The sequence below is a fragment of the Cupriavidus sp. FW305-26 genome (assembly GCF_058787975.1).
This window is the reverse complement of record NZ_JBYTAH010000008.1, coordinates 1-112,199: the sequence shown is the minus strand read 5'-3', so window position 1 is coordinate 112,199 and position 112,199 is coordinate 1. Positions and strand designations below refer to the sequence as shown.

Sequence of the window (112,199 nt, the reverse complement as noted above, 5' to 3'; positions counted from 1 at the left end):
CGAGCTGTTCCGCGAGAAGCTGCGCCTGCTCAACCTGGGCCTGGAAAACCGCCTGACCGACCGCATCGGCCTGCTCTCCGGCGGCCAGCGCCAGGCGGTGAGCCTGCTGATGGCTTCGCTGCAGCCGTCGCGCATCCTGCTGCTGGACGAGCACACCGCCGCGCTGGACCCGAAGACCGCCGCCTTCGTGCTGGAGCTGACCGCGCGCATCGTCGAGGAAAGCAAGCTGACCACGATGATGGTGACGCACAGCATGCGCCAGGCACTGGACTACGGCCAGCGCACGGTGATGCTGCACCAGGGGCAGGTAGTGCTGGACGTGTCCGGCGACAAGCGCAAGGGGCTGGATGTGCCGGACCTGCTGCGCATGTTCGAGCAGACTCGCCACGAGCAACTGGACGACGACGCGCTGCTGCTGGGTTGACGACTCGCAGCGTGCCATGAAAAAGGGGAGCCATGCGGCTCCCCTTTTTCATGGGCGGAGCTGCGGTCTCAGGCCGTCGCTGCCTTGTCCAGCCAGCGCCCCAGCTGGTCCGTCACCGCCGTGCTGGAGAACGAGCAGCTGTCCTGCGCAAACACCGCGGACATCTCCATCCGGCGCAGCAGTTCTTCCATCGCCTGCCCGTAGACCGGCGGCAGCGCCAGCCCGCTGCCGGCTTCGCGCCAGGCGCGCACCAGGTCGGCGGCGGGCATCGATCCCGCCAGGTGCTGGTCCAGTGCGGCACGCATGCGCGCCAGGGCTTCGCGGTTGGTTGCGCTCATGAACGTGCCCTCCTTTCCTTGTACAGTTCGCGAAACGTGCGGCCCGACGGGGCCGGCATGTCGCGGGTTTCAGTCCAGCCCTTGCCCGCCATCGGCAGGCTGGCAATCAGCTTGTTGCTGCCGCCCATGCGCCCCAGCAGCCAGGCGCCGATGCGGGTGGCAAAGGCGTACAGCTCCGGGCGCTTGGCGACGTAGCCCCACGCCTGCAGCGCGAAGCGCTCCTGCCACGGGCGCAGCCCGCGCTCCATCTGCTTCTCGCGCAGCTTGCGCAGCAGGTCGGACAGGGGGATCGAGGCCGGGCACACGCGGTTGCACTCGCCGCACATGGTCGCCGCCTGCGGCAGGTCGATCGCATTGGCCAGGCCGACATAGCTCGGCGTCAGCACGCTGCCCATCGGGCCCGGGTAGACCCAGCCATAGGCATGGCCGCCGATCTTCTGGTACACCGGGCAATGATTCATGCAGGCGCCGCAGCGGATGCAGCGCAGCATCTCCTGGAAGTCGCCGCCGATCAGCCCGGTGCGGCCGCCATCGACCAGCACGAAGTACATATGCTCGGGGCCGTCGCGCTCGCCCTCGGCGCGCGGGCCGGTCAGCAGCGAGAAGTAGTTCGAGATGGCCTGGCCGGTGGCCGAGCGCGGCAGCAGGCGCATCACGGTGGCCAGGTCTTCCAGCGTCGGCAGCACCTTTTCGATGCCGGTCACGGCCACGTGCACGCGCGGCATCACCGTGCACATGCCTTCGTTGCCCTCATTGGTGACCACCGCCACCGAGCCGGTCTCGGCAATGATGAAGTTGCCGCCGGTGACGCCCATGTCGGCGCTCAGGAACTCGGGCCGCAGCACTTCGCGCGCCTCGCGCGTCATCTCCGGGATCTCGGTCAGCCGCGGCTTGTGGTGGACGCGGGCGAACAGGTCGGCGATCTCGTCCTTGTCCTTGTGCACCACCGGCGCAATGATGTGCGACGGCGGTTCCGAGTCGTTGATCTGCAGGATGTATTCGCCCAGGTCGGTCTCGATGCTCTGCACGCCCATCTCGCCCAGCACCTGGTTCAGGCGCATTTCCTCGGTCACCATGGACTTGCTCTTGATGACCTTCTTCACGCCGTGCTTCTGCGCGATCTCGGCGACAAGGCGTGCAGCGTCGGCGGTGGTCTCGGCAAACAGCACGGTCGCACCGCGCTTGCGCGCGTTCTCTTCGAAGGTGGCGAGCCAGACGTCGAGGTTTTCCAGCGCGCGGTTGCGGCGCTCTTTCAGGGCCTCGCGCGTGGCGTCGAAGTCGATATCGCGGATCGCGTCGGCGCGGGCCGTGACGAACTTGGTCGAAAGCTTCTTCAGGTTCTGCTGCAGGCGCTGGTCGGCCAGCTTCTGGCCGGCGCGCGCCTTGAATTCCATGCTGTGGACTTGCATCGTGGCGATTCCCCGGATTTCAGCGGATGTCAGGCGTCGCCCGCCAGCACCTGGGCGATATGCAGCACGCGCGTGCTGCTGTCGCCGGTGCGGCGCAGGCGGCCTTCGATATTGAGGATGCAGCCCAGGTCGCCCAGCACCACCGTATCGGCGCCGCTGGCCTTGATGTTGGCGCACTTCTCGTCGACGATCGCGGTCGAGATATTGCCGTACTTGACCGAGAAGGTGCCGCCAAAACCGCAGCAGGCTTCGCAATCCTTCATTTCGGTCAGCTGCACGCCCGGCAGCCGCGACAACAGCTCGCGCGGCTGCTGCTTGACGCCCAGCTCGCGCAGGCCGGAACAGGAATCGTGATAGGTGACATGGCCCGAGAACGACGACGGCAGCGTCTGCACCCTGGCCACGTTGACCAGGAAATCCGTCAGCTCGAACACGCGTTCGCGCAGGCGCTCGTAGCGGCCGTTGAGTTCGGGATCGTTGTGCAGCAGGTCGCCGTAGTGCTGGCGGATCATGCCGCCGCAGCTGCCCGACGGCACCACGATGTAGTCGAACATCTCGAACTCGCGCAGGAATTTCTCCGCCAGGTCGCGCGACACCGCGCGCTCGCCCGAGTTGTAGGCCGGCTGGCCGCAGCAGGTCTGCGCCTCGGGCACCATGACCTCGTAGCCGGCGGCTTCCAGCAGCTTGAGCACCGAAAACCCGATTTCCGGACGCATCAGGTCCACCAGACAGGTGGCGAACAGACCAACTCGCATTGTCGACTTCTCCAGACCCGAAACCCCGCAATTATGCGCGTTTGCGTCGCGCGTGGCGCACAAACCGTTCAGCAAGGGCGTGAATCCGGTGCAATGCACATCACTTCCGGTGAGCAACATCACCAGCCGTTTCTTACGGTAATGTCATTTCACCTATTGAAATTTTCACAATGTGAGATAGAATCGGGCAGACGCTTAAAAATGCCGCAAGCAACATTTCTCTTTTTTCCATCTATGTCCGACGCAGACAAGTCACCCGGCAAGACGTCCATCCAGGTCATCGAGCGCATGATGACCCTGCTGGACGCGCTCGCGCAGCACGCCGACCCGGTCAGCCTGAAAGAGCTGTCACTGGCCACGGGGCTGCATCCCTCCACCGCCCACCGCATCCTCAACGACATGGTGGCCTGCCGCTTTGTCGACCGTTCCGATCCCGGCAGCTACCGGCTCGGCATGCGGCTGCTGGAACTGGGCAACCTGGTCAAGGCACGCCTGTCCGTGCGCGACGCGGCGCTGGCGCCGATGCGCGCGCTGCACCGCGTCACCGGCCAGACCGTGAACCTGTCGGTGCGCCAGGGCGACGAGATCGTCTACATCGAGCGCGCCTACAGCGAGCGCTCGGGCATGCAGGTGGTGCGCGCCATCGGCGGCCGCGCGCCGCTGCACCTGACCTCGGTCGGCAAGCTGTTCCTGGCAGCGGACGAAGCCGCGCGCGTACGCAACTACGCCACCCGCACCGGGCTGGCCGGACATACCCGCACCTCGATCACCGACCTGACCAAGCTCGAGCGGGAGCTCAGCTGGGTGCGCTCCAACGGCTATGCGCGCGACAACGAAGAGCTGGAACTGGGCGTGCGCTGCATTGCCGCCGGCATCTATGACGACTCGCGCCGGCTGGTGGCCGGGCTGTCGCTGTCGGCACCGGCCGACCGGCTGCAGGACAGCTGGCTGCAAAACCTGAAGGACACGGCGCTGCAGATCTCGCGCGGCATGGGCTACGTGACCGAAGCCGCCGCCTGAAGGCCGAATCGCCAGCCGCCGCCAACGCGCGGGCTGCCATCATGGCAGTCCGCGCGTTTTGCTTTGGGACTGCGATCGTCTCAATTCCATGGTTTACCCTTAGTTTTCAGATAACCAGCAAACCATATAATTGGCACCCATGCGAACCCGTGCCGTCACCCTCACCGAACAGGTCACCCGCCAGCTGCGCGCCGATATCGAAAGCGGCGCCTACCCGGTCGGCAGCCGGTTGCCGACCGGCAGGCAGCTGTCCGAGCAGTACGGCGTCAGCGCCGCGGTGATCCGCGAAGTCACCGAGCACCTGCGTTCGCAGGGCTTCGTCGAGTCACGCCAGGGCGTCGGCTGCACGGTGCGCTCGCGTACCGGCTCGGCGGGATTCCAGCTGCCGCGCGAACCCGATATCGACGCCAGCGGGCTGGCCGACCTGTACGACCTGCGCATCGACCTGGAAGGCGCCGCCGCGGCGCTGGCCGCCGTGCGCCGCACCGATGAGGACGTGGCCGCACTGAGTGCACTGCTGCAGCGGCTGCGCGCTCATCTCTATGACCCGCAGCCGGCCGCCGATATCGACGCCGCCTTCCATATCGGCATTGCCGCCGCCACGCACAACCCCTACTACCGCCAGCTGCTGCAGTACCTGAACCTGCAGCTGCACCAGGCCGTGGCCACCGCGCGCGCCAATACGCTGCGCCAGGCAGGCCTGGCCGAGACCGTGCATGCCGAGCATGAAGCGATCGTCGATGCCATCCGCCGTGGCGATGCCGCGGCAGCCCGCGCGGCCGCGGTGACGCACCTGCAATGCGCGGCGCGCCGGCTTGGCTTGGTGCTGCGCACGCGCGCCGATGAAGCGTCGACAGCGCGCGTAGCCAGCTCCCCTTCCCTTTCCTGAGACGACACCACCATCATGCAAACCGGCCAATTCGCCCAGCGGCTCACCGAGGCCCTCGGCGCCGACACCGTCCTGACCAACCCCGACGACATCGCCCCGTGGCTGTCCGACTGGCGCGGCATCTACCGCGGCCAGGCCCAGGCCGTGCTGCGGCCGCGCACCGTGGACGAAGTCTCGCGCGCCCTGGCGTTGTGCCAGCAGGCCGCGGTGCCGGTGGTGCCGCGCGGCGGCAATACCGGCCTGTGCGGCGGCGCCACGCCCGATGCGCAGGCGCAGAACGTGGTGCTGAGCCTGGACCGCATGAACGCGGTGCGCTCGCTCGACACCATCGCCAACACCATGGTTGCAGAGGCCGGCTGCATCCTCGGCAACCTGCGCCGCGCGGCGCAAGACGCCAACCGGCTGCTGCCGCTGTCGCTGGCCGCCGAAGACTCATGCCAGATCGGCGGCAACCTTGCGACCAATGCCGGCGGCGTGAACGTGGTGCGCTATGGCATGGCGCGCGAACTGGTGCTGGGCGTGGAAGCGGTGCTGCCCAACGGCGAGGTCTTCCATGGCCTGCGCACGCTGCGCAAGGACAATACCGGCTATGACCTGAAGCAGCTGCTGGTCGGCTCCGAAGGTACGCTCGGCGTAATCACCGCGGCCGCGCTGCGGCTGTTCCCGCGTACCGACACGCGCAGTGTGGTGCTGGCGGCGGTGGCCTCGCCGGCGCAGTCGCTGGCACTCTATGAACTGCTGTTTGAACAATGCGGCGCGCGCCTGCAGGCGTTCGAATTCTTTACCGGCGATTGCCTGGACTTGGTGCTCACGCACGCAGAGGGCGTGCAGGAGCCGTTCGCGCAACGCTACCCCGCCTACGTATTGGTGGAACTGGCCGACACCACGGACGAAGATGCGCTGAACGCGCTGCTCGAACGCGTTATCGGCGAAGCGCTGGAGCGCGAGCTGTGCCTCGATGCAGCCGTGTCTGCCTCGCTCGCACAATTGCAGGCGCTGTGGAAACTGCGCGAGGAAATCTCCGAGGCGCAGCGCGCCGACGGCCCGCACCTGAAGCACGACATCTCGCTCCCGATCGAGCAGATTCCGGCCTTCATGACCTCGATGGAAACGCGGCTGCGTGGGCTCGATCCCGCCATCCGGCCCTTTATCTTCGGGCACTTCGGCGACGGCAACCTGCACTACAACCTGTCGCGCCCGGCCGGCGCGCCCAAGGACTGGGCGGCCACGCAAGGCGATGCGGTGACCGACGCGGTGCTGGACGAAGTGATGCGCTACGGCGGCAGCATCAGCGCCGAGCATGGCATCGGCCAGCTCAAGCGCCATGCCTTCCTGACCATGAAGGACCCGCTGGAACTGCGGCTGATGCGCGAGATCAAGGCCGTGTTCGACCCGGCCGGGATCATGAACCCAGGCAAGCTGCTCTGACGGCCGCGGCCGTCAGAACGAAAAACGCGCCGTGGCACGGCGCGTTTTTTCCCGGTCAGGCGTTCCGTATCAGATGCCGCGCGACTGTTGCGAGGCCAGGATCGCGTGCGCGCCGCCCGGAGCCTGCGTCAGGTTCGGCGACGACGGGAAACCACGCTGCGGCGACGATGGCGACGGCGCATGCTCCAGCCAGTCCTTGACGCGGTTGGCATCGGCAAAGCGCGACAGCTTGCCGGCCGAGTCCAGGAACACCATCACCACGTTGCGGCCCTGGACCTTGGCCTGCATCACCAGGCACTGGCCGGCCTCGGAGATAAAGCCGGTCTTCTGCAGGCCGATCTCCCAGTTGCCGCCGCGCACCAGGCGGTTAGTGCTGACGTAGTGCTGGGTGCGGCCCAGCACGTTGACCTCATGCTCGGTCTGCGTCGAGAACTCGCGGATGGTCGGGTTGCGATACGCCGCGTTGACCATGCGCACCAGGTCCGTCGCGCTCGACACATTGCTGCTCGACAGCCCGCTGGAATCGACGAAGTGGCTGTCGTTCATGCCCAGCTCGCGGGCCTTGCGGTTCATCGCCTGGACAAAGGCCGGCAGGCCGCCCGGGTAGTTGCGGCCCAGCGCCGACGCGGCGCGGTTCTCGGACGACATCAGCGCCAGCAGCAGCAATTCCTGGCGCGTCAGCTGCGTACCAAAGCGCAGGCGCGAGCCGCTGTGCTTTTCGGTGTCGCGGTCTTCCTCGGAGATGGTCAGCACTTCGTCCATCGGCAGGCGGGCGTCCATCACCACCAGCGCGGTCATCAGCTTGGTGATCGAAGCGATCGGCAGCACCGCACTGGCGTTCTTCTGGAACAGCACCTCGTTGGAATTCTGGTCCATCACCAGTGCCACGCTGGAGCGCAGTGCCAGCGCGTCGTCAGTGTCACGCAAGCCCATGGCTTCGCCCAACGACGGCTTGGCCGGGGTGAAGGCGGCGCGCACGGGTGCGGCACGCTGGGCTACGACGGTATGGCGCTTGCCATTTTTCAGCACCACCACTTTGCGTGTGCTGCTTGCTTCGCGCTTGGCGACCTTGCCGCTACGCGAGCTCTTGGCAACAATCTTCGAAGCACCCTTTTTCTCGGCGTTAACCGATTTTGCCTGCTTTTTCGACGTTTTTTGGGTAGTTGCGGACTTGGTGGCCGCTTCGGCCACAGGTGCCGCGACCATCGACACCGATACCAGGACCGCGGTGGCAACAGCGGACAGGGGTGCGGAGCCGAAGAATCTGGAAAAAATGGAATCAGACCGGAACATGATTCGTTCAGCGCATAGGAATGGCGCTAGTGTAGGAAAGAAAGAAATTGTTAGCAAGATTAAAGACTTACAGACGCTCCTTAAAGTTCGATTTGCAAACATTTCCACATTGCGGAAAAAGCAACCAAAAGGTCACGTTTGCATGCGAACCGCCTCTGGCTTGCCCCAGGCGTACCCGGGTTCACCTTGCTGCCCCTTGGAACACTCCCAGCCAATACACGGAGTCGTCTTGTATATCGGCACTCATCGTTACACATTGATACAAACTTTTCTCAAACTTTGCTATGAGAGGAAACGCGCGAACCCGCTGACCGGCTCACGTTCCGTGGTCAGCTGGTTCTCGATCGCTTCCGGGTCGGCAAAACCCAGTGACATGCCGCATACCACCATTTCCTCCGGTGGCAGCCGCAGGTGGCTGCCAATAATCTTGTGGAACTGCGTGAACGCCGCCTGCGGACAGGTATCAAGCCCGCGCGCCCGGGCGGCGACCATGATGCTTTGCAGGAACATGCCGTAGTCCAGCCAGCTGCCCTGCTCCATGATGCGGTCGATGGTGAAGATCATCCCCACCGGCGCATCGAAGAAACGGAAATTGCGCGCGTGCTGCTCATGCATGCGCGCCTTGTCTTCGCGGCTGATCTCAAGCAGCCCGTACAGGTCCCAGCCCACCTTGCGCCGCCGCGACAAGTAGGGGTCGGCCCACTCGCGCGGGTAGTACGGATACTCTTCCAGGTACTTGCTGTCGCGCTCGGGGTCTTCGTAGGCGCCCAGCACATCGGCGCACAGCTTGGCCTTCGCCTCGCCGGACAGCACATAGACGCGCCACGGCTGCGTATTGGTGCCCGACGGCGCACGGCTGGCTACGGCCAGGATTTCCTCGACGGTCCGGCGCGGCACCTGCGTATCGAGAAAGGCCCGCACCGAACGCCGCGTCAGGATCGCGCGATCCACGCAGTCCACGGCATCCTGCGAACCGAATTGCACCTCGTGGGACATCTTGTTCATCTCCTGTTGCCCCGTTCTTACCCTTGCCCGCCCGTCACCGCGTCGGCCATCACCAACGGCAGCAGCGCCTCGCGCAGCGGCTCCGGCAACGGCACCGGCCGGCGCGTGGCGCGATCGACATAGACGTGGATGAAATGCCCCTGCGCGGCGGCAGTCTCGTTGTCGCCGCTGAACAGCCCGACCTCATAGCGCACGCTCGACGTGCCCAGTCTTGCCACGCGCAGGCCGGCCACCACGGTCTCGGGAAAGCTCAGCGACGAGAAGTAGTTGCACTGCGTCTCGATCACCAGCCCGATCGTGTCGCCCGACGTGACATCGAGCACGCCCTGCCGGATCAGGTAGGTATTCACCACGGTATCAAAGTAACTGTAGTAGACAACGTTGTTAACGTGGCCATAGACATCGTTATCCATCCAACGCGTGGTGATCGGCTGGAAGTACGGATAGGCACTGCGCGACTCGGCTTGCGGTTTCATGAGACGTGGACGGGACAGGATGGGATAGGAATATTCTGAAGTAGCCGCATACGCGACACTACCGGCGGATGACAAGTGCGACACCAAGCGCCGCGAGCACCATGCCGGCAGCGGCCAGCGGCGGAAAGCGCTCACCGAAGAGCAGCCACGCCATCACCGCGGTAGTGGGCGGCGTCAGGTACATCAGGCTCGACACCTTGGTGGCCGCGCCCCGCCGGATCAGCAGGAACAGCAGCGAGATGGCGCCGATCGACAGCGCCACCACCGACCACGCCATGGCACCAAGCATCGCGGCACTCCACTGTACCGCGCGGGTCTCGAACAGGAACATGAACGGCACGCACGCAAGTGCCGCCGCGGCGAACTGGATCACCGAGCCCATGCGCAGGTCGAACACCGGGCAGAAGTGCTTCTGGTAGACCGTGCCGACGGTGATGCTGAGCAAGGCGCCACCCGCCAGTGCCAGGCTTGCCGGCGTGAGTCCGCTGGCACCCAGCTTGTTGGCCACCACCAGCGCCACGCCGGCGATGCCGAGCAGCAGGCCCAGCCACGCGCGCGCGCCGATGCGCTCACCCATGCGCGTGGCGATCAGCGCGGTCAGGATCGGCTGCATGCCGACGATCAGCGCCGATACGCCGGCAGGCATGCCAAGCTTGATCGCAGCCCAGACGCCACCCAGGTAGCCCGTCTGCAGCAACAGCCCCGCTACGGCGATATGGCCGACCGCGGACCAGTCCGTTTGCGCCTTGCCCGGCAGGCGCGGCAGCGGCACGCGCGCCAGCAGCACGAATGGCACCATCAGCACCACCACGCCGGCAAAGCGCAGGAACAGGAAGGTCATCGGCTCCGCGTACGGCATGCCGTATTTGGCAACGATAAAGCCGGTGCTCCAGATCAGCACGAACAGCCACGGCATCGACGCCACCCACAGCGTGGCGCGGGCGCTTGACGCTGCTGCGCCGCCTTGCTCCATCACGCCGCTCATGTGGCCAGCAGCGCCTGTGCATGGCGCGCGTGATATTGTGCGGCCAGGCTTACGGTCTGCGCGTGGACCGCAACCGTGTCCTCGATCTGGTTGCCGTAGCCGCCCGCCATCGCCACCGCCACCGGCAACTGGCGTGCATGCGCGGCATCGAACACCAGCCGGTCGCGCCGTGCCAGGCCCGCCAGGGTCAGCCTGAGCCGCCCGAGGCGATCGCCCTCATGCGGATCGGCGCCGGCCAGGTAGATGATCAGCTCGGGATCGAAGCGGCTGAACAGCGTGTCCAGCGCCGCCTGCAGCGCCTGCGCATAGGTATCGTCGTCGCAGCCGTCCGGCAGGCCGACGTCCAGGTCGCTGGCCTCTTTGCGGAACGGATAGTTCTTCTCGCCATGCAGCGACAACGTGAACACGGACGGATCGCCTTGCAGGATCGACGCGGTGCCGTTGCCCTGGTGCACATCCAGGTCGACCACGGCCACGCGGCGCACGGCGCCATCGCGCTGCAGCACGCGCGCCGCAATCGCGGCATCGTTGAACACACAGAAGCCGCCGCCCTTGTCGGCATACGCATGGTGGGTGCCGCCCGCCAGGTTCACGGCAATGCCTTCGCGCAGCGCCGTCCGGCAGGCCTCGATGGTGGCGCCTGCGGAGCGCCGCGAGCGTTCCACCATGGCCTCGGACCACGGGAAGCCGATCTCGCGCTGGCGCGCCGCGTCGAGGGTGCCGGCTGACGCGGCCTGCACGTACCCGAGCGTGTGCGCCAGCAACAAGGCATCGTCGCCCGCGCGCGGCGCCTCAACCAGGCGCAGCCCCGGCACCTGCGCCGCGACGGCATCGCGCAGCATGCTGTACTTGCGCATCGGGAAACGGTGCCCGGGTGGCAGTGGCAGCACAAAATGGTCGGCATAGAAAGCGAGCATGGAAGTGGCCTGGGCGGTTCTGTTCACGTCTTTGTTTGGTTCCCGGCGCGGCCATCCGTGCGGGCGCGGGCAATCCGCGATGGTAGCACCCCTGCATGGCCCTCGCCGGAGCGCCCCGGAGTGGCGTCACAGCCGCTCCCGTGTATCGCCAGCAACGTTGTTTGTGCATTGCACAAAATCCACTTGACATTGGATCTGGCGCCCCTAAAATAGGAATTGTTGCGGCGCACCAAATAAGAAATGCGCCTTGACCCACCCACACGCCTGGGCTGGCCGAATCGGGCACAACACCGTCACGGCCCTGACATCTAGGCGGCTTAATTTGCTAGACCTTGAAGTTCACCACTGGAGACCAGCAATGATCCTCACCCCGGAACAAGTTGCAGCAGCGCAAAAGGCCAACCTCGAAACGCTGTTCGGCCTGACCACCAAGGCGTTTGAAGGCGTCGAAAAGCTCGTCGAGCTGAACCTGCAGGTCGTCAAGACTTCGTTCGCAGAAGGCGTTGACAACGCCAAGAAGGCGCTGTCGGCCAAGGACGCACAGGAACTGCTGGCCATCCAGGCCGCAGCCGTGCAGCCGGTTGCCGAAAAGACCCTGGCCTACACCCGCCACCTGTATGAAATCGCTTCGGAAACCCAGAGCGAGTTCACCAAGGTAGCCGAAGCTCAACTGGCCGAAGGCTCGAAGAACGTGCAAGCGCTGGTCGAGAACCTCGCCAAGAACGCCCCGGCCGGTTCGGAATCGACCGTGGCCATCGTGAAGTCGGCGATCTCCGCTGCCAACAACGCCTACGAGTCGGTGCAGAAGGCGACCAAGCAAGCGGTCGAAATCGCTGAAACCAACTTCCAGGCTGCGGCTACGGCTGCCACCAAGGCTGCCCAGCAAGCCAGCGCCACGGCCCGTACGGCCACGGCAAAGAAGACGACGGCTGCCTGATAGCTGCCTGCGTTGAAGATGGACCGGCTGCGGCCGGTCCGTTGGCAAAGCATATCGACGCCTGGCGTTTGCGGTATGTTTTGCCAACGATGAAGGTAGTGCCCTGACTGAGTTGCATCGGTGCTGCCTTGTCCGCCGATGTCTCCTCGGTACCGCGGTCTCCTTGTCCAAAGGTATCGTTAAACCCGACCTCTACAGGTCGGGCTTTTTTTTGTTCTTCACCTTGGCTTTTTGCCGCTTTGCGCGGAATCGGCAAACGCTAGCGGTCCCGCTCGTGCTGCGACAGGACCCATAGCATGGTTCCGACGGCCTCGGCCTGGGATCGCGCGCAGGTCTTGTCGAAGATGGCCCGCAGCTGCGTGCGCACGGTGGCCAGGGAAACTCCGGCAAGGGCTGCGTACTCGTCGGGGGTTTTGCCGCTGATCAACGCTTCGGCCACTGCCGCCTCGGCAACCGACAGCCTGAACGCCTGCTGCAGCGCCTTCGCGGCGACCATCGGCGCCGAGCCACGCCGCCTGGCAGTCAGCAGCAGCGTTGCCTCACCAAATGCCGCGCGCGTATCGTGCCCCGGCAGGCACGCGATACAGACGAAGATTTCGGGCGGCGCGCCCGCCGTGGTCCGCAGCGCCAGGCTCTCCGCCTTGCGTGTCTTTTCCACGCGGGCCATGGCGGCTTTCATGCCTTCGTTCTCCGCGGCGCTGCTGGCCGCGAGCCGGCCATGCTCGAGCCGCAGGCAAGTGGTGGCGCGCAATATGGCTTCGCCAGCGTGGTTGGCAAACATCACCCGCCCACGCCGGTCGAGCGCGAACACGGCCAGGCCGAGTTGCGCCATCAGTTCGGTGCCCACGGCGGCATCGCGATGCAGGACCCGGGCGTCCTGCCAGAGGTTGATGGCACGCTGCAGGTGTCCGGCCATGCCGGCCGCGGCGACGCGTTCCTGCATGGTGTAGGGCGGCCGGCCCTTGGCCCTGATCAACCCCAGCAGGATATCGTCGCTGCCGGGCCGGGCCAGCCGCAGGCCCATCAGGTAACGCAAGCCCGATGGCAACTGGTAATCCTGGAAAAACTCGCTGCGAGCAATATCCTGCTCACTGAGGTAATCCTGACAGCAGACCAACTCGCCAATGCCGGCCTTTTCGACAAAACTGCGACGCGGATCGAGTGCGCCGTAATACTGGTCGTAGCGCTGCACCACCGTATCCAAATCGACATCGGGCGTATAGATGGAAAGGTGGGGCGCATTGCGCAATACATCCCAGCTGAACATGTGGAATACATTGGCGCCCACGCTTTCGGCGACGCTTTGAAAAACGTCCAGGAAGCCCTCCTGCCGCAGCGCAGCCTCATAGAGGTCCCCGATAAGGTGTTCCTTTTCCGTCTTCAATTACCCGCTCCCCAAGGGCATTATTCATCAGGCGCTTAATTGATGTTCTGCGGCGCCGACAGTCTCTTACGGACCGGCATCAGCTTTGCATAAAGCGCGACCGAATGAGTGCCCCTCGCATTGGGGGTATTTCAAAGTTTCATCTAAATGAATGATGCGGCGCGCCCGGGCGATTCCGGAAAATCCCGCCAGCCAGGCGAATTGAAATCGACCCGCAGCACAAGAAAGCTCGCCCGAGGTTTGGGGATAAACGGGAATCAACTGTTGTATTGCATTGGGCGCTTTTCCTGAATTTCCTGGCCAATCAGGCGGCATAGGTCTTCGACCTGCCTGATGGTTTGCAGTCCATCACAGCAATAACCGGGGAAATCATGAAGCTCACACCTGTTGCGCTCGGCATCGCCGTGTTCGCATTGTCGGCTTGCGGCGGCGGCGACTCGTCCGACAGCGGCGCCGGCACCACTACTACCACCACGACGCCGCCTGTCACGTCGACACCCGCCAAGCAGACCGTCACTGGCGTCGCGGCCACCGGCGCAGCCATGCAGGGCGCCACCGTGACCCTGACCGACGCCGCCGGCAAGTCCGTCAGTTGCCCGGCGGACGCCACTACCGGCTCGTTCCAGTGTGATGTGACGGGACTCGCCGCGCCCTTTGTGCTGGCGGCCACCGGCAATGTCGCGGATTCGCAGGCCACGCTGATCAGCCTGAGCGCCACCGCGGGCACACAGACCATCAACATCACGCCGCTGACCAACGCGATTGCGGCAACCATCGTCGGCGACAACCCGACCAAGCTGCTTGCCGATACCGGCCTGCTGCAGTCGAAGATCACCGCGTCGGCGATCAGCACCACCGTGAAGGCCTACTCGGATGCGCTAGCCGACCTGCTGAGCGCCACCGGCAACGCCGGCGTGGACCTCATCTCCGGCCCGCTGACGGCGGGGGCGCCCGGCCTGGACCGCCTGCTCGACCAGTTGAAGGTCAACGTGCTGCCGGACGGTGCCGTGCAGCTCTCATCGGTGCCCGGCGCCTCCAGCGATACGCCTGCCCTGCTCCAGCTGGCACCCGGCGTGGCGCCGACAGCCAGCGATGCTGCGAGCCTGCCGAGCGTCGCTACCATCGGCGGGGTACCGGTACCCGTATCCGCCCTCCCGGCGGCCAGCAACCTGGCAGCGCTGCAAGCCGCCTTCAACCAATGCTTCGGTGGCAGCTCGACGGCCACCGCCCGCCTGAATGGCGAGGTAGCCGCGTGCGGCAAGATCTTCGTCGATGACGTGGATTCCGGCGTGCGGCAAGCCGGCGTGCCCTCGGCCTACCTGAACAACGGCGCGAGTGCCGAGAGGGAGTTCGCGCAGGGCGGCAGCGCGCCCGGTATCTTCGCCGACGACATGATGAACGGCGCCGCCTTCAGCCTGCCGGAAGTCATCCGCGTGCAGGCAACAGACAAGCTCTGGATCAAGCTGTCGTGGACCCGCACCGACGGCCTGCGCGACGGCACCCAGGCGATCGTGCAGGTGGCGCTGCAAGACAGCGCCCGCACCAACGACGACAACGGCTGGCGCATGGTCGGCAACCAGCGCAAGGTGCTGACCCGCGTCGGCGCCCTTGCCCAGAAATGGGACTGGCTGAATCCGGCAAAGGCGACCGCGGGCGCCAACGCCTTTGTGAGTTCGCTGAGCCTGCAAGTCGCCAACGTCGACAACCAAGGGGTGCCGGTCGATTTCGCCATCGTGAAGGGGCCGGGCTTGCGCAACGGCATCTTCCTGCAGCCGGTGGCCCAAGGCGGGGTCTGCGATACGCTGAACATCCGCGCACAGCTCGGCGCCTCGCAGACGCCGACCCAGGCCGCATCGCTTGGCCGCCTGACCTCCTGCCGCAGCAGCTACCGGCTCGCGGGCGTGGCACAGGACGTGTCGGCGCAAGCGCAGCTCGCCTGGCCGGTCGGCAACGCGGCCTGGGCCAGCCCGCAACTGAGCAGCGCGGAAATTGCCGCGATCACGCCGTTCAGTGTCTACACCTTTGACATCTACCAGCGCGGCAATACCACCACACCGGCGTACACGTACCAGGTCAGGTTGCGCACCCCGCCGCCGGCGCCGGAATCGCTGCGCCAGTATGCGTGGCAACAGGTCAGCCAGAGCGTGCGCGACTTGATCACGCCGACCTCCGCCACCGCATTCACAGGCGGCCCGACCTTCCCGGTCAGCTGGACTTCCGCCTCGGGCGTGCCCTTCGTCAAGCGGAGCAACGTGCAGGTCCGCTCCACCGTCGGCGCCACGCCTACGGTCTTCGTCAGCGGGTCGGCACAGGCCAGGCCGGTGGCCCCGGGCACGACAGTCACGCTGGACGTGCGGGGCGACCAGGGCACGGCCTTCCCCTCCGTTGCCGCGGCAACCGGCACAAACGACTCGTCGTTCGTCAACGTGACGTGGTCGGACGCCTTCGACCTGTCTTTCAACCACAGCGTCGAATACAACCACTGAAAGGCTGCGTGCTGCCACGCCCCGGGGAAGCGCCATGCTTCCTCTCGGCGTGGTTTTTTTGCTCTTCACCTTTCCATCAGGTTGGTCCCGGTGAACAGCGGCCGTGGGCCCCGAGCATGCATGCCGGCCTATTCTCCGATGCGCACAGGAATTCGCCGCCGCCCGAACTGACGCTCAAAATTCCCGAAACGTCCCGCAATCTGTGCAAAGCAGTCCGGGCAAGTTCCCGTGGGAGTCAGGCGATAGCTTTCGATCGCGTGCCAGTCGCGCACGATGAGCTGCGCGCGGCAAGCGGGGCAATGGGTGGTGGCACCGGCGGTGTCGTGCACGTTGCCGGTGTAGACGTAATGCAGTCCCTCCGCCAGCGCGTGCTTGCGGGCGCGCGCAAGGGTGGAACATGGTGTCGGCGGCACGTCGCGCATCTTGTAGTCCGGATGGAATGCGGTGAAGTGCAGCGGCACGTCGGGACCAAGCTCCCTGGCGATCCACCGGGCCTCGGCGCGAATCTCGTCATCGCTGTCGTTCTTGCCGGGAATGAGCAGCGTCGTGATCTCGAGCCAGACATCGGTTTCGTGCTTCAGGTACTGGAGCGTCTCCAGTACCGGCTGCAGGTGCGCCCCGGTGAAGGCAACATAGAACGCGTCGCTGAAGCCTTTCAGGTCGACGTTTGCCGCATCCATCCTGGCGTAGAAATCACGCCGCGCCTCGGCGCCCATATATCCTGCGGTCACCGCCACCGTCCTGATGCCCAGTTGGTGGCAGGCATCGGCTACGTCCATGGCGTACTCGGCGAAGATCACCGGGTCGTTGTAGGTGAAGGCCACGCTTTTGCAACCGTGCGCCGCCGCCGATGCGGCGATCGCTTCGGGCATGGCCGCATCGGCCAGGGTCTCCATCTCGCGCGATTTACTGATATCCCAGTTCTGGCAGAACTTGCAGGCCAGATTGCAGCCGGCTGTGCCGAACGACAGGACGGCGGAGCCCGGGTAGAAGTGGTTGAGCGGCTTCTTTTCGATCGGGTCGATGCAGAAGCCCGACGAGCGGCCATAGGCGGTCAGCACCATCCGATCGCCCACCCGCTGGCGCACGAAGCAAGCGCCGCGCTGCTCGCCATGCAGGCGGCAGTGGCGCGGGCACAGGTCGCATTGCATGCGGCCGTCATCCAGGAAATGCCAGTAGCGGCCGGCATAGCTCCCTGAACCGGGCACATCCTTCATGAGTGGTCCTTGTGCGGCTTGCTGATCACGGTTACCGACAATACATCCAGGTCGAAGAACGGGCTGTCAGCCGGAGGCGGGGGCAATCCGGCACCCCATCCGGCGATGGCATGCTTGATGTACTCTGCCATCTGCTCGTCGGCAACGTCCCTGGGCTGGTCGATCATCACGACATAGCGGCGAGTGCTCATGGCAGATCCTTTATGGCGCCCATGACAGGCAACCATGGTGGCATCACGAACGTATCCGGTGTCATCAATGCCGGCGACCCCATTCACGCGACGTCTAGCGATAGACCAGCACCGGAATCTTGCTGTGGGTCAGTACCTTCAGGGTTTCGCTGCCGATCAACAGCGCCTTCACACCCCGGCGCCCATGAGACGCCATGACAATCAGGTCACAATCGTTTTCTTCTGCAGCCTTGATGATGGCATCGTAGGGATGATCGTCGACCACGCTGCTGGTGTCGCAGGGCACGCCTGCCGCGGCGGCCTCTCGCGCGATGCCGTCGAGGTATTTCGATGCGTCCTCGAGGACAGCCTCTTCGAACTGCTCTCGCGTGTCGGTGAGCATTTCGGTGTGGTAAGTCGTGACGTGGAAATCCGGGCAGGCGCGCAGCGCCGTATTGCTGGCCTGCGTCTCCTGCGCGAACTCCAGTGCCTTGCGAAAGGCCGCTTCGGCCAGAGCGGAGCCATCCACCGCAACAAGAAGATGCCTGAACACGTCGTGCCTCCTTGTCAGCTGAACGGTAGCCACCGGGGGCCACCGGATCCCGCCAGCAGACATCCGGCAGCGATCGGCCGCGCGCGAGTATGCAGCGCCGGCCTCGGTCGCCTTGGGGTGCATGGCGGCTGAATTCAGTATAGGCAGCGAAGGTCTTGCACCGCTCCTGTCGCAATCTGCACATTGGCTGCCGACGCGAGCGGTACTGGCAGGCAGACCTCGCGGACGCCGGCAAATTCTGGCGGTTAATTGCATAATTGGCAATGAGAAAGCCCGCCTGGGCGGGCGGGCTTTCTCGCTTGCAGCGAACGGCGCTCAGCGCTTGCGCGGCGGCGGCACGTCAGTACACGTGCCTTCATAGATCTCCGCCGCCATGCCGATCGATTCACCCAGCGTCGGGTGCGGATGGATGGTCTTGCCGATATCCACCGCATCGGCGCCCATCTCGATCGCCAGGCAGACCTCGCTGATCAGGTCGCCTGCATGCGTGCCGACGATGCCGCCGCCGATCACGCGATGGGTTTCCTCGTCGAAGATCAGCTTGGTGAAGCCTTCGTCGCGGCCGTTGGCGATGGCGCGGCCCGATGCCGCCCAGGGGAACACGCCCTTGCTGTACTTGACCCCCTTCTCCTTGCACTCGTCTTCGGTCAGGCCGGCCCAGGCCACTTCCGGATCGGTGAAGGCCACCGACGGGATCTGCTTGGCATCGAAGTAAGCCTTCTCGCCATGCGCGGCCTCAGCGGCAACGTGGGCTTCATGCACCGCCTTGTGCGCCAGCATCGGCTGGCCGACGATATCGCCGATCGCAAAGATATGCGGCACATTGGTGCGCATCTGCTTGTCGACGTTGATAAAGCCGCGCTCGCTCACGGCCACGCCGGCCTTCTCTGCGCTGATGCGCTTGCCGTTGGGCGAGCGGCCCACCGACACCAGCACCAGGTCGTAGCGCTGTGGCTCGGCCGGCGCGGCCTCGCCTTCGAACTTGACGTAGATGCCGTCCGGTTTGGCTTCCACGCCGACGGTCTTGGTCTTCAGCATGACCTTGCCGAAGCGGTCCTTGTTCTTCTTCTCCCAGACCTTGACCAGGTCGCGGTCAGCACCGTTCATCAGGCCGTCGAGCATTTCCACGACGTCGATGTCGGCACCCAGCGTGCTGTACACCGTGGCCATTTCCAGGCCGATGATGCCGCCGCCGATGACCAGCATCTTGTTGGGCACTTCGGGCAGCTCCAGCGCGCCGGTCGAGTCGACGATGCGCGGATCTTCCGGGATGAACGGCAGTTTCACCGCCTGGCTGCCGGCAGCGATGATGGCCTTCTCGAAGCGGATCACGGTCTTCTTGCCGGTGCTGCGCTTGCCCTCGCCTTCGGTCAGCTCGACCTCCATGTGATGCGGGTCGAGGAAGTTGCCGATGCCGCGCACCACCTGCACCTTGCGCGCCTTGGCCATGCCGGCCAGGCCGCCGGTGAGCTTGCCGACCACCTGGTTCTTGTAGTGGCGCAGGCCGTCCAGGTCGATCTTGGCTTCGCCGAACAGGATGCCGTGGGCGGCCAGCGCCTTGGCTTCGTCGATCACGGCGGCGTTGTGCAGCAGCGCCTTGGACGGGATGCAGCCCACGTTCAGGCAGACGCCGCCAAGCGTGCTGTAGCGCTCCACCAGCACGGTATTCATGCCCAGGTCTGCGGCGCGGAAGGCGGCCGAGTAGCCGCCGGGGCCGGCGCCCAGCACCAGCATCTCGCACTGGATATCGGCGCCACCGCTGTGGCTGGCGGCAGCAGGAGCCGGTGCCGGAGCCGCCGCCGCGGGTGCGGGAGCCTGCGCCGGTGCCGGAGCTTGCGCGGGCGCCGGGGCGGCCGCGGCCTGCTGGGCCTCGATGGTGCAGATCACCGCGCCCTGGCCGACCTTGTCGCCGACCTTGACCTTGACCTCGACCACCTTGCCGGCGGCCGACGACGGCACGTCCATGCTGGCCTTGTCGGATTCCAGCACGATCAGGGACTGTTCCACCTCGACCGTGTCGCCGGCCTTGACCAGCACCTCGATCACTTCCACCGCGTCGAAATCGCCGATATCCGGCACCTTGACTTCGATCACACTCATGTTTGCTCCTCTATGCGCGCCCGCCTCTCGGCTTCAGGGCGCGCCGTCGTTGTTGGTTGCCGCGCTGTCGGGTGCCGTACTGCCGGTTGCCGGATTGCCGCCCGAGGCACCGCCAGCCGCCGGCGCCGGTGCGGCGTCACCCTCGTGCAGCCGCACGGTGTGCACCTCGATCGGCCCCGCCGAACTCTTGTCGAACTCCACGCCCGCATCGACGCCGATGCGCGCGATCTCGCCCGCATCCAGGTCCGGCCGGTCATAGACCGCATGCATCGCGCCCAGCGCGTAGTTGCGGCCCGAGCCGATACCCCAGAAGCGGTCGAACGAAAACACCTCGCGGTACGAGTAGACGCCGAAGATGCCCGCCGGATTGGCGATCAGGCATACGATCTGCGACGACTCGTAGGGATCGTCCTCGTCTTCCTTGGTGTTGACGAAGTAGTCCGACTTCAGCTTCTCATGCACCTTCAGGAAGGTGCGGAACACGTCATCACGCGAGCCCAGCCGGCACTCTTCGCCCAGCCCCGCCAGCAGCGTGCGCATGACCGGGAAGTGCGCGGTGGTCCCGGCCAGCGCGATGAAGCCGTCGCCTACCGGGAACACCTTCTGGTTGCGCTCGTAGGCGCGCGACAGGCGCGTGTCGCCAAAGGTGACCAGCGCATCTGCCGCGATGGCCACCTCGGCGCCCTTCCTCACGACCACGCAGGTAGTCATGGCTCGCTCCCGGTTGCGCGTGGTGCGCCGGGCAGGCCAGGCCGTCGGCCTGCCCGCCCGGCGCAACCCCGCTTACAGCAGGATGCGGCGGAAATCCGCCAGCAGTTGCCCGAAGTACGTGTTGAAGCGCGCCGCTTCGGCACCGTCGATGACGCGGTGGTCCCACGACAGCGACAGCGGCAGCGTCAGGCGCGGGGCGAACTGCTTGCCGTCCCACACCGGCTTCTGGTACGACTTGCACACGCCCATGATGGCCACTTCCGGCGCGTTGATGATCGGCGTGAAGTATGTGCCGCCGAGGCCGCCCAGCGAAGAGATCGAGAAGCAGCCGCCCTGCATCTGGTCCGGCTTGAGCTTGCCGTCGCGGGCCAGCTTGGCGAGCTCGCTCATTTCCTGGCTGATCTCCAGCACGCCCTTCTTGTCGGCGTCCTTGATCACCGGCACGACCAGGCCGTTCGGGGTGTCGGCGGCAAAACCGATGTTGAAGTACTTCTTCAGCACCAGGTTGTCACCATCGAGCGACGCGTTGAAGTTCGGGAACTTCTTCAGCGCCGCCACCGTGGCCTTGATCATGAACGCCAGCATCGTTACCTTGATGCCGGACTTCTCGTTTTCCTTGTTCAGCTGCAGGCGGAAGGCTTCCAGCTCGGTGATGTCCGCTTCGTCATGGTTGGTGACGTGCGGGATCATGACCCAGTTGCGGTGCAGGTTGGCACCCGAGATCTTCTTGATGCGCGACAGGGCCTTGCTTTCGACCTCGCCGAAGCGGGTGAAATCGACCTTCGGCCACGGCAGCAGGCCGAGCTCGCCACCACCGGCGCCAGCCGCGGCGGCCTGTGCGGGCGCGGCGGCCTGGCCGCTCATCACGCCCTTGACGTAGCCCTGCACGTCTTCCTGGGTGATACGGCCCTTGGGGCCGGTGCCCGGCACGCGCGACACGTCCACGCCCAGCTCGCGTGCGAACTTGCGCACCGAGGGGCTGGCGTGGGCGGCCTTGCCGGTTACGCCAGCGGCGGCCGGCGCGGCAGCAGGTGCTGCGGCCGGTGCCGGGGCGGCGGCTGCGGGGGCCGGTGCCGGTGCCGGTGCGGGCGCGCTGGCAGCCGGGGCCGGAGCCGGAGCCGCGGCGGCAGCTGCCGGGGCGGCGGCTGCGGCGGCGCCTTCCAGGATCAGCAGCAGCGTGCCTTCGGCGACGTTGTCACCGACCTTGACCTTGACTTCCTTGACCACGCCGCCTTGCGGCGACGGCACGTCCATGGTGGCCTTGTCGGACTCCAGCGTCACCACGGCGTCTTCGGCGTTGATGGTGTCGCCCGCCTTGACGTGGACTTCGATGACCGGCACGGCGTCGTAGTCGCCGATATCGGGCACCTTGACTTCGATGGTGCCGCCACCGCCACCGCCAGCGGCCGGGGCCGCGGCTGGGGCTGCCGCGGGGGCAGGAGCCGGTGCGGGGGCTGCGGCGGCCGGCGCCGGGGCTGCTGCGGCGGCGGGCTCGTTGGCCGCCTCCAGCATCACCAGCACCGAGCCTTCGGACACGTTGTCGCCCACCTTGATGCGGACGTCCTTGACCACGCCGGCCTGCGGCGAGGGCACGTCCATGGTGGCCTTGTCCGATTCCAGCGTCACCAGCGCGTCTTCCGCGTTGATGCTGTCGCCGGGTTTCACATGCACTTCGATGACGGGAACGGCGTCATAGTCGCCGATATCCGGCACCTTGATTTCAATCGCTTGACTCATTCAGTGTCTCCTGGGCAGGCCGGCACGCGCGACATCCGCAAGCGGCGAGATTACCTTCGCCGCCCGCTTCTGTCACGCCGCCATGCCGCAAGGCGCCGTCCGGGCTCTGGCCGGGGCGCCCGCGGCACGGCGTTGCCGTACTGCGGGGGTTGGTGCTGGCTGCCGGATCAGACCGACATCGGGTTGGGCTTGTTCGGGTCGAGGTTGTACTTCTTGATGGCCTCGGCAACCTTGTCGCGGCCGATCGCACCCTCGTCGGCCAGCGCCTTGAGCGCGGCCAGCGTGACCCAGTAGCGGTCCACTTCAAAGAAGTGGCGCAGCTTCTCGCGCGTGTCCGAGCGGCCGAAGCCGTCGGTGCCCAGCACCACGTAGCGGCGCGGCACGAACGGACGGATCTGCTCGGCAAACGCACGCACGTAGTCGGTGGAGGCGATCACCGGGCCGCGGGCCGACTTCAGGCTCTTGGCCACGTGCGATTCGCGCGGGGTCTCGGTCGGGTGCAGCAGGTTGAAGCGCTCGACGTCGTGGCCTTCGCGGGCCAGTTCGGTGAAGCTCGGGCAGCCCCACAGGTCCGACTCCACGCCCCAGTCCTTCTTGAGCAGGTCGGCAGCGGCGATCACCTCGCGGAAGATCGTGCCCGAGCCCAGCAGCTGCACGCGCGGCGCGTTGCTGTTCTCGACGCCCTTGCGGAACTGGTACATGCCCTTGACGATGTCCTGCTCCACGCCAGCCGGCATTTCCGGATGCTCGTAGTTCTCGTTCATCACCGTCAGGTAGTAGTAGACGTCTTCCTGCTCGGCGTACATGCGGCGCAGGCCGTCCTGCATGACCACCGCCAGTTCGTACTGGAAGGTCGGGTCGTACGAGATGCAGTTCGGGATCGCGGCGTGGAACACGTGCGAGTGGCCGTCTTCATGCTGCAGGCCTTCGCCGTTCAGCGTGGTGCGGCCGGCGGTGCCGCCCAGCAGGAAGCCGCGCGAGCGCATGTCGGCAGCGGCCCAGCACAGGTCGCCGATACGCTGGATGCCGAACATCGAGTAGTAGATGTAGAACGGGATCATCTGCACGCCGTGCGTCGAGTACGACGTGGCGGCCGCGATCCAGTCGCACATGGCGCCGGCTTCGTTGATGCCCTCCTGCAGCACCTGGCCAGTCTGCGATTCCTTGTAGAACATCAGCTGGTCATGGTCTTCCGGCACGTACTTCTGGCCTTCCTGGTTCCAGATGCCGACCTGGCGGAACAGGCCTTCCATGCCGAAGGTGCGCGACTCGTCCGGCACGATGGGCACCACGTGCTTGCCGATCTGCTTGTCTTTCAGCAGCGTGTTCAGGATCCGCACGAAGGCCATGGTGGTGGACACTTCGCGGCCTTCGCCGGTGGCCTTGAGCAGCGCGTCGAACGCGGACAGCTGCGGGACCGGCAGCGCTTCGGCCTTCTGGCGGCGGGCCGGCAGGTAGCCGCCCAGGTTCAGGCGCGCCTGGCGCATGTATTCCAGTTCCTTCGAACCTTCCGGGAAGGTGATGTACGGCACATCTTCCAGCTGGTCGTCGGCAACGGGGAGATTGAACTGGTCGCGGAACTTGCGGATCGCGTCCACCGGCATCTTCTTCTGCTGGTGGGCCACGTTCATGGCCTGGCCGGCGTCGCCCATGCCATAGCCCTTGATGGTCTTGGCCAGGATCAGCGTGGGCTGGCCCTTGTGCTCGCTGGCGGCCTTGTAGGCGGCGTAGATCTTGTGCGGATCGTGGCCGCCGCGGTTCAGGCGCCAGATGTCGTCGTCGGACCAGTCGGCCACCATCGCCTTCAGCTCAGGCGTGTTGAAGAAGTGCTCGCGGACATAGGCGCCGTCCTTGGCCTTCATGGTCTGGTACTCGCCGTCGACGCATTCCATCATGCGCTTCATCAGCAGGCCCTTGGTGTCGCGCGCCAGCAGCGAATCCCACTTGCTGCCCCACACCACCTTGATCACGTTCCAGCCGGCACCGCGGAATTCGGATTCCAGTTCCTGGATGATCTTGCCGTTGCCGCGCACCGGGCCATCCAGGCGCTGGAGGTTGCAGTTGATGACGAAGACCAGGTTGTCGAGCTTCTCGCGGCCGGCCATGCCGATCGCACCCAGCGATTCCGGCTCGTCGGTCTCGCCGTCGCCCAGGAAGGCCCAGACCTTGCGGTCGCCGGCCTTGGCCAGGCCGCGGCTGTCCAGGTACTTCATGAAGCGGGCCTGGTAGATGGCCATGATCGGGCCCAGGCCCATCGACACCGTCGGGAACTGCCAGAAGTCCGGCATCAGCCACGGGTGCGGGTAGGACGAGATGCCCTTGCCGTCCACCTCCTGGCGGAAGTTGTCGAGCTGGTCCTGGGTCAGGCGGCCGAGCAGGAAGGCGCGCGAATATACGCCCGGAGCCGAGTGGCCCTGCACGAACACCAGGTCGCCGCCGCCGGCTTCCGACGGGGCGCGCCAGAAGTGGTTGTAGCCGACGTCATACAGCGTGGCCGCCGAGGCGAACGACGAGATGTGGCCGCCGACGTTGGTGTGCTTGTTGGCGCGCAGCACCATCGCCATGGCGTTCCAGCGGGTGTACGAGCGGATCCGGTGCTCGATGTCCTGGTCGCCGGGGATGCGGGCCTGCTGCTCGACCGGAATCGTGTTGATGTACTGCGTCTCGGCGTGGAACGGCTGGGTCACGCCGTTCACGCGTGCGTATTCGATCTGCTTGTCGATCAGGAAAGCGGCGCGCGCCGGACCTTCGGCGGCCAGGACGCCCTGCAGGGCGTCGAGCCATTCATGGGTTTCCTGGGGATCGGCGTCGTTGGCGCTCGAGGCGCCGAGAATCTGCTCTGGTACGGCGGACATGACTGTCTCCTGGGTGAATTCTTTGCATCCGCGCCCGCGCTGGCAGCGCCCGGACACGACTTTACGTATGACTCGCACCGACTTGCGGATCCGGCACCATGCCGCCTTGCATCGGGGCCGCCGCCGGGAAACCTGTTCCGGTTTCTCCGCGCGGCAGGCGCATGGCTGCCGCCCGCATTCTTGGGTCGAACCGATTCTATGGAAGCCCAAAGTCCAGCACAAGTGAAATTTTCAAATTGCGGTATCGTTTTTTATAATGCGGAATTATGCGGCGGCGCACCAAGAATCACTGCCCGGCTGCCCCGCCATGCGCCATAAGCCTGCCCGCCCCGGCCGCAGCAGCAATGTTTTCATTGGCGCTTTCCCCAAGCGACGCACCGCAATAATCTCGGTACACTGGTCGGTCAGCCGTCAATCCCTCCCATGCCGTTTTTCGACCGACTCCTTTCCAGCCTGCGTGCAGCCATGCTTCCTCCCGACGCGTCGGGGTCAGCCAAGGCGGCCGGAGGCGATCCCGCGCACGCCCCTTCGCCGGCTGCCGGACTGGGGCCGATCGAGGCGCTGGGCCCCGACGACGGCGCCCCCGTGGCCGCACCGCGCGGGCTGTGGTGGCTGCGCTGGCGCAACCTGGTGGCCACCAGCTGGTTCATGTTCATCCCGCTGGTTGCCATCGTGCTGTTCACGGTGGCCATGGGCGTGATCCTGTGGTCCCTGCACGAGACCGAGCGCCAGCAGCAGCGCGACGCCCTGTACCGCGACGCCGCCTGGGCGCAGCAGCGCGTGCGCCTGTCCCTGCTGAGCAACCAGGACCAGCTGGCCTCGCTGGCGCGCGACATCGCCGCCGCGCAGCTTGAGCAAGGCGCCTACCGCACCGCGGCGCAGGAAATCCTGCGCGAAAACCCCGAGATCGTTTTCATCAACTGGCTCGATGCCACCAAGCGCGGCCGCTGGTCGTTGCCATCGACCTCGGAATTCGCCAGCCGCCTGCGCGAGAACCAGGACCAGCCGCTCGAACCGGAAGTGCTCGACACCTTCGACGCCGCGCGCGAGACCCAGCGAGTGGTCTATTCGCGCCCGCTGGTCAACGAGCGCGGCGACAGCTTCATGCTGATGGAAGTGCCGATCGTGCGCGACAACGAGTTCCTCGGCACGCTCGGCGCGCTGTACTCGATCAACGGCATCCTGACGCACCTGCTGCCGCCCGAGCTGACCGAGCGCTACCGCTTCTCGCTGATCGACAAGAACAACCAGACCCGCGCCAGCACCTCGTTGCGGCCGGTGCCGGGCAACGCGCTGTCGTACGAGGTGCTGCTGGATCCGCCGGGTCACTCCCTGTCGCTGCGCGCCGATGCCTACCCGCCGGCGTCGAACCTGCCCAACAACATGCTGCTGTGGCTGGTGGTGGGGCTGTCGTGCTTCCTGCTGTGGAGCCTGTGGAGCATGTGGCGCCACACCAGCCGCCGCTCCGAGGCGCAGCGCGCGCTGCTGGCCGAGACCTCGTTCCGGCGCGCGATGGAAAACTCGATGCTGATCGGCCTGCGCGCGCTCGACCTGAACGGCCGCATCACCTATGTCAACCCGGCCTTCTGCCGCATGACCGGCTGGCAGGAGAACGACCTGGTCGGGCGCCTGCCGCCCTTCCCCTACTGGCCGCCCAACGACCAGCAGGAGATGCAGAAGCAGATCGACCTGACGCTGCAGGGCAAGTCGCCCGCCGGCGGCTACGAGATGCGCGTGATGCGCCGCGACGGCAGCAGCTTCTACGCGCGCATGTACGTGTCGCCGCTGGTGGACAGCCGCGGCCGCCATACTGGCTGGATGAGCTCGATGACGGACATCACCGAGCCCAAGCGCGCGCGCGAGGAACTGGCCGCGGCGCATGACCGCTTCACCACGGTGCTGGAAAGCCTGGATGCCGCGGTGTCGGTGCTGGCCACCGACAAGGCGGAGCTGCTCTTTGCCAACCGCTATTACCGCCAGCTGTTCGGCTGGGAGGCCGAGGGCCACCTCAAGCTGGCCGGCGACGACCTCGACAAGGACCAGGTCTCCAGCGACAACACCGACTATGTCGACGCCTATGCCGGCCTGCCGGCGTCCGAGCTGATGCCGTACGCATCGGACGCGCGCGAAGTGTTCGTGCCGGACATGCAGAAATGGTTCGAAGTGCGCCGCCGCTATATCCAGTGGGTCGACGGCCACCTGGCGCAGATGCAGATCGCCACCGATATCACGGTGCGCAAGGCCGCCGAGGAAATGGCGCGCCAGCATGAAGAGCGCCTGCAGTTCACCAGCCGCCTGACCACCATGGGCGAGATGGCCTCGTCGCTGGCGCATGAACTGAACCAGCCGCTGGCGGCCATCAACAACTACTGCATGGGCGCGGTGGCGCGGCTGCACTCGGGCCGCAGCACGCCGGAGGACCTGATCCCGGTGCTGGAGAAGACCTCGGCCCAGGCGGTGCGCGCCGGCACCATCATCAGCCGCATCCGCGGCTTCGTGAAGCGCAGCCAGCCGCAGCGGCGCGAGGCCGCGCTGCACGACATCGTCGCCGACGCGGTAGGCCTGGCCGACCTGGAGGCCACGCGCCGCCGCGTCACCATCCTGACCCGCCTGCCGACCCCGCCGCTGACGGTCTATGTCGACCCGGTGCTGATCGAGCAGGTGCTGGTGAACCTGCTCAAGAACGCGGTCGAGGCCATGGCCGGCCTGCCCGCCCTGCACGCCGGCGGCGTGGTGCGCCTGCACGCGCGGGTGGAGCCGGGCGAGATTGGCGACAGCGTCCATATCGACGTGATCGACCAGGGCCCGGGCGTGGACGAAGCCACCAAGGAGCGCCTGTTCGAGCCCTTCTTCAGCACCAAGTCCGACGGCATGGGCATGGGGCTGAACATCTGCCGCTCGATCATCGAGTCGCACCAGGGCCGCCTGTGGGTGGAGAACAATGCCGACGGCATCGGCTGTACATTTAAAATCATGCTGCCGCTGCAATCGGCGCTGGCCGAGCATTAAGCCGAAGCACAGGCCCTGTTGCCGAGGCCTTCGCGCCCGGGCATGCCCAAGGATTCCACAAAAAGCCGGCCCGCCCCGTTTCCCCCACGGATGTGGGGGGCCTGTCTCGCCACAGAGGGCCGCTGCCGGTTACACTTCGCAGCAATGAATTGTTGTCCCGAGGAGACTACATGACCGCAACGCCAAACCCCACGCCCCACCGCGGCGAGACCGTGTTCATCGTCGACGACGATGAAGCCATGCGCGACTCGCTGACCTGGCTGCTGGAGGGCAATGGCTACCAGGTGCGCAGCTTCACCAGCGCCGAGCAGTTCCTCGCCGCCTACGATGCCAGCCAGGTGTCGTGCCTGATCCTCGACGTGCGCATGCCCGGCATGAGCGGCCCGGAACTGCAGGAGCGCATGCTGGCCGAGCAGATCGACATTCCCATCGTCTTTATCACCGGCCACGGCGACGTGCCGATGGCGGTATCGACGATGAAGCGCGGCGCCATCGACTTCATCGAAAAGCCCTTCGATGAGTCCGAGCTGCGCGCACTGGTCGAGCGCATGCTGACCAAGGCCCGCACCGACCATTCCGCCGCACGCGAGCAGCGCGCCGCCAAGGACCTGCTGGGCAAGCTGACCACGCGCGAGCAGCAGGTGCTCGAGCGCATCGTTGCCGGCCGCCTGAACAAGCAGATCGCCGACGACCTGGGCATTTCCATCAAGACCGTGGAGGCGCACCGCGCCAACATCATGGAAAAGCTCAACGTCAACACCGTCGCCGACCTGCTGCGCCTGGCGCTGTCACGCAACAGCTGAGCGGCTGGCGCCTGCCTCTGCCTGACCCGGTGCGGCCCGCGGCCGCATCGGCTGCCCTCTCCGCGCGCCGTCCGGCGCCGCCCCTGCCCCCCTCAGTCCCGTCAGCGGTCCAGGTATTCCTCGTCCCGGAACGTGACCACCCATTGTGGCCGATAGACCACAAAAATCGCCACCAGCATGCCGGTCAGGAAGGCCTCGCCAAAGGCCAGGATGACGGCTGCCGTCAGGGTATCGGCAATGCTCCATGGCAGGCCCGGCGCCGTCAGGTGGCGCCAGCCGGCCTCGGCCGCGCTGGCGCCCAGCGCGGCCAGCCCGGCCGTGAAATAGCCGTGTCCGAGGATAAAGACGAACGGATGCCGCGGCAGCAGACGCCGCATCATCGCCTGCAACGCTGCGGAGATCAGCGCCGGCAGCAGCGCCAGCCAGACGTAGCGCACCCACAGCGAGGGCCAGTCGAACTGCGCCCAGCCATGCCCGGCCAGGTATTCGAGCCCGAACAGCGACACCACGTCCACCACGAACAGCGACAGCAGCGCCAGCGGCAGCCCGAACAGCGTCACCATCAGCGTGGCGCCGAGCAGCTGGATCACCAGCCCGCCGACCAGGGTGGCGCGCAACGTCCACAGCAGCGCCACCAGCACCATCGCACCCAGCCAGGCGTTCTGCAGCGCATTGCGCCGCAACAGCTGCCAGGGCCGGCGCGTCAGCGCCCACAGCAGTGCCGCCAGGGACAGCAACAGCAGCAAGGGATGGGACAGCAGGGATGGAAGCGCGGTGTGCATGCGGCCGATGCTACCAGCGCTGCCCCGCCCGGCCCTTGCACCCGCTCAAGCTCCGTGCGGCAAGCCCCACGCAACCTTTATAATTCCGCCTTTAGCCCAACCCGCGCTCCGGCGCGCGGCGGCACCTCCACCTCCCGGCCACAAACCCGCCCTGCCTCCATGCCTGCCCAACTGATCGACGGCAATGCCCTTGCCAAACAAATCCGCTCCGAAGCCGCCCTGCGCGCCGCCCGCCTGACCGAGCGTGGCCACCGGCCCGGCCTGGCCGTGATCCTGGTCGGCGAGGACCCGGCCAGCCAGGTCTACGTCCGCAACAAGGTCAAGGCCTGCCAGGACAACGGCTTTCATTCCTCGCTCGACCGCTACCCGGCCGACCTGTCGGAGGCGGAACTGCTGGCCCGCATCGAGGCCCTGAACCAGGACCCCAACATCCACGGCATCCTGGTGCAGCTGCCCCTGCCCAAGCATATCGACAGCCACAAGGTGCTTGAAGCCATCGCCCCGGAAAAGGATGTCGACGGCTTCCATGTGGCCAATGCCGGCGCGCTGATGACCGGCGCCCCGCTGTTCCGCCCGTGCACGCCCTACGGCTGCATGAAGATGCTGGAATCGGTCCAGTTCCCGCTGCGCGGCGCCCGCGCCGTGGTGGTGGGCGCCTCCAATATCGTCGGCAAGCCGATGGCGATGCTGCTGCTGCAGGCCGGCGCCACCGTCACCATCTGCAACAGCAAGACGCGCGACATCGGCGCCCATACCCGCGACGCGGATGTGGTGGTGGCCGCGGTCGGCAAACGCAACCTGATCACCGCCGACATGGTCAAACCGGGCGCGGTGGTGATCGACGTGGGCATGAACCGCGACGACAACGGCAAGCTGTGCGGCGACGTCGACTTTGCCGGCGTGCGTGAAGTCGCCGGCTACATCACGCCGGTGCCGGGCGGCGTCGGCCCGATGACCATCACCATGCTGCTGGTCAATACGCTGGAAGCCGCCGAGCGCGCCGCCGGCTGAGGCCGCGCGTACGATACGCCACCCGGGGCCCTGGAAAATCCGGTGCCCCGGCCCCATCTGCGGGATTATTGCCCGATCGAGGCCAGCCAACCGAGAACACGCCATGGACCAAGCCGCCAACGCTACCAATCCTCTGCTGGACTTTTCCGACCTGCCCCGCTTTGCCGAGATCCGGCCCGAGCACATCAGCCCGGCGCTGGACGTGCTGCTGGAACGCGCGCAGCAGGCTGTCGCCCGCGCCGAAGATCCCGCCACGCCCGCCGACTGGGGCAACGCCGTGCAGGCGCTGGAAGCGGCCACCGAGCCGCTGGGCCGCGCCTGGGGCGTGGTCAGCCACCTGAGCGCCGTGGCCGATACGCCCGAACTGCGCAAGGCTCACGCCGAGAACCTGCCGCGCATGACCGAGTTCTGGTCCTCGCTCGGCCAGAGCCTGGCGCTGTATGACAAGTACAAGGCGCTGGCTGCCAGCCCGGAGTTCGCCGGCATGAGCGCGGCGCGCCACCAGCTGATCGAAAACGAACTGCGCGGCTTCCGCCTGGGCGGTGCCGAACTGCCTGAAGACAAGAAGCCGCGCTTCGCCGAGATCCAGGAACAGCAGGCCCAGCTGTCCAAGGCCTTTTCCGACCACGTGCTGGATGCCACCAACGCCTACGCGCTGCATGTCGAGGACGAGGCCCGCCTGTCCGGCCTGCCCGATGACGCCAGGGAAGCCGCCCGCCATGCCGCAGAGAAGGATGGCAAGGCCGGCTGGAAATTCACGCTGCACTTCCCGTCCTACTTCCCGGTGCTGCAGTACGCGGACGACCGCGCGCTGCGCCAGACCCTGTATGAAGCCAATGTAACGCGCGCCTCGGAACTGGGCCCGCAGCATGGTCAGGGCCAGGCCGACTGGGACAACACCGCCAATATGCGCGAGCAGCTGGCCCTGCGCCGCGAGGAGGCGCAGATGCTGGGCTACCAGTGCTACGGCGAAGTCTCGCTGGTGCCGAAGATGGCCGAATCGCCGGCCGAGGTGCTGAAGTTCCTCGACGAGCTCGCCGTCAAGGCGCGCCCCTACGCCGAGAAGGACTGGGCCGAAATGAAGGCCTTTGCCGCCGCAGAGCTGGGGCTGCCTGAGCTGGCGCCATGGGATGTCGCCTATGCCTCGGAGAAGCTGCGCCAGCAGCGCTATGCGTTCTCCGAGCAAGAGGTCAAGCAGTACTTCCCGGAAGCGAAGGTGCTCGAGGGCCTGTTCGGCGTGGTGCAGAAGCTGTTCTCGGTGCGCATCGAGCCCGAGCAGGCGCAGACCTGGCACAAGGACGCGCGCTTCTTCCGCGTCACCACCGCCGACGGCACGCTGCTGGCCCAGTTCTACATCGACCTGTACGCGCGCGAAGGCAAGCGCGGCGGCGCCTGGATGGACGACGCGCGCGGCCGCAAGGTGCTGGAGCAAGGCGGCGTGCAGACGCCGGTGGCCTACCTGACCTGCAACTTCTCCGCGCCGGTGGGCGACAAGCCCGCGCTGTTCACGCACGATGAAGTGATCACCCTGTTCCATGAGTTCGGCCACGGCCTGCACCACATGCTGACGCAGGTGGGCGAGCTCGGCGTGTCGGGCATCAACGGCGTGGAATGGGATGCGGTGGAGCTGCCGTCGCAGTTCATGGAGAACTTCTGCTGGGAGTACGAGGTGCTGACCGGCATGACGCAGCACATCGACACCGGCGAGCCGCTGCCACGCGCGCTGTTCGACCGCATGCTGGCCGCCAAGAACTTCCAGAACGGCATGATGACGCTGCGCCAGATCGTGTTCTCGTCGTTCGACATGCACCTGCACACCGACTTCGATCCGGCCGGCGCCACCTCGGTGCTGGACCTGTCGCGCCAGATCAACGACCGCGTGCACGTGGTGCCGCAGCATCCGCTGTCGCGCTGGCCGAACACCTTCAGCCATATCTTCGCCGGCGGCTATGCGGCGGGCTACTACAGCTACAAGTGGGCCGAGGTGCTGTCGGCCGACGTGTACGCGGCGTTCGAGGAAGCCGCTCAGCTGTCGGGCAGCGTGCTCGACAGCGAGACTGGCGCGCGCTACCAGCGCGAGATCCTGTCGGTGGGCGGCAGCCGTCCGGCAATGGACTCGTTTGTCGCGTTCCGCGGCCGCGCGCCGCAGATCGACGCGCTGCTGCGCCACGGCGGGATGGCAGCATGAGCGCGGCCGCCCTGCCCGCCAGCGGCCCGCTTCGCATTGCCAGCTGGAACGTCAACTCGCTCAAGGTGCGCCTGCCGCAGGTGCTGCAATGGCTGGCCGAGCAGGACCAGACCGGCGCGCCGATCGACGCGCTGTGCCTGCAGGAACTGAAGCTGCCGGACGACAAGTACCCGCTGGCCGAACTGGAGAACGCGGGCTTCCACAGCATCTACACCGGGCAGAAGACGTACAACGGCGTGGCCATCCTCGCACGCGACGCCAGCATGCCCGGCCCCGCCGACGTGGTGCGCAACATCCCCGGCTTCGAGGACGCGCAGCAGCGCGTGATCGCTGCCACTTATGGCGACCTGCGGCTGGTCTGCGCCTACTTCCCCAACGGGCAGGCGCCGGACTCGGACAAGTTCGTCTACAAGCTCAAGTGGCTGGACGCGATGACGGCGTGGCTGCGCGAAGAAATGAAGCGCTACCCGAAGCTGGCGCTGCTGGGCGACTTCAATATCGCGCCGGAAGACCGCGACGTGCACGACCCCAAGAAATGGGAAGGCCAGAACCTGGTCTCGCCGCAGGAGCGCGCCGCCTTTGCCGCACTGGTGGAGCTCGGCCTGGCGGATGCGTTCCGCCAGTTCGAGCAGCCGGAGAAGGCCTTCTCGTGGTGGGACTACCGCATGATGGCGTTCCGCCGCAATGCGGGCCTGCGCATCGACCACATCCTGCTGTCGCCGGCATTGACCAGCGGCTGCAGCGCCTGCGTGATCGACCGCGTGCCGCGCACGTGGGAGCAGCCGTCGGACCACACGCCGGTGGTCGCCACGCTCAGTTGCAACTGAACGCGCCGCTGGCGCCGCGCGCGGGTTCAGGCAAGTCCGCACAAGCCCCGCTCGCCGCGCGGCGCCGCGCCCGCTACACTGCGGGCATGAGCCACACCCGCCAGGCCATGTTCCGCCACCGCAACCTTCCTCACCTGCTGCTGCAAGCGCGCGAGACATTGCTGGCCGGCTTTCGCCCGATCCTGCGGCAGTTCGGCATCACCGAGCAGCAATGGCGCGTGATGCGCACGCTCAACGAGCGCGAGCCGATGGAGCCGAACCAGCTGGCCGACGCCTGCCTGATCCTGAGCCCCAGCCTGACCCGCATGCTGTGCGGCATGGAAGACGCAGGGCTGGTCGAACGGACCCGCTCTGCCACCGACCAGCGCCGCCAGCTGGTCAGCCTTACGCCGTCGGCGCGCGCCATCATCGTGCAAATGGAGCCGCTGGTCGATGCGCGCTACCAGGAGCTGGCGCAGCGGCTCGGCCCGGAGCGCCTGACCGAGGTCTACCGCGCGCTCGACGCCATGCTGGCCGGCCTGGCGCCGCAGCCGAACCTGCCCGAATCCACCCCGCCCGAATCCGTTGCCTCGCCACCGCCTGGGCGCGGCGGCGAGGCCGGCTGAGCCTGCCCCTTCATTGCCGATGCCCGCGTCCCATCCCGGATCACTTCTGCCGCGCCTGTTCCCATGGAGCCAGCGCGTCGACAAGACCACGCTGCGCGCCGACCTGGTGGCCGGCCTGCTCGGCGCCGTGCTGGTGCTGCCGCAGGGCGTGGCCTTCGCCACGCTGGCGGGCCTGCCGCCGCAATATGGCATCTACAGCGCGGTGGTGCCGTGCATCGTGGCGGCGCTGTTCGGTTCGAGCTGGCACGTGATGTCGGGGCCGACCAACGCCAATTCGCTGGCATTGTTCGCGATGCTGAGCCCGCTTGCGTTTGCCGGCAGCCCGGCCTATATCGGGCTGGCGCTGGCGGTCACCATCGTGGTGGGCGTGATGCAGCTCGCCGTGGGCACGTTGCGGCTGGGCACGCTGGCCAACTTTATTTCGCCGTCGGTGCTGCTCGGTTTCACCTGCGGCGCCGCGACGCTGATCGGCCTGTATGCGCTCAAGGACCTGTTCGGGCTGGCGGTGCCGACCGGCACCAGTGCATTCGGCGTGCTGCGCCACCTGTTCGAGAACATCGACGCCATCAACTGGGGCGCGGCCGCCGTAGGCGCGGTCACGCTGGTGGTGACGCTGCTGTGCAAGCGGCTGTGGCCGCGGCTGCCGTTCATGCTGCTGGGGCTGCTGGCCGGCTACGGCGTGGCGCTGCTGCTGAACCAGTCCGGCGCGGGCGGCGCCCACCATGTCAACGTGGTCGGGCCGATCCCGTCGGCGCTGCCGCGCTTCCACCTTCCCGATGTGGACTGGCGCAAGCTGCCAGACCTGCTGGGCATCGCCTCGGCGCTGACCATCGTCGCGCTGGGCCAGTCGATCTCGATCGCCAAGGCGGTGGCGCTGCGCTCGGGCCAGCATATCGACGCCAACCGCGAGTTCATCGGCCAGGGCCTGTCCAATATCGCGGGCGGCTTCTTCTCGGGCTATATCTCGTGCGGCTCGCTCAACCGCTCGGTGCCCAATTTCGAAGCCGGCGCGCGCACGCCGCTGGCCAGCGTGTTCTCGGCGCTGTGGCTGGTGGCGCTGGTGGCCGTCAGCGCCCCGCTGCTGGCACAGATCCCGATGGCGGCGATCGCCGCGATGTTGCTGCTGGTGGCGTGGGGCCTGCTCGACACCGCGCGGCTGCGCCGCATCTTCACGCTCAGCCGCACGGAATTTGCCATCGCCATCGGCACCTTCGCCGCCACGCTGGTAATCCGGCTGGAGATGGCGGTGCTGCTCGGCACCGTGCTGTCGCTGGTGGCCTACCTGTACCGCACCTCGCGGCCGGCCGTGCGCAGCCTGGTGCCCGATGCCGACGATCCCGGCCGGCGCTTCACGCCGCTGGACGAGCTGCGCCGCCCGCAGCCGGAATGCCCGCAACTGAAGCTGCTGCGCATGGAAGGCGCGATCTACTTCGGCGCGGTGCAGTACGTGACGGATCGCCTGCACTGGCTGCGCACGGTCAACGCCGGCCAGACGCACCTGCTGGCGATGACCAAGAGCATGAACTTCATCGACCTGGCCGGTGCCGAGATGTGGGAAAACGAGCTCGCCGAACGGCGCGCGCTGGGCGGCGATCTGTACTTCCACCGCCCGCGCACGCAGGTCTTGCAGACCTGGGCGCAGACCGGCTTTACCGACAAGCTCGGAGCCGACCATATCTTCCCGACGAAGCGGCAGGCGCTGCACACGATCGTCGGCCAGCTCTCGCCGGAAATCTGCGCGCAATGCACGGTGCGGATCTTTGAAGAATGCGCATCACGACCAGGCGCCGCGACCCCGGCAGCACAATGAACTGAAGCGCCGGCGCGTCGGCATGAGCGGCGGCCGCGCACCAGCGTTCAGCAACAGTACGGCTGCAGGAAAAACCTGGAAACTGAAACGGGAAAAGCGGGGATCTGCCTGTGCCGGCGTTGCCGGCTTGGCACGCAAGGCCGGACGGCCCTACGTCTGGGAACCTGATAACAGATAGGCGCCCGCGGCATGCCGGAGCCTGGCCGGGGCATCCATCCGCATCAGATCGGCGCCACGTGGGCGCGCTTGACGACGATTGGCTGGGGCGCGCCCTGCTCGATCAGCACCACGGCGGCGCGTTCGATGGTTTCGCGGCCGGCACGGAATGCCTCTTCCAGCGACAGGACCTGGTCGGCACTGAAGCCTTCCCACAGTGCTTCGCGTGTCACCACGCAAGTCACCTTCTCGCCATTGACAAGTGCCTGGAACAACAAGCCTTCATTATTGATGTCGTAGCGCTCTTGCTCTTGGAATTTGATTTCCATCGGTGCAGCCCTCCATATGCAAGTGGAGAAACATCCTAACATGGCTCCGGCAAAATCGTATGGATAGAGCCCATGCGAATGCGCTCATTGCGAAGACCATCACGGCCGCCTTCGAGTTCCATCCGCGCGTATGTGTGGCTCCCGGTCACAATGACGGGGTTGTTCCGGCAAGTGCGTCAAACATTTGACAGCGCCGAAAATCATGCTAGAATCTCGGTCTTCGTTGGGGCGTTAGCTCAGTTGGTAGAGCAGCGGACTCTTAATCCGTAGGTCGAGTGTTCGAGTCACTCACGCCCCACCACCGAATACAGAAAGGCCGGAAGCAGCAATGCTTCCGGCCTTTTGCTTTGTGCGCTTGCCTGATTGGCTAATCCGCCGCGGCGCAGGCACGTGCCCACGCCACAGCGGCCCCGTGCATCAGGCGCCCTGGCTGGCGCGCTCGAACAGCGTGCGCGCCAGCGCGCGATGGCGCAGCAGCACGTTGGGCAGGTCGGCCGTCAGCAGTGCACCGTCGCGCACCACTTCCCTGCCGTTGATCACGCTCGCCGCGACATTGGCCGGCGTGCAGAACACCAGCGCCGCCACCGGGTCATGGCCGGCGCCGGCAAAGCCGACCTGCGACATGTCGAAGGCGACAAAATCCGCCGACATGCCCGGCGCCAGCGCACCGATATCGTCGCGGTTGAGCACGCGCGCGCCACCCAGCGTGGCAATCTCCAGCGCCTCGCGCGCGCTCATGGCGGCCGGCCCGTAGCCAACGCGCTGCAGCAGCATGGCCTGGCGCGCCTCGCCCAGCATATGCGCGCCGTCGTTCGACGCGCTGCCGTCCACGCCCAGGCCCACCGGCACGCCGGCATCGCGCATGGCGCGCACCGGTGCAATGCCGGATGCCAGCCGCATGTTCGAGCACGGGCAATGCGCCACGCCGGTCCCGGTGCGGGCAAACAGTGCGATGCCCTCGTCGTCCAGCTTGACGCAGTGCGCATGCCACACATCGTGTCCGACCCAGCCCAGGTCCTCGGCATACTGGGCCGGCGTCAGGCCGATTTTCTCACGCGAGTAGGCAATGTCGTTGTCGTTCTCGGCCAGGTGCGTGTGCAGCGACACGCCATAGTGCCGCGCCATATTGGCCGACTCGCGCATCAGGTCGCGTGACACCGAAAACGGCGAGCACGGCGCCAGCACCACGCGCAGCATCGCGTGGCGCGCACTGTCGTGGTACTGCTCCACCAGCCGCTGGCTGTCGCGCAGGATGGCGGCCTCCTCTTCCACCACCACGTCCGGCGGCAGGCCGCCCTTGCTGCGGCCCACGCTCATCGAGCCGCGCGCGGCGTGGAAGCGCATGCCCATCTCCTGCGCCGCGGCAATCGAGTCATCCAGGCGCGAGCCGTTCGGGAACAAATAGAGGTGGTCGCTGGTGGTGGTGCAGCCCGACAGCATCAGCTCGGCCATCGCGGTCTTGGTCGACACCGCGATCATTTCCGGCGTCAGGTGCGACCACAGCATGTACAGGTTGGTCAGCCACGAGAACAGCTCGGCGTCCTGCGCGGCTGGCACCGCGCGCGTCAGGCTCTGGTACATGTGGTGGTGGGTGTTGACCAGACCGGGCGTGACCACGCGACCGCGCATGTCGAGCACCTGCGCGCTGCCGTCGTCGACCATGCGCCGGTACTGCGGCGGCAGTTCCGAGGTCGGACCGACCCACTGCACGGCGGGGCCTTCGGCAACCAGGGCGCCATCGCGGATCTCGCGGCGCCGCGCATCCATGGTGACCAGCACGTCGGCGCTCAGGGCAATCAGGGTCATGGCGGAATTCCTTCTGCAAAACGAATTGGGGGACTGGATGGCAGCCAGTCTACGGCGGCGAAGTGCAATCCCCCAAGCGCAGAATTCCGATCATCCTGTCCACAAAAAGTGGACACCTGCGACACCCTGTTGCTCAGCGCGCCTGCGCGAACAAGACCGCCAGCGCATCGCCGATGCGCTCGGCCATCAGCTCGGCAGCGGCGCTGAGCGGGCCGCGAGCGCGCGCCACCAGCGTCAGCGTCTGGCCCTGCAGGTGGCGGTCGCGCAGTGGCACGTAGACCAGCGCCTGGCGGGCGCGCTCTTCCATCACATCGAGCGGGTTCAGCAGCGCGATGCCGGTGCCCAGCATCACCAGTTGCCGGATCAGCGCGGTCGAGGTGGACTCCGCCACCGGCGAGACCTCGATCGCATTGCGGGCAAAGGCCGCATCCAGGATGGCGCGGATCGACAGCGAGGGCGCCGGCAGGATCAGCGGATAGCCGACGCATTCGCTCAGCAGCGCCGATTGCCGGGCCGCCAGCGCATGGCCCGGCGGCACCACCGCGCCGATCTGCCAGTCGCTGGTGGCCAGCGCGCGGAAGGCGGGCAGCTCAGGCAGGTCATAGCCAAGGCCCAGGTCGGCGTCGCCCTGCCCCACCGCCGTGGTGATATCGGCCACCGGCAGGTCGGCGACGCGCACCACGATGCCCGGGTAGCGCTGGCGGAAGTCATGCACCAGCGACGGCATCAGCGAGCCCGCCAGGCCGGCCGTGACCGCCACGGTGACCTCGCCGCGGCGCGCGCCCTTGAAGTCCTCGATGCGCTCGCGCAGCGCGTCGTGCTCGCGCAGCGTCTGGCGCACGTGGGCCAGCACCATCTCGCCCAGCGGCGTCAGCCGCAGCCGCTTGCTGATGCGCTCGAACAGCGGCGCGCCCAGTTCCGCCTCCAGGTCCAGGATCTGGCGGTTGACCGCGGTCGGCGCCACATGCAGGTGCTCGGCCGCCTTGCGGATCGAACCGCGGCGGACGACCTCGTCGAGATAGCGCAGGACTCTGGCGTGCATGGACTGAGCAAGCAGTTGGATAGTAACCACCGCGCGGGACGCGCGCGGTGGCTGGCATTGTAGCGGCCAGTGCAGCCTGGCTCGCAAAAATTGCGCGAAGGCTATTGCGTCTTATCAGATACCTTGCTAAAATCTTTTTCTTCGTTGGGGCGTTAGCTCAGTTGGTAGAGCAGCGGACTCTTAATCCGTAGGTCGAGTGTTCGAGTCACTCACGCCCCACCAGCGAATTCAGGAAAAGCCGGAAGCCTTGCTTCCGGCTTTTTTCATTTCCGCCGCGCTGCTTTGCGCGCGCGGTCGGCATGGCTGCCGGTTTCTTGATACGCGGGTTCTCACCAATTCCCCTGCGCCCGCTTTCCCGGTTGAATCGCATCCGCGCACATTGTGGAACATAGTTCCGTATCGCGGAACAATCGCAAGGTGCCGGCCGTCGCCGCATCCCGGCACGGCCCGGTCATGCCAGCGCGGGGAATCGTGACAGCGCGGGGCGCAGACGAAAGGTCTGGGTCCGAAGAAACGCCTGCAGCCCGCCTGGCGAATCAGTGAAAGAAGAACGGAGGCACTCCTTGAAAGCAGTTATCAGCGCCGGCGCAGCCGCCTGCATCGCGGCCCTTGGCCTGGCCCACGGCCTGGCCCAAGCCCAGTCCTACCCCAACAAGCCGATCCGCCTGATCGTTCCGTTCGCGGCCGGCGGCACCACCGACATCGTTGCGCGCGCGGTCTCCGACGGCCTTGGCCGCGAGCTGGGCCAGCCGGTGGTGGTGGAAAACCGCGGCGGCGGCGGCGGCGCGATCGGCGCCGACGCGCTCGCCAAGTCCGCCCCGGACGGCTACACGCTGGGCATCGCCACCGTCAGCACGATGGCGACCAACCCCGCCACCAACCCCAAGAACCCGTACGACCCGCTCAAGGACTTCGCGCCGATCACCAACCTGGTCAACGTGCCGAACGTGCTGACGGTCAACCCGAAGGTGCCGGCCAAGACCCTTAAGGAGTTCGTCGCGATGCTGCAGGCCAGCCCCGGCAAGTACAGCTACGCCTCGGCCGGCAAGGGCAGCATCTCGCACCTGGACGGCGAGCTGTTCAAGGACATCACCAAGACCGACATGGTCCATATCCCCTACCGCGGATCGGGCCCTGCGCTGAACGACACGCTGGCCGGCCAGGTCAACGCGCAGTTCGACAACCTGCCGTCGTCGATGCCGCATATCCAGGCCGGCAAGCTGCGCGCGCTGGCAGTGGCGGCGCCCAAGCGGGTCGAGGGCCTGCCAGACGTGCCGACCTTTGCCGAAGCCGGCATGAAGGACATGAACAACATGGCCTGGTACGGCCTGGTGGCCCCGGCCGGCACGCCGGCGGCAATCATCACGCGCGTGCATGATGCCGCGGTCAAGGCGCTGCAGGACCCCAACGTCAAGCGCCGCCTGGCCGACAGCGGTGCCTACACCGACGGCAACACCCCGGCGCAGTACGCCGCCCAGATCAAGCGCGAGCTGGACCTGCGCAAGAAGATCGCACGCGACCAGAACATCACACTGGAATAACCGGACGGCGAAACCGTCCCGCGAGGGGTCATGACCGGCTGCCACCTGGCAGCCGGTTTTTTTATGGCTGCCAGTTGAAAATGTGCCATCAGTCACCCACATCTGCCCCAGAATCGTTGCATTTGATCCGGCGCAGTACGCAGGCAACGCCATCGGTATTCAATACTTGTAGAAGAAACTTTCACTTTGCGGACAAGCGCTGACTCGGTACATTAGCCGGGTGTTCCGCCACATGTGCCCGGCCGCCACCGGCCAGGCTCGGCCCCAAAACCGGATTCGCGCAGGCGCTGCGCGACCGTCAATCGCGAGGATAAGCAAGATGCTGAAGAAGACCGTTTCGACCCTGATCGTTGCAGCACTGGCCGCGCTGGGCGCGACGCAGGTCTATGCGCAGAAGAACTACACCGAAGGCGGCGATCTCTACGGTGGCAGCCACACCAAGAAGGCCAGCCCGAACCAGAACCCCGCCAAATCCGGCAAGTTCGACCCGTACACCGATGGCGCCAAGCAATCGACCAAGTCGGACCTGACCAACTCGGGCAAGAAGTTCGACCCGAACACGGATGGCGCCAAGGCCGGCAAGTTCGATCCGTACACCGACGGCGCCAAGGCCGGCAAGGCTGATCCGTACACCGACGGCGCCAAGGCGCCTGCCAGCCAGGGCGGCAAGGCGCAGTAAGCCTGCCCCGCCGCCAACCGGCGGCACCAAGGCAAACAGCCCGCTTGCGCGGGCTGTTTTGCTTTCTGGCGGAGGCCGCGCTCAGGCTGCCATCGCCTGGGCCGGCTGCGCGGGCAGCATGGTGCCGCGGTCGCGGAAGCCGACATGCCAGGACAGCGCCTCTTCCAGCAGGTGCGGGGTCTGGCCGCCATGGGTGCTGGCGCGCCGGAAGTAGTCGCCCAGCAGCTCGCGGTATTGCGGGTCGGCACAGTTGTCGATGACCGTGCGCGCGCGTTCGCGCGGCGCCAGGCCGCGGAGGTCGGCCAGGCCGCGCTCGGTGACGATGATGTCGACGTCGTGCTCGGTATGGTCCACGTGCGCCACCATCGGCACGATGCTGGAGGCATCGCCGTCCTTGGCCACCGACTTGGTCACGAATACCGACAGGTGCGCATTGCGCGCAAAATCGCCGGAGCCACCGATGCCGTTCATCATGTGCGTGCCCCCCACATGCGTGGAGTTGACGTTGCCGTAAATGTCGCACTCGAGCGCCGTGTTGATGGTAATCAGCCCGAGCCGGCGCAGGATCTCAGGATGGTTGCTGATCTCCTGCGGACGCAGCAGCAGGCGCGAGCGATAGCGGTCCAGGTTGGACAGGAAGCGCTGGTACACCTCGCGCGTCAGCGTCACCGAAGAGGCCGAGGCAAACGCCAGGCGCCCCGCATCCAGAAGTTCGATGGTGCTGTCCTGCAGCACCTCGGAATACATCTGCAAGTCGCGGAACGGTGAATCGACCATGCCGTGCAACACCGCGTTGGCAATGGTGCCAATGCCCGCCTGCAGCGGCTGCAGCGAGGGCGAGAGCCTGCCGGCGCGGACTTCGCGCAGCAGGAAATCGTTGAGATGGCCGGCGATATTGCGGGTATCGGCATCCGGCGGCAGCGCGTTGGACGGGCTATCGTCCTTGGCGGTGATGACGATGGCCGCGATCTTCTCGGGATCGATGGGGATATACGGCAGGCCAATGCGCTGCTCGGGCGCAATCAGCGGGATCGGCTGGCGGTACGGGCGCCGCACCGGGAAGTAGATGTCGTGCAGCCCTTCCAGCTCCAGCGGCATGTTCAGGTTGATCTCGACGATCACCTTGCGCGCCAGTATGGCGAAGCTGGCCGAGTTGCCGACCGAGGTGCTGGGGATGATGCCGCCCTGCTCGGTGATCGCCACCGCTTCCACCACGGCAACGTCCACCGGTGCGATCTGGCCGGAACGCAGTTGCTCCACGGTCTCGGACAGGTGCTGGTCGATGAACATCACTTCGCCTGCGTTGATCTTGCGGCGCAGCGTCGCGTCGGACTGGAACGGCAGGCGGCGCGCAATCACGTCCGCCTCGGCCAGTACCCGATCGATGTCGTTTCCCAGCGACGCGCCGGTCATCAGGGTGATGCGCAGCGGCTCGGTGGCCGCGCGCCGCGCCAGCGCAAACGGGACTTCCTTGCAGTCGCCCGCGCGCGTGAAACCGCTCATGCCTACCGTCATGCCATCGCGGATCAGCGCGGCGGCTTCGTCGGCCGAGACTACCTTGTCGTGCAGCCTGGCCAGGCGAATGCGTTCCTTGTACATCCTTATCTCCGGTCTGGCGGCCGGGCCCGTGCCCGCGCCGCGCGCCCCTGCTGGCCTGAAGGCTCGTTGGCGGGGTCTCCGGCAGGCAGTGTAGCCAGCCGCATACATTCTGGCTGTGATTTAAAGTCATGGCTCCCAGTCGCTTTATTCATAGCTCAAGCCATGCCAGGGGTCGTGCGGGATACTATGTCCCTGTGGTGCCACAGGGCATTCCCGACCTGTCACAATTCCGGCAAAAGATTCTGGTAGTGTCTGGCCCATCGGTCGACCGTGCCCCGCCAGAGAGGCTGCGGCGCCCGTGCCGCCCGGGCCGGCCATGCTCCGGCCCCTGGTACCCGCGCGACGGATGCCAGCGCATCGCAGTGGCGGCAAACCAAAACAGGAGACGCCATTCATGCAGCCAAGACCCCTCGAACCCAGCGAGCCGGTTGTCCTTGCCCTGGTTGATGCCGTAACCGCCTGGCAAGGTGCGTTGGAACAGACGCTATGCGCCTCTGGCCTGAACTACTCCCAGTGGCTGCTGCTGCGGGCCATCCGCCAGGATGCCTTCGTGCGCGGCTCGCCATTGACAGGCCCGATGCCGATCGATGTCGAGCGTTCCGAGACGATGCTGGATGAACTGCGGCGCGACGGCTGGATCGAGTACGCCGGCACTCAGGCGCCCCGCATTGCAGAAAGCGCAGCCAACCGGCTGCAGCGCACCGCGCAGGCCCTCAGCGCGCTGCACAGCGTGTCAGTGGCGGCGTTCAGTTCGCAAGAGCGCGCTGCGCTGGGCACCCTGCTGGAGCGGATGAAGACCACGCTGAGCGACCACACCACTCGCCAGGTTCGCGCGGGCACCGAAGCCGCCCGGCAGGAAAAAGCTGTCGCGCCCTCGCATTGCCCCGGCCTGCCGCCGGTCGCACACCGCCCCACCTCTTGCCCCACCCTCGCCGCCACGCGCCTCTGAGCGCCGCGCAAGCCGTCCCGCGGGCAGCAGCGGGAGGCCGCCCACCTTTTCTTCGCGCGCCATCGTCATACCCGCCACTTTTCTTGCGCCGAGCATGCGGATTTTTCCTAAAGTATGAGCATGCCCCGGCACATGCCGCGGGCCGCCCGTCGACACCGCGAGGAGGGATCATGCCGCAGGAGAACGAAGACAAGGTCGCGCACCTGCTGGACGAACTGGCCAGCTTCGCGCGCGAGCGGCTGCCGGCGGCGATGTTCGCCGTGGTCGAGCCCTTCCTGCTGCACTACTACGACCAGGCCGACGCCGAGGACTTGCTCCAGCGCGACGTCGACGATCTCTACGGCGCCGTGATGGCGCACTGGCAGACCGCACAGAAATTCACCCCCGGCAATGCGCGCATCCGCGTCTACAATCCCAACCTGGAAGAGCACGGCTGGCACTCGGACCACACCGTGGTCGAGATCGTCAATGACGACATGCCCTTCCTGGTCGACTCGGTGACGATGGAGATCAACCGGCAGGGACTGGCGCTGCACTCGGCCATCCATCCCGTGTTCCGGGTCTGGCGCGACGCGCGCGGCGGCATCGAGCGGATCGCCCCGGGCGGCGCCGGCGAGGCCGGGGACAGCTCGCGCCTGGAATCCTTTATCCATTTCGAGATCGACCGCAGCGGCGAGGCCGCGCGGCTGGAGGCGCTGCGCAGCGGCATTGCGCAGGTGCTGGTCGACGTGCGCGCGGCGGTGGAAGACTGGTCGAAGATGTGCGGCATCACCCAGGCCACCATCGCCGCCATGGCGCAGGCGCCCGACGCGGCCGCGCCGGAGAGCGTCGAGGCGCGCGCCTTCCTGGACTGGATGATGGATGACCACTTCTCCTTCCTCGGCCAGCGTGACTACCAGCTGGTGTCGCAGGACGGCCGCTACTTCCTGCGCGGCGTGCCGGGCTCGGGCGCGGGCATCCTGCGCGAAAGCCTGCGCGAGCCTGATGCCGAAGACCTCACGCTGCTGCCCGCCGCGGCCACCGCGATCATCGAAGGGGCCTCGCCGATCTTCCTGACCAAGGCCAATTCGCGCGCCACCGTGCACCGGCCGGGCTATCTCGACTATGTCGGCGTCAAGCTGCTCGATGAAAAGGGGCAGCTGTTCGGCGAGCGGCGCTTTGTCGGCCTGTACACCTCGACTGCCTATACGGCGCCGATTGCGGAAATTCCGCTGGTGCGGCTCAAGTGCGCCAATATCCTGGCGCGCGCGGGCTTCCTGGCCAAGGGGCACCTGTACAAGTCGCTGGTGACCATCCTTGAGCAATATCCGCGCGATGAACTGTTCCAGGCCACCGAGGATGAACTGTTCGACATCACCACCGGCATCCTGCGGCTGCAGGAACACCAGCGCACCCGGCTCTTTGTACGGCGCGACCGCTTCGACCGCTTTGTCTCGTGCCTGGTGTTCGTGCCGCGCGACAAGTACAACACCGACCTGCGCCAGAAGATCCAGAGGCTGCTGACCGCGGCCTTCCACGGCACCAGCTGCGAGTTCACGCCGCTGCTGTCCGAGTCGCCGCTGGCGCGCATCCAGCTGACCGTGCGCGGCGAGCCCGGCACCATGCCGCATGTTGATACGCGTGAGCTGGAGGCGCGCATCGTGCACGCCAGCCGCCGCTGGCAGGACGATCTCGCCGAAGCCCTGCATGAAAGCCACGGCGAAGAGCAAGGCAACCGGCTGCTGCAGCGCTACGGCGGCTCGTTCCCCGCCGGCTACCGTGAGGACTACCCGGCCCGCACCGCGGTGCGCGATATCGAGCTGATGGAGCACGCGCTGCGCGGCAACGGCATGGCGATGAACCTGTACCGGCCGATCGAGGCCGCGCCGGGGGTGTTCCGCTTCAAGGTGTACCGTGCCGGCGAGCCGATCGCGCTGTCGCACAGCCTGCCCATGCTGGAACACCTGGGCGTGCGCGTGGATGAAGAGCGCCCCTACCTGATCGAACCCGACAGCGGCGCGCCGGTATGGGTGCACGACTTCGGGCTGGAGATTGCCGACAGCGGCGGCGCGGCGGAATTCGACATCGCGCGCGTCAAGGCCTTGTTCGAGGATGCGTTCGCGCGCGCCTGGCACGGCGAGATCGAGAACGACGACTTCAACCGCCTGGTGCTGCGCGCCGAGCTGGCCGCACGCGACGTCACCATCCTGCGCGCCTATGCCCGCTACCTGCGCCAGGTAGGCTCGACCTTCAGCGACGCCTATATCGAGCGCGCGCTGACCGGCAACGCGGCCATTGCCGCCATGCTGGTCGGCCTGTTCGTGGCGCGCTTCGACACCTTCAGCGAGGTCGCCACCGACACCGCCCGCCAGGCGCGCTGCGACAAGCTGCTGGCCGATATCGGCGCGGCGCTGGACAAGGTGCCCAACCTGGACGAGGACCGCATCCTGCGGCTTTTCCTGGGCGTGATCAACGCCACCGTGCGCACCAACTATTTCCACCGCGGCGAGGAAGGCCAGCCGCGCCCATATGTGTCGTTCAAGTTCAATCCCGCGCTGGTCCCCGGCCTGCCCGAGCCGCGCCCGATGTTCGAGATCTGGGTCTACTCGCCGCGCGTTGAGGGCGTGCACCTGCGCGGCGGGCGCGTGGCCCGCGGCGGACTGCGCTGGTCAGACCGGCGCGAGGACTTCCGCACTGAAGTGCTGGGCCTGATGAAGGCGCAGATGGTCAAGAACACGGTGATCGTGCCGGTGGGCTCCAAGGGCGGCTTCGTGGTCAAGCGCCCGCCCCCGCCCACCGACCGCGATGCGTTCCTGCAGGAGGGCATCGCCTGCTACCAGACCTTCCTGCGCGGGCTGCTGGACCTCACCGACAACCTCGTCGGCGGCCAGCTGGTGCCGCCACCCGAGGTGGTGCGCCACGACGACAACGACCCCTACCTGGTGGTCGCCGCCGACAAGGGCACCGCGACGTTCTCCGACTTCGCCAACGCGATCTCGGCCGAATACGGCTTCTGGCTGGGCGATGCCTTTGCGTCCGGGGGCTCGGTCGGCTATGACCACAAGAAGATGGGCATTACCGCGCGCGGTGCGTGGGAATCGGTCAAGCGGCATTTCCGCGAGATGGGTGTCGATATCCAGACCACGGACTTCACCGTGGCCGGCATCGGCGACATGTCGGGCGATGTGTTCGGCAACGGCATGCTGCTGTCGCCGCATATCCGGCTGGTGGCGGCTTTCGACCACCGGCATATCTTCCTCGATCCCGACCCGGACACGACAAGGAGCCTGCAGGAACGCACGCGGCTGTTCGGCCTGCCCCGCTCAAGCTGGGCCGACTACGACGCCACGCTGATTTCCGCCGGCGGCGGCATCTATCCGCGCAGCGCCAAGACCATCGCGCTGTCGCCGCAGGTGCAGGCGGTGCTGGGAGTCACGGCAGCCACGCTGTCGCCGGCCGAGCTGATCCACGCCATCCTGATGGCGCCGGTCGACCTGCTCTACAACGGCGGCATCGGCACTTACGTCAAGTCCAGCCAGGAAACCCACCTGCAGGCCGGCGACCGCACCAACGACGCGGTGCGTGTCAACGGCAATGACCTGCGCTGCAAGGTGGTCGGCGAAGGCGGCAACCTCGGCTTCACCCAGCTGGGCCGCATCGAGTTCGCGCGCAAGGGCGGGCGCATCAACACCGACGCCATCGACAACTCGGCCGGGGTGGACTGCTCGGACCACGAGGTCAATATCAAGATCCTGCTCGGGCTGGTGGTTGCCGACGGCGAAATGACCGAGAAGCAGCGCAACAAGCTGCTGGCCGAGATGACCGACGAGGTCGGCCTGCTGGTGCTGCAGGACAACTACTACCAGACCCAGGCACTGTCCGTGGCCGGGCGCAGCAGCCCCGCGCTGCTCGACGGCGAGGCGCGCCTGGTGCGCTGGCTGGAGCGCGCCGGACGGCTCAACCGGCCGCTGGAGTTCCTGCCTTCGGAGGAAGAAATCGCCGAGCGCAAGCTGGCCGATGAAGGCCTGGCATCGCCCGAGCGTGCCGTGCTGCTTGCCTACAGCAAGATGTGGCTGTACGACGAACTGCTGGCCTCCGACGTGCCGGAAGACACGCTGGTCGCCGGACTGCTGTCGGACTATTTCCCGGTGCCGCTGCGCCAGCGTTACGCCGACGCGATGCAGCGCCACCCGCTGCGGCGCGAGATCCTGTCGACACACCTGACCAATATGCTGGTCAACCGTATCGGCGCCACCTTCGTGCACCGGATCATGGAAGAGACCGACGCACGCCCGGCCGATATCGTGCGCGCCTGCCTGATCGCACGCGATGTCTTCGGCCTGACCACCCTGTGGCAGGAGATCGATGCGCTGGACAACCGTGTGGCCGATGCCGAGCAGGCGCGCATGTTCGGGGCCGTGGCGCTGCTGCTGGAGCGCGCGTGCCTGTGGTTCATCCGCTATCTGCGCAGCGGCAGCAAGGCCGCCGAGGACCTGGCGCGCTTTGCCCAGGCCGCGCAATGGCTGGCCCCGCAACTGCCGCGGCTGCTGCCGCCGGCCGATGCGACGGCACTGTCAGAGCGCACCCGGGCCTTGACGGATGCAGGGGTCGACGAAGCGCTGGCTGTGCGCGTGGCCGGCAGCGAGATCTCCGCCGCCGCGCTCGATATCGCCGAAGTGGCCACGGCGTGCGAACGCAGCCTGGACCTGGTGGCGGGGGTTTATTTCGCGCTGGACAGCCACCTGAGCTTCAGCTGGCTGCGCGAGCGCGCGCTGGCGCTGCCATCGGACACGCACTGGGACCTGCTGGCACGCACCACCACGCTGGAAGACCTGGGGCGGCTCAAGCGCGCACTGACCGTCAGCGTGCTGTCACAGGAGGGTGAACTGGATACGCCCGACGCCATGATCGATGCCTGGCGCTCCAGCCGTCATGGCGCGCTGGAACGCTTTACGCGCATGCTGGCCGACCAGCGCGCCTCGGGGGCTGCGGGGCTGTCGATGCTGTCGGTCGCGGTGCGCGAGATCGGTATGCTGGAACGCGCATAGCGCTGGCCAGCCCGGGCTTATTCGTCTGCTTCCGCGCCCGTGTCGAGGTCCGCATCGTCGCCGATGCCGGCGCCTGCGCCACGCGGGCGCAGTTCCAGCCCGAGCAGGACCAGCAGGTCGAAGGCATCGGAAAGCAGGTGTTTCTGCCTGGGCAGCAGGCTGGCGTACGGCATGTCGTAGATCGACTGGTGCGCGGCACGCTCGCCCTTGAGGCCGCGGTCGCGCGCGATATCCGACAGCAGCGCGGCAAACCCTGAGAGGTCCTGCGCTGCCAGTGCTGAATTCAATACCTTGGCGATCACTTCCGGCGAAGCGTTCGCCCAGCCCATGCGTTCAGCATTGGAGGCAGAGTCTTGAGGAAGGTCGGCAAAGTCCATGATTGTGTATAACGGTCCCGCCTGAGCAAGCTTAAGGCGGCAACCATGTGAATTTGACCCCACATGCGTGGGGTGACATGGCTTGCCGCCCGACGATCCGGGCTAGCGCGGTACCGGCTTCGCCGCCACCTGGCGGTAGACCGTGCTGCCGTCGCGCGCGGTGCGTGCCTGGACGTGATTGCGTGCGCCGCATTGCGGGCAGCGGAACACGGGACCCTGCCCTTCATTGCGGATCTGCACCTCATTCGGCTCCCAGCGCGCACCGCAAGCCTGGTTCCCACAAACAAACATGAAATCTCCTTGAAACAGACGCCCGAGAGCCTGAGCCGGGCGCGATACGGGGCATGGCCGCACTGCCCGGTGGCGGCGCGGCCATGCCTGCTCAGCCGTCATTATCAGGCCAGTCGACCGGGCGCGGGCCCATTCGCCACATATTCGGCGGCTCACCCAATGCCGTGCTCTGGTACATCCAGGCGCCGCAGCCCGTGCAGCGCCAGCGGCTGTCGACCTTGCACCGGTTGCTCATGGCCGCAATGCCAGAGGCAGCCAGGTGCTCGTGTGGCGGCACGCTGGACGGTTCGCCCACCAGCTGATGACACAGGTCACAGGCGTGCATGGCATCTCCTGTCACGGCGATGATTGCGCGGCGGCGCCCTCAGCCATTGTGCTGCACCCATTGCCGCGCCCACGAAATCGCCGCGGCCCGCGCATCTTCGGGCGTGGCGTGCGTGGCCGGCGGCGCGCCGCCCTCCAGCACCACGGCGCCCGACTCCCAGATATCGCACAGGGCCTTGAACCGCCCCATGCCCAGCGCGTGGCAATACACGTGGATCACGAAGCCGCCGTACTCCACCACGTCAGTGGCAGTATCGGTCAGCGCCTGATCCGCGGTGGGATCGGACGGCACCAGCGGCACATCGGGCTGGCGCAGCACCCGCCGCTCCGCGGCCGTGCGCACCAGCATGGCGCAGGCACCGCCCATCGCCGCGCCCAGCACCACGCCCAAACCAAACCAGCAAGCCCTGCTCCCGCACCTCGCCATGGCATCCCCCGCAGCGACCCTGCCGGTCCTGGCACGACCATGCTGTGCGACCGGCATCGCTTTCAGGTTATACCAATCCAGGCCGACACCGCCTGCCACCAACTTCGACGCGGCAATGGCACAGCGCCGCAGGGTGTGGCGGCGCACGAAAATGAGAATCGTCGGGGATGACCGAAGCGCTGGCCAGAGCTATACTGTACATCCATACAGTATCCGGATACTGCCCATGCCCTTGTACCAGTCCGATTCCATCCTGCTCGAGGCCTACTACTTCGGCGACGACTGCGAATCCCTGCGCCTGCCTTGCGGCAGTGTCTGCGTGGACGCCGGCGCCATCCTCGTCGACGGCATCGAGCCACTCCAGTTGCAGGCCCTGCGCTGGACGCCGGATTTCCTGTCCTTCGACGCCCAGGGCACCCGTCACCGCTACCCGGTCAGCCGCCCCGCCCTCGTCGGCCCCGGCCAGGCACGCTTCGCACTGCTTTAAGCTACGGCTTCCGCATCGCCGATGCGCCACGCCGCTTGCCCACATGCCAGACCTCAGCCCGACCGCCAGCCAACTGATCCGCTCGCTCGACCTGCAGCCGCATCCGGAAGGCGGCTACTACCGCGAAACCTATCGCGGCGAAGAGCAGGTCGTCTGCCAGGACGGTCGCACACGCGCAGCCTGCACCGCGATCCACTACATGCTGTGCGGCAACGACTATTCCGCGTGGCATCGCATCCGGTCCGACGAACTCTGGCACTACCACGCAGGCTCCCCCGTGGACGTGCACCGGATCGTGGACGGCACCATCGTCACGCAGCGCCTGGGCGACCCGCTGCGGCATCCCGGCGCGGCCTTCCAGGCAATGGTGCCCGCCGGCCAATGGTTTGCCGCCGAACGCGTGGATATGGCCGATGGCGTGGACTTCGCCCTGGTCGGCTGCACCGTGGCACCAGCCTACCAGTTCAGCGAATTCGAACTGGCCGACGCAACGGCGCTTGCCGGCCTGGCAAGCGGACATGACGCGCTGTTGCGCAGGCTGACGCGCTAGTCTCCACCCAAGAAACAGCCCGCCGCGGTGGGGTGCGGGCGGGCTGGTGAGTACAGCGGGACCAGTCTAAGCCAGGGTGCCGGCGGGCCATGACGGGAGAACCTGGGTATCTCGCCGTCTTTGCTGGCAACGACCGAGCAGCGCGTATAGCCCAACAGGCACTCAGGATGCGGATTCATATCCTGCAGCACAGATAATCTTGGGCTCACCCATTATTTGCAGCTACAATTATTGCCAAGGATGTCAGCAACCAGTCCAAGCACGGTGTTTCGCTCGCGCTGGCAGCAAGGTTCCACTGGCCGAGCCTGTTGGCAGGGGTAGATGACAGGGCCGACTACAGAGAACTCCGCGAGATCGGCTTCGGCGTCATTGATGAGCGCCTCTATTGCGTGGTGTTCACCCAGGGCGGGAATGCAATGCATATCATCAGCCTGCGCAAGGCCAACAAACGCGAGGCAAGGAACTATGTCGACCAAGCCTAAGATCGTCGTGCCGACCGACGAAGAGGACGCGGCCATCAACCGCGGCATCGCTGCGGATCCGGACACGTACGAGGTCTCGGCGAAAGAGATGCAGGCCATGAAGCCGCTCGGCAAACGCGGCCGCGGTCGACCCAGGCTCGCCAGCACCAAGGAACTGGTGAGCATTCGCTATGACGCGGACATACTGGATGCATTCCGCGCCAGCGGGGAAGGTTGGCAGACGCTGATGAACGCAACGCTGAACGTTGCGCTTCAACAGGCCATGGACATTACCTACGTTGGGGGCCCACTGCATGGAACCACGGTCCGTGACAACCCCAACACCTTGTCATCCGTTCTCACCTATCGCCCGGTAACAGCCTTCGCGAACGACCCTGCGCGTCAGGCAACGTATCGTCGAGTAACCCTCGAACGTACCATTGGAAACAACGTCGAACGCCGCGAGTTCTTTGTGAGTGACAGTCTCACCGACAGCGAAGCCGATTCCCTGGTCCAGCGAGAAGACCTTTGGCCTATGTCAGAGCCACACCATGCCTGAGTATTGGATGCGGTCCAATAGGGCAGCTTGGCGGGCTAGCCGGAGTCAGCCAGCACCGGCCGCGTCAACCAAGCTGCTGATGCAATCGGCGACCTGCCCTTCCCAGGCGTCCGAGTGCTTGCGTGCGTTGCGCATATATGGCGCAAGCTCCACAGGAAAAGTAAGGACGACAGCAGCGATCGCTATCGTTGCAACAGGTTAGGTAGAAAGCGGGCCTGCTTTTCGCAGTAACAGCCAGCGCCGCGCATGGCGGGCCGAAAGGTCATGCACTTATCCACGCTTGCATTCGACCTTCTCTTCATATTCACCGTCGTCCTTCCATTCGCGCTCGATCAGGCAAGGGCCGTCGCGGTACTTCTGCTTCCGCTCATAGCCACGCGGACCGCCCTTGCATTTGCGCTCTTCCTTGTATTCGCCATCGCGCTTCTGTTCGCGTTCGATTTCACAAGGGCCGCTACGGAATTTCTCTTTGTACTCACCGCCACGATATGCGCTCGGGTAGCCGCGGTCATCGGCGCGTGCGGCAGCCGCGGCCGTCAGCCAGAGGAGCGCAAGGGTAGCCACACAGAGCTTTCGGAACATAAGTGGGGAATCGGTCGGGAGGATGGCAGAGCATAGCAACGGGCATCGGCGACGGCTGTATCAAAGCGTTACCGCACCGGCCGGCCATTTCCACGCAGAAAATAAAAAACCCGCTTGGCTATTCACCAAGCGGGTTTTGTCTGGTCGGGGCGAGAGGATTTGAACCTCCGACCACCTGCACCCCATGCAGGTACGCTACCAGGCTGCGCTACGCCCCGAAGCAAAAGATTATAACAGAAGCATTTCCCGTATGACTAGCTCCCGACGTCGAAATTATCCGTGCTTCGCGATCTCCCGCAGTTGCGCGAGCAGGTGCTGCACTTCGACCAGTTCATTGCGCAGGCCGCCGATGTCGACCGACAATGCCGCCGCATTTTCTTCACCAACTTCTGCGGCCTCAGGCGCTGCCGCTGCCCCACTGTGATGACGGCCTTCATCGAGGCGATTGCGCGCGCCGTTGATGGTGAAGCCCTGTTCGTAGAGCAGTTCGCGGATGCGGCGGATCAGCAGGACTTCATGGTGCTGGTAGTAGCGGCGATTGCCGCGGCGCTTGACGGGCTTGAGTTGCGTGAACTCCTGTTCCCAATAGCGCAGGACGTGCGGCTTGACGGCGCAAAGCTCGCTCACCTCACCGATGGTGAAGTAGCGCTTGGCCGGAATCGGCGGCAACGCGATGCGATCGCTGGATTTGTCCGACATGTGGTGTGTAGACGAGCGTCAGGCCATGCCGGCCATGCGGTTGGCGCGCACCAGGTGCGCGCCCAGAAGCATACCGATGCCGGCTTCGGGAAGCAATCCGCCGTTCGGGTGACGCGTCAGCCGACGATGCCGGCGCGTTCTTCCACCAGGCCCTTGAGTTTCTGGCTGGCGTGGAACGTGACCACGCGGCGCGCGGTGATTGGAATGACTTCGCCGGTCTTGGGATTGCGGCCGGGCCGCTGCGGCTTGTCGCGCAACTGGAAGTTGCCGAAGCCGGACAGCTTGACGCTGTCGCCCTGCTCCAGCGCTTCGCGGATGACGTCGAAGAAGGCCTCGACCATGTCCTTCGATTCGCGCTTGTTCAGGCCCACCTGGTCGAACAGCATCTCGGCGAGTTCGGCCTTGGTCAGCGTGGGAACTTCGGTCGCGCGCGCATCCGGCATAGCGTCGTCAAGGGAGGAAGCCTGCCGGTCGCTCATCTCACCCAGTGCTGCAGCGGTCATGGAATTCGCGTCTCGATCATTCATGTCGATCGCTCAAGTGTGTGTCTGGCGATCCGCCCGGGGCAAGCCCGGGCGCCCTTGTTTATCGTGTGTCCGTCGCGTACTTGTTGCGTACTGGCGATGGCTTAGCCGCGCAGCCGGGCCTGGAAGGCCTCTGTCAGCGCGTCGACCATGCAGCGCACTGCGCTGTCGACGGTTTCGTCCTGGAGGGTCGACCCAGTATCTTGCAAGGTCACCCGGAACGCAAGGCTTTTCTCGTCCGCGCCAATGGCAGCGGAAGCGCCCTTGGGACGGAACTCGTCGAACACCACCAGGCTCTGGCAGTAGCGGCCGTAGCCCTGCTTTTCCAGTGCCGCGCGCATGGCGTCGAGCAGGTCCTGCACGCGCACCGATTGCTTCACGACCACGGCCAGGTCGCGCACGGCGGCCGGGAACTTGGAGATCTCGGTGTACAACGGCAGGCCGGTGTCGCGCAGCGCGTCAAGCGCCAGTTCGAACACTACCGGGGCATGCGTCAGCTCGTATTCCTGCAGCCAGCGCGGATGCAACTCGCCGACCACGCCCACGGCCTTGCCGTCGAGCAGCACGCGCGCGGCGCGGCCCGGGTGCAGCGCCGGGTGCGACACCGGCTCGAAGCGCGGCACGCGCGGATGGAACAGTGCCTCGACATCGCCCTTAATGTCGAAGAAGTCGACGTTGCGCGCGGGGATGCCCCACTGCTCTTCGAACGCCGGGCCATAGGCAATGCCCGCGGCCATCATCGGCTGATCGTAGCCGGCCACCGTCAGGCCGCCATCCTTCACGCTGGCGTCGCGATGGAACACGCGGCCCACCTCGAACAGGCGCACGCGCGCAGCCTTGCGGTTCAGGTTGTAGCGCACCTTGTCGACCAGGCCGCCGATCAGCGTCGAGCGCATCACCGCCAGCTGGCTGGCGATCGGGTTCAGCAGGCGGATCGGGTTGTCGTTGGCGGCGAAGTCGCGCTCCCACTTCTCTTCGACGAAGGCGAAGTTGATGACTTCCTGGTAATCGCGCGCGGCCACGGCGTGGCGCACCACGTGGCTGGAGCGGCGGGCCTCGTTGGTCGGGCGCATCTCGCTCTCGGCGATCGGCGGACGTGCCGGAATGCGCTCGAAACCATAGATGCGGGCCACTTCCTCGATCAGGTCTTCCTCGATCTCGATATCGAAGCGGTAGCTCGGCGGCGTGACTTCAAACACCTCGCCCTCGGCGCCCTGGGTGCGTGTGAACGGCAGCTGCAGGCGCTGGAATACATCGGCGATGGCTGCAGACGACAGCTCGATGCCCAGCACGCGCTCGGCGCGCGCCACGCGCAGGCTGACCGGCTTGCGCTGCGGCAGGTTGACCACGTGGTCGTCCACCGGGCCGGCCTGGCCGCCGCAGATCTCGAGGATCAGCGCGGTGATGCGCTCGATATGCTCGACCGTGGTGGCGTAGTCCACGCCGCGCTCGAAGCGGTGTCCAGCATCGGTCGAGAAGTTGTAGCGGCGGCCACGGCCCTGGATCGCGGCGGGCCACCAGAATGCGGCCTCGAGATAGATGTCCGTGGTGTCCAGCGTCACGGCGGTGCTGTCGCCGCCCATGATACCGGCCAGGCTTTCGATCTCCTTGTCATCGGCGATCACGCCGACCTGCTCGTCGACCTCGATGGTATTGCCGTTGAGCAGCTTGATCTGCTCGCCCTTGCGGCCCCAGCGCACGTCGAGGCCGCCGTGGATCTTGCTCAGATCGAACACGTGCGACGGACGGCCCAGTTCCAGCATCACGTAGTTCGAGATATCGACCAGCGCGGAAACACTGCGCTGGCCCGAGCGCTCCAGGCGCTGCACCATCCATGCCGGCGTGGCCGCGCGCGCATTCACGCCGCGGATCACGCGACCGGAGAAGCGGCCGCACAGGTCCGGCGCCGATACCTTGACCGGCAGCTTGTCCTGGATCGTCACCGGCACCGGCTTCATCTCCGGCAGGTTCAGCGCGGCACCGGTCAGCGCCGACACTTCGCGCGCCACGCCGTGGATCGACAGGCAGTCGGCCTTGTTCGGCGTCAGCTTGATGACAAAGACCTGGTCGTCCAGGTCGAGGTACTGGCGGATATCCTGGCCGACCGGCGCGTCTTCCGGCAGCACCATCAGGCCACCGTGGTCCTCCGACAGCTTGAGTTCGCGCGCCGAGCACAGCATGCCGTAGCTGTCCACGCCGCGCAGCTTGCCGATCTTGATCTCGAACGGCTTGCCGCCATCCTCGGACGGCGGCAGCACGGCGCCGACCAGTGCGCACGGCACCAGAATGCCGGGCTTGACGTTGGGCGCGCCGCAGACGATCTGCAGGGTCTCGCCGGTGCCGGCATCGACCTGGCACACGTTGAGGCGGTCGGCATTGGGATGGCGCTCGGTCGACAGCACGCGCGCGACCACCACCTTGTCGAACGGCGGCGCGACCGAGCCCACTTCTTCCACTTCCAGGCCGGCCATGGTCAGCGTGTGCGACAGCGCGTCGGTGGAGATCTTTTCAGGGTTGGCGAAGGTGCGAAGCCAGGATTCCGAGAATTGCATGGCGCTTCTGATCCGGTAAGTATTCTGTGTGGTCGTTGACGAGGGGACGGCGGCGCGTCAGGCGAACTGGCGCAGGAAGCGCACGTCGCCCTCGAAGAACAGGCGCAGGTCGTTGATGCCATAGCGCAGCATGGTCAGGCGCTCCAGGCCGGAGCCGAACGCGAAACCGATATAGCGCTCGGGATCGAGGCCCATGTTGCGCAGCACGTTCGGATGCACCTGGCCCGAACCGGAGATCTCCAGCCACTTGCCATTGCCGAAGGCCATGTCGATCTCCGCCGACGGCTCGGTGAACGGGAAGTACGACGGGCGGAAGCGCACCTGGATGTCATCGCGCTCGAAGAACTTGCGCAGGAAGTCTGTGTACACGCCCTTCAGGTCGGCAAAGCTGACGTCCTCGCCGATCCACAGGCCTTCAACCTGGTTGAACATCGGCGAGTGCGTGGCGTCGCTGTCGACACGGTATGTACGGCCCGGGCAGATCACCTTGATCGGCGGCATCGCCTTGCCGGCGTACTTCTCGACATGCATCTTGGCGTAGCGGACCTGCATCGGACTGGTATGCGTGCGCAGCAGCAACAGCTTGTCTTCGCTGTCGCGGCCATCCACGTAGAACGTGTCCTGCATCGAACGCGCCGGATGGTTGTCCGGATTGTTCAGCGCGGTGAAGTTCATCCAGTCGGTCTCGATCTCGGGGCCGTCGGCCACATCGAAACCGATCGAGCCGAAGATCTGCTCGACGCGCTCCCACGTGCGCATCACCGGGTGCAGGCTGCCGCGGCTGACCGCACGGCCAGGCAGCGTGACGTCGATGGCCTCGGCGGCCAGGCGCGCGTTCATCAGCGCATCGGCCAGCGCCTGGCGGCGTGCCTGCAGTGCGGCTTCAACCTGCTGCTTGATCTGGTTGATGCGGGCGCCTTCCGTCTTGCGGGTTTCCGGGTCGAGCTTGCCGAGGCCCTTGAGCAGTTCGGTCAGCGCGCCGGTCTTGCCCAGGAAGCGGGCCTTTTCGTTTTCCAGCGTGGCGTTGTCGTTGGCAGCAGCGAAGGCGGCCTGGGCATCGGCGACAATTTGATCCAGATCCTGAGACATGGCGGCGGTCGTGGGATTTTTGGCGTCGGGCCGGTACGCACCGGTCCGACGTGGGTTGGCACTACGTGCGGTGTTCGTTTCGAATGCGGTCTCGGCAACCGGATAGCGGCAACTGAAACGGCATTCGAAATAAAAACGGGGCTCGGTGAGGAGCCCCGTTTCAGCGGACCTTGCGGTCGGCGGTCGACCTTGCGGTCGGTGCTTGCCCGGCAGCGCTTACGCGCTCCCGCAGCCGGCATCAGGCAACGGTGGCTTTCACCTGGTTGACGATGGCGGCAAAGGCAGGCTTGTCGTGAATAGCCATGTCCGACAGCACCTTGCGGTCCAGTTCAATCGAGGCCTTCTTCAGACCGTTCATGAACACGCTGTAGGTCATGCCATGCTCACGCGTCGCGGCATTGATACGCGCAATCCACAGAGCGCGGAACACGCGCTTCTTGTTGCGGCGATCGCGGTATGCGTACTGGCCAGCACGCATGACCGCCTGCTTGGCGATGCGGTAGACATTATTGCGACGGCCGCGGTAACCCTTGGCAGCGTCGATGACTTTCTTGTGACGGGCCCGTGCAGTGACCCCACGCTTTACTCGAGGCATGTAATTCTCCTTTCGTTTTCGTCAGGGGTTATGCGTAAGGCATCATCGCGCGCACCGACTTCAGGTTCGTCTCATGGACGTCCTGAGTACCGCGCAGTTGACGCTTGTTCTTGGTGGTCTTCTTGGTCAGGATGTGACGCTTGAAGGCCTGGCCACGCTTGAACGAACCGTTCGGACGTGCAGTAAAGCGCTTGGAGGCGCTTTTCTTCGTCTTCATCTTCGGCATGAAAAACTCCAGCTCATATGACATGCATGCAGGTGGACGGCTCACGCCGACGCTTGCAAGACCCGCATCCACTTGTTGTTGCACAGCGGCCCTTGCGGACCGCGCGCGACTTCCGCCCGAAGCAACGCCGGGATGCCTGGCATCCCGGCCGCTGCACCGCGCAGGAATTACTTCTTCTTCTTGGGGGCGAGCACCATCACCATCTGGCGCCCTTCCATCTTCGGCATCTGCTCGACCTGGCCGATTTCTTCCAGGTCCGCCTTCAGGCGTTCGAGCATGCGCGCGCCGATTTCCTGGTGCGCCATCTCGCGACCACGGAACCGCAGCGTGATCTTGGTCTTGTCGCCGTCTTCCAGGAAGCGCTTCAGGTTGCGCAGCTTGACGTTGTAGTCGCCATCATCCGTACCCGGCCGGAACTTGACTTCCTTGACCTGGATGATTTTCTGCTTCAGCTTCGCCTCGTGGGCGCGCTTGGCTTCCTCGTACTTGAACTTCCCGTAATCCATGATCCGGGCGACGGGCGGAACCGCGTTCGGCGCGATCTCGACCAGGTCCAAGTCCTTATCTTCAGCCAGCCGGAGCGCGTCCATGAACTTGACGATGCCGAGCTGTTCGTTATCAACCCCTACCAGGCGCAGCTCAGGCGCGCTGATTTCCCGGTTGATGCGATGACCTTTGTCCGTAGCGATGTTGCGTTACCTCAAGAAGACAAAAAAACAAGCCGTGCTCACCACCCATCAGGCTTTGCTGGCGACGTCGTTTTGCAGACGCTCAACAAACGCGGAGACGGGCATCACACCCAGATCCACGTTGCCACGGGCACGCACGGCCACTTGACTGGCATCCCGCTCCTTGTCGCCCACTACCAGCAGGTAGGGAACCTTTTGAAGCGAATGCTCGCGGATTTTATACGTAATTTTCTCATTACGCAAATCAGCCTTGGCCCTAAACCCTTGTTTTTGCAGCAATTGCACGACGCTTTCGGCGTATTCCGCCTGCGAATCCGCAATATTCATGACCACCACCTGCTCCGGGGCCAGCCAGGCCGGCAGCGCACCGGCGTGGTTTTCCAGCAGGATGCCCAGGAAACGCTCGAACGAACCCAGGATGGCCCGGTGAAGCATCACCGGGCGCTTGCGCGAGTTGTCCTCGGAGACGTATTCGGCATCCAGGCGCTCCGGCAGCACCAGGTCAAGCTGCAGCGTGCCGCACTGCCACGAGCGGCCGATCGCGTCTTTGATGTGGTACTCGACCTTGGGGCCGTAGAAGGCGCCCTCACCCGGCAGCTCCTCCCAATCCACGCCGCAGGCGCGCAGCGCCAGGCGCAGGCCCTCTTCGGCGTGGTCCCAGATCTCGTCGGAGCCGGCACGCTGGTCCGGGCGCAGCGACAGCTTGACCTTCACATCCTTGAAGCCGAAGTCGTCGTAGACCGAGAACGCCAGTTCGTTGAAGGCCTTGGCCTCCGCCACGATCTGCTCTTCCGTGCAGAAGATGTGCGCATCATCCTGCACAAAGCCGCGCACGCGCATCAGCCCGTGCAGCGCGCCCGACGGCTCGTTGCGGTGGCAGGCGCCGAACTCGGCCAGGCGCAGCGGCAGATCGCGGTACGAACGCAGGCCGTGGTTGAAGATCTGCACATGGCCCGGGCAGTTCATCGGCTTGATCGCGTAGTCGCGCTTCTCCGACTCCGTGACGAACATGTTCTCCTTGTAGTTCTGCCAGTGGCCGGACATTTCCCAAAGCGAACGATCCATCACCTGCGGCGTACGAACCTCATCGTAGCCGGCGTCCGTCAGGCGGCCGCGCATGTACTGCTCGACGGCCTGCCACACCTGCCAGCCCTTCGGGTGCCAGAACACCATGCCGGGCGCCTCTTCCTGCAGGTGGAACAGGTCGAGCGTCTTGCCCAGCTTGCGGTGGTCGCGCTTCTCGGCCTCTTCCAGCATGTGCAGGTAGGCTTCCTGGTCTTCCTTCCTGGCCCAGGCCGTGCCGTAGATGCGCTGGAGCATCTCATTGTTGGCGTCGCCGCGCCAGTAGGCGCCGGCCACCTTCATCAGCTTGAAGACCTTCAGCTTGCCCGTGGACGGCACGTGCGGGCCACGGCACAGGTCGACGAAGCTGCCTTCGCGGTACAGGCCGATTTCCTGGTCGGCGGGGATCGAGGCGATGATCTCGGCCTTGTACTTCTCGCCCATCGACTCGAACAGCGCCACCGCTTCGTCGCGGTTCCATACTTCGCGCACGACCTTCTCGTCCTTGCGGGCGAGTTCCGTCATCTTCTTCTCGATGGCGGCCAGGTCTTCGGGCGTGAAGGGACGCTTGTAGGCAAAGTCGTAGTAGAAGCCGTTTTCGATCACCGGGCCGATCGTCACCTGCGCTTCCGGATAGAGCTCCTTGACGGCATAGGCCAGCAAGTGCGCCGTCGAGTGGCGGATCACATCGACGCCATCGGCGTCCTTGTCCGTGACGATGGCCAGCCCCGCATCGCGGTCGATCTTGTAGCTCGTGTCGACCAGCTGGCCGTCCACCTTGCCGGCCAGCGCGGCCTTGGCCAGGCCGGCGCCAATGCTCTGCGCGACTTCGGCAACCGTCACCGGGCCGGGAAACTCGCGGCGGGACCCATCCGGCAGCGTGATTGCGATCATTTCGACTCTCCAGGATTCCGCCGGCGGCGTCTTGCGCTTCGCCTGAGCGGATCAAACTGCATCTTGTGGCACCGGCCCTGCATGCCTGCGGGACCGGCGATTTATTCTTTGCTGCCCTGCCCTGCCGCACCGGAAACGCGGCAGCTTATCAGGACGCTGACAGGCGACAGACGAAAAAAAACGCGGCCAAGGCCGCGTTTCTCTTTGTCAAACCCGATCCAACCGGGTCGAAGGCGCACCTCGACTACTGTCGCTTGCCAGCGGTAGTAGTTCGCGGTGTCATAACCATCATGCGCTTCCGTTCCGTATGGGGTTGAATCGGACTTGCCACACTTCTTTTACTGCTTTACTGCAATTCGTTGGTAGGCTCGATTGGACTCGAACCAACGACCCCCACCATGTCAAGGTGGTGCTCTAACCAGCTGAGCTACGAGCCTAGCGAAGCCGCAAGTATAGCATCACTTTCTTTTCGCCTGCAACACCCCCTGGACGTCTTCGATCAACTGCAGCGCGCGCTGCAGCTGCGTAGCCTCGGACACTTCGGCAGTGAACTGCATGCGCGCAACGCCCTTGCTGGAGAGCGTCTTGACGCCGGTGACATTGATCTTCTCGCGCGACAGCACTTCGGAGATATCGCGCAGCAGCCCCTGGCGATCGATCGCCTCGACATGGATATCGACCGGATAGACCGCGGCGTGGCTCTTCTGGCCCCACTCGGTCTGGATCACCCGCTCCGGCGCGCGCCCGGCCAGTTGCTGGAAGGTGTGGCAGCTGCGCCGATGGATCGACACCCCGCGCCCGCGCGTGACAAAGCCGACGATGTCGTCCGGCGGCGCCGGCTTGCAGCAGCGCGACATCTGCGTCATCAGCGAATCCACCCCCACCACCAGCACGCCGCTCTTGGCGCCGCGCGCCACGCTGGTAGCGCGGCTTTTCTTGGTGACAGCGTCTTCCTCGCTCAGCGGCGCCTGGATCTCGCCCTCCGGGTGTCGCAGCGCGTGCTCCACGTGGCGCAGACTGAACTCATCCTTGGCCACTGCCGCAAACAGGTCCTCCGGCGTCTTGAAGCCCAGCCGCGTGGCCAGGTCTTCCAGCTTGACCGCGGTCTTGCCTTCGCGCTGCAGGGTCTTGTCGATCAGCACGCGGCCCTGGGCGATGGTCTCCTGCGAATCGAGCGCATTGAACCAGGCCCGCACCTTGGCCCGCGCGCGGCTGCTGGCCAGGTAGCCCAGGTCCGCGTTGAGCCAGTCGCGCGACGGTCCGCCCTGCTTGACCGCGATGATCTCCACGGTCTGGCCGTTCTTCAGCGGCGTGTTCAGCGGCACCATGGTGCCGTCCACGCGCGCGCCGCGGCAGCGGTGGCCGAGATCGCTGTGCAGGTAGTAGGCAAAGTCCACCGCGGTGGCGCCCTGCGGCAGCGCCACCACGCGCGCCTGCGGCGTCAGCACGTAGATGTGGTCGTCGATCGCGGCGTGCTTGATCTGCTCCCACGATTCGTCGTGCGCCACGCTGTGGTCGGCATCGTCCTTCCACGCCAGCAGCTGGCGCAGCCAGGCAATCTTCTCGTCATAGCGCTCGCTGGCGGAAAACTGCCCGGCATAGCCGCGGCTGCCCGCTTCCTTGTAGCGCCAGTGCGCGGCCACGCCGTATTCGGCGAAGTGGTGCATCTCGTGGGTGCGGATCTGCACCTCGAAGGCGCGCCCGTCATCGCCGATCACCACCGTATGCAGCGATTTGTAGCCATTGGCCTTGGGCCGCGAGATATAGTCGTCGAACTCGCGCGGGATCGGCTGCCAGATATGGTGGACGATACCCAGCACCGTGTAGCAGTCCTTGATATCGTCGACGATCACGCGGAAGGCGCGCACATCGTACAGGTCGGCAAAATCCAGCTCCTTGCCGCGCATCTTCTTCCAGATGCTGTAGATATGCTTGGGCCGCCCGCTGACCTCGGCACGGATGCCGGCGGTCGCCAGCTCGGACTGCAGCCGTTCGATGGCGCCGCCGATATAGCCTTCGCGCTCGATGCGCTTCTCGTCCAGCAGTTTGGCGATGCGCTTGTAGGTATCGGGCTGCTCGAAGCGGAACGCCAGGTCCTCCAGTTCCCACTTCATCTGCCAGATACCAAGGCGATTGGCCAGCGGCGCGTAGATGTCCAGCGTTTCGCGCGCCACCCCCGGCTGCGGCGCCTGCTTGGTCTCGGCCAGCCAGCGCAGGGTCTGCAGCCGCGAGGCCAGGCGCACCAGCACCACGCGGATGTCCTGCGCAAACGCCAGCAGCATCTTGCGCAGCGCCTCGACCTGTTCGTGGCGCGCCTGCGCTTCGTTCTTGGACGGCGCGGCCGGCTCGGCCTCGGGGCGGCTGCCGGCGATGGCACCGATGCGCAGCAGCTGCCGCACACCGTCGACCAGCCGTGCCACCTCGTCTCCAAAGCGCGGTGCGATCTCGGCCTCGGTACCGGGCACGAAGGCCACCAGCCCGAACAGGCAGGCGGCGGCACGCGCGGCGTCGTCGACGCGCAGGCCGTCGAGAATGCGCAGCATGCCCTGCGCGTGCGACAGCACGGTCTCGCCGGTGGGCAGCGCTACCTCGGCACCATGCTCGCGCACGTAGGCCAGTGCGCGTTCGACCAGTTCGGCATCCGGAATGCCCGCGACCCGACCGGTCAGGTCGGTGGACGTCACCATGTCACAACGCCTGCATCAGTTGAGCGCAGCGGTCACCACCACTTCGATCAGGTAATCGGGATTGGCCAGACGGGCTTCGACGGTGGCGCGCGGGGGCGTGTTGCCTTGCGGCACCCAGGCGTCCCAGACCTCGTTCATCTCGCCGATCTGGTCGACATTGGTCAGGAAGATCTGGCACGACAGGATGCGGGTCTTGTCGCTGCCGGCCTCGGCCAGCAGCCGGTCGATATGGCCGAGGACCTCGCGCGTCTGGCCGCGGATATCGGCCTTGGGATCGACCTCGGGCACCTGACCGGCGAGATACACCACGCCGTTATAGACCGCGTATTCGGACAACCGCTTGCCCACATGGGCGCGCTTCAGTTCAAGGTTACTCATGACAATGCGTTGACTGATAAAAACAAGGCCGGCATGCGATGCCATCAGGCCCCGGTAAAGAACTGCCGGGCGATCGCAATCTGCGCCGGATCGACAAAGGTCGGGGCATGGCCCACGTCGGGCACTTCCACCGAACTCACATGCTTGCCGCGCGCCACCATTTCGGCCACGGTCTCGCGCAGCAGCAGGTCCGACTGCGCGCCGCGCACCACCAGCACCGGGCCTTCGATGGCCTCGAAGCTGCGCCAGAGCGCGGCCTCGCCGGCAGCAATGGCCTCGGGCGTGGATTTGCGGAACGGCACCGCCAGCTGCGGATCGTAATGCAAGCCCCATTCCAGGCCGTCCGTGCCCTGCACCGGTTTCAGGATGGCGGCGTTGAGCTCGCGCCACTGCTCCGGCGCATGGCGCCCGAACGATGCGCTGATCGTCTGCAGGTAGGCCAGGCCTTCCTCGAAGGTCTTGAAGCGCACCGGCAGTCCCAGGTAGGCGCCGATCCGTTCCACCGCCGACGGCGCCAGCTTCGGGCCCACGTCGTTGAGCAACAGCTTGCGCACCGGCGACTTCGGCAGCCCGGCCAGGCCCATGCCGATCAGCCCGCCCATCGAGGTGCCGAACCAGTCCACCTTCTCCACATTGAGCCGCGCAATCAGCGTGACCATGTCGGACACATACTGCGGCACCACGTAGCCGTTGGCATCGGCCAGCCATTCCGAGCGGCCGCGCCCGACCACATCGGGGCAGACCACGCGGTAGTCGCCGCACAGCGCGCTGGCGACGGTGTCGAAGTCGCGGCCGGTGCGCGTCAGCCCATGCGCGCACACCAGCACGCGCGGATTGGCGGGGTCGCCCCACTCGTGGTAGGCCATGCGGTGCAGGCCCGCCGGACTGATGCACTGGACAAAACCGAGACGCGGACTGGCAGACATCTGGACTCCCTGACGAACCGGACCGCGGACCGCAAAAAGACGGCGCTGCCGGAGGTTGAGCAAAGCTGGATTGTACGCCGCAGCGGGTACAATGCCACAGCACAGTGTCAGCGTCCCGCGTGCGCGGCCGCGCACCGCCACGGCGCGCTCCGCCAACCCTGTGGCAACCTTTCTGTGGCATTCCTTTCTCTCGACGGAGGCTTACATGCTCAACGGCAAGACCGCACTGGTGACTGGCTCGACCAGCGGCATCGGGCTCGGCATCGCGAAAGCGCTGGCGGCCCAGGGCGCCAACATCATCGTCAACGGCTTTGGTGACGCGGACGCCGCAAAGGCAGAAATCGCGCAGGCCGGCCAGGGGATCCGGGTCGGCTACCACGGCGCCGACATGAGCAAGGCGGCCGAGATCGAAGACATGATGCGCTACGCGCAGTCCGACTTCGGCGGCGCCGACATCCTGGTCAACAACGCCGGCATCCAGCACGTGGCCGCGATCGAGGATTTCCCGCCCGAGCGCTGGGACGCGATCATCGCCATCAACCTGACCTCGGCCTTCCACACCACGCGCCTGGCGCTGCCCGGCATGAAGCAGAAGGACTGGGGCCGCATCATCAATGTCGCCTCCACCCACGGGCTGGTGGCCTCGGCGCAGAAGTCCGCCTACGTGGCGGCCAAGCACGGCATCGTCGGCTTCACCAAGGTGACCGCGCTGGAAACCGCGCAGACCGGCGTCACCGCCAACGCGATCTGCCCGGGCTGGGTGCTGACGCCACTGGTGCAGAAGCAGGTCGAAGCCCGCGCGCAGAAGGAAGGCATTCCGGTGGAACAGGCCAAGCGCGAGCTGGTGCTGGAGAAACAACCCTCGGGACAGTTCGTCACGCCCGATGAGCTGGGCGCGCTGGCCGTGTTCCTGTCGTCCGAAGCGGCCCGCCAGGTCCGCGGCGCGATCTGGAACATGGACGGCGGCTGGGTGGCGCAGTAAGGAGCAAACGATGCAACGACGCAGTTTCCTGCGCGCGCTGGCGCTGGGCGCGGTCTCGGCCGGGGCGCTGGCACCGGTGGCCGGCGCGCTGGCGCAAGCCGCCAAGCCGCTTGCCATCGACGTCTACAAGAGCCCGCTGTGCGGCTGCTGCGAGGATTGGGTCAAGCACCTGCGCAGCAACGGCTTCACCGTGACGGCGCATGATGTCGAGGACACCGGCGTGTACCGCAAGCGCTTCGGCATGCCGGAACGCTTTGGCTCCTGCCACACCGGGTATATCGGCGGCTACGCCATCGAGGGCCATGTGCCGGCGGCGGATATCCGCAAGCTGCTGGCAGCAAAGCCCAAGGCCGTCGGCCTGGCCGTGCCGGGCATGCCGGTCGGCTCGCCCGGCATGGAACAGGGCCCGCGCAAGGACCCGTTCGACGTGCTGATCGTAAAAGCGGACGGCGCCGCTTCGGTGTTCGCCAGCTACAACAAGCAGGCAGGCTGACCTGCGGCTGCCGGGCGGCAGGGTCTGCGCCTTGCCGGAGAGCAGCCAGCTTAGTGCGCAGCGATATTGCCGGGCTATTCGCCGGAATAGCTAGGGAATGCAGCCGGCTGGCGTAGCCCGGCCGGGCAATTCCAAAGCGAAGCGACCCGACAAAAAAGCCCCTGCGGCGCATCGCACCTCAGGGGCCCTGCCAGGCTTCGGAGCTCAGCCCGCTTACAGCAGCGGAGCGCCAGTCTTGGCCTGGATTTCCTCGCGGCTGACACCCGGAGCCGTTTCCACCAGCTTCAGGCCTTCGTCGGTCACGTCGATCACGCCCAGGTCGGTAATGATGCGGTTGACCACGCCCACGCCGGTCAGCGGCAGGTTGCAGTCCTTCAGGATCTTGATGTCCTCGGTGCCATCCTTCTTCTTGGCGGTGTGTTCCATCAGCACCACCACTCGGCCGACGCCGGCGACCAGGTCCATCGCGCCGCCCATGCCCTTGACCATCTTGCCCGGGATCATCCAGTTGGCCAGGTCGCCCTTTTCGCTGACCTGCATCGCACCCAGGATCGCCAGGTTGATGTGGCCGCCGCGGATCATCGCGAACGAGTCGGCCGACGAGAAGATCGACGAGCCCGGCAGCGTCGTCACGGTTTGCTTGCCGGCGTTGATCATGTCGGCGTCGACTTCGTCCTCGGTCGGGAACGGGCCGATGCCCAGCAGTCCGTTCTCGGACTGCAGCCACACTTCCATGCCTTCGGGCACCCAGTTGGCCACCAGCGTCGGCAGGCCGATGCCCAGGTTGACGTAGAAACCGTCCTGCAGCTCGGTCGCGGCGCGCGCGGCCATTTCGTCACGTGTCCATGCCATGATGCGTCTCCTTAGCTGGCCGCGCGCACGGTGCGCTGCTCGATGCGTTTCTCGGGGGTGGTGTTCAGCACCAGGCGCTTCACGAAGATGCCGGCCAGGTGGATTTCATCCGGGTCCAGCTCGCCGGTCTCGACGATATGCTCGACCTCGGCGATGGTGACCTTGCCCGCCATGGCGCACATCGGGTTGAAGTTGCGCGCGGTGCGGCGGAACACCAGGTTGCCGGCCTTGTCAGCCTTGTATGCCTTGACCAGCGCCACGTCGGCGGTCAGCGAACGCTCCATCACGTACTGCTGGCCGTCGAATTCGCGGATTTCCTTGCCTTCGGCGACGATGGTGCCGACACCGGTCTTGGTGAAGAAGGCCGGGATGCCCGAGCCGCCGGCGCGCAGCTTCTCGGCCAGCGTGCCTTGCGGGGTGAATTCCAGCTCAAGTTCGCCCGCCAGGTACTGGCGCTCGAACTCCTTGTTCTCGCCCACGTAGGACGAGATCATCTTCCTGATCTGGCGCGTGGCCAGCAGCAGGCCCAGGCCGAAGCCATCGACGCCGGCGTTGTTGGAGATGCAGGTCAGCTGCTTGGCGCCGCTGTCGCGCAGCGCGGCAATCAGCGCCTCGGGGATGCCGCACAGGCCGAAACCGCCCACGGCGATCGTCTGGCCGTCGCGGACGACGCCTGCAAGCGCTTCTGCGGCGCTGGCGTAGACCTTGTTCATGCTTCGCTCCTTCCTCGGTAGTTCCCTGTCGCTCTTCCCGCCACCGGGTTGTGCGGCGGGCGACGCAGGGAAATTGTAACGGTACAATCGGCAACAGGCGGGCGACAGTCGCCGCAACTCGTCCGACCGACAGCATACGCAAGCGCAGCCGGCTACGCCATTACGTAAAAATACATAAGCAGATGCCCGCAATCGACTACCAGACCGCCTTCCAGCTCGCCCCCGTGGGTCTGGTGCTGTCACGCGAACGCGTGATCGAGGACTGCAACGAGGAGGTCTGCCGCATTTTCGGCACCACGCGCGAAGCGCTGCTGGGCCAGTCCTTCCAGGTGCTCTACCCCACCGCCGACGAATTCGAGCGCACCGGCGCGCGCATCGCGCCGATCATGGGCAAGCGCGGCATGTACTCGGACGAACGCATCATGAAGCGCGCCGGCGGCGAGCTGTTCTGGTGCCATGTCACCGGGCGCGCACTGGACCGCACGCAACCGCTGGGCGCGGGGATCTGGACCTTCGAGGATCTGTCGCAGAAGCGCCAGGTCACTGCGGAGCTGACCGCGCGCGAACGCGAGATCGCGGCGCAGCTGGTGGAGGGAAAGACCAGCAAGCAGATCGGCAAGCTGCTGGCGATCAGCCCGCGCACGGTGGACATCTACCGGGCGCGGCTGATGAAGAAGTACGGGGCCAGCACGTCGGTGGACCTGGTGCAGCGGCTGGTCAACCACTGAGCCCCGTGGCAGGCATCAGCCCTCGATGATCGCGCGGATCTCTGCCGGCACCGGCACCGACTTCTCCTGCGTGTAATCGCACCACACCACCTTGGCCCCGCCCTCGGCCCAGACCACGTCGGGCTGGTCGGTGCGGCGGATTTCCATGCGGGTCTCGAAGCTGGTGCGGCCGAGCTGGCCGGCGTAGACGCGGCACTCGATGTCGCCCGGGTAGCGCAGCTGCTTCAGGAAAGTCATGTGCGCATTGATGATGACCGGCCCCTGCCCGCGTGCATCCTTGCCGCCGCGGCCCAGCGACGCGAACCACTCGATGCGCGCCTGCTCCAGGTACTGGAAGTAGACGGTGTTGTTGACATGGCCCATGGCATCCATGTCGCCCCAGCGGATCGGCATGACCACCGTATAGACGTGCTTCATCACAGCCTCCAAAAGAACAGGCCCGCCGGGTCTGGCGGGCCCTCTGCTTGGCTTAGCGCTTGGCGATCGCGCCTTCGGCCTTGGTCACCAGGTCGGTGCCGATCTGCTTCTTCCACTTGTCGTAGACCTTGGCGGTGGCCTTGCGGAAGGCGTCATGCTCGGCCGGCGTCAGGTGCGTGACCTTGACGCCGTGCGCCTCCATGTCCTTCCAGGCCGGCGCGCCCGGCTCGGCCAGGCCCTTGCGGGCCAGCGCGATTTCCTGCTTGCCGGCGTCGACGGCGGCCTGCTTCACGATCTCGCGGTCGGCCGGGGTCCAGCTTTCCCAGATCTGCTTGTTGACCACGAAGATCAGCGGGTCAGCCACGTAGCCCCAGGCGGTGACGAACTTCTGGCCCACCGTGTACAGCTTGGCGGCGGCGAACACCGACTGCGGGTTCTCCTGCCCGTCGACCGCGCCCGAGGCCATCGCCGGCTGCGCATCGGCCCAGCTCATCTGGGTCGGGTTGGCGCCCAGCGCGTTGAAGGTCTCGATGTACAGCGGCGAACCGACCACGCGCAGCTTCATGCCCTTGAGGTCTTCCGGCTTGCGGATTTCGCGCTTGGAGTTGGACACCTCGCGGAAGCCATTCTCGCCCCAGGCCAGCGGCACCACGCCGGCTTTTTCCAGCGTGGCGAAGATCGACTTGCCGACTTCGCCCTGCGTGAGCGCGTCCAGCGCCTTGTAGTCGGGCATCAGGAACGGCAGCGAGAACAGGTTCAGTTCCCTGACCTGCGGCGACCAGTTGATGGTCGAGCCCACCGCCATGTCGATCACGCCCTGGCGGATCGCCGAGAACTCGCGGGTCTGGTCGCCGGCCACCAGCGAGGTGCCCGGGTACAGCTTGATATTGATGCGGCCGTTGGTGCGCTGCTTGACCAGGTCGGCCCAGATCTCGCCGCCCTTGCCCCACGGGAAGGCCGGGCCGAGCACCAGCGACATCTTGTACTCGGACTTGTAGGTCTGGGCCATTGCGCCGGCGGGGGCGAAGGCGGAAGCGGCAATGGCGGCAGCCGTTGCGAGCATCAGGGCACGACGTTTCATTTCATCTCCTCTCGGGAAAGCGTCAATTCTTGTTTGTGAATGCGGAACATCAGTAGCCGAGGTACTCAGGCAGCCAGGTCGCCAGCGGCGGATAGGCCAGCACCATCAGCATGGCGATAAACATCGCCAGCAACATCCAGATCACCCAGGGCACGGTCTCTTCCATGCGCACCCGGGCAATCCGGCACGACACCATCAGGTTCACGGCCAGCGGCGGCGTGAACTGGCCCAGCGCCACCTTCAGCGTCAGCACCACGCCGAACCACACCGGGTTCCAGTGGAAGGCATTGACAATGGGCAGCAGCAGCGGCACGAAGATCAGGAAGATCGAGATGCCGTCCAGGAACATGCCGACCGTCATCAGCAGCAGCACGATCAGCGCCAGCACGCCGTACTCGCCCAGCCCGGAATTGGCGATGGCGTGCGCCAGCGGGTCGATCACCCCCAGCGTCGACAGCGCATAGGCGAAGATGCCGGCCAGTGCCACCACCAGCAGGATCACTGCCGAGGTCTCGGCCGCCTCCTGGAAGATGGTGAACAGGTCGCGCATGCCGATGCTGCGGTACACCACCATGCCGACGAACAGGCCGTAGACCACTGCCACCACGGCGGCTTCGGTCGGCGTGAACCAGCCGGCGCGCATGCCGCCCAGGATCAGGAACGGCGCCACCAGGCCCCATGCGGCCTCGCGCAGGCTCTTCCAGAACGGCGGGCGCGGCAGCGCGGCTTCGATCGCGCCCATGTTGTGCTTGCGCGCCAGCCACACGGCCGGAACGATCAGCGCCACGCCGGCCAGGATGCCGGGGATCATGCCCGCGGCGAACAAGGCCGGCACCGATGCGCCGGGCACCAGCACGCTGTAGATGATGAGGGCCACCGACGGCGGGATCAGGATGTCGGTCGCGGCTGCCGCGCCGACCACCGCGGCGCTGTACGAGCCCGGATAACCGGCGCGCGACATCGCCGCGATCATCACGCCGCCCACCGCGGCCGCGTTGGCCGGGCCGGAGCCGGAGATGCCGCCGAGGAACATCGCCACCAGGATCGCCACCAGCGGCAGCATGCCCGGGCCGCGACCAACGATGGCGATGGCAAAGGTCACCAGCCGCTGCGCCACGCCGGAGCGGTCGAAGATCGACCCCACCAGCACGAACATCGGGATCGCCAGCAGCGGATACTTGGCCAGCCCCGCATAGAAGTTCTGCGGCACGGCCAGCAGGCCGAACATCTGGGTGTCGAGATTGGACAGGCCGATGGCAACCAGGCCGCCCAGGCCCAGCGACACGCCGATGGGCACGCCCAGCAGCATCAGGCCGATAAAGACCACGAACAGGGTGATGGCGACGAACGTCATTGCGCCTTCTCCGTCGTGGTGGCCTTGCCTTCATGCAGCGCCTTGAGCGCGCGCACGTTGCGCAGCACCAGCCCCAGCGCGCGCAGCGCGATGCCGGCAGACAGCACCGGCAGCCAGATCGAGTACCACCAGCTCGGCACGCCGATGCCCGGCGAGGTCTCGCCGAAGGTGTACTCATCCCAGGTAATGCGTGCGCCCAGCACCGCCAGCGCGATGAACATCACCGCCACCGCCAGCGCCGACAGGATCGCCAGGCGGCGCTGGCGGGCCGCGCTGCCGCGCTCGAAGAAGAATTCGATGCGGATATTGCGATCGCGTGCCACCGCGGCGCTGCCGGCGACCAGCGCCAGCACGATCATCAGGAAGACCGAGAACTCCTCGGTCCAGGCAAATGACTCGTCGGTGAAATAGCGGACCACCACGTTGGCGAAAGTGATGCCGACCAGCAGCACCATCACGATCACGCCAATCCAGTCCTCGATGCGGGGCGATACCCGGAAATCAGCGTCCTGCGCTTCGTCGGCGGCCTGCGGGATCACCGCGGAATCGACGACGTGTTGCGGCACGGCGTTGCGCCGTGCCTCTTCTTGTTGCTCCATCTCCCCGGCCTCCGGTCCGGGCCGCTCGGGCCATGCGGCCACCGCGGCGTTTTTTTACTTGTATGTAAAGACTTAATCTGCAGACATGGCGGATTATGCCAAGACTGGCCCGCCACGCACGAATTTTCTGATGATTGATGTGTGCTGACGACGGCGCACCCAAGGGGACCGGATAAGCCCTGGGCGTGCAGTCCGGGCATCCCGCGGCGCTTTTGGCGCGCAGCCGGGATGCAGGGGGCCTTGCGCCCCCCCGGGTCAGCGATCAGGCGGTCAGACCATGCCGTCGTCGGCGGTGATGACAGCGCCGTTGATGAACTGCGACTGGTCGGATGCGAGCAGCAGCAACAGGCCGTCGAGATCCTCCGGCTTGCCCAGGCGCTTGCGCGGCAGCATCTGGATCAGCTTCTGGCCGGCGTCCGAATCCCAGTGGTGGTGGTTGATCTCGGTATCGATATAGCCCGGGCAGATCGCGTTGGTATTGATGCCATGGCGCGCCCATTCCAGCGCCATGGCCTTGGTCATGTGCACCACGGCCGCCTTGCTCATGCAATACACGCCGATCTGCGACAGCACCTTCAGCCCCGCCACCGACGCGACATTGACGATCCGCGCCTGCGGCAGCGGGCTGCCGTTGCGCTCGGCGCCCTTGGCGCGCGCGATCATGCGCTTGGCCACTTCCTGGGCGACGAAGAAGGCACCGCGGGTATTGGTGTCGAACACGAAATCGAAGTCGTCGGCGGTCACATCGGTCAGCTTCTGCGTGGTCGACACGCCGGAGTTGTTGACCAGGATGTCGATGGAGCCGGCCTCAGTCTCCGCATGCGCCACCGCGGCGCGGATGCTGTCCGGGTCGGTGACGTCCAGCCGCACCACATGGGCGCTGCCGCCCTCGGCCTCGATCGCAGCGCGCAGTTCCTTGAGCCGCTCGGTGCGGCGCGAGGCCAGCACCACCTTGGCGCCGGCGGCGGCCAGCACCGTGGCGAAACGCGAGCCCAGCCCGCTTGAAGCGCCGGTGACCAGCGCGACCTTGCCTTCCAGATTGATCGACAAACCCATGATTACCTCTTGTGCGGGAGCTCCTCCGGCCTATTCGGGAGCAGAAGGCAGCATATCAAAAAAAGAACGACCGTTCCAAAAAAATCCTTGCCTGTGGGTGGCGAGTCCCGGACAATGCCGGAGATTCTAAGAACTTGACCAGCAAAGGGAAAGAGGGAAAACGCGCGATCCGGGAGTCTTTGGACCCCAAATCGCTGCCAACTCACCCACCCGCGGTTCCCGTCCGCGCGCTGGCCCGGTTCTCGGCAAAACGATCACCGCATTTCCCACAATTGCAAGCAAGCAGCAAAGAAATAGAGGGTTAGAGACAATGGATCAGCAACAGCTCCTGGAGCAGTTCGGCCCGCGCGAAGCCATGGAATACGATGTGGTCATCGTCGGCGGCGGCCCCGCCGGCCTGGCCACCGCCATCCGCCTGAAGCAACTCGCGCAGGAGAAAGGCGCCGACGTCAACGTGTGCGTGCTGGAAAAGGGCTCCGAGCCCGGCGCCCACATCCTGTCGGGCGCCATCATGGACCCGCGCGCCCTCAATGAACTGATCCCGAACTGGAAGGAACTGGGCGCGCCGCTGAACCAGGCCGTCACCGAAGACAAGTTCCTGTTCCTGAACGAGTCCGGCTCCAAGGGCACGCCTCCGGCCCTGCTGCCAGAGTGCTTCCACAACGAAGGCAACTACATCATCAGCCTGTCGAACTTCGTGCGCTGGCTGGGCCAGCAGGCCGAGGCGCTGGGCATTGAGATCTTCCCGGGCTTCCCCGCCGCCGAAGTGCTCTACAACGAAGACGGCTCGGTCAAGGGCGTGGCCACCGGGAATATGGGCATCAACAAGGAAGGCGAACCCACCGACAACTTCCAGCTGGGCATGGAACTGCATGCCAAGTACACCATCTTCGCCGAAGGCGCGCGCGGCCACCTGGGCAAGCAACTGATCGAGAAATTCAAGCTCGATGCCGGCAAGGATCCGCAGAGCTACGGCATCGGCCTGAAGGAGCTGTGGGAGATCGACCCGGCCAAGCACAAGCCCGGCCTGGTGGTGCACACCGCCGGCTGGCCGCTCGACCCCGCCACCTACGGTGGCTCGTTCCTGTACCACATGGAAGACAACAAGGTCGCGGTCGGCTTTGTGGTCGGCCTGGACTACACCAACCCGTGGCTGTCTCCGTTCGAGGAATTCCAGCGCTTCAAGACGCATCCGGAAATCCGCCAGTACTTCGAGGGCGGCAAGCGCCTCTCCTACGGTGCCCGCGCCATCACCGCCGGTGGCCTGCTGTCGCTGCCCAAGACCGTGTTCCCGGGCGGCGCGCTGGTCGGCTGCGACGCCGGCTACCTGAACGCCTCGCGCATCAAGGGCAGCCACGCCGCCATCAAGACCGGCATGCTGGCCGCCGAGGCCATCTATGACGCGCTGCAGGCCGGCCGCCAGCACGATGAGCTGGCCGCCTACCCGACCGCGTTCGAGCAGAGCTGGCTGCACAAGGAACTGCTGCAGGCCAAGAACTTCAAGCAGTGGTTCAAGAAGGGCCGCACCACCGCCACGCTGATGACCGGCATCGAGCAATGGCTGCTGCCCAAGCTGGGCATCCGCAACCCGCCATGGACCATCCACCGCGTGAAGCCGGACCATGTGTACCTGAAGCCCGCGGCCGAGTGCCAGAAGATCGAGTATCCGAAGCCGGACGGCAAGCTGACCTTCGACCGCCTGAGCTCGGTGTTCATCAGCAACACCAACCACGAAGAGAACCAGCCGGCGCACCTGACGCTCAAGGACGCCAGCGTTCCGGTCAACATCAACTGGGACAGGTACGCCGGCCCCGAGTCGCGCTACTGCCCGGCAGGTGTGTATGAGTTCGTGCAGGACGAGACGTCGGGCAAGGAACGTCTGCAGATCAATGCGCAGAACTGCGTTCACTGCAAGACCTGCGACATCAAGGATCCGACCCAGAACATCGTCTGGGTGACGCCGGAAGGCGGCGGCGGTCCGAACTACGTCGGGATGTAAGCCTGCCGCGCCAGCGGCAGAAAAAACGGCACCGGAAACCCGGTGCCGTTTTTCTTTGGGCGATGCAGCGCGGCTATCGTGCCTGCCGCCGCGCGGCCATCGCCTTGTCGACCACCTCGGCCTGCAGCGCCTCGGCGGGATTGCCGAAGGCCTGGCTGCGCAGCGCATCCAGCTGCTGCCGGCGGTCCTGCTCCGACAACCCCGGGAATGACTCGATCTGCGCGCGGCGCGCGGCGTAGTCGTCGTAGCGCTGCTGCCAGGCCTGCCCGGCTTGCGCCTGCTGCTGGTAGCGCTGCGCCACCTCGGCACCGTAGGCCTGCGCCAACGCCGCACCGATGTCCTGCGCACTGCGGCCGGCGGCCTGCATGCCGGCGATGGTGTCGCTGATCGCCTGCGGACGCGCGCTGGCCTCCCGTGCCGCACGCAGTGGCTCGGGCAGCGTGGCTTCGAGTTCGGCCAGCCGCTGCCGCCGCTGCGCGTCATCCAGGCCGGATTGTGCCGCGATGTCCAGCCGCGCCAGCATGGCATCGTCATACACCTGCTCGTCGCCGAACCAGATTGCCGCCACCTCCGGCAGCAGGTGCTGCCGCGCGCCGTTACGCCCGGCCTGCAGCGCGCGCAACTGCCGCACTTGTGCCGCATCCAGCGTGCCGTTCGTATCCGCCTGCGGCCTGCGCGCGGCCAGCGCTTGAATCTCGGCAAGATAAGCCAGGTAGCGCTGCCACAGCTGCCACGCCTGCCCTGCCGCGGGCTGCGGCACGCGGCGGCGGATATCGTCGTACACCAGCCGGTCCAGCGCGTCGGCGCCGCCGGCGTCGTGGCGGGCGCTGAGGAAGTAGTCGAAGTAGGTGCGCAGCGCGCGCGTCAGGCGCAGGTTGCCTTGCGCGTCGAGTTCGGGGCCCGCGGGCACGTCGACGCCGGACAGCGATGGCAAGGCAGCCACGCCGGCGGGTCCGGCGTCAGCCGATGTCGCCGAAGGACTCGCAGCGGTGGTGATCGCTGCCGGGCGCTGCGGCACGGCAACCGGGCCAGACGGCATCGTCAGCCAGTACACCGCGGCCGCCGCCGCGCCGGCCGGCAGCAAGGCCAGCCAGGGCCGCGGCGAGCGCTCAGAGCTGGTCATTGCGCAGCCGGTTGGCGTGGCTGAGGATGACCGTGCGCGGATCGACGTCCTGGTACAGGCCGGCCATCTGGTTCACCTCGTCGAGATGGTTCCAGTAGTAGCCCGTGGCCAGCACCCGGCCCCACTTGCTGCTGCAGACCGAGACCAGCCCGTCATTGGGGCCGGCGCCCTTCAGGTCCATCAGCCCGGCCGACGCCGACATCATCACCGTGGTCGGGTCCAGCAGGTTGGAGCGCAGCAGGCTGAACGGCCCACCCTGCCCGGTCCAGGAATACGCGGCCTGGGTATGGGTGACGAAGTTGCCCGCGGCATCGCGCGCCTGCCGTTGCTCGGACACCGCGCCAGCAGTATTGCAATCCGGCCCCAGTGCCGATTTCGTGCCGGGCACCAGCGTGGCATCGAGGCGCGCATTCTGCTCGGCGGCGCCACGCGTGGTCAGGATCTTGAGCGAGGCCAGCGCATCCTGGTCCAGCGCCTGCCCGTTGCCGATGCCGTTGAACCAGCCCACTGTATCGAGCACGCCCTGGATGATGCCGACGAGTACCGGCCCGGCGATCGGAATACTGTTGACGCCATTGATCAGGTCCAGCACGGTGTCGGCCACTTCGCTGCCGCGATGCGGGCTGCCGATGGTGGTGACCGAGGCCACGTCCTGCGGCGACATCGCCGCCAGCATGCGCGAGGTCGGCCCGCCCTGGCTGTGGCCGATCAGGTTGACCTTGTCTGCGCCGCTTTCCAGCTTGACCGCGCGCACATAGGCCTGCAGCGCCAGGGCGCGCTCTTCGTCGCTGTTGAACGACGGCACCGTGGCCACATAGACTTGCGCGCCGTTGGCCCGCAGCACTTCGGGGATGCCATACCAGTAGTCGAGCACACCACCCATCCTGGCCGCGCCGGTCAGTCCGTGGACCAGCACGATCGGGTAACGCGTCTTCGCGTAGTCGCCGCTCGCGGCCAGGGCTGGTGCTGGCTGCGCCAGCATGGCCGCTGCGACCAGCGTGGCTGTGCCTGCGAGCCTGCGCAAGGCCTTGCCGGCCTTCTGCTCGCGTAGCGCGGGCGTGCGTCGTCCGCACGCGTGGTGTCCGCTGTGCTCCATCTTGTCTCCTCGGTGGTGGGTCTTTTTATGTTGGAAGCAGTAAAGACTGGCCGCCCCGACGAGACAATCAAAACATTAGCGGATTCCCTCTAAACGGCCGCTACAGCCGCGGGCTGCAAGGGCATGCGGGTGCTGGAAAGCAGCTGTTCGTAGATGTAGCACTGCAGCAGCGTCAGCTCGCGCTCGGCCAGCACGTCGAAGGCCACGCCGAAGGCCGGAAAGTCGGCATCGTCGCTGGCCGCGCCGGGGGGCGCGAGGCGGATCCAGCCATCGATGGTGACCTCGCTGTCCAGTGACGCCGTGCGCATCTTGAAGCGCAGCCGCACGCGGCTGCCCGGCGCCGGCGCCGGCGCGGTGGTCTGCACCAGCGCGCCACCGGTGCTGAGGTCGGACAGCAGCGCCAGCCGCGCCGTGCCGGTGTCGATGCCGTCGTCATCGCCGGGCTCGGTCAGGTAGGCGGCCAGCCGGGTTGGCACGCGCGCAGCCTTGCGTACCGGCATTGCGTGCTTCTGCACCGGCGCCGACAGCACCAGGTAGCGAAACGGGCTGCGGCACACGGCGGTGATGGTCGAGGTGAAGCTGTGGATGGCGTGTCCGGAGAAGCCGCGCAGCAGCACGGCATCGCCCGCCTGCAGCGGCAGGTCGCGCCCGCCGAGCTGCGGCCAGGTGACAAACAGGCCCTGCTCGATAAAACCGATCAGGCGGCTGGCGGCCGGGCGTGCGGCCTCGCCCTCATGCTTGACATGCAGCAGCGTGCCGACCTGCAGGCCAAGCGGCCCGGTGGCCGGACGCAGTTCGTCATCGGCATCGTCGTGGCCATCTTCGCGACAGACCACGCCATGGCGGAACACCAGCGCCAGGTCGCGTTCATCGGGAATGACACTGCCGCTGCCGAGCACCAGGTTGCCCTCGCCATCGAGCAATGACCAGGGCAGCGGGTATCCGACGGGAAGATCGTTAGGTGTGAGCTGGATCATGGCTGTTCGCAGTAGGCCCCGGCATTGGATGGGGGCATGGCAAGCCTTAGGCGGAGCCGACGCGCAGGATCCGCCACCTGTATCAGACTTCTATCGGCGCCGGCGCGGCGAAATTAAGCCCTCGGCGATTGACCAGAGACGCATGTGTAGCATTCACTCCCTACGGAGACCTTGACGCCTCGCAAAGTTAGGCCGAAAATCAACAAAAGCTGTCTGACAGCCTGACATATCAAAACCATGACCATCTTGCCCCGCCCGGCCTCGCTCGCCAGCCGCATCGCCCAGACCCTGCACGACGACATCCTCGCCGGCCGCTACGGCGCGGGCGCGCGCCTGCCGGCCGAGGCCAGCCTGGCCGATAACTTCGGCGTGAGCCGGCCGATCGTGCGCGAGGCCATCGCCCAGCTGAAGGCCGATGGCGTGCTGGTGACGCGCAAGGGCTCGGGCGCTTATGTGTCGGAGACCCCGGGCGGCAAGGCCTGGCGCGTGGCCAGCGCGCCCGACGGCGGCCCGACGCTGGCGCAGCTGTTCGAACTGCGCCGGGTAGTGGAAACCGCCTGCGCCGAAATGGCCGCGCAGCGGCGCACGGATGCCGATATCGATGCCATCCGCGGCGCACTGGCGGCGATGCAGGCACGGGCCGACGGCCAGGGCGACATGGCCAGCGCGGCGGCGGCCGACATGGCCTTCCACCATGCCATTGCCGAAGCCGCGCACAACCCCTGCTTTACCGGTCTGACCGATTTCGTCAGCCAGCAGATGCTGGCCGCGCGCCAGCGCGCCTGGGAGAACACCGCGCGGCTGAGTGTGACGACTGGCGCGCCGCGCGCCGCCGACCAGGAACATGCGGCGCTGGCCGAAGCGATTGCCGCCGGCGATGCCACGGCCGCCCGCAGTGCCGCGCAACAGCACCTTGCGGCCGCCGCCGCCCGCCTCGGCCTGACGGCCTGAGCCTCCGAACACACAGACTTTGAAGCAAGGAACAACCATGGAAACAGTGGATTGCGTCGTCATCGGCGCCGGCGTGGTGGGACTGGCGGTGGCGCGCGCACTCGCGCTGCAGGGTCGCGAAGTGATCATCCTGGAAACCGAGAACGCCTTCGGCACCGTCACCAGCGCGCGCAACAGCGAGGTCATCCACGCCGGCATCTACTATCCGGCCGGCTCGCTCAAGGCACAGCTGTGCGTGCGCGGCAAGGCCATGCTGTACGACTACTGCGCCAGTCACCACGTGGCGCACCAGCGCTGCGGCAAGCTGATCGTGGCCACCAGCGAGGCCCAGGTGGCAACGCTCGAAGGCATCCGCGCCAAGGCGGCGGCCAACGGCGTGGACGACCTGCGCCTTGTCAGCCGCGCCGAGGCGCAGGCGCTGGAGCCGCAACTGCAGTGCCATGCCGCGCTGCTGTCGCCGTCGACCGGCATTGTCGACAGCCATGGCCTGATGACCGCGCTGCTGGGCGACGCGGAAAACGCCGGGGCGATGCTGGCGGTGCAGTCGCCGGTGCTGGGCGGCGCGGTGACGGCGGACGGCATCCGGCTGGAGATCGGCAGCGAGGATGGCAGCGCCACCACGCTGCTGGCGCGCACGGTGGTGAACTCGGCCGGGCTGACCGCGCCGGAACTGGCGCGCCGCATCGACGGCATGCCCGAGACCCATATCCCGCCGCAGTACTACGCCAAGGGCTGCTATTTCACGCTGGCCGGGCGCGCGCCGTTCTCACGGCTGATCTACCCGGTGCCCGAGGCGGCCGGGCTGGGCGTGCACCTGACCATCGACCTGGGCGGCCAGGCGCGCTTCGGCCCCAATGTGCGCTGGATCGACGAGATCGAATACGGCGTGGACCCGGCCGACGCCGACGGTTTCTATGACGAAGTGCGCCGCTACTGGCCGGGGCTGGCCGACGGCGCGCTGCAACCCGGCTATGCCGGCATCCGCCCCAAGATCAGTGGGCCGCACGAGGTTGCCGCGGACTTCCGCATCGACGGCCCCGCCGTGCATGGCGTGCCGGGGCTGGTTCACCTGTTCGGCATCGAGTCGCCGGGGCTGACCTCGTCGCTGGCGATCGCCGAGCGGGTCTGCGCGGCGCTGGCCTGAGCGGCGCCATCGCCTTCCGCGCGGAAGCTCATCACCGCACAGAACGCGCCGGCCGCCGCGGCAATGGCGGCCAGCCCGAAGGTATGCTCGGGCGCCAGCGCGTTCCAGGTCCAGCCCATCGCCAGCCCGCCCAGCGTGCCGCCGACGCCGTAGGAAATGCCCGTGTACAGCGCCTGCCCGCGCCCCTGCAGCGGCCCGGCAAACCATGCCTGCAACCGCTTCAGGCTGGCGCTGTGGTGCGCGGCAAAAGTGGCCGCGTGCAGCACCTGCACCAGCGCCATGAGCCAGGCAAACTGGGCGAGGTAGCCGGTCAGGCCGAAGCGCAGCGCCGCCAGCACGAAGGTGCCGGCCAGGATCGTGCGCAGCGCATAGCGCGCGAACAGCAGGCCCTGGTAGTAGAAGAAAACGATCTCGGCGACCACGCCGATGGTCCACATCACGCCAATGGCGAACTTGCTGTAGCCCAACTGCGCCAGCCACAGCGAATAGAACACATAGAGCGCGGCGTGCGCGAACATCATCAGGAAGGCTGACGCCAGGAACCAGGCCACGTCCGGGCGGCGCAGCAGCGGCAAGGCGCGCGGCGGCGCCGTGCGCGGGCCGTCGTCGGCGGCGTCATGCATGGTCAGCACCACGCCGGCCAGGATCGCCAGCAGCGTGCTGGCCACCCACGGGAAGGCGCGCATGCCGACCGCTTCGAACAGCGCCCCGCCGGCCAGCACCGCGCCGATAAAGCCGACCGAGCCGAACATGCGGATGCGGCCGTAGCTATGGTCGAAGGCGCCGTAGCGGCGCAGCGTGGAGATGGTCAGGGCATCGCCCAGCGGCGACATCGCGCTGGTGAGCAGGCTCAGCGTCAGCATCATCGCCATCATGCCGCCGTAGCTGCCCACACCCGGCAGCATCAGGAAGGCCAGCAACGAGGTGAACGCGCTCACGCGCAGGATGCGCACACGCGTGTGCATCACGTCGGACAGCCAGCCCCACAGGTAGGGCCCGACGATGCGGCTGACCTGGAAGCTCGCCATCAGCACGCCGATCTGCACCGGGTTGAAGCCGCGGTCGGCGAAATACAGGCTGACGTACGGCGAGATCAGGCCGACGTAGCCGTAGTAGCCAAGATAGAAGAGCCCGAAACGGGCGTAGTCGGGGCGGCCGGCGCCGGTGGCACCGCCGCCCGCGAAAGGCGTGGCCAACGCGAGGTCAGGTCAGGGGGTCTGGCCGGCCTGCGCGGGAATGCGCGGCGTATCGACCTTGACGTCGCCGCACTGGGCACGGTGGCGCAGGGCGTGGTCGATCAGCACCAGCGCCAGCATGGCCTCGGCGATCGGCGTGGCGCGGATGCCCACGCACGGGTCGTGGCGGCCGAAGGTCTCGACGGTGGCGGCATTGCCGGCCTTGTCGATCGATTCACGCGGGGTGCGGATGGAAGACGTCGGCTTGATCGCCAGCGACACGGTGACGTCCTGGCCGGTGGAGATGCCACCCAGCACGCCGCCGGAATTGTTGGTGCGGAAGCCCTCGGCGGTCAGCTCGTCGCCATGGACGCTGCCGCGCTGGGCCACGCTGTCGAAGCCGGCGCCGATCTCCACGCCCTTGACCGCGTTGATGCCCATCATGGCGTGGGCGATGTCGGCGTCGAGCCTGTCGAACAGCGGCTCGCCCAGGCCCACCGGCACGTTGCTGGCCACCACCTCGATGCGCGCGCCGACCGAGTCGCCGTCGCGGCGCAGCGCGTCCATATAGGTTTCAAGCTCGGGGATGATGTCGGCGTTGGGCGCGAAGAACGGGTTCTCCGGCACGTGCGACCAGTCCGTGAACGGCACCGCGATCTCGCCCAGCTGCGACATATAGCCCCGGATCTCGGTGCCATACTTTTCGCGCAGCCACTTCTTGGCCACCGCCCCGGCCGCCACCACCGGCGCGGTCAGGCGCGCCGACGAGCGGCCGCCGCCGCGATGGTCGCGGATGCCGTACTTCTGCCAGTAGGTGTAGTCGGCATGGCCCGGGCGGAAGGTCTCGACGATATTGCCGTAGTCCTTGCTGCGCTGGTCGGTATTGCGGATCAGCAGGCAGATCGGGGTGCCGGTGGTCTTGCCCTCGAACACGCCGGACAGGATCTCGACCTGGTCGGGTTCCTGGCGTTGCGTGACGTGGCGCGAGGTGCCGGGCCGGCGGCGGTCCAGGTCGCCCTGGATATCGGCCTCGGTCAGCGCCATGCCCGGCGGGCAGCCGTCCACCACCGCGCCGATGGCGGGCCCGTGCGATTCGCCGAAGGTGGTAACAGTGAAAAGCAGGCCAAGGGTGTTGCCGGACATGATGGAAACCGCACAGGAATTGGGGAAGGTTTCCATTGTAAGGCCAATGGCGGGCCTCGGGCGGCCCGGCAGGCTCAGGCGGCGGCGCTTTCCAGCGCCAGTTCGGGGTAGAACTCGGCGCGCATCCGCTCCATATAGGCCACCAGGTTGGCATGCCCCTCGGCCGCGGTGCGGATCGGAGTGTCGAATACGGGGCACAGCAGGCTGCCGGCAAAGGCAAACAGCGTGGCGTCGGCCCCGCATGGCACATTGCCCATCAGGTAGGGCTTGTCGCCCAGGATGTCGGCGATCGAGGTCACGCCCTTGCTGGCCAGCGCCACCAGGTCTTCTTCGCTATGCCGGCCCAGGCCCTGCCCCCACAGCGTCTTGCGCACCTTGTAGCGCACCAGCCGCTCGGCCAGGCCGCGCACCGGCGCCGGCACGCCGCGGAAGAACTGGGCCGGCCCCTTGTCGAAGTTGGCCTGGTCCAGCCAGCGCACCCGCGCCACCGCCCAATACAGGTGGTCTTCCATCAGCTTCTCGGCGGCCCAGGCGATACCGCGCTCGGCCGCGCTCAGGCCCGCGTCGAAGTCGATGTGGTAGGTCTTCTCGATATGCCAGCGGATCAAGGTGGAATCCGCCACGATCCGGCCCATGTCGTCCAGGTAGGGCAGCTTGCCCTTGGGCGCGCGCCGCAGGCTGCCGCGGCGCGCCTGGTAAGGCAGGCCGGCCAGCTTGAGCAGCATCTCGGCCTTGGTGACGAAGGGGCTGGCGTCGGGCAGCCCGAAGGCGGGGCCAAAGGTGTAGAGCGTGATCATCGTGGATTCGGGTTCGGCACAAGGCGTTAGCGCCAGTCGCCGCGCAGGGCCTGCACCATCTGCTGCAGCCCTTCCGGGGTGGCGGCCTCGGGCGGCACCGGCTCGCCCACCACCAGTTCCAGCCGGTTCAGGATGCCGCGCCGGAACGGCCGCGACATCGCCGGTGCCCCCTTGCGCGAAAAGAAGCTGCCCCACAGTCCGCGCAGCGCCATCGGCACCACCGGCACCGGCGTGCGCCGGATGATCTGCTGCACGCCCTGCCTGAACGGGTTGATCTCGCCGGTGGCGGTGATCTTGCCTTCGGGGAAGATGCAGACCAGGTCCCCCTCGTCCAGCGCCTGCGCCACGCTGTCATAGGCACGCCTGAGCATGTCCGGATTCTCGTGCGCCGGCGCGATCGGGATAGCGCGGGCCTGGCGGAAGAACCACGACAGCAGCGGCACCCTGAAGATGTTGTGGTCCATCAGGAAGCGCACCGGGCGTGGGCTGCAGGCCATCAGCACCACCGCGTCGGCAAAGCTGACGTGGTTGCAGACCAGCACGGCCGGGCCGTCGGCGGGAATGCGCTCGGCATTGACGCGGCGCAGCCGGTAGAGGGTATGGACCAGGATCCACGCGATAAAGCGCAGCAGGAATTCCGGCACCAGCGAGTAGATGTAGACCGCCACCACCGCATTGAGCAGCCCCACCACCAGGAACAGCTGCGGGATGCTGTAGCCCGCCTGCGTCATCGCCACGCCCAGCATCGACGCGGCAATCATGAAGAAGCTGTTCAGGATGTTGTTGGCGGCGATGATGCGGGCGCGGTGCGTGGGCGCGCTGCGGCTCTGGATCAGCGCGTACAGCGGCACGCTGTAGAAGCCGCCGAACATGGCCAGCAGGAACAGGTCCGCCAGCACGCGCCAGTGGCGCGGCTCGGCCAGGAAGCCGCCGATGCTGCTGAGCGCCACGGGTGCCTGCCCCTGGCTGGCAAAGTACAGGTCGACCGCGAACACCGTCATGCCGATCGAGCCGAACGGCACCAGGCCGATCTCGACATGGCGCCCGGACAAGCGCTCGCACAGCAATGAACCGGTGCCGATGCCCAGCGAGAACACCGCCAGCAGCAGCGTCACCACGTTCTGGTCGCCGCCCAGCACATCCTTGGCATAGCTGAAGAACGAGGTCAGGAAGGTGGCGCCCAGGAACCACAGCCACGAAATGCCGAGCAGGCTCAGGAATACCGTGCGGTTGCCACGCGCCAGCACCAGGTTGCGCCAGGTCTCGGAAAACGGGTTCCAGTTGATGCGCAGGTCCGGCTGCGGCGCCGGCGAAACCGGGATGCGGCCCGACACCAGCCGCCCCGCCACGGCGATCACCACGCACACCGCGCCCACGTACATCGGCCCCACGATGGTTCCGCCCTGCTGCAGCCCGGCCAGTTCGCCGCCGATCAGCGTCCCGATCAGGATCGCGACAAAGGTGCCCATCTCCACCATGCCGTTGCCGCCGACCAGTTCGCTTTCATCCAGGTGCTGCGGCAGGTAGGCAAACTTGACCGGCCCGAACAGCGTGGAATGCAGCCCCATCAGGAAGGTGCCGGCGTACAGCAGCGGCGCGCTGTGCCAGGCAAAGCCGGCCAGGCCCAGCACCATGATGGCGATTTCCAGCGACTTGACCAGCCGGATCAGGCGCGACTTCTCCAGCTTGTCGGCGATCTGCCCGCTGGTGGCGGAGAACAGCACGAACGGCGCGATAAAGATGGCCGAGATCAGGAAGGCCGCGCTGCGCGCGTCCACGCCCTCGAACAGCGCCGTGTGGTAGGTCACCAGCGAGGTGAAGGCGACCTTGAAGACGTTGTCGTTCATCGCCCCCAGGAACTGGGTCCAGAAGAACGGGGCGAAGCGGCGCAGGCCGAGCAGTCGGAACTGGCTGGGTTGGCTCATGGATGGGCCGGTCGGTCGGCGGACCGCCGCGGAAGTGGGAACGCCGGCAAGTTTGCCGGAGCCGGCGCCCGGCCGCCACCCCGCCACGGCCGCGCGGCGCCAACCGAGGGTATTTCCGAAGGAAGCTTCAGTCCGGGCGGCCCGGCGCCATCACTCGGCGCGCTCTTCCGGCCAGTCGCGGATATAGGCCTTGAGCATCTTGTTCTCGAAGCTCTGGTCCTCGACCACGGCCTTGGCGACGTCGTAGAAGGAGATCACGCCCATCAGCGTGCGGTTGTCGAGCACCGGCAGGTAGCGGGTGTGACGCTCCAGCATCATGCGGCGGACCTCGTTGACGTCGGTCTCCATGGTGCAGGTCAGCGGCGCATCGTCCATCACCTTGCGGATGCTGGTGCCACCGACGTTGCCATGATTGCGGGCGAGTGTCTCGATGATCTCGCGGAAGGTCAGCATGCCGACCAGATCGCCGTATTCCATCACCACCAGCGAGCCGATATCGTGCTCGGCCATGGTGTGGACGGCTACCAGCAAGGAGGTGTCAGGCGTCACGGTATAGAGCGTATTGCCCTTGATCTGGAGGATGTCGCTGACTTTCATGTTGGTCTCCGCTGCCTGCGCTCAAACTGGGGGCATCGCTCCGGCGGGGGGGCACAGGAGGCGATACCGGTCACATTGTTATCTGTCTACGGGTGTGCGGGCGCGCGCTGCATCACGGCGCCCCGTTGGCCGATCCTAGCCCAAACCCGCCGTCAAAGTAAAGCGGGAGGCCGGTTTGCGGGCGTCGGCGCGCGCACGGTGCTACGATGCTGGCCGGAGACAACTCAAGGCCGACCGACCATGTCCGGAACCCGATTCGACACGCTGGCGCTGCACGCCGGCGCCGCGCCAGACCCCGCCACCGGGGCCCGCGCCACCCCCATCCACCTGACCACGTCCTTCGTGTTCCGCGACAGCGAGCACGCCGCGTCGCTGTTCAACATGGAGCGCGCGGGGCACGTCTATTCCCGTATTTCCAACCCCACCGTGGCCGTGCTGGAAGAGCGCATCGCCGCGCTGGAGAACGGCGCCGGCGCCGTCGCCACGGCCTCGGGCCAGGCCGCGCTGCACCTGGCGGTGGCCACGCTGATGGGCGCGGGCTCGCACGTGGTGGCCTCGTCGGCGCTGTACGGCGGCTCGCACAACCTGCTGCACTACACGCTGCGCCGCTTCGGCATCGAGACCACCTTCGTCAAGGCGCGCGACATCGACGCCTGGCGCGCCGCGATCCGGCCCAATACCCGGCTGCTGTTCGGCGAGACCCTGGGCAACCCGGGGCTGGACGTGCTGGACATCCCGACGCTGGCGCAAGTGGGCCAGGACAACGGCATCCCGTTGCTGGTGGATTCCACTTTCACCACGCCCTACCTGCTGCGCCCGTTCGACCACGGCGCCGGCCTGCTCTACCATTCGGCCACCAAGTTCCTGGGCGGCCACGGCACCACCATCGGCGGCGTGCTGGTCGAAGGCGGCACTTTCGACTTCGAGGCCTCCGGGCGCTTCCCGGAGCTGTCCGAGCCGTACGAGGGCTTCCACAACATGGTGTTCACCGAGGAAAGCACGGTGGCGCCCTTCCTGCTGCGCGCGCGCCGCGAGGGCCTGCGCGACTTCGGCGCCTGCATGAACCCGATGGCCGCCTGGCAGCTGCTGCAGGGCGTGGAGACGCTGCCGCTGCGCATGAGCCGCCATGTCGACAACACCCGCAAGGTGGTGCAGTTCCTGGTCTCGCACCCGATGGTGGAGTCGGTGTCCTACCCGGAACTGGAATCGCACCCCGACTACGAACTGGCCAGGCGCCTGCTGCCGCGCGGCTGCGGCGCGGTGTTCAGCTTCAACCTGAAGGGCAACCGCGTGGCCGGCCAGCGCTTCATCGAGAGCATGTCGCTGTTCTCGCACCTGGCCAATGTGGGCGACGCGCGCTCGCTGGTGATCCACCCGGCCTCGACCACGCACTTCCGCATGGACGCGGCGGCGCTGCAGTCGGCAGGCATCACCGAGGGCACGATCCGGCTCTCGATCGGGCTGGAAGACCCGGATGACCTGATCGACGATCTCAAGCGCGGCCTGAAGGCGGCCGAGAAAGCCATGAGTGGCAAGGGAGGGCAAGCCTGATGGAACTGACCATTGCCGGCCAGCCGGCCTACGCCTATACCGGCGGCAAACCCTTCGATCCCGCCCTGCCCTGTGCCGTGTTCGTCCACGGCGCGCAGAACGACCATAGCGTGTGGGCCCTGCAGACGCGCTGGTTTGCCAACCACGGCTTCTCGGTGCTGGCGGTGGACCTGCCGGGCCACAACCGCAGCAAGGGCGCGCCGCTCGCCACCGTCGAGGCCATGGCCGACTGGGTCATGGCGCTGGTGGCCGCCGCCGGCGTGAAGACGCCGGCCTTCGTGTTCGGCCACAGCATGGGCTCGCTGATCGCGCTGGAATGCGCGGCGCGGCATGCGCAGGCGGTGCGCGGCATCGGCCTGCTGGCGACGGCCTACCCGATGAAGGTCTCGGACGCGCTGCTGGACGCCTCGCTCAACCGCGAGGGCGAGGCCATCGCCATGGTCAATACCTGGTCGCATTCGAGCCTGGCCAACAAGCCGTCTTCGCCCGGGCCGGGCGCGTGGATGCACGGCGGCAGCCAGCGGCTGATGGAGCGCGTGTCGCGCAACAACCCGCAGGCCCATGTGTTCCACAATGACTTCTCGGCCTGCAATGCCTACGCCCATGGCGAAGAGGCCGCGGCCGCAGTGGCCTGCCCGGCGCTCTTCATCACCGGCACCAAGGACATGATGACGTCGCCCAAGGCGGCCCAGGCGCTGGCCGGCAAGATGGCCAAGGCAAGCCTGGTCACGGTGCCGTGCGGCCACGCGCTGATGGGCGAACGCCCGGATGAAGTGCTGGACGCGCTGGCGGCCTTTGCGCGCAAGGTGGTCGCTGCCGGCTAAGCCTGGTCGCGGATGGCTGGCCGGCCACGCCGGCGGCCAGCCTCCCGACACCTCGGCGCAGAAGGTCTACACTGCACAAAACAAGACCTGCCGGAGACAGCCATGGCCCACGCCCGCGCGCGCGAGTTCGAGAACTTCGCGGCCTTTTATCCCTACTACCTGAGCGAACACCAGAACCGTACCTGCCGGCGCCTGCATTTTGCCGGGTCGACGGTAGCGTTGCTGTGCCTGGTGGCGCTGGTGGTTACCGGCAATGCATGGTGGCTGCTGGCCGCCGTGCTGGCAGGCTACGCCTTTGCCTGGGTCGGGCACTTTGGTTTCGAGAAGAACCGGCCGGCGACGTTCCGGCATCCGCTCTACAGCCTGATGGGAGACTGGGTGATGTATGCCGATATCTGGCGGGGCAGGATCCCGTTCTGAGCAACTTCACTGTCGCAGGGGGCGGACCTTACACCTGGCCATGCCAGCCCGGCGGCACCACTTCCAGCGTGCGCCGCTGGGGGTGGCTCCCCCCATCCCCTTCAGTCGGCGGCAGATCAGCCGGCTGCTGCCGGAACACCGCCTCCAGCGTCTGATCCAGCTGCGGATTGTCCAGGACCGACTTGAGCGCATCCGCCCCTTGCAGCTGCTGCGCCAGCGCGGTGCGCGGCAGCCGCGGCAGGTTCAGCACCAGCCGGTCATGCAGCGTGCGCAACGTCACCTGTGACGGATTGCACAGCAGTGCCCAATGGGCCTGACCACGCTCCTGCTGCAAGCGCCCGACCAGATGCATGGCCTTGAGCTTGCCCAGCAGGTCCGACAGGTAATCGGCCTCGACCCGCAGCTTGCGGCCCAGGTCCAGTTCGCCAACGCTGCGCGGCACCTCGTCGCGCGCGCGGTAGAGCAGCAGCAGCACGCCCAGCGCATCGAAGAACTCGCTGCCGGCAAAGGTGCGGCGGCGCCAGTAGCCCTGCCGGATCACCGGCAGGTTGGCGGCAATGGTCGCACCCAGCAGCGTCACCAGCCAGCTCAGGTAGATCCACAGCAGGAACAGCGGCAACGCGGCGAAGGTGCCGTAGACCGCGGTATAGGCCGGGATCTCGGTGATGAAATAGCCGAAGCCGCGCTTGGCGAACTCGAACGCGACCGCCGCCACCAGGCCGGCCACGATGGCATCGCGCCATTCGACATAGGCATTGGGCACCGCCGTGTACAGGAAGGCGAAGGCCAGCGCCGACAGCAGCACCGGCGTCGCGCCCACCAGCAGCCCCAGCCCCACCGGCATGGTGCCGACATAGCCCGCCGAGACCGAGATCAGGTAGGAGCTGATGGACAGGCTCGCGCCGATCAGCACCGGCCCGAAGGTCAGCACCGCCCAGAACACCAGCACCCGCTGCGCCAGCGGGCGGCGCTGCTTGACGCGCCAGATCGCGTTGAGCGCGTCTTCCACGGTCAGCATGGTCAGCACCGAGGTGACCATCAACCCGCCCAGGCCCATTGCGGTCAGCCCGCGCGCGCTCTTGGCGAACATGCCGAGGTAGCGCTGGATCGATTCACTGACGTTGCCGGGGATCAGGTTCTGGAACAGGAACGCCTCGATGGCGTTGCGGAAGTCGCGGAACACCGGGAACGCGGCCAGCAGCGCGAACGCCACCGTCAATACCGGCACTACTGCCAGCACGGTGGTGAAGGTCAGGCTGGCCGAGACCTGCGGCAGCCGGTCTTCGCCGGCGCGGCGCAGCGCATACCGCGCCAGGGCGCGTACCTTCTGCAGGTTCCATTCTCGGCGCAGGCGGGCAACGCGGGGTCCGATCATGCGCAAACAACCTCCTGGATCTGGTTCTGACGGATAAACAGGCGGCCCGCGGCACCGGGGGCGCAAAGCCGATGGGAGATGGCGCGGGGGGCGCATCTATAATACGCGCATTGCTTCCGGCACCTTTCGCGCAACACCACCCCGCCACCGCCGGCCATCCCGCTCCATGACCGACATCCTCGTCCTGTATTACAGCCGCCACGGCAGCACCCGCAAACTAGCCGAACTGATTGCCAACGGTATCGACAGCGTCCCCGGCGCCCAGGCCCGGCTGCGCACGGTGCCGCCGGTTTCCACCGTGTGCGAGGCCACCGCGTCCGATATCCCGGCCGACGGCCCGCCCTATGCCGAGCTGCGCGACCTGGAGGAGTGCGCCGGCCTGGCCCTGGGCAGCCCCACCCGCTTCGGCAACATGGCCGCGCCGATGAAGTACTTCCTGGACGGCACCGTGGCGCAGTGGCTGTCGGGCACGCTGACCGGCAAGCCGGCCTGCGTCTTCACCGCCACCGGCAGCCTGCACGGCGGGCAGGAAACCACGCTGCTGTCGATGATGCTGCCGCTGCTGCACCACGGCATGCTGATCCTGGGCCTGCCATATTCCGAGAAGGGCCTGATGACCACGGCCTCGGGCGGCACACCCTACGGCCCCAGCCACCATGCCCACGGCGACAACCGCGGCCCGGTCACGGAAGACGAATCGGGACTGGCCATCGCCATGGGCCGGCGGCTGGCTCAGACCGCGCTGCGCCTGGCGGGAGGCGCGGCATGAGCCCCATCCCCGAGAGCGACCAGGCGCTGCACAGTCCCTGGCTGTACCGGTTCAGCGTGGGCAGCCTGCTGGCGCTGGTGGTGCTGTGCATCGCCTGGGAATGGTTCCTGGCGCCGCTGCGCCCTGGCGGATCGTGGCTGATCATCAAGTTCCTGCCGCTGCTGCTGCCGCTGCGCGGCGTGCTGACGCGCAACCGCTACACCATGCAGTGGTCGTCGATGCTGATCCTGCTGTTCTTCACCGAGGGCATCGTGCGCGCCACCAGCGACCGCGCGCCCTCGTCCACGCTGGCGTGGGTGGAGGTGGCGCTGACGCTGGTGTTCTTCACCAGCACCATCCTGTACCTGCGCCCATACAAGCGCCGCGCCCGGGCGGCCGGCAAGCCGGCCGCGCCCAAGTCCTGACCCTCATTCCGCCGTCGCCATGACCTCGCCTCAAGACTCCTTCCTCGCACTGTGCCGCGCCGCGCTGGGTGCGCAGCACGTGCTGACCGATGCAGCCGACAAGGCACCCTACCTGACCGACTGGCGCAAGCGCTATCGCGGCGAAGCGCTGGCGGTGCTGCGCCCCGGCAGCACCGAGGAGGTCGCGGAGGTGGTCCATGCCTGCCATGCGCACAAGATCGCGGTGGTGCCGCAAGGCGGCAACACCGGCCTGTGCGGCGGCGCCACGCCGGTGGCCGGGCAGGACCAGGTGGTGGTTTCGCTGCAGCGGCTGCACCGCATCCGCCAGGTCGATCCGCTCAACAACACCATCACGGTCGAGGCCGGCGTGGTGCTGCAGCACCTGCAGGAGGTGGCGCGCGAGCACGGCCGGCTGTTTCCGCTGAGCCTGGCGGCCGAAGGCAGCTGCACCATCGGCGGCAACCTGTCGACCAATGCCGGCGGCACCGCGGTGCTGCGCTACGGCAACACGCGTGAGCTGTGCCTGGGCCTGGAAGTGGTGACGCCGTCGGGCGAGATCTGGCACGGCCTGCGCGGGCTGCGCAAGGACAACACCGGCTACGACCTGCGCGACCTCTTTGTCGGCGCAGAAGGCACGCTCGGCATCATCACCGCGGCGGTGATGAAGCTGTTCCCGCTGCCACGCGCCTCGGTCACCGCGCTGGCCGCGGTGCAGAGCCCGCGCGCCGCGCTGGCGCTGCTGGCCATCGCACAATCGCATGCCGGCGCCATGCTGACCGGGTTCGAGCTGATGTCCGCGCTCAGCATGACGCTGGTGACGCGGCACTTCCCGCAGCTGCGCTATCCGTTCGCAGACATCCACCCGCAGCTGGTGCTGCTGGAACTGTCCGACAGCGAAAGCGAAGCCCACGCGCGCGGCATCTTCGAGACCATGATGTCGGCCGCCTTCGATGCCGGCGTGGTCGCCGACGCGGTGGTGGCGGAATCGGTGCAGCAGTCGCGCGATTTCTGGAACCTGCGCGAGCATATCCCGCTGGCGCAGGTGGAAGACGGCAAGAACATCAAGCACGATATCGCCGTGCCGGTGTCGCGCGTGGCGGACTTCATCGAGACCACCGACGCGCTGCTGCAGAACGCCTTCCCCGGCGCGCGCATGGTGACCTTCGGCCACCTCGGCGACGGCAACCTGCACTACAACGTGTCGCCGCCGGAAGGCGTCGACCACGAAGAATTCCTGGCGCACCAGGACCAGGTCAACCGCATCGTGCACGACAGCGTACGCTCGCATAACGGATCGATTTCCGCAGAGCACGGACTGGGCCAACTCAAGCGCGAGGAAAACCGGCTCTACAAGAGCGAAGTCGAACTGGCGATGATGCGCGCGATCAAGGGCGCACTCGATCCGCAGGGGCTGATGAATCCCGGCAAGGTGATCTGAGCGCGCCGCGCCATCATCGCGCCAGTGCCTCGCGGATATATGCCGCCACCGCCTCCAGCAACTGGTCGAGATGGCCGCGCAGCACGGCGAAGCCGCGGTGCTGCGCGAACCTTGCCTCGTCCATATAAAGCGCGCGGTTGATTTCGATCTGCAGGCTGTGGCGGCCGTGCGCCGGGTCCGCATAGGCACGGATCAGCTCCGCCCCCTTGTACGGCCAGTTGATGCCCACCCGGTAGCCGAAGCCGCGCAGGCACTGCGCCACCAGCTCGATAAACGCAGGCGAGCAGGTGGCGCCGTCGCCGTTGCTGATCACAAAGTCAGCCCGCTCCACGCCATTGTCCACGTTCATCGCATTGCCGCGCGATTTCATCGAATGGCAGTCGATATGCCACACCGCGCCCGAGCGCGCATGATGCTGCGCCAGCAGGCCGGACAGCGCGGCGTGATAGGGATCGTAGTAGGTCTTCAGCAGGTACTCCGCCATGTCCGGCGACAGCGGCGCGGCGTACACCGGCACGCCCGGCAGCGCCAGCCGGCGCAGCACGCCCATGCCGCGCCCGGACTTGTCGCTGGGCTGCACGGCATAAGGCATGGCGCCGTCGATCAGCGCGGGATCGATGTCATCGCGGGCGCGGTTGACGTCGACCATCCAGCGCGGGAAGCGCGCGCACAGCAGCGTGCCGCCCACCATCGGCGCATGCGCGAACAACTGGTCGACATAAGCGTCCCAGCCCGTCAGCAGGGCTTCGGGGGGCGCCGCCAGCGGCAGGGTCTCGGCATGCACCAGCCCGCTGTGCGGGGAGTCCACCACCAGCGGCAGCGCCGCGCCGGCCGGTTCAGTCAGCGAATAAGGAAGGGCCATTATCAGAATTTGTGCTGGATGCCGATGCCGACCGTGGTCACGGTGTCACCGGGCTTGTGCGAGTTGGGATCCTCGCGATCGAAGAAGACGTAGGGCATGGTGCGTTTGCTCAGGCTGTAGCCATAGCCGGCCTGCACCTTCTTGAGCCTGCCTTGCGGGTCGCGCTGTACTGCGCGCTCCATGTAGTTCACGGTGAGCTTGTGGGCGCCATAGGGCACGGTGAAGCCGACCAGCCAGTAAGGCACGTCGGTGCGGGTGGCGGCAGTGCCGGCGTAGCGGTCGCGCCCGTAGATGCCGTAGATATTGACCACGGTAAAGTTATACGACGCCGCGGCCTGCACCTTGTCGCGGAAATCATTGGCCACCAGCCCGCCGGCCTTGGCATCGCGCGAATAGCCCACGCCCGCGGCAAAGTTGCCGGCAGCGTAGTTAAGGCCAAGGTCGTACTGGCGGAAGTCGTCCTCGGCCCGCACCGGCGACCTGGCGTTGGGAGTGGCCGGATCGGGGCCCGCCAGGTTCACGCGCGCCCGTACTGAAAAGCCGCCGAACTCCGGCGTCGCGTAGCCCAGCGCGTTCGACACGCGGTTGCGCGCGTTCAGCACCTTGGTGCCGATGGCAGTGGCGCCCGCATCATGGATGGCGAAGTCGATGTTCTGCGTCACCTGCGAGTAGATCGGCGAACCCACGATCGTCGCCGAATCCAGCCGCCCCAGCGCGATCGCGCCGAAGCCGCCCTGCAGTCCGACAAAGGCATTGCGGAACTGCGGGTTGGTGGCCGTGCCGCTGTCGGCGGCAAAGCCCTGCTCCAGCCCGAACGCGGCGCGCAAGCCCCCGCCCAGGTCTTCGCTGCCGCGCATGCCCCAGCGCGAGGCGTTGTCGACCATCTGCGTGGCGCGGCCGTCCGGGCCCTTCTGGTATTCGATATCGGTGTCGAGGCGGCCGTACAGCGTCACCGATGCGTCGGCCGCGGCCGACAGCAGCGCCAGCGCGCCGCCGATGCAGGCGCGTGCGAGCGCACTCTTGGTCTGGATACCCTTCATGCTTCTGCTCCCTCTATTGTTGTGTGCCAACGCACAAGTGCCCCTAGGGTGATCCCAACTGCCGCGTTGTCTGTCCGCGCAGCGCGCAAGCTCCCCGCCCGCCGCGCGCGCGGCGGGATGGCATCGATGCACAGGGGGGAGCGTGGGCCGGCCGGGCGGCAGCTATCTAGTCATTCAAGTGGCAGGCGGACAGCCGCCCACCGATATCGCGCAGCACCGGTACTTCGGCCGCGCAACGCGCGCTCGCATGCGGGCAGCGCGGATGGAAGGCGCAGCCCGTGGGCGGCGCCAGCGGGCTGGGCAGTTCGCCGCGGATCGGCTGGTGCGCTGGCGGGCTGGCGCCCAGGCGCGGCGCGTCGGCCAGCAGGGCACGGGTATAGGGATGGTTGGGCGCGCCGAACACGTCGCGCGCAGCGCCGCTCTCGACGATGCGGCCCAGGTACATGATCACCACGCGGTCCGACATATGCTCCACCACCGCCAGGTTGTGGCTGATGAAGACATAGGTCAGTTCGTGTTCGCGCCGCAGATGCATGAACAGGTTGATGATCTGCGCCTGCACCGAGACGTCGAGCGCGGACACGGCCTCGTCGCAGATCAGCAGGCGCGGGCGCAGCGCCAGTGCGCGGGCAATGGCCACGCGCTGGCGCTGGCCGCCGGAGAACTCATGCGGAAAGCGCTCGGCGTAGCTGGGATCAAGCCCCACCTGCTGCAGCAGTTCGCCGGCGAACGACGCCGCGCGCGCACGCTTGACCATGCCGTGATAGACCGCGCCTTCGGTAATGGCCTGGCCGATGCGCAGCCGCGGGTTGAGCGAGGCATAGGGGTTCTGGAACACCATCTGCACGGCGCGGTGATAGCCGGCGGACGCGATATCGGCGCGCCTGCCTTCCCACGCAATCTCGCCGCCCGTCTGCGGCAGCAGCCCCGCCAGCATGCGGCCCAGCGTGGACTTGCCGCAGCCGGACTCGCCGACCACACCCAGCACCTCGCCCTTCTTCACCTGCAGCGAGACATCATTGACGGCATGCACCGCCTGCACTGGCTTGCCGGCCATGCGTCCCAGCAGGCCGGGCTTCATGGAGAAGCGTTTCTGCAGGTTGCGCGCTTCGAGCATGACTGTCATGCCACCTCCAGGGGATAAAAGCAGCGCAGCGTCCGGCCGCGCACGGTGGTTTCGGCGGGCGCCTGGCGGCATGCGTCCTGCGCGCGCTGGCAGCGCGGCGCAAAGGCGCAGCCCGGTGGCAGCGCGGCCAGCGCCGGGGCCGCGCCCGGGATCGCGCGCAGCGTTGCGCCGCGCATAGCCGGCGTGGGCAGGGAATCCAGCAACCCGCGCGTGTACGGATGCAGCGGCCGCTCAATCAGGTCGGCGACCGGGCCCTGCTCCACCACCCTGCCCGCGTACATCACGCAGACGCGGTCGACCAGGTCCTTGACCACGGCCAGGTCATGGCTGATCCAGATCGCGGCGGCACCGGTCTCGCGCACCAGCTGCTTCATCTCGTAGAGGATCTGCGCCTGGATGGTGACGTCCAGTGCGGTGGTGGGCTCATCGGCAATGATCAGGTCCGGGCGGTTGATCAGCGCATTGGCGATTGCCACGCGCTGGCGCATGCCTCCCGACAGCTCATGCGGATAGGCGCGCATGCGCTGCTCCGGCGCCGGGATGCCCACGCGCGTGAGCGCGTCGACTGCCTGCGCGTGCGCTTGCGCGCGGGTGCGGCGGTGATGCACCAGCACGGTCTCGGCCAGCTGGTCGCCCACGCGCATCACCGGGTTGAGCGACATCATCGGATCCTGGAACACCATCGCGATGCGGTCGCCGCGCAGCGCCTGCCACTGGCGCGGCGAACACGCCAGCAGCTCCCGTCCCTTGAAGCGCACCGAACCGCCAGTGACACGCCCGGGCGGGTCCAGCAGGTTCATCAGCGAAAACGCCGTCACCGACTTGCCCGAGCCTGACTCGCCGACGATGCCGAGGATCTCGCCCGGCTCCAGCGCAAACGACACGCCATCCACCGCCTTCACGGCCCCGCGCGCGAGCGCGAAGCTGGTGCTCAGGCCGGTAACTTCCAGTAGTGCCATGCCGGGCTCCTTACCCTTCCAGCCGCGGATTGAGCACGCGGCGCAGGCGGTCGCCCACCAGGTTGATCGAGCCGATCAGCAGCACCAGGGCCACGCCCGGGAAGATGCTGATCCAGTACTTGTTCGACAGCATGTATTCGAAGCCATTGGCGATCAGCATGCCCAGCGACGGCTGCGTGCGCGGCAGCCCGATGCCGAGGAAGCTCATGGTGGCCTCCAGCGTGATCGCATGCGCGATCTGCAGCGTTCCGGTCACCACCAGCGGCGCCATGCAGTTGGGCAGGATATGGCGGAACATCACGCGCAGCGCCGGCAAGCCCTGGCCAAGCGCGGCCTCGACATATTCCTTGCGCCGCTCCACCTGCGCCGCGCCGCGCACGGTGCGGGCGAAGTAGGCCCACTGCACGATCACCAGCGCCAGAAGGGTCTTGTCCACGCCCTGCCCCAGCACCGCCAGCAGGATCAGCGCCACCAGCACCGCGGGCAGGCTCAGCTGCAGGTCGACCACGCGCATGATGGCGGCATCCGCCACCCCGCCGAAGTACGCCGCGGCCAGGCCCACGGCGCTGCCGACCATCAGCGCCACCACCGCGCTGATCACGCCCACGCCCACGCTGATACGGATGCCATAGAAGATGGCGCTGAGCAGGTCGCGCCCGGCGCCGTCGGTGCCCAGCCAGTAATGCGGCCGGCCTTCGTAGCCGACACTGCCCGGCGGCAGTTCGGAGTCGATCACCGACACCGTGGCGAGGTCATAGGGATTCTGCGGGCTGATCACATGGGCCAGCACGGCAACCAGCAGCAGCGCCACCAGCAGTGCCAGCGCGGCGGCGGAGACGCGGTTGGCGCAGAAGCGCCGCAGCAGCGAGGGCCGTGCCGCAGGCGGCGCGGCGGCAGGCGCCGGTTCCGCCGCGGCCGGCGCAAGCGCGGGCACGGCAGTGTCGGCTTCAGATACAGGCAGGGACATCGGTTCAGTCTCGTTCTTTTGGAGGGAGAAAAGCGGCGGAGGCGGGGTCTAGGCCGGCTTGTGCCGCAGGCGCGGGTCCAGCACCACGTAGAGCAGGTCGACCACCAGGTTCAGCACCACGAACAGCACCAGCGTGACCAGCAGGTAGGCCACCACCACCGGACGGTCCAGCGCCAGCACCGAATCGATGATCAGCTTGCCCATGCCAGGCCAGGAGAACACCGACTCGGTCACCACCGAGAACGCGATCAGGTGGCCGAACTCCAGGCCGACCACGGTGACGATCGGGATCAGCACATTGGGAACGACATGGCGCAGCACCAGCCGCGCGCCGCCCACGCCCTTGGCGCGGGCAAACCTGATGTACTCCTGACCGGCCACTTCGCGCGTGCCGGCCTCGGTGAGGCGCGCGACCAGCGAGATCTTGAACAGCGACAGCGTCAGCGCCGGCAGCAGCAGGAAGCGCATGCCTTCCCAACTGGTCACCGACAGCGGCATGCCCAGCACCGTGCTGACCGGCCCGCGCCCGCCCGAAGGCAGCCAGCCCAGGTTCACCGAGAACACCAGGATGCAGATCATGCCGATCCAGAAGGTCGGCATGATCACGCCGCCGAGCGAGCACGCCATCAGCATCCGCGCCAGCCGGCTATGCGGCTTGAGGCCCGCAAACACACCCATCGGGATGCCGATGCCCAGCGACAGCAGCAGCGCCGTCACGGCCAGTTCCAGCGTGGCCGGCACGCGGCTGACGATCAGCTCGATCGCCGGCCGGTTATAGATGAAGGAATCGCCCAGGTCGCCGTGCAGGGCGCCCTGCAGGAAGCGCAGGTATTGCTGCGGCATGGGCAGGTCCAGGCCGAGCGCGTGGCGCGCCTCAGTGATTTCCTGCTCGGTGGCGGTGGGGCTGACCAGCAGGTGCACCGGGTCGCCGATCAGGTTGACCGCGCAGAAGGTCAGCACCGACATGATCCACAGCACCGCAAGGCTCTGCAGCAGCCGTTTGAGAAGGGTTTCGAACATGATGATTAAAGGCGGGATAGTCCGTGGCGCGGATCAGCGTTGCGGGGCGGCGGGCGGCGCCGGGCGGATATTGCTGGCATAGGTGAAGCCGTCGCTGCGCGGCTGCACCGCGAGCCCGTCGCGATAGGCCCACGCGGCGCGCAGGTGATGCAGCGGCACGATGCCCGCGTCGGCGGCCAGCTTCTCGGCCGCGCGCTGCTGCGCCTGGTCGCGCGGCGCCGGCGCCATGGTATGCATCGATTCCTCGATCAGCGCATCCACTGCCGCGTTGGCATAGCCGCTGCGGTTGTTGGCGCCCAGCCCGGCGGCCTTGTCCTGCGCATGCGCCACCGCCACCAGCGGCTCCAGCGAATCGCCGCTGACCGCGCCGATGCCGAGCAGGAAGACGCTGAATTCCGGCTTGCCGCCGTCGCCGCCCGAGGTGGCGCGGGTGATATAGACCGAATACGGCAGCGTGCGCACCTCGGTGCGGATGCCGGCGCGGGTCAGCATCTGCCCCACCGCCTCGCAGGTCTTGGCGTCGTTCAGATAGCGGTCGTTGGGGCAATGCAGCGTCAGGCGGAAGCCCTCGGGATAGCCAGCCTCGGCCAGCAGGCGGCGCACCCGCGCGGCATCGGCACGCGGCGCCGGCACGTTGGGGGCAAAGCCGAAGAAGCCCTGCGGCACCATCTGCCCGGCCGGCACGGAATCGCCCCTGGTCACGCGCGCCGCGATCAGGTCGCGGTCGATGGCCAGGCTGATGGCCTGGCGCACCCGGGCATCGCGCAACGGATTGGCCGCCAGCGGCTGGCCGGCGTTGTCCTGCACATAAGGCGACACCGCGCGCGCCTGGTCCAGCTGCAGGTAGTTCAGCATGTACGAGGTCGCCGATACGGTGCGGATGCGGCCGTTGGTGCGCGCAAAGGCTTCGGCGATGCTGGCCGACGAGGCGTCGATCACATCCACCAGCCCCGACAGCAGCGCCGAGGCCCGCGCCGGCTCCTTCGGGATGAACTGGAACACCACCCGCTGCCACGGCTGCGGTCCGCCCCAGTAGCCCGGATTGCGCGCCAGCGTCAGCTGCTGGCCGTGCTCCCAGGCCACCAGCTTGTATGGGCCGGTGCCGATGCTGGCACTGCCATGGGCAAAGTCTGCCTCGCGCACGGCCTTGCCGAGCGAGCGCGGCAGCATCGCCACCATGCCGATGTTCTGCGGCAGCACCGGGTTAGGCGAGCGCGTGCGCACGCGCAGCGTCAGCGGCCCCGTCACCTCTACCGCTGCAACCGACTTCAGGTAAGTGCGGAAGGTGCGCGCCCCCGGCAGCTTCATGGCGCGCTCGATCGAATAGCGTGCATCCTCGGCGGTGAATGGCTCACCGTTGCTGAAACGCACGCCCGGGCGCAGCTGGAATTCCCAGTTGCGGTCGTCCAGCTGGCGCCATGCCGTGGCCAGCTGGGGCACGGGGCGCAGCGCATTGTCCAGGCCGACCAGGGTCTCGTACACGTGGCCCCACAGGTTGCGGCCGGCGGCGTCCAGCACATGGGGATCGGCGGCGCTGATCTCGGCCTTGTAGCCGATGCGCAGGTCGGCGGCATGCGCGGCGTGGCCGGCCGCGAGCAGCGCGAAGGCAGCCAGGGCAGCGGCGATACGTGACGCCGGGTGGACAGCAAGGTGAGACATGGGGATCTGGTTCGTTTCTCGAAACAATGTTTCATTCAGTGATACCGCGTATCGAAGAATAAGACATCGAAGCCGTTGTCGAGAAGCAGGGTTTACCCCTGTGATTCGCGCGGCCAAAGAAAAAGCGGCGCCGAAGCGCCGCTTTTGAGATATCGGGAATTTGCGCGGTCCTGCCGCGCCCAGCCGGGTTCAGCCGCCGGTATGCCCGAGCGCGCGTGACAGCGCGGCGGCCTCCGCCACCACCATCGCCACATGCCGGTCCAGCGCCTCCTGCGTGGTCCGGCTGGCCGGGCTGGCAATGCTCAGCGACGCCACTGCCGCGCCGCTGTGATCGCGCAGCGGCGCGGCGGCAGAGACAGCATCGGCATCGCGCTCGCCAAGCGACACCGCATAGCCCGCGGCGCGAATCGCCGCAAGCTCGTCGCGCAGGGACTGCGGCTCGATGATGGTCTTGGCGGTGAAACGTTCCAGCTGGTGCGCCAGCACGGCGTCCAGCACCTCGGGCGCAGCGTAGGCAAGCAGCAGCTTGCCGGAGGCCCCCACATGCAGCGGCCGGCGGTTGCCGATCTCGGTATGCACGCGCACCGATTGGGTCGACTCATGCCGCGCCACACACACCGACTCCAGCCCGTCGCGCACGCGCACGATCACGTTCTCGCCGCAGGCCGCGCCGATCGCCGCCAGCCGCGGCGCCACCAGCTTGACCAGGTCGAACTGCTCGCGCGCGGCATTGCCCACCAGCAGCGCGTTGTAGCTGAGCTTGTAGACCGCTGCCGGCGACTCGCGCGCGATCAGGCCGCGGTGCTCCAGCGTGGTCAGCAGGCGGAACGCGCGCGCCTTGGTCAGCCCGGCCCGCCGCGCCAGTTCGGTCACGCCCAGCGATGGGTGCTCGGCCACCAGCATCAGCAAGCCCAAGGCTTCGTCCACCGCTTCAACGATGTAGGTCATCGATCCTTCTTCGCCATGTTCGTAAATGTCCCATCGCGGATTGTAGCGGTCGCCGCGAGCATTCGGTATGCACTGCGTCACACAGACAGGCGACGCAGAAGCGCCCCGAAGGAAGATGAATCAGGCAGAGTCTCCGGCGAGGGGGCACCACCTGCGAACCCCACAATCTGGAATTTTCGAATGCAAAGCCCGGCTTATGATCGGCAGTACTCGCAGCACCTCATGCACAGATTAGAGATTGACGCAGACAACCTTGTACCTGACCAGAGCCCTGCACCGCTCGCTGCAGCAACAGCCCGACCAAGTCGTCACCATCTTCCGCGGCCGGCACCGCACTTACGCGGGCCGGGCTTGCCGATGACAACGTCTTCGATGACGAACGGGGTCTTGGCCTCGTAGAGGACAGCAGCCTTCATCCTTGTCTCCTTCGCTGCGCCGGGATGCAGCCGTTACAGCTGCACCCGGCTGCGCTTGAGCTGGAACGCCACCGTCACCCGGTCCGCCGGATAGATCGTGTCGGTGATCTCAAGGATCCTGCCCTGCGCGTCCTTGTAATGGCGGATCAGCCGCAGGCCGGCCGAGCCCGGCTCGGCGCCCAACACCGCTGCCAGCCGCGCATCGATCAGCACGCCGTGAATCACCTGCCGGATCTCGGCAATGGCCACGCCGCAATCGCGCTCGATCAGCGCGCTGACCAATAGCCTGGGGTTGTTGCGGATGGTATCCGCCAGGTGCGCCAGCGAGGCGTCGATGTAGATGTCGGCGCGCGCCACCGGCGTGCTGCCCTTGCGCGCATCGACCCGCGTGCCGGAAAAACGCAGCCATTCGCTGCCAATCGGCGCCTCCAGCAGACGGGCCTCGGCGCGGTCCAGCGTGACGCTGTGCACCGCCTCGATACTGCGGATCTCGGTGGCTGCCACCAGCACCAGGTCTTCGGCGGTGCCGAACGACTGGATGTACGACGCGTCCGGGTTGGCGCTCTCGACGATGGTCCCCACCGCCTTCTTGCGCGAGATATAGCCCCAGTCCTGCAGCAGCTTGAGTGCCGCGCGCACGGTATGGCGGCTGACGCCATGCTGCTCGGCGAGATCATGCTCGGTCGGCAGCAGGCTGCCGACCACGCGGCGGCCCTCGACGATATCCCGGACCAGGGTGCTGGCCAGCTCGGCATAGCGGGTCGAGGCGGTTGCCCCCGGCGCCGCCGGTGCTTCCGCACGCTTGTCGTTCAGTTGGTTGCGCATGGCAATGAGATGTCCCGGGCCGATGCATGAAAAATGGGTCCGCGCATTCTAAGACAAGCGGCAGCGGCACCCGGAGCCGCGCCGCTCAGGCCTCGAAGAAGCGCCGGTCCGCTTCGGCCGGCACCGTCATGCTGGCGCAAGACCTCGTCTCCCGCCGTGACTATGTCCGTACATAGTGGAGGGCGGATCAAGCTATGTCAATGATCGGGATATCCAGGAAATCTTGGCAGAAATTCACCCACCCGATACGGGTGGGCCGGCGCCTTGACTTGCCACCGAACCGCGCTGATCTCTTACTATGTACGTACATAAAGCCGCATGCCGGACGTCGCAGGGATCGACCAAATGAGCGCAACGTGCAAAAACTGACCGACGAACGGCCGGGCGCGTGCGCAATGCGCAGCAGGTGTTCGACGCCATCGAGTCTTTCAGCAGGGTGCGCACCAAGGAAGAGATCGCACAGTGCCTCGGCGGCAGGGTGCCGTTCGGCCCGGAAACCCCTGCAATTCCATGCGTAGCACCATTTGACGCACCAGAGGAGAAAAGATGAGCATCAAGGGCAAGGCCTATATCGTCGGGGCCTATGAGCACCCGACCCGCAAGGCACCGGATAAGTCGGTGGCGCAGCTGCACGCTGAAAGCGCCAAGGGCGCGCTGCAGGACGCTGGCCTGACGCTGGCCGACGTGGACGGCTACTTCTGCGCCGGCGATGCGCCGGGGCTGGGCGCGGTCAACATGGTCGACTATCTCGGTCTCAAGGTGCGCCATGTCGACTCCACCGACACCGGCGGCTCCGCCTACCTGGTCCATGTCTCGCATGCGGCGCAGGCCATCGCGGCCGGCAAGTGCAACGTGGCCCTGATCACGCTGGCGGGGCGCCCGCGCTCGGAAGGCTCCAGCGGCACGCAGGCGCGCAACTGGGGCGCCAACCTGCCCGACGCGCCGTTCGAGAGCCCCTTCAGCCCGGTCACAGTCAACCTGTACGCGATGGCGGCCATGCGCCATATGCACGAGTACGGTACCACTGCCGAGCAGTTCGCCTGGGTCAAGGTGGCCGCGTCGCACCACGCGCAGCACAACCCCCATGCCATGCTGCGCGACGTGGTCACGGTCGAAGACGTGCTGAACTCGCCGATGATTTCCGATCCGCTGCACAAGCTCGACTGCTGCGTGGTATCGGACGGCGGCGGCGCACTGATCGTGGCGCGCCCGGAAATCGCCGCCACGCTGAAACGGCCCAAGGTGAAGATCCGCGGCGCCGGCGAGTACATCAAGGGCCAGCTCGGTGGCGAAGTCGACCTGAGCTGGTCCGGCGCGCGCTTCTCGGGCGCGACGGCATTTTCCGAGGCGGGCGTCACGCCGGCCGACATCAAGTACGCGTCGATCTACGACAGCTTCACCATCACCGTGCTGATGCAGCTGGAAGACCTGGGCTTCTGCAAGAAAGGCGAAGGCGGCAGGTTCGTCGCCGACGGCAACCTGATCTCGGGCGTCGGCAAGCTGCCCTTCAACACCGACGGCGGCGGCCTGTGCAACAACCACCCGGCCAACCGCGGCGGCATCACCAAGGTCATCGAGGCCGTGCGCCAGCTGCGCGGCGAAGCCCACCCGGCGGTGCAGGTCGCCAACTGCGACCTGGCGCTGGCGCAAGGCACCGGCGGCTACCTGGGCTCGCGCCACGGCAGCGCCACCCTGATCCTTGAACGTGAATAATGCGCGGGAGCAATGACATGACGACCCCACATACCCCCTTTGCCTACAAGGCACCGGACGAGCAGCCCGACAACCTTCCCTTCTGGCAGGCCGCGCGCGAAGGGCAATTGCTGGTCAAGGTCTGCGACGACTGCGGCAAGCCTCACTGGTATCCGCGCGTGCTGTGCCCGTTCTGCATGGGCACCACCTCATGGAAGCCAGCCAGCGGCCGCGGCACCATCTACAGCTTCAGCGTGACGCGCCGCGCCGGCCCCAATCCGTTCTGCATCGCCTACGTGAAGCTGGACGAAGGCGTGACCATGATGACCCATATCGTCGACTGCGACCTCGACACGGTGCGGATCGGACAGAAGGTACAGGTGAAGTTCTCGCCCAGCGATGGCGGCGCACCGGTACCGACGTTCACGCTGGCCTGAGGCCGGCTGCTGGATGGGCGATACCGCGCTCTGACGGCAACTGCAACATGACAGTAAAGACAACCATGACCCACAACTATCTGCCCGATGCAGGCGTCACCGCCGTCCCCGCGGGTCCGCTTGCGGTGGACGCCGCAGTGGCGCTCGGCGACGTGCCGCGCGTCTTCCATATGCCGCACACCACCCTGGCGGAGAACCTTGAGATCTCGGCCCGGCGCTTCCCCGACAAGGTCGCGGTCCAGTTCTACCACGGCGCCACCACCTATGCCGAACTGCTGGCGCAGGTGGAGCGCATGGCCGGCTACCTGCAGCAGGCATGCGGCGTGCGCCGCGGCGACCGCGTGGTGCTGCTCAGCCAGAACAGCCCGCAGTTCATCGTGGCCTACCACGCGATCCTGCGCGCCGATGCCGTGGTGGTGCCGGCCAACGCCATGCTGCTGGAAGACGAGCTGCGCCATATCGTCACCGACAGCGGCGCGGTGGCCGCGTTTGCCGCAAGCGAGCTGGTCGGCCAGGTGGCGCCGCTGGTCGGCACCACGCCGCTGCGCCACGTGATCGTGCATCACTATGGCGATGCCCTGCCCGCGCAGCCCGACGACGGACTCTCGATTCCGGACTGGGTGCAGCAGCGCTCGTCCGGCACGGCGTTGCCGGCCGGCGCGGTCCACTGGCAGCAGGCCATGGCCGCCGGCTCCACGCCATCGCCGCGCTCCGCAGGCCTGGACGACCTGTGCATGCTGCCCTACACCTCGGGCACCACCGGGGCGCCCAAGGCCTGCATGCACACGCACCGCACGGTGATGGTGTCGGTGGCGGGCTCGCAGCTGTGGCGGCGCTCGCACGCCGAATCGACCTTCCTGGCAGTGGCGCCGATGTTCCACCTGCTCGGGCTGCAGAACGGCGTCAACGCGCCGGTCTACATGGGCGGCACCATCGTGCTGCTGCCGCGCTGGGACCGGCGCACCGTGGCGCAGCTGGTGGCGCGCCATCGCGTCACGTTCTGGGCTGCGCCGCCGCCGATGCTGGTGGAGTTCTTCGCGCAGCCAGGTATCGAGTCATTCGACCTGAGCAGCCTGGCCTGCGTGGTCGGGGGCGGCGCGGCGGTGCCCGACAGTACCGCGCGGCTGATGAAGGAGCGCTACGGACTGCAGTTTGTCGAAGGCTACGGCCTGACCGAGACTGCCTCGTTCATCATCGCCAACCCGCTTGCCGCAGCGCGCTCCGGGCACCTGGGCGTGCCGACCTACGGCGTCGATGCGCGCGTCATCGATCCCGCCACGCTGACCGAAGTGCCGCGCGGCGAGGTCGGCGAGATCGTGGTGCACGGCGCGCAGGTGATGCTGGGCTACTGGAACCAGCCCGCGGCCAATGCCGAGAGCTTTATCACGATCGACGGCAAGCGCTTCTTCCGTACCGGCGACCTTGCCAGCGTCGATGCCGACGGCTACTTCGTCATGCGCGACCGCCTCAAGCGCATGGTCAACGCCTCGGGCTACAAGGTGTGGCCGGCCGAGGTGGAAGCGATCCTGCATACCCACCCTGCCATCCTGGAAGCCTGCGTGATCGCCGCGCGCGATCCGCACCGGGGCGAGACCGTGAAGGCGGTGATCGTGCGGCGTGACGGCGCCGGCGTTTCCGAGGAAGAGTTGCTGGCGTGGTGCCGCACCAGCATGGCGACCTACAAGGCGCCGCGCATCGTGCAGTTTGTCGAACGCCTGCCGCGCTCCGCCACCGGCAAGATCGCGTGGCGCGAACTGCAGGAGCAGGAGATGCAGGGAGCTCCGTTGCCGAACCACAAGGCCTAGTGTCCTGCTCCGCAGACAAAACGGCGCGCCGAGCTTCGTCGAAGTCGCGGGCGTGGTGCAGCCGGCACCGGCGCCGCGATTCCTCGGCACGCCTTCCGAGATCTCCGGCCCCGCGCCGGCGCGCGGCGAGCATGGCGCCGCCGCGCTGCGCGACTGGGGCTTCGATGCCGATGGCGTGGCACAGCTGCAGGCACAGGGCCTGGGGCTGATGGCAGAGCGCTAAGGCGCACACGCGCGGCAGGCGCCGCGCCGCTCCACCTGGCCGGCATCGTCCGGCCGCGTGTTTTTGCTCCGGCGGCCCCGTGCCGGAGCATTCTTTTCATGGCTGCCCCGCTGCGTGGCACCGCCACCTAGGGCAATCCCGCCCAGCCGATATGGGGGGCATGCAAGGTGCCGGGCATCCTATAACTTCCCACATGCAGCTTGCTGCGCAGTCTCCTACCCCCCTTCCCGAGGTATCACATCATGCGCATGAAGTCCCTGATCGCGATGGCAGCGATGGCGTGGAGCGCCGCCTGCGGTGCCCAGAGCTACCCGTCGCGTCCCATCACCGTTGTTGTCCCGGGCCCGCCCGGCGGCGCCACCGACACCGTGGCGCGCGCACTGGCCGAGGACATGGGCAAGCGTCTCGGGCAAACCATCATCGTCGACAACAAGCCCGGCGGCGCGGGCGTGATCGCGGTGCAGGCCATCACGCGCAGCGCGCCGGACGGCTACACCATCCTGCTCACCCACTCCTCGCCGCTGATCAACACGCCGCACCTGTACCGCAACGTGCCGTATGACGTGCGCCGGGACCTGGCCTTTGTCACCGAACTCTGCATCGCCAAGATCGTGCTGGCCGTGAACCGGGACGTGCCGGTAAAGAACGTGCAGCAGTTCCTCGACTGGGCCGCGAAGAACAAGGGCAAGGTCAGCTACGGCTCCTATGGCGTCGGCACCTTCCCGCACCTTGTCGGCGCGCACCTGAACCAGGTGCGCGGCCTGGACATGGCGCATGTGGCCTACAAGGGTGAAGCGCCAATGGCGCAGGACATGATCGCCGGCAATATCGCCTGGGCGATCGGCTCGATGAGCACGCTCGGCCCGCATATCAAGAGCGGCCGGCTTACCGCCCTCGCCGTGATGGGCGACAAGCGCATCAAGGAGCTGCCCGACGTACCGACCATGGCCGAGGCCGGGCTGAAGGAGCAGGAACTGCGCTCGCCCGCCTGGCTTGGCCTGTTCGCGCGCTCCGGCACGCCGGCGGCGGTGCTGTCGCGGCTGGAAGCGGAAGCGCGGGCGTCGGTCCAGTCGCCGACCATGCGCGCGCGGCTCGAGGCACTGGCCATGGATCCGGTGGGCAACTCGCCGGCGGAGTTCCGGCGCGAATTCGACGCGACCGAGCCCGTGGTCGCCCAGATGATCAAGGCCAGCGGCGCCACCGCGGAATAAGGCAAGCGCGCAGCCGGGTGGCCAGTGCGGTCAGCCCGGCCGCTGCAACGCGCTGCGCGCCACCAGGATCGCATCGTAGCGGCGCGACACATTGAGCTTGGCGTAGATCTGCCGCAGGTTCCACTTGACGGTGTCGACGCTCAGGTTGAGCACCAGCGCAATGCGCTTGTTCGACATCGACTGCTCAAGCAGCGCGAGGATCTCGCGCTCGCGCCCGCCCCCATCGGCAACCTCGTCCGGATCGGGCGGGGTTGGCTCCAGGAACAGGCCACGCGCGCACCACTGGCCAGCAGATATAAGGCGACGCCTTGTGACCGGGCACCCGGCAAACCCTCCCCCACCTGTTGCTGGTGGCCTGCGGGTGCTGCGCGCGTCTCACCCGGGCCACGCGGACAGCCGGCCAGGCGTGGCTTGGCCGCCGCGCCGCGTCTGCCAGTACAATCGCGACAACGTGCCGCCTTTGCCCGGCATCGCGCTGCCCCACCCGCATTTCCTCCGCATCTCACCTGCACCGTCCTGCCTCGCCCATGCCCCAGACGCCAGCCAATCCGCCAGCCGCCCCCCGCAGCCAGCCCGCCGCGCCAGTCTCGCAGCCGTCCCGGCCGGCGTCGCTGCGCAGCGCGGCGCGCGTGGTCGCGCGCGAGCGCCTGCTGGTGCAGTTGACCGAGGCACGGCGCCGGCGCTGCATCGTGCTGCAGGGCCCGGCCGGCTACGGCAAGACCGCGCTGCTGACCGCGTGGCGGCTGGACCTGCTCGCGCTCGGCTTCGACATGGCCGCGCTGACGCTGGAGCCGGCCGACAACGAGCGCCAGCGCTGGCTCGACCACCTGCTCGGCTGCCTGTCCGAGGTCAGCCCCGCGCTGACGCGCGAAGCCATGGTCCTGGCCGACCGCGGCACCGACGACGAAGCCGTCGAGCGCGCCATCATCGCGCTGGTGCGCGGCATTGCCGCCCACCCGCGCGACGTGACCCTGGTGCTCGACGACGTGCACCACCTGACGGCGCGCGTGCTGGAGCCGCTGCAGTGGCTGCTCGACTATGCCCCGGCCAATTTCCATGTGGTGCTGGCCTCGCGCGTGGCGCTGCCGCTGTCGCTCGGGCGCCTGCGCGACCAGGGCATGCTGCTGGAGCTGGACCAGCGCGACCTGCGCTTCACGCTGGCTGAATCGCAGCATTTCCTGCGCGCCCAGCTGGGCGACATCAGCCCGCGCGATGCGCGCATGCTGCACGAGCTGACCGACGGCTGGGTGGCCGGCCTGCAGCTCTTTGCCGCGCACTGGAAGCGCAAGAAGGCCAACGCCAGCGGCCTCACCTTTGCCACCGGCTTCGTGCAGGCCAGCGTGCAGGATGCCGGCGCCTTCGCAGAATATTTCGAACGCGAGGTGCTGTCGCGCCTGGCGCCGGACGAAGCCGAGCTGCTGGTGCGCGCCGCCGCGTGCGAACGCTTCACCGCGTCGCTGTGCGAGGCCCTGGGCGAGCAGGCGCTGGGCGAAGGCGAGATCCTGGCGCTGCTGGCGCGGCTGGAACAGGAGAACCTCTTCATCACCCCGGCGCAGGGCCCCGAGCGCGAATCCTGGTACCGGCTGCATCCGCTGCTGCGCGAAACCCTGGCCCAGCGCTTCCGCTCGCGCAGCGAGGCCCAGCAGCGCGCCGTGCACGCGGCGGCCTGGCGCTGGTTCCGCGACCATCGCATGCTGGAAGAGGCCGTGCGCCATGCGGTGCTGGCCGGCGACGCCGACACCGCCGCCGACCTGGTGCAGCGCTATGCCGACACCCTGATCATGCGCGGCGAGGTGCGCAAGGCGCTCGGGCTGCTGCGCGCCATCCCCGCCTACCAGGTGCAGGCGCGCCCCGAACTGCGCCTGCTGGCACTGCGCACGCAGATGTTCTCGCGCGAGCTGGACGCGTGCGCCGCGGCCGCGGACCGGCTCGAGGCCGACATCCCGCCGGGCGACGCCTCGCTGCGCTACCGGCTCGCGCTGCTGCGCTTTTCCCTGGTGCTGCTGCAAGACGACAGCCAGGGCGCGCTGGCGCTGCTGCCGCAGATCGAGAACGTGCCCGCCGACATGCCGGCGCTGTTTATCGGCTCGCGCAACAACCTGCTGTCGTGGCTCTACATGCACCTGGGCGACTACGAGCGCGCCCGCCGCATCCAGACCGAGGCAGCGCCGCTGGTGATCGACGGCGTGCCGCTGCTGGGCACCGCCAGCGGCATGCTCAACGGGCGCTGCATGATCGGCTTCAGCCATGCGCTGGAAGGCAACATGATCCAGGCCGAGCGCGTCGCCCGCGACGTGCTGCGCGAAGTCGAGCAAGCGGGCCACGGCGGCGCCGAGCCGGAGTACTTTGCCGCGGCCCTGCTGGGCGAGGCGCTGTACGAGCAGAACGACCTGGAGGCTGCACGCCGGCTGCTGGAGGACCGCGTCGACGTGCTCGAGCGGGTCTCGATCCCGGACTCGGTGCTGCGGGTGCACACAGTGCTGGCAGCCGCGCACTGGATCTGTGGCCACCGGCTCGATGCCTTCGTGCAACTGGAGCGGCTGGAAGACTACGGCACCCAACTGCGCCTGGACCGGCTGGTCGCGCAGAGCCTGGCCAACCAGATCCGGCTGCACCTGGCCAGCGGCGACATTGCCGCCGCCGAGGCCACGCTGGCGCGCCTGGATGCCATTGCCGCACGCCATCGCAACGCGCCGCGCGGCTCGCTGGACGCCATCCACATGGTGACCGAGCGCGCCCACCTGCTGCTCAGCCTGGCGCATGACGACATGCGCGGGGCCGAGGCCCGCACCGCAGCGCTGATCGCGTACTGCGAGGCGCGCGGCTGGCAACGCCACGTGGCGCAGATGCACATGCTGGCGGCCGTGGTGGCATCGCGCCGCGGCGACGCCGAGGCGGCACGCACGCATGTGCTGGAAGGCTTGCGCCGCGGCCACCGGCTCGGGCTGATGCGCAGCGTGATCGATGCCTGCCCCGGCGCGCTCGGCCAGATCGTGCGCGTGGCCGCGGACACCACGCTGGACCCGGTGCTGGCCTTCTATGTCGAACGCCTGCAGGCCACCGTGCCGCCGCGCGCCGCGCAAGCCGGCGCAGCGGGCGGCGCGGCCGCGGCTGCCGCGCCCGCCGGCAGCCCGGCCCGGGCCGACGCGCGCCTCGAGGAACTGAGCGACCGCGAAGCCGATGTCGTGCGCCTGCTCGGCCAGGCCCTGCCCAACAAGAAGATTGCGCGCACCCTGGGCCTGTCGCCGGAGACGGTGAAATGGCACTTGCGCAACATCTTCCGCAAGCTGGGCGTGAGCAGCCGCGACGAGGCCGTGGCCCGCGTCCGCGACCGCGAGCTGGACCAGGCGCCGCCTGACGCGCCGCACTGACGGCGCAACCGCCCCCTCTCCCTC

At 66.9% G+C, this 112,199-nt stretch carries 100 protein-coding genes, 4 tRNA genes and 2 pseudogenes (1 of these 106 running past the window's edge); 41 read left to right on the top strand and 65 right to left on the bottom strand.

What is annotated here, in order from left to right:
• On the top strand, positions 1-424 hold the 3' portion of the coding sequence (locus AC3WQZ_RS07535) for an ABC transporter ATP-binding protein (RefSeq protein WP_492300277.1). The gene continues 371 nt to the left of window position 1, outside the view; only the last 424 of its 795 coding nucleotides appear in the window; its start codon lies beyond the left edge, outside the window; it ends in the stop codon at positions 422-424.
• Between the two features lie 68 nt (positions 425-492).
• Here the strand turns inward: AC3WQZ_RS07535 and AC3WQZ_RS07530 are convergent, their stop codons facing one another.
• From AC3WQZ_RS07530 to AC3WQZ_RS07520, 3 genes are read right to left on the bottom strand one after another with little or no spacing between them, the layout of a single operon-like run.
• Positions 493-762, bottom strand: a complete 270-nt coding sequence (locus AC3WQZ_RS07530; protein WP_492300276.1) for a hypothetical protein — start codon at positions 760-762, stop codon at positions 493-495.
• Entirely contained in the window at positions 759-2,171 is a 1,413-nt protein-coding gene (locus AC3WQZ_RS07525; protein ID WP_492300275.1) for a LutB/LldF family L-lactate oxidation iron-sulfur protein, read from the bottom strand. Before AC3WQZ_RS07525 ends, AC3WQZ_RS07530 begins: the two co-directional genes overlap by 4 nt.
• Positions 2,172-2,200: 29 nt before the next feature.
• Positions 2,201-2,926 (bottom strand): (Fe-S)-binding protein, encoded by a 726-nt coding sequence (locus tag AC3WQZ_RS07520; protein ID WP_011615043.1) that lies wholly within the window; start codon positions 2,924-2,926, stop codon positions 2,201-2,203.
• A gap of 234 nt (positions 2,927-3,160) precedes the next feature.
• Here AC3WQZ_RS07520 and AC3WQZ_RS07515 point away from each other — a divergent pair, with 234 nt between their 5' ends.
• The 3 genes from AC3WQZ_RS07515 (at position 3,161) to AC3WQZ_RS07505 (ending at position 6,263) form a co-directional block, all read left to right on the top strand.
• Positions 3,161-3,946, top strand: coding sequence for an IclR family transcriptional regulator (locus tag AC3WQZ_RS07515; protein ID WP_013956405.1), 786 nt, complete (start codon positions 3,161-3,163; stop codon positions 3,944-3,946).
• 139 nt (positions 3,947-4,085) lie between these two features.
• Positions 4,086-4,835 carry a FadR/GntR family transcriptional regulator gene (locus tag AC3WQZ_RS07510; RefSeq protein WP_011615041.1) on the top strand — a complete coding sequence of 250 codons (750 nt, stop codon included), beginning with the start codon at positions 4,086-4,088 and terminating at the stop codon, positions 4,833-4,835.
• Positions 4,836-4,850: 15 nt separating this feature from the next.
• Complete coding sequence (locus AC3WQZ_RS07505; RefSeq protein ID WP_011615040.1) at positions 4,851-6,263, top strand: FAD-binding oxidoreductase; 1,413 nt, start codon at positions 4,851-4,853, stop codon at positions 6,261-6,263.
• A gap of 69 nt (positions 6,264-6,332) precedes the next feature.
• Here the strand turns inward: AC3WQZ_RS07505 and pbpG are convergent, their stop codons facing one another.
• From pbpG to AC3WQZ_RS07480, 5 genes are all read right to left on the bottom strand, one after another.
• Entirely contained in the window at positions 6,333-7,556 is a 1,224-nt protein-coding gene (gene pbpG, locus AC3WQZ_RS07500; protein WP_439671578.1) for a D-alanyl-D-alanine endopeptidase, read from the bottom strand.
• A 282-nt stretch (positions 7,557-7,838) separates the two neighbouring features.
• The gene (locus AC3WQZ_RS07495; RefSeq protein WP_081050391.1) at positions 7,839-8,561 is read right to left on the bottom strand and encodes a nitroreductase; all 723 of its coding nucleotides are present in this window, start codon (positions 8,559-8,561) and stop codon (positions 7,839-7,841) included.
• 17 nt (positions 8,562-8,578) lie between these two features.
• The gene (locus AC3WQZ_RS07490; protein WP_011615037.1) at positions 8,579-9,037 is read right to left on the bottom strand and encodes an acyl-CoA thioesterase; all 459 of its coding nucleotides are present in this window, start codon (positions 9,035-9,037) and stop codon (positions 8,579-8,581) included.
• A 58-nt stretch (positions 9,038-9,095) separates the two neighbouring features.
• Positions 9,096-10,022 carry a DMT family transporter gene (locus tag AC3WQZ_RS07485; protein WP_058698885.1) on the bottom strand — a complete coding sequence of 309 codons (927 nt, stop codon included), beginning with the start codon at positions 10,020-10,022 and terminating at the stop codon, positions 9,096-9,098.
• Positions 10,019-10,939, bottom strand: a complete 921-nt coding sequence (locus tag AC3WQZ_RS07480) for a histone deacetylase family protein (RefSeq protein WP_492300273.1) — start codon at positions 10,937-10,939, stop codon at positions 10,019-10,021. Before AC3WQZ_RS07480 ends, AC3WQZ_RS07485 begins: the two co-directional genes overlap by 4 nt.
• Before the next feature lie 358 nt (positions 10,940-11,297).
• On the opposite strand from AC3WQZ_RS07480, the gene phaP1 reads away from it, so the two are divergent.
• A complete protein-coding gene (phaP1, locus tag AC3WQZ_RS07475; protein WP_011615034.1) occupies positions 11,298-11,876 on the top strand; it encodes a TIGR01841 family phasin PhaP1 in 579 nt (192 codons plus the stop codon).
• A 259-nt stretch (positions 11,877-12,135) separates the two neighbouring features.
• On the opposite strand, the gene AC3WQZ_RS07470 is transcribed toward phaP1, so the two are convergent.
• Positions 12,136-13,260, bottom strand: coding sequence for a helix-turn-helix transcriptional regulator (locus AC3WQZ_RS07470; RefSeq protein ID WP_439668731.1), 1,125 nt, complete (start codon positions 13,258-13,260; stop codon positions 12,136-12,138).
• 371 nt (positions 13,261-13,631) lie between these two features.
• Here AC3WQZ_RS07470 and AC3WQZ_RS07465 point away from each other — a divergent pair, with 371 nt between their 5' ends.
• The gene (locus AC3WQZ_RS07465; protein WP_439668730.1) at positions 13,632-15,746 is read left to right on the top strand and encodes a hypothetical protein; all 2,115 of its coding nucleotides are present in this window, start codon (positions 13,632-13,634) and stop codon (positions 15,744-15,746) included.
• A gap of 128 nt (positions 15,747-15,874) precedes the next feature.
• On the opposite strand, the gene amrS is transcribed toward AC3WQZ_RS07465, so the two are convergent.
• The 7 genes from amrS to aceE form a co-directional block, all read right to left on the bottom strand.
• Entirely contained in the window at positions 15,875-16,963 is a 1,089-nt protein-coding gene (amrS, locus tag AC3WQZ_RS07460) for an AmmeMemoRadiSam system radical SAM enzyme (RefSeq protein WP_058696844.1), read from the bottom strand.
• A complete protein-coding gene (locus AC3WQZ_RS07455; protein ID WP_011615032.1) occupies positions 16,960-17,154 on the bottom strand; it encodes a hypothetical protein in 195 nt (64 codons plus the stop codon). The genes amrS and AC3WQZ_RS07455 overlap by 4 nt, the downstream gene beginning before the upstream one ends.
• Positions 17,155-17,248: 94 nt before the next feature.
• Positions 17,249-17,686: a universal stress protein gene (locus AC3WQZ_RS07450; protein ID WP_492300271.1), complete on the bottom strand. Its 438-nt coding sequence runs from the start codon at positions 17,684-17,686 to the stop codon at positions 17,249-17,251.
• A 315-nt stretch (positions 17,687-18,001) separates the two neighbouring features.
• Entirely contained in the window at positions 18,002-19,786 is a 1,785-nt protein-coding gene (gene lpdA, locus AC3WQZ_RS07445) for a dihydrolipoyl dehydrogenase (RefSeq protein WP_492298696.1), read from the bottom strand.
• A 33-nt stretch (positions 19,787-19,819) separates the two neighbouring features.
• Positions 19,820-20,497, bottom strand: coding sequence for an Ntn hydrolase family protein (locus AC3WQZ_RS07440; RefSeq protein WP_058696845.1), 678 nt, complete (start codon positions 20,495-20,497; stop codon positions 19,820-19,822).
• Between the two features lie 72 nt (positions 20,498-20,569).
• A complete protein-coding gene (gene aceF / locus AC3WQZ_RS07435; RefSeq protein WP_492300269.1) occupies positions 20,570-22,234 on the bottom strand; it encodes a dihydrolipoyllysine-residue acetyltransferase in 1,665 nt (554 codons plus the stop codon).
• A 167-nt stretch (positions 22,235-22,401) separates the two neighbouring features.
• A complete protein-coding gene (gene aceE / locus AC3WQZ_RS07430; protein ID WP_010813072.1) occupies positions 22,402-25,089 on the bottom strand; it encodes a pyruvate dehydrogenase (acetyl-transferring), homodimeric type in 2,688 nt (895 codons plus the stop codon).
• Positions 25,090-25,512: 423 nt separating this feature from the next.
• Here aceE and AC3WQZ_RS07425 point away from each other — a divergent pair, with 423 nt between their 5' ends.
• Complete coding sequence (locus AC3WQZ_RS07425; RefSeq protein WP_037024292.1) at positions 25,513-28,098, top strand: PAS domain S-box protein; 2,586 nt, start codon at positions 25,513-25,515, stop codon at positions 28,096-28,098.
• 170 nt (positions 28,099-28,268) lie between these two features.
• Entirely contained in the window at positions 28,269-28,901 is a 633-nt protein-coding gene (locus AC3WQZ_RS07420) for a response regulator transcription factor (protein ID WP_010813074.1), read from the top strand.
• A gap of 101 nt (positions 28,902-29,002) precedes the next feature.
• Here AC3WQZ_RS07420 and AC3WQZ_RS07415 read toward each other — a convergent pair whose 3' ends face one another.
• On the bottom strand, positions 29,003-29,683 hold the full coding sequence (locus tag AC3WQZ_RS07415) for a hypothetical protein (protein WP_010813075.1): 681 nt from the start codon (positions 29,681-29,683) through the stop codon (positions 29,003-29,005).
• Between the two features lie 159 nt (positions 29,684-29,842).
• Here AC3WQZ_RS07415 and folD point away from each other — a divergent pair, with 159 nt between their 5' ends.
• From folD to AC3WQZ_RS07390, 5 genes are all read left to right on the top strand, one after another.
• On the top strand, positions 29,843-30,694 hold the full coding sequence (gene folD / locus AC3WQZ_RS07410) for a bifunctional methylenetetrahydrofolate dehydrogenase/methenyltetrahydrofolate cyclohydrolase FolD (protein WP_010813076.1): 852 nt from the start codon (positions 29,843-29,845) through the stop codon (positions 30,692-30,694).
• Between the two features lie 103 nt (positions 30,695-30,797).
• Positions 30,798-32,882 (top strand): M3 family metallopeptidase, encoded by a 2,085-nt coding sequence (locus tag AC3WQZ_RS07405; protein WP_010813077.1) that lies wholly within the window; start codon positions 30,798-30,800, stop codon positions 32,880-32,882.
• Entirely contained in the window at positions 32,879-33,709 is an 831-nt protein-coding gene (gene xth / locus AC3WQZ_RS07400; protein WP_011615024.1) for an exodeoxyribonuclease III, read from the top strand. Before AC3WQZ_RS07405 ends, xth begins: the two co-directional genes overlap by 4 nt.
• Positions 33,710-33,795: 86 nt before the next feature.
• The gene (hpaR, locus tag AC3WQZ_RS07395; protein ID WP_010813079.1) at positions 33,796-34,314 is read left to right on the top strand and encodes a homoprotocatechuate degradation operon regulator HpaR; all 519 of its coding nucleotides are present in this window, start codon (positions 33,796-33,798) and stop codon (positions 34,312-34,314) included.
• A 19-nt stretch (positions 34,315-34,333) separates the two neighbouring features.
• Complete coding sequence (locus AC3WQZ_RS07390) at positions 34,334-36,124, top strand: SulP family inorganic anion transporter (RefSeq protein WP_439668724.1); 1,791 nt, start codon at positions 34,334-34,336, stop codon at positions 36,122-36,124.
• A gap of 221 nt (positions 36,125-36,345) precedes the next feature.
• Here AC3WQZ_RS07390 and AC3WQZ_RS07385 read toward each other — a convergent pair whose 3' ends face one another.
• Positions 36,346-36,609 (bottom strand): DUF1488 family protein, encoded by a 264-nt coding sequence (locus AC3WQZ_RS07385; protein ID WP_010813081.1) that lies wholly within the window; start codon positions 36,607-36,609, stop codon positions 36,346-36,348.
• A gap of 225 nt (positions 36,610-36,834) precedes the next feature.
• Between AC3WQZ_RS07385 and AC3WQZ_RS07380 the strand changes: the two genes are divergently transcribed.
• Positions 36,835-36,910, top strand: a tRNA-Lys gene (locus AC3WQZ_RS07380).
• A 116-nt stretch (positions 36,911-37,026) separates the two neighbouring features.
• Here AC3WQZ_RS07380 and AC3WQZ_RS07375 read toward each other — a convergent pair.
• Positions 37,027-38,415: an 8-oxoguanine deaminase gene (locus AC3WQZ_RS07375; RefSeq protein ID WP_492300266.1), complete on the bottom strand. Its 1,389-nt coding sequence runs from the start codon at positions 38,413-38,415 to the stop codon at positions 37,027-37,029.
• A 133-nt stretch (positions 38,416-38,548) separates the two neighbouring features.
• On the bottom strand, positions 38,549-39,457 hold the full coding sequence (locus AC3WQZ_RS07370) for a LysR family transcriptional regulator (RefSeq protein WP_492298229.1): 909 nt from the start codon (positions 39,455-39,457) through the stop codon (positions 38,549-38,551).
• Between the two features lie 146 nt (positions 39,458-39,603).
• Between AC3WQZ_RS07370 and AC3WQZ_RS07365 the strand changes: the two genes are divergently transcribed.
• From AC3WQZ_RS07365 to AC3WQZ_RS07355, 3 genes are all read left to right on the top strand, one after another.
• Positions 39,604-39,679 (top strand) — tRNA-Lys (locus tag AC3WQZ_RS07365).
• 341 nt (positions 39,680-40,020) lie between these two features.
• Positions 40,021-40,998: a tripartite tricarboxylate transporter substrate binding protein BugE gene (locus AC3WQZ_RS07360; RefSeq protein ID WP_010813084.1), complete on the top strand. Its 978-nt coding sequence runs from the start codon at positions 40,021-40,023 to the stop codon at positions 40,996-40,998.
• A 319-nt stretch (positions 40,999-41,317) separates the two neighbouring features.
• Complete coding sequence (locus AC3WQZ_RS07355) at positions 41,318-41,677, top strand: hypothetical protein (RefSeq protein WP_010813085.1); 360 nt, start codon at positions 41,318-41,320, stop codon at positions 41,675-41,677.
• An 81-nt stretch (positions 41,678-41,758) separates the two neighbouring features.
• Here AC3WQZ_RS07355 and scpC read toward each other — a convergent pair whose 3' ends face one another.
• On the bottom strand, positions 41,759-43,276 hold the full coding sequence (gene scpC, locus AC3WQZ_RS07350; RefSeq protein ID WP_492300264.1) for a succinyl-CoA:acetate CoA-transferase ScpC: 1,518 nt from the start codon (positions 43,274-43,276) through the stop codon (positions 41,759-41,761).
• 394 nt (positions 43,277-43,670) lie between these two features.
• Between scpC and AC3WQZ_RS07345 the strand changes: the two genes are divergently transcribed.
• Together AC3WQZ_RS07345 and AC3WQZ_RS07340 are read left to right on the top strand one after the other, a co-directional pair.
• A complete protein-coding gene (locus tag AC3WQZ_RS07345) occupies positions 43,671-44,225 on the top strand; it encodes a hypothetical protein (RefSeq protein ID WP_011615017.1) in 555 nt (184 codons plus the stop codon).
• Positions 44,226-44,395: 170 nt separating this feature from the next.
• Complete coding sequence (locus AC3WQZ_RS07340; RefSeq protein WP_010813088.1) at positions 44,396-49,252, top strand: NAD-glutamate dehydrogenase; 4,857 nt, start codon at positions 44,396-44,398, stop codon at positions 49,250-49,252.
• A 17-nt stretch (positions 49,253-49,269) separates the two neighbouring features.
• Here the strand turns inward: AC3WQZ_RS07340 and AC3WQZ_RS07335 are convergent, their stop codons facing one another.
• The 4 genes from AC3WQZ_RS07335 to AC3WQZ_RS07320 all read right to left on the bottom strand — a co-directional run bounded on the left by AC3WQZ_RS07335 (position 49,270) and on the right by AC3WQZ_RS07320 (position 50,593).
• Positions 49,270-49,629 carry a hypothetical protein gene (locus AC3WQZ_RS07335; protein ID WP_010813089.1) on the bottom strand — a complete coding sequence of 120 codons (360 nt, stop codon included), beginning with the start codon at positions 49,627-49,629 and terminating at the stop codon, positions 49,270-49,272.
• Positions 49,630-49,731: 102 nt separating this feature from the next.
• Entirely contained in the window at positions 49,732-49,920 is a 189-nt protein-coding gene (locus tag AC3WQZ_RS07330) for a hypothetical protein (RefSeq protein ID WP_010813090.1), read from the bottom strand.
• Positions 49,921-50,011: 91 nt separating this feature from the next.
• Positions 50,012-50,245 carry a hypothetical protein gene (locus AC3WQZ_RS07325; protein ID WP_058696853.1) on the bottom strand — a complete coding sequence of 78 codons (234 nt, stop codon included), beginning with the start codon at positions 50,243-50,245 and terminating at the stop codon, positions 50,012-50,014.
• A 39-nt stretch (positions 50,246-50,284) separates the two neighbouring features.
• Positions 50,285-50,593, bottom strand: coding sequence for a DUF6566 family protein (locus AC3WQZ_RS07320; protein WP_234788122.1), 309 nt, complete (start codon positions 50,591-50,593; stop codon positions 50,285-50,287).
• Between the two features lie 304 nt (positions 50,594-50,897).
• Here AC3WQZ_RS07320 and AC3WQZ_RS07315 point away from each other — a divergent pair, with 304 nt between their 5' ends.
• The 4 genes and pseudogenes from AC3WQZ_RS07315 to AC3WQZ_RS07300 all read left to right on the top strand — a co-directional run.
• A complete protein-coding gene (locus AC3WQZ_RS07315; RefSeq protein ID WP_010813093.1) occupies positions 50,898-51,158 on the top strand; it encodes a hypothetical protein in 261 nt (86 codons plus the stop codon).
• A 43-nt stretch (positions 51,159-51,201) separates the two neighbouring features.
• Positions 51,202-51,708, top strand: a complete 507-nt coding sequence (locus AC3WQZ_RS07310; RefSeq protein WP_492300262.1) for a cupin domain-containing protein — start codon at positions 51,202-51,204, stop codon at positions 51,706-51,708.
• Between the two features lie 227 nt (positions 51,709-51,935).
• Complete coding sequence (locus tag AC3WQZ_RS07305; RefSeq protein WP_063834059.1) at positions 51,936-52,190, top strand: BrnT family toxin; 255 nt, start codon at positions 51,936-51,938, stop codon at positions 52,188-52,190.
• A pseudogene (locus AC3WQZ_RS07300) lies at positions 52,174-52,449 on the top strand (BrnA antitoxin family protein); the annotation flags it as partial. The gene AC3WQZ_RS07305 and the pseudogene AC3WQZ_RS07300, both read left to right, overlap by 17 nt.
• Positions 52,450-52,998: 549 nt before the next feature.
• Here AC3WQZ_RS07300 and AC3WQZ_RS07295 read toward each other — a convergent pair.
• The 14 genes from AC3WQZ_RS07295 to phaZc form a co-directional block, all read right to left on the bottom strand.
• Positions 52,999-53,310, bottom strand: a complete 312-nt coding sequence (locus AC3WQZ_RS07295) for a hypothetical protein (protein ID WP_011615009.1) — start codon at positions 53,308-53,310, stop codon at positions 52,999-53,001.
• 141 nt (positions 53,311-53,451) lie between these two features.
• Positions 53,452-53,528, bottom strand: a tRNA-Pro gene (locus AC3WQZ_RS07290).
• Positions 53,529-53,583: 55 nt separating this feature from the next.
• Entirely contained in the window at positions 53,584-54,009 is a 426-nt protein-coding gene (locus AC3WQZ_RS07285; RefSeq protein ID WP_010813098.1) for a MerR family transcriptional regulator, read from the bottom strand.
• 116 nt (positions 54,010-54,125) lie between these two features.
• Entirely contained in the window at positions 54,126-54,536 is a 411-nt protein-coding gene (locus AC3WQZ_RS07280) for an integration host factor subunit alpha (protein WP_037024300.1), read from the bottom strand.
• A 101-nt stretch (positions 54,537-54,637) separates the two neighbouring features.
• Positions 54,638-57,085: a phenylalanine--tRNA ligase subunit beta gene (pheT, locus tag AC3WQZ_RS07275; protein WP_492298236.1), complete on the bottom strand. Its 2,448-nt coding sequence runs from the start codon at positions 57,083-57,085 to the stop codon at positions 54,638-54,640.
• Between the two features lie 57 nt (positions 57,086-57,142).
• A complete protein-coding gene (gene pheS, locus AC3WQZ_RS07270; protein ID WP_010813101.1) occupies positions 57,143-58,174 on the bottom strand; it encodes a phenylalanine--tRNA ligase subunit alpha in 1,032 nt (343 codons plus the stop codon).
• Between the two features lie 238 nt (positions 58,175-58,412).
• Positions 58,413-58,769, bottom strand: a complete 357-nt coding sequence (rplT, locus tag AC3WQZ_RS07265; protein WP_008650487.1) for a 50S ribosomal protein L20 — start codon at positions 58,767-58,769, stop codon at positions 58,413-58,415.
• Between the two features lie 28 nt (positions 58,770-58,797).
• Entirely contained in the window at positions 58,798-58,995 is a 198-nt protein-coding gene (gene rpmI / locus AC3WQZ_RS07260) for a 50S ribosomal protein L35 (RefSeq protein ID WP_006575466.1), read from the bottom strand.
• A gap of 167 nt (positions 58,996-59,162) precedes the next feature.
• Complete coding sequence (infC, locus tag AC3WQZ_RS07255) at positions 59,163-59,684, bottom strand: translation initiation factor IF-3 (protein ID WP_078195944.1); 522 nt, start codon at positions 59,682-59,684, stop codon at positions 59,163-59,165.
• Positions 59,685-59,732: 48 nt separating this feature from the next.
• Entirely contained in the window at positions 59,733-61,640 is a 1,908-nt protein-coding gene (gene thrS / locus AC3WQZ_RS07250; RefSeq protein ID WP_492300260.1) for a threonine--tRNA ligase, read from the bottom strand.
• A gap of 360 nt (positions 61,641-62,000) precedes the next feature.
• Positions 62,001-62,077, bottom strand: a tRNA-Val gene (locus AC3WQZ_RS07245).
• Positions 62,078-62,098: 21 nt separating this feature from the next.
• The gene (locus AC3WQZ_RS07240) at positions 62,099-64,327 is read right to left on the bottom strand and encodes a RelA/SpoT family protein (RefSeq protein WP_010813104.1); all 2,229 of its coding nucleotides are present in this window, start codon (positions 64,325-64,327) and stop codon (positions 62,099-62,101) included.
• Between the two features lie 15 nt (positions 64,328-64,342).
• Positions 64,343-64,705, bottom strand: a complete 363-nt coding sequence (locus AC3WQZ_RS07235) for a RidA family protein (protein WP_010813105.1) — start codon at positions 64,703-64,705, stop codon at positions 64,343-64,345.
• A gap of 44 nt (positions 64,706-64,749) precedes the next feature.
• Positions 64,750-65,631, bottom strand: a complete 882-nt coding sequence (phaZc, locus tag AC3WQZ_RS07230) for a 3-hydroxybutyrate-oligomer hydrolase PhaZc (RefSeq protein WP_010813106.1) — start codon at positions 65,629-65,631, stop codon at positions 64,750-64,752.
• A gap of 205 nt (positions 65,632-65,836) precedes the next feature.
• Between phaZc and AC3WQZ_RS07225 the strand changes: the two genes are divergently transcribed.
• Both AC3WQZ_RS07225 and AC3WQZ_RS07220 read left to right on the top strand, forming a co-directional pair.
• Complete coding sequence (locus AC3WQZ_RS07225; RefSeq protein WP_010813107.1) at positions 65,837-66,613, top strand: 3-hydroxybutyrate dehydrogenase; 777 nt, start codon at positions 65,837-65,839, stop codon at positions 66,611-66,613.
• Between the two features lie 10 nt (positions 66,614-66,623).
• Positions 66,624-67,106, top strand: coding sequence for a DUF411 domain-containing protein (locus tag AC3WQZ_RS07220; RefSeq protein ID WP_492300258.1), 483 nt, complete (start codon positions 66,624-66,626; stop codon positions 67,104-67,106).
• A gap of 213 nt (positions 67,107-67,319) precedes the next feature.
• Here AC3WQZ_RS07220 and AC3WQZ_RS07215 read toward each other — a convergent pair whose 3' ends face one another.
• On the bottom strand, positions 67,320-67,958 hold the full coding sequence (locus AC3WQZ_RS07215) for a CoA transferase subunit B (protein ID WP_010813109.1): 639 nt from the start codon (positions 67,956-67,958) through the stop codon (positions 67,320-67,322).
• A gap of 11 nt (positions 67,959-67,969) precedes the next feature.
• The gene (locus AC3WQZ_RS07210) at positions 67,970-68,671 is read right to left on the bottom strand and encodes a CoA transferase subunit A (protein WP_010813110.1); all 702 of its coding nucleotides are present in this window, start codon (positions 68,669-68,671) and stop codon (positions 67,970-67,972) included.
• Between the two features lie 182 nt (positions 68,672-68,853).
• Here AC3WQZ_RS07210 and AC3WQZ_RS07205 point away from each other — a divergent pair, with 182 nt between their 5' ends.
• A complete protein-coding gene (locus AC3WQZ_RS07205; protein WP_010813111.1) occupies positions 68,854-69,399 on the top strand; it encodes a PAS and helix-turn-helix domain-containing protein in 546 nt (181 codons plus the stop codon).
• Between the two features lie 15 nt (positions 69,400-69,414).
• On the opposite strand, the gene AC3WQZ_RS07200 is transcribed toward AC3WQZ_RS07205, so the two are convergent.
• The 5 genes from AC3WQZ_RS07200 to AC3WQZ_RS07180 all read right to left on the bottom strand — a co-directional run bounded on the left by AC3WQZ_RS07200 (position 69,415) and on the right by AC3WQZ_RS07180 (position 73,906).
• Positions 69,415-69,816 (bottom strand): acyl-CoA thioesterase, encoded by a 402-nt coding sequence (locus AC3WQZ_RS07200; RefSeq protein ID WP_010813112.1) that lies wholly within the window; start codon positions 69,814-69,816, stop codon positions 69,415-69,417.
• A gap of 52 nt (positions 69,817-69,868) precedes the next feature.
• The gene (locus AC3WQZ_RS07195) at positions 69,869-70,897 is read right to left on the bottom strand and encodes a DctP family TRAP transporter solute-binding subunit (protein WP_492300256.1); all 1,029 of its coding nucleotides are present in this window, start codon (positions 70,895-70,897) and stop codon (positions 69,869-69,871) included.
• A gap of 49 nt (positions 70,898-70,946) precedes the next feature.
• Entirely contained in the window at positions 70,947-72,251 is a 1,305-nt protein-coding gene (locus tag AC3WQZ_RS07190) for a TRAP transporter large permease (protein WP_010813114.1), read from the bottom strand.
• Entirely contained in the window at positions 72,248-72,850 is a 603-nt protein-coding gene (locus AC3WQZ_RS07185; protein ID WP_010813115.1) for a TRAP transporter small permease, read from the bottom strand. Before AC3WQZ_RS07185 ends, AC3WQZ_RS07190 begins: the two co-directional genes overlap by 4 nt.
• 270 nt (positions 72,851-73,120) lie before the next feature.
• On the bottom strand, positions 73,121-73,906 hold the full coding sequence (locus tag AC3WQZ_RS07180; RefSeq protein ID WP_010813116.1) for an SDR family oxidoreductase: 786 nt from the start codon (positions 73,904-73,906) through the stop codon (positions 73,121-73,123).
• Between the two features lie 310 nt (positions 73,907-74,216).
• Between AC3WQZ_RS07180 and AC3WQZ_RS07175 the strand changes: the two genes are divergently transcribed.
• Positions 74,217-75,905, top strand: a complete 1,689-nt coding sequence (locus AC3WQZ_RS07175) for an electron transfer flavoprotein-ubiquinone oxidoreductase (protein ID WP_058696860.1) — start codon at positions 74,217-74,219, stop codon at positions 75,903-75,905.
• 73 nt (positions 75,906-75,978) lie between these two features.
• On the opposite strand, the gene AC3WQZ_RS07170 is transcribed toward AC3WQZ_RS07175, so the two are convergent.
• From AC3WQZ_RS07170 to AC3WQZ_RS07160, 3 genes are all read right to left on the bottom strand, one after another.
• The gene (locus AC3WQZ_RS07170; RefSeq protein WP_492300254.1) at positions 75,979-77,028 is read right to left on the bottom strand and encodes a lipase secretion chaperone; all 1,050 of its coding nucleotides are present in this window, start codon (positions 77,026-77,028) and stop codon (positions 75,979-75,981) included.
• Complete coding sequence (locus AC3WQZ_RS07165; RefSeq protein ID WP_010813119.1) at positions 77,015-78,124, bottom strand: esterase/lipase family protein; 1,110 nt, start codon at positions 78,122-78,124, stop codon at positions 77,015-77,017. The genes AC3WQZ_RS07170 and AC3WQZ_RS07165 overlap by 14 nt, the downstream gene beginning before the upstream one ends.
• Before the next feature lie 89 nt (positions 78,125-78,213).
• Entirely contained in the window at positions 78,214-79,101 is an 888-nt protein-coding gene (locus AC3WQZ_RS07160) for a flagellar brake protein (RefSeq protein ID WP_492294430.1), read from the bottom strand.
• A 237-nt stretch (positions 79,102-79,338) separates the two neighbouring features.
• Here AC3WQZ_RS07160 and AC3WQZ_RS07155 point away from each other — a divergent pair, with 237 nt between their 5' ends.
• Positions 79,339-80,052, top strand: coding sequence for a FadR/GntR family transcriptional regulator (locus tag AC3WQZ_RS07155; protein WP_058696863.1), 714 nt, complete (start codon positions 79,339-79,341; stop codon positions 80,050-80,052).
• Between the two features lie 37 nt (positions 80,053-80,089).
• Positions 80,090-81,196: an NAD(P)/FAD-dependent oxidoreductase gene (locus tag AC3WQZ_RS07150; RefSeq protein WP_492300252.1), complete on the top strand. Its 1,107-nt coding sequence runs from the start codon at positions 80,090-80,092 to the stop codon at positions 81,194-81,196.
• On the opposite strand, the gene AC3WQZ_RS07145 is transcribed toward AC3WQZ_RS07150, so the two are convergent.
• The 5 genes from AC3WQZ_RS07145 to AC3WQZ_RS07125 form a co-directional block, all read right to left on the bottom strand.
• Positions 81,118-82,392: an MFS transporter gene (locus tag AC3WQZ_RS07145; RefSeq protein ID WP_011614995.1), complete on the bottom strand. Its 1,275-nt coding sequence runs from the start codon at positions 82,390-82,392 to the stop codon at positions 81,118-81,120. The genes AC3WQZ_RS07150 and AC3WQZ_RS07145 overlap by 79 nt on opposite strands.
• A 12-nt stretch (positions 82,393-82,404) precedes the next feature.
• Positions 82,405-83,514, bottom strand: a complete 1,110-nt coding sequence (gene aroC, locus AC3WQZ_RS07140; protein WP_010813124.1) for a chorismate synthase — start codon at positions 83,512-83,514, stop codon at positions 82,405-82,407.
• Positions 83,515-83,588: 74 nt separating this feature from the next.
• Positions 83,589-84,311, bottom strand: a complete 723-nt coding sequence (locus AC3WQZ_RS07135; RefSeq protein ID WP_010813125.1) for a glutathione S-transferase C-terminal domain-containing protein — start codon at positions 84,309-84,311, stop codon at positions 83,589-83,591.
• A gap of 26 nt (positions 84,312-84,337) precedes the next feature.
• A complete protein-coding gene (locus AC3WQZ_RS07130; RefSeq protein WP_058696865.1) occupies positions 84,338-86,236 on the bottom strand; it encodes an MFS transporter in 1,899 nt (632 codons plus the stop codon).
• Between the two features lie 150 nt (positions 86,237-86,386).
• Entirely contained in the window at positions 86,387-86,833 is a 447-nt protein-coding gene (locus tag AC3WQZ_RS07125) for a CBS domain-containing protein (protein ID WP_010813127.1), read from the bottom strand.
• Positions 86,834-87,073: 240 nt separating this feature from the next.
• On the opposite strand from AC3WQZ_RS07125, the gene AC3WQZ_RS07120 reads away from it, so the two are divergent.
• The 3 genes from AC3WQZ_RS07120 to AC3WQZ_RS07110 all read left to right on the top strand — a co-directional run bounded on the left by AC3WQZ_RS07120 (position 87,074) and on the right by AC3WQZ_RS07110 (position 89,628).
• The gene (locus AC3WQZ_RS07120; RefSeq protein WP_058696866.1) at positions 87,074-88,384 is read left to right on the top strand and encodes an O-acetylhomoserine aminocarboxypropyltransferase; all 1,311 of its coding nucleotides are present in this window, start codon (positions 87,074-87,076) and stop codon (positions 88,382-88,384) included.
• Positions 88,384-89,208 (top strand): alpha/beta fold hydrolase, encoded by an 825-nt coding sequence (locus AC3WQZ_RS07115; RefSeq protein ID WP_011614994.1) that lies wholly within the window; start codon positions 88,384-88,386, stop codon positions 89,206-89,208. The genes AC3WQZ_RS07120 and AC3WQZ_RS07115 overlap by 1 nt, the downstream gene beginning before the upstream one ends.
• A gap of 102 nt (positions 89,209-89,310) precedes the next feature.
• The gene (locus tag AC3WQZ_RS07110; protein ID WP_010813130.1) at positions 89,311-89,628 is read left to right on the top strand and encodes an Mpo1-like protein; all 318 of its coding nucleotides are present in this window, start codon (positions 89,311-89,313) and stop codon (positions 89,626-89,628) included.
• A 28-nt stretch (positions 89,629-89,656) separates the two neighbouring features.
• Here the strand turns inward: AC3WQZ_RS07110 and AC3WQZ_RS07105 are convergent, their stop codons facing one another.
• Positions 89,657-91,003, bottom strand: a complete 1,347-nt coding sequence (locus AC3WQZ_RS07105; RefSeq protein ID WP_010813131.1) for a YihY family inner membrane protein — start codon at positions 91,001-91,003, stop codon at positions 89,657-89,659.
• A 166-nt stretch (positions 91,004-91,169) separates the two neighbouring features.
• Here AC3WQZ_RS07105 and wrbA point away from each other — a divergent pair, with 166 nt between their 5' ends.
• From wrbA to AC3WQZ_RS07090, 3 genes are read left to right on the top strand one after another with little or no spacing between them, the layout of a single operon-like run.
• The gene (gene wrbA, locus AC3WQZ_RS07100; protein ID WP_010813132.1) at positions 91,170-91,772 is read left to right on the top strand and encodes an NAD(P)H:quinone oxidoreductase; all 603 of its coding nucleotides are present in this window, start codon (positions 91,170-91,172) and stop codon (positions 91,770-91,772) included.
• On the top strand, positions 91,769-92,176 hold the full coding sequence (locus tag AC3WQZ_RS07095) for a DUF2069 domain-containing protein (protein ID WP_010813133.1): 408 nt from the start codon (positions 91,769-91,771) through the stop codon (positions 92,174-92,176). The genes wrbA and AC3WQZ_RS07095 overlap by 4 nt, the downstream gene beginning before the upstream one ends.
• Positions 92,177-92,195: 19 nt before the next feature.
• On the top strand, positions 92,196-93,614 hold the full coding sequence (locus tag AC3WQZ_RS07090) for an FAD-binding oxidoreductase (RefSeq protein ID WP_492294428.1): 1,419 nt from the start codon (positions 92,196-92,198) through the stop codon (positions 93,612-93,614).
• 13 nt (positions 93,615-93,627) lie between these two features.
• Here AC3WQZ_RS07090 and AC3WQZ_RS07085 read toward each other — a convergent pair whose 3' ends face one another.
• From AC3WQZ_RS07085 to AC3WQZ_RS07045, 9 genes are all read right to left on the bottom strand, one after another.
• Positions 93,628-94,476, bottom strand: coding sequence for an N-formylglutamate amidohydrolase (locus AC3WQZ_RS07085; protein ID WP_011614992.1), 849 nt, complete (start codon positions 94,474-94,476; stop codon positions 93,628-93,630).
• Between the two features lie 2 nt (positions 94,477-94,478).
• Positions 94,479-95,516, bottom strand: a complete 1,038-nt coding sequence (locus AC3WQZ_RS07080) for a porin (protein WP_439668708.1) — start codon at positions 95,514-95,516, stop codon at positions 94,479-94,481.
• A 166-nt stretch (positions 95,517-95,682) separates the two neighbouring features.
• The gene (locus AC3WQZ_RS07075) at positions 95,683-96,642 is read right to left on the bottom strand and encodes an ABC transporter ATP-binding protein (RefSeq protein WP_492300248.1); all 960 of its coding nucleotides are present in this window, start codon (positions 96,640-96,642) and stop codon (positions 95,683-95,685) included.
• Entirely contained in the window at positions 96,639-97,601 is a 963-nt protein-coding gene (locus AC3WQZ_RS07070) for an ABC transporter ATP-binding protein (RefSeq protein ID WP_439668707.1), read from the bottom strand. The genes AC3WQZ_RS07075 and AC3WQZ_RS07070 overlap by 4 nt, the downstream gene beginning before the upstream one ends.
• A gap of 10 nt (positions 97,602-97,611) precedes the next feature.
• Complete coding sequence (locus AC3WQZ_RS07065) at positions 97,612-98,568, bottom strand: ABC transporter permease (protein WP_011614988.1); 957 nt, start codon at positions 98,566-98,568, stop codon at positions 97,612-97,614.
• 48 nt (positions 98,569-98,616) lie between these two features.
• Positions 98,617-99,588 carry an ABC transporter permease gene (locus AC3WQZ_RS07060; protein ID WP_011614987.1) on the bottom strand — a complete coding sequence of 324 codons (972 nt, stop codon included), beginning with the start codon at positions 99,586-99,588 and terminating at the stop codon, positions 98,617-98,619.
• A 33-nt stretch (positions 99,589-99,621) separates the two neighbouring features.
• Positions 99,622-101,247, bottom strand: coding sequence for an ABC transporter substrate-binding protein (locus AC3WQZ_RS07055; protein ID WP_492300246.1), 1,626 nt, complete (start codon positions 101,245-101,247; stop codon positions 99,622-99,624).
• Between the two features lie 189 nt (positions 101,248-101,436).
• Entirely contained in the window at positions 101,437-102,195 is a 759-nt protein-coding gene (locus AC3WQZ_RS07050; RefSeq protein ID WP_010813142.1) for an IclR family transcriptional regulator, read from the bottom strand.
• Between the two features lie 449 nt (positions 102,196-102,644).
• Positions 102,645-103,436 (bottom strand): GntR family transcriptional regulator, encoded by a 792-nt coding sequence (locus AC3WQZ_RS07045; RefSeq protein WP_439668703.1) that lies wholly within the window; start codon positions 103,434-103,436, stop codon positions 102,645-102,647.
• Between the two features lie 546 nt (positions 103,437-103,982).
• Between AC3WQZ_RS07045 and AC3WQZ_RS07040 the strand changes: the two genes are divergently transcribed.
• From AC3WQZ_RS07040 to AC3WQZ_RS07020, 5 genes and pseudogenes are all read left to right on the top strand, one after another.
• A complete protein-coding gene (locus tag AC3WQZ_RS07040; protein ID WP_010813145.1) occupies positions 103,983-105,149 on the top strand; it encodes a thiolase family protein in 1,167 nt (388 codons plus the stop codon).
• Between the two features lie 17 nt (positions 105,150-105,166).
• The gene (locus AC3WQZ_RS07035) at positions 105,167-105,565 is read left to right on the top strand and encodes a Zn-ribbon domain-containing OB-fold protein (protein ID WP_010813146.1); all 399 of its coding nucleotides are present in this window, start codon (positions 105,167-105,169) and stop codon (positions 105,563-105,565) included.
• A gap of 65 nt (positions 105,566-105,630) precedes the next feature.
• Positions 105,631-107,370 (top strand): long-chain fatty acid--CoA ligase, encoded by a 1,740-nt coding sequence (locus tag AC3WQZ_RS07030; protein ID WP_011614985.1) that lies wholly within the window; start codon positions 105,631-105,633, stop codon positions 107,368-107,370.
• Between the two features lie 31 nt (positions 107,371-107,401).
• Positions 107,402-107,593: pseudogene (locus AC3WQZ_RS07025) on the top strand (CoA transferase); the annotation flags it as partial.
• Between the two features lie 242 nt (positions 107,594-107,835).
• Positions 107,836-108,804 (top strand): Bug family tripartite tricarboxylate transporter substrate binding protein, encoded by a 969-nt coding sequence (locus tag AC3WQZ_RS07020; RefSeq protein ID WP_010813149.1) that lies wholly within the window; start codon positions 107,836-107,838, stop codon positions 108,802-108,804.
• A gap of 30 nt (positions 108,805-108,834) precedes the next feature.
• Here AC3WQZ_RS07020 and AC3WQZ_RS07015 read toward each other — a convergent pair whose 3' ends face one another.
• Positions 108,835-109,005 carry a helix-turn-helix transcriptional regulator gene (locus AC3WQZ_RS07015; protein ID WP_439669018.1) on the bottom strand — a complete coding sequence of 57 codons (171 nt, stop codon included), beginning with the start codon at positions 109,003-109,005 and terminating at the stop codon, positions 108,835-108,837.
• A 326-nt stretch (positions 109,006-109,331) separates the two neighbouring features.
• On the opposite strand from AC3WQZ_RS07015, the gene AC3WQZ_RS07010 reads away from it, so the two are divergent.
• Complete coding sequence (locus AC3WQZ_RS07010) at positions 109,332-112,175, top strand: winged helix-turn-helix domain-containing protein (protein ID WP_492300243.1); 2,844 nt, start codon at positions 109,332-109,334, stop codon at positions 112,173-112,175.
• Positions 112,176-112,199: the final 24 nt, after the last annotated feature.

Excerpts from the sequence above, each read along its gene's own strand:
- AC3WQZ_RS07530 (WP_492300276.1), bottom strand. The coding sequence starts at position 762 with ATGAGCGCAACCAACCGCGAAGCCCTGGCGCGCATGCGTGCCGCACTG.
- AC3WQZ_RS07525 (WP_492300275.1), bottom strand. The coding sequence starts at position 2,171 with ATGCAAGTCCACAGCATGGAATTCAAGGCGCGCGCCGGCCAGAAGCTG.
- AC3WQZ_RS07520 (WP_011615043.1), bottom strand. The coding sequence starts at position 2,926 with ATGCGAGTTGGTCTGTTCGCCACCTGTCTGGTGGACCTGATGCGTCCG.
- AC3WQZ_RS07515 (WP_013956405.1), top strand. The coding sequence starts at position 3,161 with ATGTCCGACGCAGACAAGTCACCCGGCAAGACGTCCATCCAGGTCATC.
- AC3WQZ_RS07510 (WP_011615041.1), top strand. The coding sequence starts at position 4,086 with ATGCGAACCCGTGCCGTCACCCTCACCGAACAGGTCACCCGCCAGCTG.
- AC3WQZ_RS07505 (WP_011615040.1), top strand. The coding sequence starts at position 4,851 with ATGCAAACCGGCCAATTCGCCCAGCGGCTCACCGAGGCCCTCGGCGCC.
- pbpG (WP_439671578.1), bottom strand. The coding sequence starts at position 7,556 with ATGTTCCGGTCTGATTCCATTTTTTCCAGATTCTTCGGCTCCGCACCC.
- AC3WQZ_RS07495 (WP_081050391.1), bottom strand. The coding sequence starts at position 8,561 with ATGAACAAGATGTCCCACGAGGTGCAATTCGGTTCGCAGGATGCCGTG.
- AC3WQZ_RS07490 (WP_011615037.1), bottom strand. The coding sequence starts at position 9,037 with ATGAAACCGCAAGCCGAGTCGCGCAGTGCCTATCCGTACTTCCAGCCG.
- AC3WQZ_RS07485 (WP_058698885.1), bottom strand. The coding sequence starts at position 10,022 with ATGAGCGGCGTGATGGAGCAAGGCGGCGCAGCAGCGTCAAGCGCCCGC.
- AC3WQZ_RS07480 (WP_492300273.1), bottom strand. The coding sequence starts at position 10,939 with ATGCTCGCTTTCTATGCCGACCATTTTGTGCTGCCACTGCCACCCGGG.
- phaP1 (WP_011615034.1), top strand. The coding sequence starts at position 11,298 with ATGATCCTCACCCCGGAACAAGTTGCAGCAGCGCAAAAGGCCAACCTC.
- AC3WQZ_RS07465 (WP_439668730.1), top strand. The coding sequence starts at position 13,632 with ATGAAGCTCACACCTGTTGCGCTCGGCATCGCCGTGTTCGCATTGTCG.
- amrS (WP_058696844.1), bottom strand. The coding sequence starts at position 16,963 with ATGAAGGATGTGCCCGGTTCAGGGAGCTATGCCGGCCGCTACTGGCAT.
- AC3WQZ_RS07455 (WP_011615032.1), bottom strand. The coding sequence starts at position 17,154 with ATGAGCACTCGCCGCTATGTCGTGATGATCGACCAGCCCAGGGACGTT.
- lpdA (WP_492298696.1), bottom strand. The coding sequence starts at position 19,786 with ATGAGTGTGATCGAAGTCAAGGTGCCGGATATCGGCGATTTCGACGCG.
- AC3WQZ_RS07440 (WP_058696845.1), bottom strand. The coding sequence starts at position 20,497 with ATGACTACCTGCGTGGTCGTGAGGAAGGGCGCCGAGGTGGCCATCGCG.
- aceF (WP_492300269.1), bottom strand. The coding sequence starts at position 22,234 with ATGAGTCAAGCGATTGAAATCAAGGTGCCGGATATCGGCGACTATGAC.
- aceE (WP_010813072.1), bottom strand. The coding sequence starts at position 25,089 with ATGTCCGCCGTACCAGAGCAGATTCTCGGCGCCTCGAGCGCCAACGAC.
- AC3WQZ_RS07425 (WP_037024292.1), top strand. The coding sequence starts at position 25,513 with ATGCCGTTTTTCGACCGACTCCTTTCCAGCCTGCGTGCAGCCATGCTT.
- AC3WQZ_RS07420 (WP_010813074.1), top strand. The coding sequence starts at position 28,269 with ATGACCGCAACGCCAAACCCCACGCCCCACCGCGGCGAGACCGTGTTC.
- AC3WQZ_RS07415 (WP_010813075.1), bottom strand. The coding sequence starts at position 29,683 with ATGCACACCGCGCTTCCATCCCTGCTGTCCCATCCCTTGCTGCTGTTG.
- folD (WP_010813076.1), top strand. The coding sequence starts at position 29,843 with ATGCCTGCCCAACTGATCGACGGCAATGCCCTTGCCAAACAAATCCGC.
- AC3WQZ_RS07405 (WP_010813077.1), top strand. The coding sequence starts at position 30,798 with ATGGACCAAGCCGCCAACGCTACCAATCCTCTGCTGGACTTTTCCGAC.
- xth (WP_011615024.1), top strand. The coding sequence starts at position 32,879 with ATGAGCGCGGCCGCCCTGCCCGCCAGCGGCCCGCTTCGCATTGCCAGC.
- hpaR (WP_010813079.1), top strand. The coding sequence starts at position 33,796 with ATGAGCCACACCCGCCAGGCCATGTTCCGCCACCGCAACCTTCCTCAC.
- AC3WQZ_RS07390 (WP_439668724.1), top strand. The coding sequence starts at position 34,334 with ATGCCCGCGTCCCATCCCGGATCACTTCTGCCGCGCCTGTTCCCATGG.
- AC3WQZ_RS07385 (WP_010813081.1), bottom strand. The coding sequence starts at position 36,609 with ATGGAAATCAAATTCCAAGAGCAAGAGCGCTACGACATCAATAATGAA.
- AC3WQZ_RS07375 (WP_492300266.1), bottom strand. The coding sequence starts at position 38,415 with ATGACCCTGATTGCCCTGAGCGCCGACGTGCTGGTCACCATGGATGCG.
- AC3WQZ_RS07370 (WP_492298229.1), bottom strand. The coding sequence starts at position 39,457 with ATGCACGCCAGAGTCCTGCGCTATCTCGACGAGGTCGTCCGCCGCGGT.
- AC3WQZ_RS07355 (WP_010813085.1), top strand. The coding sequence starts at position 41,318 with ATGCTGAAGAAGACCGTTTCGACCCTGATCGTTGCAGCACTGGCCGCG.
- scpC (WP_492300264.1), bottom strand. The coding sequence starts at position 43,276 with ATGTACAAGGAACGCATTCGCCTGGCCAGGCTGCACGACAAGGTAGTC.
- AC3WQZ_RS07345 (WP_011615017.1), top strand. The coding sequence starts at position 43,671 with ATGCAGCCAAGACCCCTCGAACCCAGCGAGCCGGTTGTCCTTGCCCTG.
- AC3WQZ_RS07340 (WP_010813088.1), top strand. The coding sequence starts at position 44,396 with ATGCCGCAGGAGAACGAAGACAAGGTCGCGCACCTGCTGGACGAACTG.
- AC3WQZ_RS07335 (WP_010813089.1), bottom strand. The coding sequence starts at position 49,629 with ATGGACTTTGCCGACCTTCCTCAAGACTCTGCCTCCAATGCTGAACGC.
- AC3WQZ_RS07330 (WP_010813090.1), bottom strand. The coding sequence starts at position 49,920 with ATGTTTGTTTGTGGGAACCAGGCTTGCGGTGCGCGCTGGGAGCCGAAT.
- AC3WQZ_RS07325 (WP_058696853.1), bottom strand. The coding sequence starts at position 50,245 with ATGCACGCCTGTGACCTGTGTCATCAGCTGGTGGGCGAACCGTCCAGC.
- AC3WQZ_RS07320 (WP_234788122.1), bottom strand. The coding sequence starts at position 50,593 with ATGCTGGTGCGCACGGCCGCGGAGCGGCGGGTGCTGCGCCAGCCCGAT.
- AC3WQZ_RS07315 (WP_010813093.1), top strand. The coding sequence starts at position 50,898 with ATGCCCTTGTACCAGTCCGATTCCATCCTGCTCGAGGCCTACTACTTC.
- AC3WQZ_RS07310 (WP_492300262.1), top strand. The coding sequence starts at position 51,202 with ATGCCAGACCTCAGCCCGACCGCCAGCCAACTGATCCGCTCGCTCGAC.
- AC3WQZ_RS07295 (WP_011615009.1), bottom strand. The coding sequence starts at position 53,310 with ATGTTCCGAAAGCTCTGTGTGGCTACCCTTGCGCTCCTCTGGCTGACG.
- AC3WQZ_RS07285 (WP_010813098.1), bottom strand. The coding sequence starts at position 54,009 with ATGTCGGACAAATCCAGCGATCGCATCGCGTTGCCGCCGATTCCGGCC.
- AC3WQZ_RS07280 (WP_037024300.1), bottom strand. The coding sequence starts at position 54,536 with ATGAATGATCGAGACGCGAATTCCATGACCGCTGCAGCACTGGGTGAG.
- pheT (WP_492298236.1), bottom strand. The coding sequence starts at position 57,085 with ATGCAATTCTCGGAATCCTGGCTTCGCACCTTCGCCAACCCTGAAAAG.
- pheS (WP_010813101.1), bottom strand. The coding sequence starts at position 58,174 with ATGTCTCAGGATCTGGATCAAATTGTCGCCGATGCCCAGGCCGCCTTC.
- rplT (WP_008650487.1), bottom strand. The coding sequence starts at position 58,769 with ATGCCTCGAGTAAAGCGTGGGGTCACTGCACGGGCCCGTCACAAGAAA.
- rpmI (WP_006575466.1), bottom strand. The coding sequence starts at position 58,995 with ATGCCGAAGATGAAGACGAAGAAAAGCGCCTCCAAGCGCTTTACTGCA.
- thrS (WP_492300260.1), bottom strand. The coding sequence starts at position 61,640 with ATGATCGCAATCACGCTGCCGGATGGGTCCCGCCGCGAGTTTCCCGGC.
- AC3WQZ_RS07240 (WP_010813104.1), bottom strand. The coding sequence starts at position 64,327 with ATGGTGACGTCCACCGACCTGACCGGTCGGGTCGCGGGCATTCCGGAT.
- AC3WQZ_RS07235 (WP_010813105.1), bottom strand. The coding sequence starts at position 64,705 with ATGAGTAACCTTGAACTGAAGCGCGCCCATGTGGGCAAGCGGTTGTCC.
- phaZc (WP_010813106.1), bottom strand. The coding sequence starts at position 65,631 with ATGTCTGCCAGTCCGCGTCTCGGTTTTGTCCAGTGCATCAGTCCGGCG.
- AC3WQZ_RS07225 (WP_010813107.1), top strand. The coding sequence starts at position 65,837 with ATGCTCAACGGCAAGACCGCACTGGTGACTGGCTCGACCAGCGGCATC.
- AC3WQZ_RS07220 (WP_492300258.1), top strand. The coding sequence starts at position 66,624 with ATGCAACGACGCAGTTTCCTGCGCGCGCTGGCGCTGGGCGCGGTCTCG.
- AC3WQZ_RS07215 (WP_010813109.1), bottom strand. The coding sequence starts at position 67,958 with ATGGCATGGACACGTGACGAAATGGCCGCGCGCGCCGCGACCGAGCTG.
- AC3WQZ_RS07210 (WP_010813110.1), bottom strand. The coding sequence starts at position 68,671 with ATGAACAAGGTCTACGCCAGCGCCGCAGAAGCGCTTGCAGGCGTCGTC.
- AC3WQZ_RS07205 (WP_010813111.1), top strand. The coding sequence starts at position 68,854 with ATGCCCGCAATCGACTACCAGACCGCCTTCCAGCTCGCCCCCGTGGGT.
- AC3WQZ_RS07200 (WP_010813112.1), bottom strand. The coding sequence starts at position 69,816 with ATGAAGCACGTCTATACGGTGGTCATGCCGATCCGCTGGGGCGACATG.
- AC3WQZ_RS07195 (WP_492300256.1), bottom strand. The coding sequence starts at position 70,897 with ATGAAACGTCGTGCCCTGATGCTCGCAACGGCTGCCGCCATTGCCGCT.
- AC3WQZ_RS07190 (WP_010813114.1), bottom strand. The coding sequence starts at position 72,251 with ATGACGTTCGTCGCCATCACCCTGTTCGTGGTCTTTATCGGCCTGATG.
- AC3WQZ_RS07185 (WP_010813115.1), bottom strand. The coding sequence starts at position 72,850 with ATGGAGCAACAAGAAGAGGCACGGCGCAACGCCGTGCCGCAACACGTC.
- AC3WQZ_RS07180 (WP_010813116.1), bottom strand. The coding sequence starts at position 73,906 with ATGGGTTTGTCGATCAATCTGGAAGGCAAGGTCGCGCTGGTCACCGGC.
- AC3WQZ_RS07175 (WP_058696860.1), top strand. The coding sequence starts at position 74,217 with ATGGATCAGCAACAGCTCCTGGAGCAGTTCGGCCCGCGCGAAGCCATG.
- AC3WQZ_RS07170 (WP_492300254.1), bottom strand. The coding sequence starts at position 77,028 with ATGACCAGCTCTGAGCGCTCGCCGCGGCCCTGGCTGGCCTTGCTGCCG.
- AC3WQZ_RS07165 (WP_010813119.1), bottom strand. The coding sequence starts at position 78,124 with ATGGAGCACAGCGGACACCACGCGTGCGGACGACGCACGCCCGCGCTA.
- AC3WQZ_RS07160 (WP_492294430.1), bottom strand. The coding sequence starts at position 79,101 with ATGATCCAGCTCACACCTAACGATCTTCCCGTCGGATACCCGCTGCCC.
- AC3WQZ_RS07155 (WP_058696863.1), top strand. The coding sequence starts at position 79,339 with ATGACCATCTTGCCCCGCCCGGCCTCGCTCGCCAGCCGCATCGCCCAG.
- AC3WQZ_RS07150 (WP_492300252.1), top strand. The coding sequence starts at position 80,090 with ATGGAAACAGTGGATTGCGTCGTCATCGGCGCCGGCGTGGTGGGACTG.
- aroC (WP_010813124.1), bottom strand. The coding sequence starts at position 83,514 with ATGTCCGGCAACACCCTTGGCCTGCTTTTCACTGTTACCACCTTCGGC.
- AC3WQZ_RS07135 (WP_010813125.1), bottom strand. The coding sequence starts at position 84,311 with ATGATCACGCTCTACACCTTTGGCCCCGCCTTCGGGCTGCCCGACGCC.
- AC3WQZ_RS07130 (WP_058696865.1), bottom strand. The coding sequence starts at position 86,236 with ATGAGCCAACCCAGCCAGTTCCGACTGCTCGGCCTGCGCCGCTTCGCC.
- AC3WQZ_RS07125 (WP_010813127.1), bottom strand. The coding sequence starts at position 86,833 with ATGAAAGTCAGCGACATCCTCCAGATCAAGGGCAATACGCTCTATACC.
- AC3WQZ_RS07120 (WP_058696866.1), top strand. The coding sequence starts at position 87,074 with ATGTCCGGAACCCGATTCGACACGCTGGCGCTGCACGCCGGCGCCGCG.
- AC3WQZ_RS07115 (WP_011614994.1), top strand. The coding sequence starts at position 88,384 with ATGGAACTGACCATTGCCGGCCAGCCGGCCTACGCCTATACCGGCGGC.
- AC3WQZ_RS07110 (WP_010813130.1), top strand. The coding sequence starts at position 89,311 with ATGGCCCACGCCCGCGCGCGCGAGTTCGAGAACTTCGCGGCCTTTTAT.
- AC3WQZ_RS07105 (WP_010813131.1), bottom strand. The coding sequence starts at position 91,003 with ATGATCGGACCCCGCGTTGCCCGCCTGCGCCGAGAATGGAACCTGCAG.
- wrbA (WP_010813132.1), top strand. The coding sequence starts at position 91,170 with ATGACCGACATCCTCGTCCTGTATTACAGCCGCCACGGCAGCACCCGC.
- AC3WQZ_RS07095 (WP_010813133.1), top strand. The coding sequence starts at position 91,769 with ATGAGCCCCATCCCCGAGAGCGACCAGGCGCTGCACAGTCCCTGGCTG.
- AC3WQZ_RS07090 (WP_492294428.1), top strand. The coding sequence starts at position 92,196 with ATGACCTCGCCTCAAGACTCCTTCCTCGCACTGTGCCGCGCCGCGCTG.
- AC3WQZ_RS07085 (WP_011614992.1), bottom strand. The coding sequence starts at position 94,476 with ATGGCCCTTCCTTATTCGCTGACTGAACCGGCCGGCGCGGCGCTGCCG.
- AC3WQZ_RS07080 (WP_439668708.1), bottom strand. The coding sequence starts at position 95,516 with ATGAAGGGTATCCAGACCAAGAGTGCGCTCGCACGCGCCTGCATCGGC.
- AC3WQZ_RS07075 (WP_492300248.1), bottom strand. The coding sequence starts at position 96,642 with ATGACAGTCATGCTCGAAGCGCGCAACCTGCAGAAACGCTTCTCCATG.
- AC3WQZ_RS07070 (WP_439668707.1), bottom strand. The coding sequence starts at position 97,601 with ATGGCACTACTGGAAGTTACCGGCCTGAGCACCAGCTTCGCGCTCGCG.
- AC3WQZ_RS07065 (WP_011614988.1), bottom strand. The coding sequence starts at position 98,568 with ATGTCCCTGCCTGTATCTGAAGCCGACACTGCCGTGCCCGCGCTTGCG.
- AC3WQZ_RS07060 (WP_011614987.1), bottom strand. The coding sequence starts at position 99,588 with ATGTTCGAAACCCTTCTCAAACGGCTGCTGCAGAGCCTTGCGGTGCTG.
- AC3WQZ_RS07055 (WP_492300246.1), bottom strand. The coding sequence starts at position 101,247 with ATGTCTCACCTTGCTGTCCACCCGGCGTCACGTATCGCCGCTGCCCTG.
- AC3WQZ_RS07050 (WP_010813142.1), bottom strand. The coding sequence starts at position 102,195 with ATGACCTACATCGTTGAAGCGGTGGACGAAGCCTTGGGCTTGCTGATG.
- AC3WQZ_RS07045 (WP_439668703.1), bottom strand. The coding sequence starts at position 103,436 with ATGCGCAACCAACTGAACGACAAGCGTGCGGAAGCACCGGCGGCGCCG.
- AC3WQZ_RS07040 (WP_010813145.1), top strand. The coding sequence starts at position 103,983 with ATGAGCATCAAGGGCAAGGCCTATATCGTCGGGGCCTATGAGCACCCG.
- AC3WQZ_RS07035 (WP_010813146.1), top strand. The coding sequence starts at position 105,167 with ATGACGACCCCACATACCCCCTTTGCCTACAAGGCACCGGACGAGCAG.
- AC3WQZ_RS07030 (WP_011614985.1), top strand. The coding sequence starts at position 105,631 with ATGACCCACAACTATCTGCCCGATGCAGGCGTCACCGCCGTCCCCGCG.
- AC3WQZ_RS07020 (WP_010813149.1), top strand. The coding sequence starts at position 107,836 with ATGCGCATGAAGTCCCTGATCGCGATGGCAGCGATGGCGTGGAGCGCC.
- AC3WQZ_RS07010 (WP_492300243.1), top strand. The coding sequence starts at position 109,332 with ATGCCCCAGACGCCAGCCAATCCGCCAGCCGCCCCCCGCAGCCAGCCC.